Here is a 111,988-nt window from a genome sequence, read left to right as displayed (position 1 = left end):
GGCAACGGTGGTACCGGTGGGGTCGGCCCCGACGCGGCCACCTCCGGGGGCATGGGCGGCACCGGTGGTGACCCCGGCGCGGTCGGCGGTGGCGGCAACAGCGGGGCGGCCGGTGGCGCGGGTGCGGTCGCCGGTGCCAGCGGTGCCGCCGGCACCATCATCGCCGGCAACGGAGGAAATGGCGGTGCCGGCGGGACCGGCTATGCCGCCGATGGCCCTGCCGGCCCCGCCATCGGCAACGGTGGCGACGGCGGACATGGTGGCGCGGGCGGCTTCTACGGCAACGGCGGTGCTGGCGGGGCGGGTGGTAACTCCGCACCCGGCGGCGGGAACGGCGGCAATGGCGGCACCGGCGGCGACAGCGGTGCGATGGGAAGCAGCGGCGGTCGGGGCGGCGATGGCGGCGTCGGCACCAACGGCGGGGCCGGTGGCGGCGGCGGCAACGCAACTAGCTACGGAACCGCAAACGCCACCGGTGGCGCGGGTGGCGATGGCGGCGCCGGTAGCAGGGGTACCGGGGGCACTGGCGGTGCCGGGGGTGGGGGCGGCGCCGCGCAGATCCTCAATGGCGCCTCGGCCGCTACTGCCACGGGCGGTGCCGGGGGTGCCGGTGGCGACGGGAACGATGGCGGCAACGCCGGTGTGGGCGGTGCTGCGTCGACTAGGGGGACTGGAAACGTCACCGGCGGCACCGGCGGCGATGGCGGCACAGGCAGCACCGGCAACGGCGGTTCCGGCGGTGACGGCGGGAACGTGGAAGTCAATAACGACGCTTCTACGGTTTCCTTCGTCGGCGGCGCCGGTGGCCACGGTGGGGACGGCGCCACGGACGGCGGCGCCGGTGGGGATGGCGGCAGGACCACTATCGATGGCGCTGGCTCCAGGGCCACCGCCACCGGAGGCACTGGCGGGGACGGCGGCAACGGCGGTACCGGCCACGGTGGGGGTGGCGGTCCCGGCGGCACCGCGATCAACTACGGAGCCGGCGACGCCTTCGGTGGCGCCGCTGGGAAGGGCGGCACCGGTGTCGTCGGCGGCAACGGCGGCTCGGGCGGTGCGGCGTACAACTACGGAACCGGAAACGCCACCGGAGCCGACGGAGCGGCCGGCACCGACGGCACTACCGGAGCCGGCGGGTCCGGCGGGTCCGCCGCCGCCGCAAGCGTCCTCAACAGCGCCTCGACCGCCACTGCTACCAGCGGCAGCGGCGGTGCCGGTGGCGACGGTACCGACGGCGGAAACGGGGGGTCGGGCGGTTTTGCCTTCACCTTCGGGACCGGAAATATCATCGCCGGCGTCGGCGGTGATGGTGGCACCGGCAGCACCGGAGTCGGTGGGATCGGCGGTTCGGGTGGCGGCGCGGACATCAACAACGGCGCCTCCACGGTTGTCCCGCAGGGCGGTGCCGGCGGTCACGGCGGCGATGGCGCCACCGATGGCGGGGCCGGCGGTGCCGGTGGATTCACGGAAATCGACAGCAGCGCCTCAGTGCTCGCCGCCACCGGCGGAGCCGGTGGTGATGGCGGCAGCGGCGGCACCGGCCGCGGCGGGACCGGCGGCGTCGGAGGTGTTGGGATCAACAACGGAAGCGGAGAGGCCATCGGCGGCGCCCCAGGCGCCGGCGGTACCGGCGCCGTCGGGGGTGACGGCGGCCAAGGCGGTGCCGCATACACCCTTAATGGCGCCTCGACTGCCACGGCCACCGGCGGCATCGGCGGGAACGGTGGTGACGGTGGCACAGCCAACGGTTCCAACGGCGGAAACGGCGGCGCCGGCGGTTATGCCTCGACCACGGGAACCGGAACCGCTAGTGCCGGCAATGGCGGTCGCGGGGGCGACGGTACGGCAACCGTCGCCACCGGCGGCACCGGCGGGGTTGGCGGTAATGCCCACGCGCCCGCGGGCAGTCCCGTCCCCGGCGTCGGTGGCAAAGGCGGTAACCCCGGACCCGGGGGTAAGCCCGGCCCGAACGGCGCGGACGGCATCGTCGTATAGCCGGCAATGCGCCACGGTGGTGCAAACGGGATCGGCACCGGCGGATGCGCCGAATCGACAACGAGCGGGGCGCCCGCAACTCCGGATTCGGTGCTACTGCCGGTAGCTGACTAGGAAGTTGCCCAGGCGCTCGATGGCCGCTGCTAGATCACGCGACCACGGCAAGGTCACCAGACGCAGGTGATCCGGCTCCGGCCAATTGAACCCGGTCCCCTGGGTGACCAGGATCTTCTCGGACAGCAGGAGATCGAGCACGAGTTGTTCGTCGTCGGCGATGTCGTAGACCTCCGGGTCCAGCCGGGTAAACGCATACAGCGCACCCTTGGGCTTGACGCAGGACACCCCGGGAATTTCGTTGAGCTTGGACCAGGCGACGTCACGCTGTTCGAGCAGACGACCGCCGGGGAGCACCAGATCATCGATGCTTTGGTGGCCGCCCAGGGCGACCTGGATCGCATGCTGGGCCGGGACGTTCGGGCACAAGCGCATGTTGGCCAGCAGGCTGATTCCCTCGATGAAGCTGCTGGCGTGCTCCTTGGGGCCGGTGATCGCCAGCCAACCCGCCCGGTATCCGGCAACGCGGTAGGCCTTGGACAGGCCATTGAAGGTCAGGCACAGCATGTCCGGGGCGAGCGTGGCCACGCTGATGTGCTTGGCGTCGTCGTAGAGGATCTTGTCGTAGATCTCGTCGGCGAGCAGCAACAGTTCATGCTTGCGGGCCAGCTCCACCATCTGGGTGAGGATTTCGTGGCTGTAGACCGCGCCGGTGGGGTTGTTGGGGTTGATGATCACCAGCGCCTTGGTGCGCTCGGTGATCTTGGACTCCAGATCGGCGATGTCGGGCTGCCAGTCCTGCGTCTCGTCGCATAGGTAATGCACCGGAGTGCCGCCGGCCAACGAGGTCGACGCCGTCCACAGGGGATAGTCGGGTGCGGGAATCAGCACCTGATCGCCGTTGTCGAGCAAGGCCTGCAGCGTCATGGTGATCAGCTCGGAGACACCGTTGCCCAGGTAGACATCGTCGACGTCGAATCGGGGAAAGCCGTCGACGAGCTCGTAGCGGGTGACCACGGCACGTCGGGCCGGCAGGATCCCTTGCGAGTCGGAGTACCCCTGCGCATAGGGCAGCGCCTGGATCATGTCGCGCATGATCACGTCCGGCGCCTCGAAGCCAAACGGTGCGGGGTTGCCGATATTGAGCTTGAGGATCCGATGCCCTTCGGTCTCCAGCCGCGCGGCCTGCTGGTGCACCGGACCGCGGATTTCGTACAGGACGTCCTGAAGCTTGGACGACTGCGCGAAGGAACGCTGGCGCTGGTGGCTGGAGGCGTGCCAGGGCAGCTGGTGAGTGGTCACGTCAACCATGGTCTCATCGCTGTCCACTGATATTTGCTGACAGGTGTCAAGCCACGGTCAGCGCTTGCCCGGCGGACGCGCACCCCGTGCCATGCCCAGACCCTTGACCGGGGCGGCCGGCGCCGCAGGTGGAGTCGGTTCCCCATCCTGCTTGCTGGCCGGCTCGGGTTCCGGCGTTGCCTCGGGCTCCGGCTGGGCGGGGGCCGCCGCGGAGGGCGCTTCCGCCCGCGCGGGTGCCTTCTTCGCCCCCGGACGCTTGGCGCCGGTGGCGATTCCCAGCCCTTTGACCGGGGCGGCGGGTGCGGCAGGTTCCGCGGGCGCGGCCGCGGCCTCGGGAGCCGGTGCCGTCGCGGCCGCTTCCGGTGCCGCAGCAGCTGGTGGCGCTGCCTTCTTGGCCCCAGGTCGCTTCGCGCCCGAGGCCATACCCAACCCCTTGACCGGTGCGGCGGGTGCGGCCGCCTCGGCCGGCTTGGTTTCGCCGGTGGGCGCGGCCGCCTTCTTGGCGCCGGGTTTCTTGGCGCCCGCGGCCATACCAAGGCCCTTGGCCGGTGCGGCCGGGGCCTCCGCTGCCGCGGTTTCGGCTGCTGGCGCCGGAGCTGCCTTCTTGGCGCCCGGTCGAGCCATGCCCAGCCCCTTGGCCGGTGCGGCCGGGCTGGCCGCTGTGGCGGCGGCCGGGGCCTCAGCAGCCTTCGCGGGTGCCTCGGCGGGCGCCGGGGCGGGCGCGGCCGGGGCGGCGGCCTTAGGCGCAGCTTTCGCCCGCTTTTCGGCTTCCTTTGCGGCCGTGCCTTTCTCCGGCAGCGTTGCCTTTTCGCGGTCGAGCGAGCCGAGCAGCACCTGGGCCACGTCGAGTACCTCGACACCGGAACGGCCCGCTTCTTCCTGCCGGTCGTTGACACCGTCGGTCACCATCACCCGGCAGAACGGGCACGCGGTGGCGATGGTGGAAGCGTTGGTGGCCAGCGCCTCGTCGACGCGTTCGTGGTTGATCCGCTTGCCGATGTGTTCTTCCATCCACATGCGGGCCCCGCCGGCGCCACAGCAGAAGCTGCGCTCGGCGTGGCGTGGCATCTCGGCAAGGTTGGCCCCGGCGGCGCCGATCAGCTCACGCGGCGCCTCGTAGACCTTGTTGTGCCGACCCAGGTAGCACGGGTCGTGATAGGTGACATCTTGGGAAACCGGGGTGACCGGGACCAACTTCTTGTCGCGGATCAGCCGGTTGAGCAGCTGGGTGTGGTGCAGCACGCTGTAGTTGCTGCCCAGCTGCCGGTATTCCTTGCCCAGGGTGTTGAAGCAGTGTGGGCAGGTGACGACGACCTTGCGGTCGACGGTCGCCACGCCCTCGAAGACGCCGTCGAGGGTCTCGATGGCTTGCTGGGCCAGCTGCTGGAACAGGAACTCGTTGCCGGACCGGCGGGCGGAGTCACCGTTGCAGGTCTCCCCGGCGCCCAGCACCATGAACTTCACACCCGCGGTGGCGAGCAGCTCGGCGACGGCCTTGGTGGTCTTCTTGGCCTTGTCGTCGTAGGCGCCGGCGCAACCCACCCAGAACAGGTACTCGTAGCCGTCGAAGCTATCCACGTCCTCGCCGTAGACCGGGACATCGAAGTCGACTTCGTCGATCCAGTTGGTCCGGTCCGAAGCGTTCTGGCCCCACGGATTGCCCTTGTTCTCCAGGTTCTTGAACAGCACCGACAGCTCGGAGGGGAACTCCGACTCCATCATCACCTGGTAGCGGCGCATATCGACGATGTGATCGATGTGCTCGATGTCCACCGGGCATTGTTCGACGCAGGCGCCGCAGCTCACGCAGGACCACAACACGTCGGGATCGATGACACCACCCTGTTCGGCGGTACCGACCAGCGGGCGCGCGGCCTGCTCGGGACCGTCTCCGGGCACCCGGCCGAAGCCGGATTCGGGCACGTGGTGGCCTTCTTCGGCGGCGGTCTCGAGGTCAAGACCCTCGAGCGGATCCGCGGTCTTCTCACCCAGGATGTAGGGCGCCTTGGCCATCCAGTGGTCGCGCAGGTCCATGATGACCAGCTTGGGCGACAACGGCTTGCCGGTATTCCAGGCCGGACACTGTGACTGGCAGCGCCCGCACTCGGTGCAGGTCGCGAAGTCGAGCATGCCCTTCCAGGTGAAGTCCTCGATCTTGCCGCGGCCGAAAATGGCGTCGTCGGGCGGGTTCTCGAAGTCGACCGGCTTGCCGTCGGCTTCCACCGGCAGCAGCGGACCCAGCCCGTCGGGCAGGCGCTTGAAGGTGACGTTGATCGGAGCCAAGAAGATGTGCAGGTGCTTGGAGTGCAGCACGATGATCAAGAACGCGAGCATGACCGCGATGTGCGCCAACAGCGCCGTGGTTTCGATGATCTCGTTGGCGGGCTGACCAAGCGGGCGCAGGATCGCCGCGAACAGCTGGGACAGGAATGCGCCCTTGCCGTAAGGAAGCGTTTCGTTGTTGACCGCTGAGCCCCGGACCAAGACGTAAGTCCAGATGACGTTGAAGATCATGAACAGAACGAGCCACGCACCGCTGTTGTGCGAGCCATAGAAGCGCGACGCCCTACCGATCTCGCGCGGGTTCCGCTTGATCCGGATGATGGCGAAGGTAGCGATGCCCAGGAACACCGCGGTGGCGAAGAAGTCCTGCAGGAAGCCCAGCGCGTCCCAGTGGCCGATCACCGGGATGGAGAAGTTCTCCACGAACAGGAACCCGTAGGCCTCGATGTAGACCGTGAGCAGGATGAAGAAGCCCCACATGGTGAAGAAGTGCGCGATGCCGGGGATCGACCATCTCAGAAGCCGCCGCTGACCGAACACCTCGGCGATCTGCGTCCAGATCCGGGCGCCGATGTCATCGGTACGTCCCGAGGCTGGTTGCCCAGACATGATCAGCTTGTACAGCCACCAGACCCGACGCAGTGCGAGCACGACCACGACCGCGGTCATGCCCATTCCAACTGTCAGTCTGATGAGCATCTGCGTGGTCACCGAAGTACTCTCCAATGCATTTCAGTGTGCTTACTGGCAGCTCAACCTGCTCATACTGACATCTTTGCTTAATTCGCCGCGAGAAAGGCTGTCCTAACCTAGGCTCGCTCGCTTTAGGACATTTTTGTCTCAGCCCGGTGCCGTCAACATCGCCCGCAGCATCGACAACATCTCCGAGCGAGAGCCCGCGCCGAGGCGACGACGGATCCGCGCGACGTGGTGTTCAACCGTCTTCGCGGAGATGAACAGCTGGGCGCCGATGTCGCGGTAAGGCATGCCCAACAGCAGTAGCTCGGCGACTTCACGTTCGCGATCGGATAGAGGGGATCCGGCCGGTGGCTGGCGGGGTGCGGGCGCCGCACCGGCGACCGGTTCCGCATCGGTGAGATCGTCAAAGCCGCTGGCCAGCTTCAGGTCTCGAGCCAGTTGCAACATGGCTCCAGAGACCCGGGCATCGGGCGTCTGCAGGGCGGCTTGACCGGCCAGCCTGGTCGCGTCAGACGTCAGTCCCACGCCCGACAATGACCGGGCGGCGACGGTGACCTCCTCGACATCCACCTGGTCGGCCAGCACTCGCAGCCACGTCCGTCCGGCGACCGACAGGGCATGCGCCAGAGCGTTCTCGGCAGCGGCCGCGCCAAGCGCCTGTCCGTGTGGTGCAACAGCACCTGGCGAGTTGGCCAGGATTCCCGCATGCACCCCGGCCCAATGAAGTGAGTTTGACCACAAGACCGGGTTGCCAAGTGAATTCAGCAGCGAAAAGGCCTGATCCAAAGTGTGTTGAAGCTGGTCCACCTGGCGATTACGGGCGGCCGCTACCCACAATTCGCCCAACGGCAGCAATGCGAACAGGTCGAGGGAATACTCGCCGAGCACCTCCATGGCCGCATTCCAATGCTTTTGCAGTGCACCGGCATCACCACTGCGGCGTGCGATCGCGGTTTCAAGTGCCGCGGCCCACAGTGCGTCGCGTCGATGCATTGGTGCACCGGAGCAAGCCGCGGTGACATCAGCACTGGCCGACGGGAGTTGCCCCTCTTGCATCTTGATCCAGCCGGATAGCAGCAGGTGGCGCTGATGGAACACCTGGTCGGTTCCGGAGCGCACCGCACGCCCGATCACGCTGCGTGCGCGGACCGGATCACCGCCATGAATCGCGGCCAACGTCACCAGCGCGGCCGGGCTGTCGGGGATTGCCTCGGTGATCGGTTGGTCCGCCGCGATGGCCTGCCCCAGCTTCGCCATGGCCACCGGATATGGCTGATCCATGGTCAGCAGCAGTCCGTCGGCAAGACCGCGCGCGGCCCGCGCCGCCATGGTCGGCGGGCCGGTGTCCTTCACGTCTAGCGCGGCGCGGGCGGTCTCCAGATCACCCACCGCAGCGAGCACGATCGCCGCTGACGAACCAACGACCGCATCCGGGTAGGGGCCCAACCACCCGAACAGCTCGGCCGCTTGACCCGCGTTGCCCTCATAGGTCGCCACGCTGGCCGCGATCCGCACCGCCGCGGCGCGTTGCGCGGAATCCGCGGAGCCAAGCAGCTCGTCGGCCAACGCCGCCGCGCCCGCACAGTCGCCGGTGCGGGCCAGCGCATCGGCCAATTGGGATTTCAGTTCTGTTGCGCCGGCACTGACGGCCGCCCGGTAGAGCCGCGCCGTCTGCGCGGGTTCACCGCGCGCGGCCGAGGCGTATCCGGCGAGGGCGGTCGCCAATCGCTCACCGTGCAGCCCGTGCTCGGCCAGCCGCAGCGCGAGATCTTGCGACATCGGCGAGATGTCGAGTTGTGATCGCAGCAGGGAGGTCTCGACCTCATGGTGGTGTGTGTTGCCGACGATGTGTACGACCGCCTCATGTACCAGCCGCAGGAAGGCGGGCGGATGTGACGGCTCGACCAGTCCGCTGGCGTGCACACGATCGACGAGCTGACGCGCTTCCGAGGTGGACACGCCAAGCGCGGCGGCCACGTCAGTGGTTCCCGATTCCTGGGTCAACGACATGATGAGCAGCGCATCCAGGGTGGGTTCGTCGTGTCGGCGCAACCGCTCGATGAGGGCAAACCTGGCCGCCGGTACCGGGGAGTCGGTCTCGCGGGATACCGCCTCGACCAAGAACGGCATACCCGCGGTGCTATCCCGAAGTTGGTCGGCGACCGGCAACGGACCCAGCGATATCTGAGGTCGTTCGCGTTCTATGGTCGTCGCGAGCGCACGCAGCGTGGGGTGTTGCTGATAAAGCTGTGTGCCCACCACCACGGTGGCCTGGGGATCTGCGGCCCACTCGGCCAGGCGCAGTAGTTCGTCCTCGGTGAGTAGGTGGGCGTCGTCGACCACGAGCGCCGCCTCGGAGGGTTCGCAGTCCTTGATGGGATGGGTACGGACGGTAACCCCGGTGCGGCGCAGGGCGTCGCGGACGGTGCCCAGCACGGTTGTCTTGCCGGTCCCGATGCCGCCGCCGATCAACGCCTTCACCGGGGTCGCGCCGCCGCTTGCGAGTTCATCGATCAGCCCGCGTGCGGGAGCGGGAACCGCGGCCGAGTTAGGGGGCGCCGACGTGTCGTCGCGCGAAGCGTGGCCCTCGGACACCCCATCTCGCTCTCCCCGGGCATCACTTGCGGGTGACAGCGGATTTCTGGCCATACTGTTTCTTACCCCGGAACCCCAAAATCCCCTAACGCGCCACCCCCTAATGGGGTCGCGGGATACGCGGGTTGGACACCGAACACATTGGTGGCATCACCGGATAGCATCGTCCCCGACGCGGAAAATGTGCGATTTGGAGGCGCGAGATGGCTAACTCGTTGCTCGATTTCGTCATCGCGCTGGTGCGTGACCCCGCGGCGGCCGCACGGTATGCGGCCAACCCCGCGCAGGCTATCGCCGATGCCCACCTTACGGACGTGACCAGCGCCGACGTCAACAATCTGATCCCGATGGTGTCGGATTCACTGTCCATGGCCGGCCCGAGCGGGGCGATTGCCGGGGCACAACCTGCCGATCACGGCAACGTTTGGGCGAGCGGTGCGGCGGCGGCCGCGCTGGACTCGTTCTCGCCGCATGTTGCCGGGGCGGTCGTCCCACAGCACCAACCGTCGGGCGGCGTGATCAACGAACCAACACCCGTCGCCTCCGGTGAAGTAACCGCCGATCCGCATCCCGTAGCGTTCGAACCCCATCAGCCATCAGTGCTGTTCACGGGTGCTGAGACGCCCGACCCGACCTTTGACCACGGCGTCCTGCCGGCGGCTGATCCGGCTATCTGGGATCACCCAGTCGATCACCCGCATGTCACCGAGCCCGATCACCACGGCTTCGGCATCCACGGGTGAACTCCGTTCGCTAGTGATCTAGCTAGCCGCCTCTTGCGGCCCGTCATTGGTATGTGACGTGCAGAAATGCTGGTTTTTTTGGGGGCGGTTCCCGCATGCGCATTGGGGGTGCTCAATTTCCCCTAATCCCCTAATAGGGTGGCCCGGTCGATCCCGGTGGGTACTCGTTGGGCTGGGGGATCTGGCCCCGATTTCGAGGAAGGGCCAAATCCATAGCGTTTATGGCAGAGCGCCGGTCGTTTCGGCGAACAACTTCACACATTCGATTGAAGGGACAATGAAGATGACCTCGCTTGTCGACTACATCCTGAGCCTGTTTCGCAGCGAAGACGCGGCACGGTCGTTCGTCGCATCTCCCGGGCAGGCCATGACAAACGCCGGACTGGTCAACGTGTCTCCGGTGGAGATCTCGTCGGCCGCGGCCAATGCGCTGCCATTTCTTAACCTTGGTGCTGGGGACCCGATTGGGGGATTGCAGCAAGCGGTGGCGGACCAATACGGGCTTGCGCCGGCCTCGGAGGTGGGCGCCGCGTCGAGCTACGTTGCTCAAGATGCGGGTGCTGTCGTTGCTCAAGACGCTGCCGCGGTCGTGAGTGACGCGGGAGTCGCTGCGGCTGATGCGGGCTTTGCCGGTGCAGACATCGGTGCCTCGGTGGCGAATGTCGTTGCGGCCGACATTGGGGCAGGCCTGGCCAGCGGGCTGACAAGCGGTCTGGGAGCTGGGTTTTGGAGCCAGAGTGGCCTCGGGTGGCAGACCGGTGTCGGCGGAGTTGTTCCGGGCCTTGCTTACACGCAGGCAACCGGAGACTTCGGCGGCCAGGTTGGGCTTGCCAGCCAGGTCGGCCTGGGCTTCGGGGCCGGTATTCAGGCCGGGTTCGGTGCGCAAGCCAGTGCCGGTCTCGGGCTCGGGTTCGGCGCCCAGACCGGCCTGGGCGCACAAACCGGGCTGGGCATCGGAGCCGGTTTTGAGGGGGGATTTGCCGGTCAGGCTGGCGCCGGTTTGGGCCTTGGGATCGGCGCGCAAACGGGTCTGGGAGTGGGCCTTGGCGGTCAGACCGCTGTCGGTGGTGGGCTCGGACTTGGACTCGGCGGCGGGTTGGGTGGTCAGGCTGGGCTTGGTCTCGGCGGCGGGTTCGGCGGCGCTGGTGAGTTTGGTCTGGGCGGTGGATTTGTGAGCCAGGCTGGGTTTGACGCGCAGCTGGGCGCTCAGGCCGGCGCCACGGTTGGCGCCGGGATCGGCGGCAATGCTGGTCTTGATGTTGGTGGCGCGCTCGGCGGTCAGGCCGGGCTTGGTTTGGGGGGTGGGTTTGTGAGCCAGGCTGGGTTTGACGGGCAGCTGGGTGGTCAGGCTGGCGTCGGTGTTGGTGGCCAGGCCGGTGGTGCGGTCGGCGGTAGCGCTGGCGGTGCGATCGGCGGTGGCTTCGGTGGTGGAGCTGGCGTGGGTGGTCAGGCTGGGCTTGGTTTGGGGGTGGGTTTGTGAGCCAGGCTGGGTTTGACGCGCAGCTGGGCGCTCAGGCTGGCGTCGGTGTTGGTGCCGGTGTTGGTGGCCAGGCTGGTGGTGCGGTCGGCGGTAGTGCTGGTGGTGCGATCGGCGGTGGCTTCGGCGGTGGGGCTGGCGTGGGTGGTCAGGCTGGCGCCGCTGTTGGCGGTAGCGCCGGCGGTGCGGTTGGCGCAGGTGCGGGCTTTGGAAGCCGCGTCGTTGGCAATGGCCAGGTTGGCGCCGGTGGCCAGGTAGGCGGTGGCATCGCGGGCCAAGCGGGCGGCGGCATCGCTGGCCAGGCAGGTGGCGGCATTGCTGGTCAGGCCGGTCTTGCTGGTCAGGCGGGTCTTGCTGGTCAGGCGGGTCTTGCTGGTCAGGCGGGCATCGCCAGTCAGGCAGGTCTTGCTGGTCAAGCCGGTCTTGCCGGTCAGGCGGGCATTGCCAGTCAGGCCGGTCTTGCCGGTCAAGCGGGCATCGCTAGCCAGGCCGGTATCGCCAGCCAGGCCGGTATCGCCAGTCAGGCAGGTCTTGCTGCCGGTGGTTCGGCAGGTATCGCTAGCCAGGCCGGTCTGGGTATTGGTGGCCAGGCGGCGCTGGGTGGGCAAGCGGGTGCCGCGGTCGGTGGCGGGCTTGCCGGCGTGGGCAACATCAGCGGCCTGACCGGCATCGGTGGCAACGCATCGCTGGGAGCCACCGGTCAAGCCGGATTGATTGCCAGCGAAGGCGCCGCGCTCAATGGTGCTGCCACCCCACATGTTTCAGGCCCGTTGGGCGGTGTGGGAGTTGGCGGTCAGGCCGGCGCAGCCGGCGGTGCGGGCTTGGGCCTCGGGGCTGGCAGCCGGGGCAGCATCCTGAGTGGTGACAGCACCACCTTGGGCGGGCATCCCAATCCGCAGCCCGCCGCCCTGGGCGCAGCCGGTGGTACGGGCATAGGGGTCCATTCCGGTGCGGGCGGCGGAATGGCCGCCGGGCTGGGCGGCAGCGTCGCGGGCGGTGCAGGCGCCGAGGCGGCTGGCGGATTTGGTGGCGGTACCCACATTGGCGGCCAGGCCGGGCTGGGTGGCAGGCGCGGCGGGCGGCGCGGGAACGGAGCTGGGTGGCACGGCGGGTAGCCCGGGAGCCGGAATGGGCGCCGGAGTTGGCGGTGGCACACACGCTGGCGGCCAGGTAGGCCTCGGTGGCGGGAGCACCGCTGGCGGCCAGGCCGGCCTCGGTGGCGGGAGCACCGCGGGTGGATCGGTGGGCCATGGAGACATCCTTGGCCAGGAAGGCACCACCCTCGGGGGCAACGGCGGCGTCAGCGGCGGGATCCCGCCGGTAGAGCACGGGCCGACCATCCCTACCGGTCAAGGGCCCGTCATCCAGGGCGGCGGGGGTGCCGGAGCCGGGGCCGGCGGTCAGGTGAGCCCACCGTCGGGCAACGGTCCCGTCATCCAGAGCCCGGGCGCCGGTGCCGGTCACGGTGGCGCGAACCCGCCGGTGATCAATGCGCCCGCGCCGCACGTCGCGACGCCGACGCCGGCGCACACTCCGCCGGTTGAGCACGCACCGGTGGTGACACCGCAACCGCACGTGCCGGCCGAACAGCCGGCGCATCACGAGCCGCCGAGCCCCTCGGTGTTCGGTCACGAGCCTCCGGTGACCCACACACCGCCGGTGCATGTCGATCCGCCGTCACACGGTCCGGTTGACCCGCACGGGTTCCGAGCCGTAATCGCGAAACCGGCGGGGACCTTCGTGGTCCCCGCCGGTTTATGCGCATACCGTGATCTGAAATACGCAGCGACCGAGAAAGTGGGGCAATGCGGTGACCCAACCCGATGACCCGCGTCGGGTCGGCGTGATTGTCGAACTCATCGACCACACCATCGCGATCGCAGAACTCAACGAGCGCAATGACCTGGTGGGGCGCTTGCGCCGTGCTCGCCAGCGGATCACCGATCCACAGATCCGTGTGGTGATCGCTGGGCAGCTCAAACAGGGCAAGAGCCAACTGCTCAACGCTCTGCTCAACCTGCCCGTGGCGCGAGTGGGAGATGACGAGGCCACCGTGGTGGTCACGGTGGTCAGCTACAGCCCGCAGCCCTCGGCCCGGATCATCGTGGCCGCCGGGCCCAATGGCGAAACCACCTCGATCGACGTCCCAGTCGACGACATCAACACCGACTTGCGCCGGGCGCCGCAGGCGGGTGGCCGCGAAGTCTTGCGGGTCGAGATCGGCGCACCCAGCCCGCTGCTGCAAGGCGGGTTGGCTTTCATCGATACCCCTGGCGTCGGCGGCCACGGGCAGCCCCATCTGTCTGCGACTCTGGGGCTGTTGCCAGACGCTGACGCCATGTTGATGGTCAGTGACGCCAGCCAAGAATTCACCGAACCGGAGATGTGGTTTCTGCGAAAGGCGCATCAGCTCTGTCCGGCCGGGGTGGTGGTTGCGACCAAGACCGACCTCTATCCGCACTGGCGCGAGATCGTCAACACCAATGCCGCGCACCTGCAGCGCGCTCGGGTGCCAATGCCGATCATTCCCGTCTCGTCGCTATTGCGCAGTCATGCGGTCACGCTCAACGACAAGGAACTCAACGAGGAATCCAACTTCCCGGCGATCGTCAAATTCCTCAGCGAAAAGGTGCTCTCCCGTGAAACCGACCGGGTGCGCGATGAGGTGCTGCGCGAAATACGTTCGGCTGCCGAGCAATTAACGATCTCCGTGGACTCCGAGCTGGCGGTCATCAACGATCCCGCACTGCGGGACAGGTTGGCGGGCGACCTGGAGCGCCGCAAGCGCGAAGCCAACGATGCCTTGCAGCAGACCGCACTGTGGCAGCAGGTGCTCAACGACGGATTCACCGACCTGAGTACCGATGTGGATCATGATCTGCGGGCCCGGTTCCGTGCCGTTACCGAAGACGCTGAGCGTCAGATAGATTCCTGCGATCCGACCCTGCACTGGGCGGAGATGGGCACCGATGTGGAGAACGCGATCGCCACCGCCGTCGGCGACAACTTCGTCTGGGCATATCAGCGCGGCGAGGCATTGGCCGACGACGTTGCCAGGTCTTTCGCCGACGCCGGTCTGGACTCGGTGCTGTCCCCGGAACTGAGCAAGCGGGCCATGGGGGCCGAGTTCGGTCAGCTCAAGGCCCCCGCCCAACTGGAAGCCAAGCCGGCCGGCAAGGCCCAGAAAGTGGTGACCGGCTTGCGGGGTTCCTACGGCGGCGTCGTGATGATCGGCATGTTGTCCTCGGTGGCTGGGCTGGGTCTGTTCAATCCCGTGCCAGTGGGGGCCGGGTTGATACTCGGCCGGATGGCCTACAAGGAAGACCGTGAAAATCGGCTGCTGCGCGCGCGTGCTGAGGCCAAGACCAACGTGCGGCGCTTCGTCGACGATGTCTCGTTCGTGGTTGGCAAGGAATCGCGCGACCGTCTCAAGATGATCCAGCGGACCCTGCGTGACCACTACCGCGAAATCGCGAACGAGATCACTCGGTCGTTGAACGAATCGCTGCAGGCCACGGTCACCGCCTCGCACTTGGAAGAAGCCGAGCGCGACAACAGGGTTCGCGAACTCGAGCGACAGCGCAACATCCTCGGCCAGGTCACCGACAACCTGCTGAAATTGAGCCCCCGGGCGAACCTAGGACGAGCGTGAGCACCAGCGATCGGGTCCGCGCAATTCTGGGCGGAACCATTCAGGCCTACCGTGGTGAGCCGGCCTACCGCCAGCGCGCGGACGTCTTCTACGAACTCGACCGCATTGGTGCCCGGCTGAGCGAACCGATCCGCATCGCGCTGGCCGGCACCCTCAAGGCGGGCAAATCCACGCTCGTCAACGCGTTGGTCGGCGACGATATCGCGCCGACGGACGCCACCGAGGCCACCCGTATCGTCACCGGGTTCCGGCACGGCCCGACTCCCAGGGTGGGGGCCAACCACCGTGGCGGGCGCCGCGTCAACGTGCCCATCACCCACCGGGATGGTCTCAGCTTCGATCTGCGCCGGCTCAACCCGGCCGAGATCGCGGATTTGGACGTCGAATGGCCAGCAGAAGAACTCGTCAATACCACGGTCATCGACACCCCCGGAACGTCGTCGCTGAACCGGGATACCTCCGAACGCACGTTGCGGCTGTTGGTGCCCGCGGACGGGGTGCCCAGGGTGGATGCCGTGGTCTTCCTGCTGCGAACCCTCAACGCCGCGGATATCGCGCTGCTCAAACAGATTGGCGGCTGGGTGGGGGACTCGGCGGGAGCGCTGGGCATCATTGGGGTCGCCTCACGGGCCGATGAGATCGGTGCGGGCCGGATCGATGCCATGTCCTCGGCCCAAGACGTGGCGAAGCGATTCACCGCCGAGCTGAGTCAAACGGGCATCTGTCAGGCCGTGGTGCCGGTATCCGGACTGCTCGCGCTCACCGCACGCACGCTGCGCCAGAGTGAATTCGCGGCGCTGAAGAAGCTGGCCGGCGCCGACAGCACCGAACTCAACAAGGCACTGCTCAGCGTGGATCGCTTTGTCCGGCCGGATAGTCCGTTGCCGGTGGACGCGGGCACCCGCGCGCAGCTGTTGGAGCGGTTTGGCATGTTCGGAATTCGTATCTCGATCGCCGGCCTGGCGGCGGGGATCGCGGATTCGGCTGGGCTGGCCGCCGAACTGCTCGAACGCAGTGGGCTGGTGGCCCTGCGGGAGGTGATCGATCAGCAGTTCGCGCAGCGCTCAGACATGCTCAAGGCGCATACGGCGCTGGTCTCGCTGCGCCGGTTCGTGCAGGCGCACCCGGTCATGGCGACGCCGTACGTGATCGCCGATATCGATCCACTGCTGGCCGACACACACGCCTTTGAGGAACTGCGTGTGCTGAGCCTGTTGCCTTCGCAAGCAACGACATTGAATGACGAAGAACTCGTCTCGCTGCGGCGCATCATTGGCGGCTCAGGCACCAGTCCCGCCGCCCGGTTGGGGTTGGATCCGCAGCACCGGCACGACGGTCCGCGGGCCGCTTTCGCCGCGGCGCAACGCTGGCGCCGGCGTGCGGATCATCCGCTCAACGACCCATTCACCACCAGAGCCTGCCGCGCCGCGGTGCGCAGCGCCGAGGCGATGGTGGAGGAGTTCGCCGCACGCCGCTGACCGGCTAGGCCCCTGGCGCCTCGGTGGTCGGCGTGATGGGCGCGGCCGTCGTCGTCGACGGTTGTTGGGTGGTGGTCGGCGGGGCGGTGGTCGTTGGCTGCGTGGTCGTGGTTCGGGTGGTGGGTTCGGCTGGGTGGTCGTGGTGGTCGGGGGCGTGGTCGTGGTCGTCGTCGTGGTGGTTGGTCGTGGAGGGCGGCGTCGGGGTTATCACGGTCACGGTGGGGCTGCTGTTGGGCCCCAAGATCGTCGTCGTGATGGGTTCCGGTGGGGGCGCCGGAACCGTGGTGTTGACCGGCTTGTTGTTGGACGTGCCCAGCGTCAGCCCCAACACCACCGCGACCAAGATGGCTAGCCCGGCCGCGGCCAGGCTGAACACCACCGCCGCGCGTTTGTACCACGGCAAGGGGGCGGCTTCGGCGTAGCGGTCCTGATCGGGGTAGTCGTAGCGGGGCGCGTAGTCGGTGGCTGGCTCCCGGCCGTATTCGCCGGTGGCGTCGGGGCCGGTGTAGGGCACCGGTTCGTTGCCGGTGTCCGCGTCCTGGGACCAGGCGAGGGCTCGATATGTCGCCGATTTGGCGTTGTCAGATGCGGATTCGGAGGCCGCCGCACTGCCGGCCTGGTTCGCCCACGCTGTGGGCGAGACCTCGGTCATGGCGCCGATCGTGCCGGCGGCGCCGACAATGTTGGTTGGCATGTCGACCGCGGGCCCGGCGCCGGTGGGAGCACCGGCCGACGATTGATCTTGGCCGAGCATCGCCGCGCCGATGGCCGCGCTGAATATCGGTTGTGCCGTGGTGAATACGGGTACCTGCAGGCGTTCCGACAGCCGGTTGCCGATCAGCGGGATGGCAGCGCCTCCGCCCACGGCCGCCACCGCGGCCAGGCTGGGCCGTGGCACTCCGCTGCGCTGCAGCATGTCTTCGACCGAGCCGATGAATCGGTCCAGGGGTTGGGTGATGAGCTGTTCAAGCTCGTTGCGGGAAAACCTGATATCGGCACCCGGCTGCCCCGCCGCGCCCGTTGCGATGGTGGCCACCGGCGCCGCCGACAGGTGTTCTTTGGCGAACCGGCACCCGCCGAGCAGAAGCGTGACCGACCCCATGCTGGTCGCCGTACCGGAAACCTCGGCGCTGTCGATACCGGGGGTGACCGTCAGGAGATGACTCAAGATGAGTTGGTCGATCTCGTCGCCGGAGAACTCCCGGTACCGGAAGGTCGGGCCGATCTGCTGAAGACTCGAACCAACTTGGGCCAGCGTTACGCTGGTGCCGCCGGCGCCGAAATCGCACAGCGCCACCACGCCGCTGGCCGGGAATCCCGGTGTGGGCCGCAGCGCTGCCAGTGCGGCCGCCGCATCCGAGACCACCGCCGCAGCAACACCGTTGGGCGCCAAGGCCGGCTCGGTCAGCAACGCCCCGCGCAACGCGCCAAGTTGAGCCCCCGACCAATACGCGGGTGCGGCGATTGTGACCGGCGAACCGTAGCCGACCGTGCGCGCCAACGCGCTCAGGGCTTGCACGGCCAGCGCCTCGCCGAGGTATTTGGTGCCGTCGGCCGCGATCAGCGGCGACTGGTCCCCAACTCGTTCGACGAATCCCCGTAGCACTAGGCCAGCGCCGGCGAGACCGGGGTTTTCCTCTGGCAGACCGACTTCGGCCGCTTGGTGCTGAAATAGATGCAACACCGATGCACGTCGCAGCGGGGCGCCGCCTGCCCGGGTAGCGACCAGGTTGGCCACCCCGATCGACAGCCCGAGCGACTCGCTCATATCCCACACCCCTGTGTCCCTTGTCTTTGCCAGCGATCGCTGGCCGCTGGCCGTTCCCCACCATAACCGCCGCCGATGCGGCGAAATCGGCTCACAGGCCCGGCGGCAAATTGATCACGGTGGGTATCGACGGCGTGAGCTGCGAAGGGAAAGTTGGCATCGCTCCGGGGGGCATCGGGTTTGTCGTGGTCGTCGTGGTGGTGGTCGGCGCCGTGGTGGTCGTCGTGGTGGTGGTCGGCGTCGTGGTGGTGGTTGTCGTCGTGGTGGTGGTTGTGGTGGTCGTGGTGGTGGTCGGCGTCGTGGTGGTGGTTGTGGTGGTCGTCTTGGTCGGCGCCGTGGTGGTGGTCGGCGTCGTGGTGGTCATGGTGGCGGTCACCGTCTTGGTTACCGACGCGGGGGTGGGGCGACCATGGGCAAGCTGGATGATGCCGAAAATGATCAGCCCGATCAGGACCGCGATCAACACGCCCCAACCCGCCAACGCCAGGGGCTTGCGCCACCCCGGGGTGGGTTCGGGCGGTGGCTGTTGGCCGTAGCCGCCACCTTGGTCGCCGTAGCCGTAGTTGCCGTACGCGGTTGGATCACCGGCGCCGTAGTCCGGCGGATCGTGCCTTGCCACGGCCGCTGATGGTAGCCGCTGCGGTCAGCCCGACCCCGCAGCAACGCGGTTCGTTACCGGACGGTAGCTCAATTGCGTCTCTAGCCGGTCGGCCTGGGCATTGACGGCTAGGGCAGGTGGGGCGGCAGGGTGATCGTCGTCGGCACTCCCGGGATGGTGATCACAGACGGCAGCGGCGGCAGATGCGGGAAGCGATGCGTCGGGGGATGCGTGGGTTGTTGGGGTGGCGGCTGGACCCGGGGGGTAGTGGCCGGCGCGACCGTCGTCGTCGTGGTGGTCGGCGGGGTTGTGGTGGCCGTCTCGGCGGTGGTGGTCGACGTGGTGGTGGAAGGCGTCGTCGTGCTCGGGTTGCCGGTGCCCTGCCGGTCGCTGATCAGCTCGATGATGCCGTAGACGATCAGCGCGATCAGGATCATGACCAGCAGTGCCCAGCCGGTCAGCGTCACCGGATTGCGATACCACGGCTTGGGCTCGGCCTCCGGCTTCTCCTGGTCGTAGCCCTCAGCGGATGCGAACTGCTCGGACGGATTGGGTGAATCGGGGCCCGGCGGGGCCTGCGGGGGTGGCCCGGACTGCGGGCCGGCCGGCCGCGACGGTGGGGCACCGGCCGGCGGCCTTCCGCCCGCTGGGTAGCCGCCGTATTGGGTCGGTTGGCTGTGGAAGTCGTCAGGTGGGTCGTAGCGTGCCACGGAACCGATGGTACTGACGCCGCGGCGCCAGTCAGGTCAGAACGTCTCTACCTTGTCGATGCTGACGAACATGCCGTGCCCGGTGCCGTTGTTCTGGAAGCGGGTGCCGTCGGTGGTGGCGGTGATGATCCAGCCTTGCGCGTCATAGGTCTTGTAGTCGATGGTGACGGTCGGGATCGCGCCGAGGTTGCCCAGCACCCACTGCACGTTGCCGGCTGAGGTGATGTGCACACCGTTGGCGTGCTCCCCGTCCTTGATAGGGGAATTGGTGAACGGCGCTTCGCAGCCCACGCTGTCGTGGTTGATCTGGCAGCGTGTCTGGCCGGATTTGGTCTCGATGAAGACATAACCGTTGTCGTCGGGCGGCAACGGGATGGCGCCGGCGGGCGAGGTCGGGCTGGCCGGCGACGTGGGCTGGCTGGGTGACGTGCTGGTCGGCGGCGACGTCGTTGGTCGGCGCGTCGGAAAAGACGGCTCGGTTGGCCCCGCTCCCGGAGTAGCGATCGGCTTGCCGTCGATGGTGGCGTCGCACCCGGCGGCCAGCACAGCAGCAGCCGACAGGGCCAGCAGGCCCCACCGTGTTTTTTGCGGTAAACGCACGCGTTACTCCCCGAGAAATCCAGATATCAGAATTCAGATTACGCACGAGCGAACGCAAGTCACCGCAGTGACGCACCTTGGGACCAGCCCATCATTGCGACATCAGCTCCGAGGCCCGTCGGGTAGCCGCGACAATGCCCTGGTAGCCGGTGCAACGACAGAAATTCCCGGACAGGCCTTCACGTATCTGCTCGTCGGTGGGATCGGGATTGTCGCGCAACAGCGCGGTTATCGACACGACGAAACCAGGGGTGCAAAAGCCGCACTGAAGTCCATGGCACTCCCGCAAAGCCGACTGCACCGGCGAGAGCTCGCCGTCAGCTGACGCGATGCCCTCCACCGTCGTCACGTCGGCCCCGTCCGCCTGCACCGCGAACAGCAGGCACGAGCGCACGGCATCGCCTCCCACCAACACCGTGCAGGCGCCGCACGCCCCGTGCTCGCAGCCCAGATGGGTACCGGTGAGTCCGCACTTCTCCCGTAGAAAGTCGGCCAATGTCATCCGCGGTTCGACCCTGGCGGCAACGCGACTGCCGTTGACTGACAACTGGACTGATCGTTCATGCATGGGCGGTCTCCGCGTTCGCTTCCTGGACGGCCCGCGACCAGGCGCGGGCCGTCATGACCGCACCCACCTGGGCGCGGTAGGACGCTGACCCCTGCAGATCGGACGCAATGTCATCCAGGCCGGACATGGCGCTCTGGCCGATCTGCTCGGGTACCAGCTCGTCGATCGGCTTGCCGAGAACGGCCGCCTCCGCCGCCGTCGCCCGCCGAGGGGTAGGGCCCAGGCCGAGTAGCCCTATCGCGCAGCGCGATACCCGGTGCTCGTCGTCGAGTCGGACGGCGACCGCCGCGCCGGCGATCGCAAAGTCGCCGTGCCGGCGCGAGAATTCCCGCATCGCGAAGCCGGACTTACCCGTCCAGGTGGGAAAGCGGACCCCGGTGAGCACCTCATCGGGCTCCATCGCGGTCTCCCAGAGCCCGGTGAAGAACTCCGCTGCGGGGATCTCGCGGTGTCCGCGCGGTGACAGCACCTCCATGACCGCATCGAGGGTGAGCGCCACCGTCGGGTATTCGCCCGCGGCATCGGCATGCGCGATCGAACCACCCAACGTGCCTCGGTTGCGGATCTGAAAGTGCCCGATGTAGGGGGTTGCCCGGGCTAGTAGCGGAATCGACTGGTGCACTTGGGAATTGGTCCCCACCTTGCTGTCTGGAGTCCCCGCGCCGATCCACAGTTGATCGTCGCGGAGCTGGATTCCCTGCAGTTCCCCTAACCGGGAAATGTCGATGAGATGGTCGAAGAAGGCCAGGCGCATCGACAGCATTGGCACCAGGCTCTGCCCGCCCGGCAGAATCTTGGCGTCCTCACCCAATTCGGCCAGGAGGCCCACGGCTTCCTCGGCTGTATCGGGGCGGTGATAGTCGAACGACGCCGGCTTCATCGGGACGCTCCGGCCAGCAGCGAGGCCACCGATGCGGGGCTGGCCGGCAACCGGGTGACGGTCACCCCCAACGGTGCCAGGGCGTCGTTGATGGCGTTGATGACCGCAGGCGCGGAACCGATCGCCCCGCCTTCGCCGGCGCCCTTGTAGCCGCCCGGCCCCGGGCCGGGTATTTCGACGTGGCCGTACTCGATCGGTGGGACCTCGGTGGCGGTCGGCAGCAGGTAGTCGACAAACGTGGTAGCCAGGGGGTTTCCGTCGTCGTCGTAGGCGAGGTTTTCCATCAACGCGCCACCGATGCCCTGCACCGTGCCGCCGGCGATCTGCCCCTCTACCACCGCGGGGTTGATCATCGGTCCCACGTCTTCGCTGACCACGTAGCGCAGCAACGTGACTTTGCCTGTCTGGGTATCGACTTCGCAGGTGCAGGCGTGTGTTGCGTTGGCCCAGTGAATGGGATTGGGCGACTTGAACCGAGCGGTCCCCTCCAACTCGGTCGACATCGCTGACGGCAACTGCTGCGGCGAGTAGTAGGCGGTATAGGCCAGCTCGCCAAAGGTCACCTGCCTTGCCGGATCGCCGCGCACCGCTGCTTTCGAATGCGCCAACTCCACTTCGGATTCGGCCACCTCGAGGTGGTGCGCGGCCAGCGCCACGATTTTCTCGCGCAGGATCTTTCCCGCCTCGTTGACGGCTCCGGCGGTCATCGGGCCGCTACGGGAGCCTTGGGTCCCGGCGCCGTAGGGCGTGATCGCGGTATCGCCCTGGATCGTGGCCACGTCGTCGATATCGGCGCCGAGCGCGTCGGCGGTCAACTGAATGACGGTGGTTTCCAGGCTGTTTCCGCTTGACCCGCCGTTGACGTAGACGTTGACCTTGCCGGTCGGTTCCATGCGAATTGTGGCCCCTTCGGTGGCCAGATGGCCGGTGGCGGCGCCGGTTGGCTCGATGTAGGCCGAAAGCCCGAGACCGAGGTATCGGCCGTGTGCCAGCGCCTCTCGCTGTTCGCGACGAAAGCCTTCGTAATCAAGGATTTTCACGGCCTGTTCGAACGTCTCGATCGGGGCGACGTGGTCGTAGGGCATGCCGTTGGGGTTGACGTAGGGCATTTCTTCGCGCCGCAGCAGGTTGCGCCGGCGCAGTTCGATCGGATCGATACCCATCTTGCGGGCCGCGATGTCGAGAAGGATCTCGCGCGCCAGCGTTTCGTATTGCCAGGGACCTCGGTAAGCGGCCAACCCGCTGGTGTTGGAGAAGACCGTCTTGTAGCTGAAGCTGGCTTTGGGTATCCGGTATGGCCCAGGGAAGAACATTCCGATGGCGGCCGTGGTCAACACCGGATACGGCGTCGGATACGCGCCGATGTCCATGATGAAGTCGACATCGGCCGCCTGGATGTTGCCGTCGCTGTCGAAGGCCATCCGTGCGGTGCCGTCAACGTGGCGGGCTTGCCCGGCCGACATCAGGTTTTCGCGCCGATCCTCGATCCACTTCAGCGCCCCGGGTACCTTGCGGGCCGCCAGCATGATGCACATGTCCTCGCGCATCGGGACGACCTTCTGGCCAAAGCCGCCGCCGGTATCGCGCATGATGACTCGAACCCGTTGTGCGGCAATGCCTAACAGGCGTGCGCAGAATGCCCGGAGCTCATGGGGCGTCTGGGTGGAAGCCCAGAGGGTGAGTTCTTCGGAGGCGCGCGCCCATTCGGCGACCAGCCCGCGGGTCTCGATCGGGACCGGCGCGTACATCTGTTGGTAGATGTTCTCGGTCACGACGCACGGCGATGTGGCGAAGGTCTGCTCGTCGGGTGGCGCCCCGGCCAGGCCACCCGCGACATTGTCGGGGTAGCTCTCGTGCACCAGCACATCCGACGATTGGGCTCGGGTGAAATCGGTGATCGCGGGCAGCGGTTCGTAGTCGATGTCGACGAGCTCGATCGCATCCTCGGCGACATAGCGGCTCTCGGCGACGACCAGAGCAACCGGGTCCCCGACGAATTTCGCGTCCCGCTCGGCCAGCGGCGGTCGGGGTGTGTCCGCAACATCCCTGCCCGCGACGGCGTGCCAGGCCTCCTTGACGTCCGCGTTGAGGTCGGCCGCGGTGAATACCGCGTGCACGCCGGGTAGAGCCAGTTCCGCGGTGGTGTCGATGCCGTTGATCCGGGCGTGGGCGAAGGGGCTGCGGACGAAGCAGGCGTGCAGCATGCCGGGCCGCGAGATGTCGTCGACGAAGCTGCCGTGACCGGTCAGCAGCCGGCCGTCTTCAACGCGCGGTACGCGGGTCCCCGCGTACCGGGGTGCGGGGGCCTCTTGCATGTCCTGGGTCATGCCGCTCCGTCCGATTGTCGCCCAATGAGAAGATCAATGTCATCATAGGAGAGTGTTGTTGCCGTAGTCGATAGTCGCCATTGCGCGTGCCGTCGCAGGTTGGGGGCGCGATGACATCATGGGCGGTGTGGTGGTGATCGGAGTTGACAGTCGCCGGCGATGTGCGAGCTGACCCGCGTCGTAGCGGTGTTGCTGGCCGCGGGGGCCGGCCGGCGCTACGGGAAGCCGAAAGTTCTGGTTGAGGGTTGGCTGGAGACCGCGGTGGCCGCGCTGCGCGGCGGCGGTTGTGCCGATGTGGTGGTGGTGCTGGGCGCGGCCCCGGCGGCCGTTCCCTCGGGCGTCACCGCCGTCACCGCCCCGGATTGGCGGCAGGGCCTGAGTGCGTCGGTTCGCGCCGGCTTGGTGCAGGCCGACCGGATGAAGGCCGATTACGCCGTATTGCACGTGATCGATACACCCGATGTCGATGCGGCGGTAGTAGCACGAGTTGTTGGTCGTGCGTTGGGATCAAGTAGCGGTCTGGCGCGGGCGTACTTCGGGGATCGCCCCGGCCACCCCGTCGTTATCGCCCGCCGTCACTGGCCGGAGATACTGGCCCGCATGACCGGCGACCATGGCGCGGCCGCCTACCTGGCTGCCCGGCGAGACGTCGAAAACGTTGACTGTCTTGATCTGGCCAGCGGCAGCGACATTGACCGACCCGTCTGACCTGGTTCGTGGGCGCTAGCCGCCGCCACCGGCGGGGCTGGCGTGATTGGGGTCTGGTTGCGGGCTCGGAAGGGACGCGCGCTCGGCTTGCCGGGTCGCAAGCAGGGCGTAGAACTCGGCCTCAGCGGCTTGATACCGTTCCGCTGCGCACTTCACGGCCTGCACGAACGAGCCATGAAACTCCGCTGCATGGATGCTGACCACCCGGTAAGCCTGGGCGCACTCGGAGAACAACGACGCAATGGCTGCCGAAACCTCATCTTCGGCGGCGGCGACCACGCTCGTGATCGCTGGCGCCGCCACCACATTGGCCGCGCCCAGCGCCGAGCCGATGCGCTCCATCTGCGTCGCCGCCCCCACCAACATCTCCGGCGTGGCAACCACAAACGACATAACGATCTCCCGTCGATCATGTCGACGAAATCACGATAGGTCGCCAGTTAGCCGATGACGCCGCGGGCGCTCGCGTTCTTGCCAAGGTCAAATATTCCCCGCGCCGTCGGTGGGCGCGGCTTCGGCGTTGCGGGGATGCCCGTGTCTACCGGCGGTGGCCACGACGGACGTGCCGGCTGGTGGAGCCCAGCGGGCATCACATGGGTAAACCGGTGTGACCACTCTCCGGCTGGGCCGGTTCGAGGGTATCGCGGGCGGCCACTTTTACCCGGTTTCGAACCAGATACCAACCGCCGACCAGCGCGGGGACACCCACCAAGATGGCGGCCAGCATCCAGCGACCGTAGGTCTCGTCGAACAGCATCAGAATCAGCACGCTCGCCAGGAAAGCCAGCGTGATCCGGCCGCTGTAGGGGGACAACGGCATCCGGAAACTCGGCCGCTGCAGCACGCCGCTGATGGTCAACCGGTGGAAGCGCAGCTGGCAGGCAACGATGGTGGCCCAGGCGGCGATCACCCCCGTCGCCGCGATGTGCAGCACGATCTCGAAGGCCTGACTGGGTTTGACGGCGTTGAGCACGATGCCCAACATGCCGATCCCGGCGGTCAGCAGGATTCCGCCGTACGGCACCCCATTCTTCGACATCGGCGCGGTGAATTTAGGGCCACTGCCGTTGATGGCCATCGATCGCAGGATCCGGCCCGTCGAATACAAGCCGGCGTTCAGGCTCGAGAGAGCGGCGGTGAGCACGACGATGTTCATCACGCTGCCCGCGCCCTCAATTCCGACCTTGGAAAAGAACGTCACGAACGGGCTGACGTGTTCGCGGTAGCCGTGTAGGGCAGCAGCAGGGCCAGCAGAACTGTCGACCCTATATAGAAAAGCCCGATGCGGAACACCACCGAGTTGATCGCACGCGGCATGATCTTCTCGGGCTCGGCCGCCTCTCCGGCGGCGGTACCGACCAATTCGATGGCGGCATAGGCGAACACCACCCCAGAAGTGACCAGCACCAGCGGCACCAGGCCGGTCGGCAAGAATCCGCCGTGGCTACGCCACAGCCCTAGCCCGATTTCCTGACCGTCGACGTGGAAGCCTCCCGCTAGGAAGATCGACCCGATGATCAGGAATATCACCAGCGCTATCACCTTGATCAGGGCTGCCCAGAATTCCAGCTCGCCGAAGAGCTTGACCGAGATCAGGTCCATCAACAACACGCTCACTAGCGCGACCAGCGCCAATGTCCACTGCGGGACGAATTGCAGCGCTTTCCAGTAATGGCAGTAGTGGGCGATCGCGGTGGTGTCCACGACCCCCGTCATGGCCCAGTTCAGGAAGTACATCCAGCCCGCGACGAAGGCCACCTTCTCGCCGAAGAATTCGCGGGCGTAGGACACGAAAGATCCTGACGAGGGGCGGTGCAGGACGAGTTCGCCCAGGGCTCGCAGGATCAAGAAGACGAAGAAGCCGCAGATCCCGTAGACCAGGAACAAGCCGGGTCCTGCGGATGCGAGCCGACCGCCCGCGCCGAGGAAGAGTCCGGTCCCGATCGCCCCGCCGAGCGCGATCATCTGCAGCTGGCGGTTCTTGAGGGACTTGTGATAGCCCCTGTCTTCGCGGGTGAGTCTCGCGGTCGCGGCGGTGTCTAGCGGTGGCATCAAGCTCCTGCTGTCATGGCTTCCCGGAACGCGTCGACGCGAACACCCCCAAGCAACGGATGGGTGTCAGGCTAGCGCACGATTGCGCTGATGGCCCAGCGTTAACCGGTACGGAACATTTCGCCATCTGGGCTCACTCCGACCATGCGCTGCGGCGGGCCGGATGGGGGAGTGCGTACCCCCGGGAACAAGACGCGAAGGACCGGCGTTAACATGTTCGACAAGTTGAGCGAACCATACTCAACCTTGAGGTTGACAGCCTTGCTGCGGCCGGAGCAGGCTTGAGCGGGGTTCACTCAGTATAGTGCAGTAACAAGATCTACCTACTCAGGAGGAATCACTATGGCTCGTGCGGTCGGTATCGACCTCGGGACCACCAACTCCGTCGTCGCGGTTCTAGAAGGTGGCGACCCTGTCGTCGTCGCCAACTCTGAGGGCTCTAGGACGACTCCGTCCGTCGTGGCGTTCGCTCGTAACGGTGAAGTGCTGGTCGGCCAGCCCGCCAAGAACCAGGCGGTGACCAACGTCGACCGGACTATTCGCTCGGTCAAGCGCCACATGGGTGGCGACTGGTCCATCGAGATCGATGACAAGAAGTACACCGCGCCGGAGATCAGTGCCCGCGTGCTGATGAAGTTGAAGCGCGACGCCGAGGCCTACCTAGGTGAGGACATCGCCGACGCGGTGATCACCGTCCCGGCGTACTTCAACGACGCCCAGCGTCAGGCCACCAAGGATGCCGGTCAGATCGCCGGCCTCAATGTGCTGCGGATCGTCAACGAGCCGACCGCGGCCGCGCTGGCCTACGGCCTGGACAAGGGCGAGAAGGAACAGACCATCCTGGTCTTCGACCTCGGCGGTGGCACCTTCGACGTCTCCCTGCTGGAGATCGGCGAGGGTGTGGTTGAGGTGCGCGCCACCTCGGGTGACAACCACCTGGGCGGCGACGACTGGGACGACCGCGTTGTCGAGTGGCTCGTCGACAAGTTCAAGGGCACCAGCGGCATCGACCTGACCAAGGACAAGATGGCCATGCAGCGGCTTCGGGAAGCCGCCGAGAAGGCCAAGATCGAGCTCTCGAGCTCGCAGAGCACCTCGATCAACCTGCCCTACATCACCGTTGACGCGGACAAGAACCCGCTGTTCCTCGACGAGCAGCTGACCCGCGCCGAGTTCCAGCGCATCACGCAAGACCTGCTGGACCGCACCCGCAAGCCGTTCCAGTCGGTCATCGCCGACACCGGCATCTCGGTGTCCGACATCGACCACGTGGTGCTCGTCGGCGGCTCGACCCGTATGCCGGCGGTCACCGAACTGGTCAAGGAGCTCACCGGCGGCAAGGAGCCCAACAAGGGCGTCAACCCCGATGAGGTGGTTGCCGTGGGCGCCGCGCTGCAGGCGGGTGTGCTCAAGGGTGAGGTGAAAGACGTTCTGCTGCTGGACGTCACGCCGTTGTCGCTCGGTATCGAGACCAAGGGTGGCGTGATGACCAAGCTGATCGAGCGCAACACCACGATCCCGACCAAGCGGTCGGAGACCTTCACCACCGCCGACGACAATCAGCCGTCGGTGCAGATCCAGGTGTATCAGGGTGAACGCGAGATCGCCGCGCACAACAAGCTACTCGGGTCCTTCGAGCTGACCGGCATCCCGCCGGCCCCGCGCGGTGTGCCCCAGATCGAGGTCACCTTCGACATCGACGCCAACGGCATCGTGCACGTCACGGCCAAGGACAAGGGCACCGGCAAAGAGAACACCATCCGAATCCAGGAAGGCTCGGGCCTGTCCAAGGACGAGATCGACCGGATGATCAAGGACGCTGAGGCGCACGCCGCCGAGGACCACAAGCGTTGCGAGGAAGCCGACGTCCGCAACCAGGCCGAGACGCTGGTCTACCAGACGGAGAAGTTCGTCAAGGAACAGCGCGAAGCCGAGGGCGGGTCCAAGGTTCCCGAGGACACGCTCAACAAGGTGGATGCAGCCGTGGCGGAAGCCAAGTCGGCGCTGGCCGGCACCGACATTGCCGCAATCAAGTCGGCGATGGAGAAGCTCGGCCAGGAGTCGCAGGCGCTGGGGCAGGCCATCTACGAAGCCACCCAGGCTGACGCGGCGGCTGCAGGCGCACCCGGCGGCCAACCCGGCGGTGCCGAGCCCGGCGCCGACGACGTGGTGGACGCGGAGGTGGTCGACGACGACCAGGAGTCCAAGTGAGCGAGGGCAATCCACAGGAACAGGTAACTGTTACCGACAAGCGGCGGGTCGATCCCGAGACCGGTGAAGTCCGGCACGTCCCTCCCGGCGATACGCCGGGAGGGACGCCTCCGGCGGGCGCGGACAGTTCGGCCGCCAAAGTCGCCGAGCTGACCGCCGATCTGCAACGCGTGCAGGCTGACTTCGCCAACTACCGCAAGCGGGCGTTGCGCGATCAGCAGGCCGCCGCGGATCGGGCCAAGGCCTCGGTGGTCAGCGAATTGCTGCATGCCGTCGACGACATCGAACGGGCGCGCAAACACGGGGACCTGGATTCCGGTCCGCTCAAGGCGGTCGCCGACAAGATGATGAGTGTGTTGACCGGGCTGGGGCTCAAGTCGTTTGGCGCCGAGGGCGAGGACTTCGACCCCGTGCTCCACGAGGCCGTGCAACACGAGGGCGACGGCGGGCAGGACGCCAAACCGGTGATCGGCACCGTCATGCGTCAGGGTTACCAGCTCGGTGAGCACGTGTTGCGAAACGCGCTGGTCGCGGTCGTCGAAACGATTGCCGACGACACCTCCGAAGCGGGATCCACTCAGCAGCCGGCCGATAGCGGCGAAGCCGGGCGACCCGACACCGCCGATAACGCCGACGCCCCAGCTGAATAGGGCCCAGAATCAGGACGACAACAAAAAATGGACATGAAGGTAAGGAGGTGACGCGGCATGGCCCAGCGTGAATGGGTCGAGAAGGACTTCTACAAGGAGTTGGGCGTCTCCTCCGACGCCGCACCTGAAGAGATCAAGCGGGCGGCTCGCAAGCTGCTCGCCGAGAATCATCCCGACCGCAACCCGGGGAACAAGTCGGCCGAGGACCGCTACAAGGCGGTATCCGAGGCCAAAGAGGTGCTCACGGATCCGGCCAAACGCAAGGAGTACGACGAGACTCGTCGGCTCTTTGCGGGAGGCGGATTCGGGGGCCGCCGCTTCGACACGGGTGGCTTCGGCGGCTTCACAGGGGGGGCCGCATATGGCTCCGATGGCGCCGAGTTCAACCTCAATGACTTGTTCGACGCCGCCGGCCGGTCCGGGGGCACCAACATCGGCGACTTGTTCGGCGGCCTGTTCGGACGCGGCGGCAGCGCTCGTCCGAGCCGGCCCCGCCGCGGCAACGACCTGGAGACCGAGACCGAACTGGACTTCGTGGAGGCAGCCAAAGGCGTGGCGATGCCACTGCGGCTGACCAGTCCGGCGCCGTGTACGAACTGCCACGGCAGTGGCGCGCGGCCGGGCACCAGCCCGAAGGTGTGTCCCAACTGCAACGGTGCGGGTGTGGTCAACCGCAACCAGGGCGCGTTCGGTTTCTCCGAACCTTGCACCGATTGCCGGGGAAGCGGCTCGATCATCGAGCACCCCTGCGACGAGTGCAAAGGCACCGGCGTCACGACCCGCACCCGCACCATCAATGTCCGGATTCCACCCGGCGTGGAGGACGGGCAGCGGATCAGGTTGGCCGGGCAGGGCGAGGCCGGGTTGCGCGGTGCACCGTCGGGAGATCTCTATGTCACCGTGCACGTGCGGCCGCACCAGGTCTTCGGCCGTGACGGCGAAGACCTCACCGTCACGGTTCCGGTCAGCTTCACCGAACTAGCTTTGGGCTCAACGCTTTCGGTGCCAACGCTGGACGGCAGCGTCGGTGTCAAGGTGCCGCAGGGCACCGCCGACGGGCGCATCCTGCGGGTTCGCGGCCGTGGCGTGCCCAAACGCAGCGGAGGTAGCGGCGACCTGCTCGTCACGGTCAAGGTGGCCGTCCCGCCGAATTTGGAAGGGGCTGCCAAGGAGGCGCTGGAAGCCTACGCGGCGGCCGAGCGGTCCAGTGGGTTCGATCCCAGGGCCGGTTGGGCAGGTAATCGCTAGATGGCTAAGAACTCGAGAGAAGGGGAAGCCCGAACGTTTCTGATTTCGGTGGCGGCGGAGCTGGCCGGAATGCACGCGCAGACGCTGCGCACCTATGACAGGCTTGGTCTGGTCAGCCCGCGCCGGACATCCGGTGGCGGGCGCCGCTATTCGGAACATGACGTCAATCTGCTGCGTCAGGTTCAGCAGCTCTCTCAGGAAGAGGGGGTCAACCTCGCGGGCATCAAGCGCATCATCGAGCTGACCAACCAGGTCGAGGCGCTGCAGTCGAGGTTGCAGGAAATGGCCGACGAGCTCGAGACGATGCGGGCAAAGCAGCGCCGCGAGGTGGCGCTGGTGCCCAAGAGCACGGCGCTGGTCGTGTGGCAGCCGCGCCGGCCCCGCTGAGCCGGCTTTCCGCCACACCCCGCCGGGCTACGGCCCGGTGCCGGTATTGAAGAACCCGGAGAGGTTGGATCCGGTGTTGAAGAAGCCCGAGATGTAAGCTTCGGCGTCTTTGACCTTGCTGGTGTTGAAGAAGCCCGAGACGGTGTTGCCCACGTTCACCAGGCCCGATTGCAGCTCGCCGAAGTTGTAGACGCCCGAGGTCTGGCTGCTTCCGGAGCCGAACGGATCCATGCCGCCGTTGAGGAAACCCGAGTCGTAGCCGCCGATGTTGCCAAGCCCCGACGTGAAGCCCTTACCGGAGTTGAAGAATCCCGACGAGTCGTTGTTGGTGAAGTTGAAGAAGCCCGGCGCCGGGTCCATGTCGACCGCGATGTTCAGTGGCCCGCCATCGAAATTGATGGTGGTATTGAGAGCCGGGGGACCCACCGTGAAGTTCTGGCTGGACCCGCCGATCTGGATGCTCGGGATCGTGATCGCGGGGATGTCGAAGGAATACTTGAACGGGTAGTTGAACTTGATTCCGAGGACCTTGTACGAGTAGCCGTACTTTCCGGAGATGGTGAACGCTGAAATGTCGAAGCTGTGGATGGTCGTTCCACCGACGTCGAGGCTGATCGGTGTCTGGAAGTTGGCATAAATATCCAGGTCCACGGGCAGAGTCGGGATATTGAGCGTGTAGTTGAAGCCCAGCTGGCCTAGCTCGTCGCCCCTGAGTAAGAAGCCGTTGTTCATGCTGCCGGAGTTGAAACCACCGGTGTTGATATCGCCGAGGTTGGCAATTCCGGTGTTGGTGTCGCCCACATTGAAGTAGCCGGTATTGCCGACACCGGTGTTGAACGAGCCGGTGTTGATGTCGCCGGCGTTGAGGTTGCCGGTGTTGTAGCTGCCCGCGTTGGCCACGCCGGTATTGGCGATGCCGGAGTTGAACATGCCCGTGTTCGCGGCGCCGGTGTTCCCGACGCCGGTGTTGTAGTTGCCCGAATTTCCGATGCCCCAGTTTCCGGTGCCCGAGTTGCCGATGCCGACGTTGCCGGTGCCGGAGTTGAACAAGCCGACATTGTCGGTGCCGCTGTTGAGGGCTTCGAAACCGCGCAAGCCGTCGCCGTTTAACCCGATTCCGATGTTGCCGTCACCGGTGTTGCCGAAGCCGATGTTGCCGTCGCCGGTGTTGCCGAAGCCGAAGTTGTTGCTGCCGGTGTTGCCGAAGCCGATGTTGTGGTTGCCGTTGGCCAGCGAGACGCCGGAGTTGCCGAAGCCGAAGTTATTGCTGCCCAGGTTCCCGAAGCCGAAGTTGGTGCTGCCGAGGTTTCCGGCGCCGAAGTTGAGGTCGCCGATGTTTGCGCCACCGAAGTTGATGCCGCCGACGTTTGCGGTGCCCACGTGGTAGTCGCCGACGTTGGCGGCACCGAGGTTCAGGACGCCCAGGTTGGCGAAGCCCACGTTGAGGGTGGTGCCGCCCGCGGAGTCCCGGAACAACCCGGCAAGGTTGGCGCCGGCATTTCCGACGCCGGAGACGTAGGCCGCCGTCGCGGTGTCCAGGCTGCTGGTGTTGAACAGGCCCGAGACGCTGTTGCCGTAGTTGGCCAGGCCGGATTGCACCGCGCCCAGGTTTCCGTAGCCCGATACGTCGGTGCCGGAGTTGAAGAAGCCCGATCCGCTGCCAGCACCGTTGTTGAAGAAGCCCGAAGAGTAGCTGGTGGTCGTGTTTCCGAAGCCCGGCGCGGCGGCGATGTCGAACAGTGGGACGCCGACCAAGCCCTGGTAGTCGCCCCTTGCCAGGATGCCGTTGCTGTAGTTGCCGGAGATGAAGATGCCGGTGTCGACATCGCCCGTGTTGGCCCAACCGGTGTCGTAGTTACCCGAGTTGAAGCCGCCGGTGTTGTAGCTGCCCGAATTCGCGTTGCCGGTGTTGGCGTCGCCGGCGTTGAAGGTTCCGGTGTTGAAGTCTCCGGCGTTGCCGATGCCCGTGTTGACGATGCCCGCGTTGAACACGCCGGTGTCGTAGTTGCCCGAGTTGAACAGCCCGGCGTTGCCGATGCCCGAGTTCCCGATGCCGATGTTGTCGCTGCCCGAGTTGAACAGGCCGATGTTGTTGGTGCCGGAGTTGAACAGGCCGATGTTGCCGAAGCCGATGTTGCCGTCACCGGTGTTGCCGAAGCCGATGTTGTGGTTGCCGTTGGTCAACGAGGCGCCGGAGTTGCCGAAGCCGAAGTTGTTGTTACCGATGTTGCCGAAGCCGAAGTTGGTGTCGCCGATGTTTGCCCCGCCGATGTTGGTGCTGCCGAGGTTCCCGGGGCCGAAGTTGGTGTTACCGACGTTGCCGAGACCGAAGTTGTAGTCGCCGAGGTTGGCGCTGCCGATGTTGAAACTGCCGTCATTGGCCACACCCACGTTGAAGATTCGATCCGCAGAGTCACCGGCGAGGAAGAAGCCCGAAAGGTTGCTGCCGAAGTTTGAAACACCCGACACATTGGCCGCCGTCAGCAGGTCCAGCGCGCTCGTGTTGAACACACCGGAAACGTTGTTGCCCAGGTTTGCGATGCCGGACTCCAGCGTGCCGTAGTTCTTGAAACCGGAGTTTCCGAGACTGTCGGTGGCAAAGTTCAGGAAGCCGGAGTTGCTGCCGCCCCCGTTCCCGAAGCCCGACGCGCTACCGTCACCCGAGTTGAAGAAACCCGACGACTCGACGCTGGTCGAATTGCCGACTCCCGGGCCAGAAGGCAGGTCGAGGACGATCGCCTGGACCAGCCCCGTGTCGACAACAAAGCTGGGCGTGAACACGGACTGTGTCCCGCCCACGCCGATGTCTATCGTTGGACCGACAATCGTGATGGTCGGGAAGGTTTCCGGCCCGATGTTGCCGCTGACCACTCCGTACGCGCCGATCGGGATCTCCGGAATGGTGAAGCCCTCGATCACGGTGTTGCCGACGGTGGCGCTGATGGGGATGTCTATCGGGACGCTGAGGTTGAGGCTGGTGGTGATGGGCACCAGGCCAATCGCGTAGCTGAAGCCGCCTTGCGCCCGGTAGTCGGATCTCCACAAGATGCCGTTGTCGTAGTTGCCGCTGATCAGGGCGCCGGTGTTGACGTTGCCGACGTTTGCCAGTCCGGTGTTGTAATCGCCCAGGTTCAACCAGCCGGTGTTGTAGTCGCCCTGGTTGGCGCCGCCGGTGTTGGCCGTTGCCGGTGTTGCCGAAGCCGATGTTGTTGTCGCCGGTGTTGCCGAAGCCGATGTTGTTGAAGGCGGCCGTCAACCCGGGACCGGCGTTGCCGAAGCCGATGTTGGCGCTGCCGAGGTTTCCGCTGCCGAGGTTGTAGTCGCCGACGTTGCCGAACCCGATGTTTGCGCTGCCGAGGTTGAGGTTGCCGATGTTCGCGTTGCCGAAGTTGTAGTCGCCGATGTTTGCGCTACCGAAGTTCAGCCCGCCGTCGTTGCCGACGCCCACGTTGAAGGTGGTCGCGTCCGGGCCGTCCCGAAACACACCGGCCAGATCGCTGCCGATGTTGCCGACTCCCGATATCCGGGCCGGCTCCAGGGTCGCGAGTTCGAGCCCACTGGTGTTGTGAATGCCCGAGATCGTGTTGCCGAAGTTCAGCGCGCCCGATTCCAGATCGCCGTAATTGAGCAGCCCGGAGACGCCGAACGGGCCGGAGGTGGTGTTGAACAAGCCCGACGAGCCGCCGTCGCCCTGGTTGAAGAATCCCGACGACGGGCTCGAGCTCGTGTTCCCAAGCCCCGTGGTCGGCGGGATGTAGAGAAGTTGCAGCTGGATGGGGCTGACGTCATAGGAAAGGGACAGATCCAGCGTTGCGGGGCCCACGGTGGCATTGATCGGGGGACCGACGATCGTGATCGATGGGATGGTGATGGGGCCGATGTATCCCCCGTTGAGGAAGGTCTGCTTGGGAATGGTGGTGCCCGGGGTGGTGATGGTGGGCACGGTGGCGCTGAACGTGTTGTCCAGGGGGATGCTGACGGCGTAGTCGCCGCTGGTTCCGCCGAAGTTGATCTTGAGATCGATGCCGAGCAGCCGGTAATCGTCCTGCCAGAACAGGCCGTTGCTATAGCTGCCCGAGATGAATGCGCCGGTATCGACATCGCCGGTATTGGCCCAGCCGGTGTTGAGGTTGCCCGGGTTGAAGCCGCCGGTGTTGGTGTTTCCGGCGTTGAAGCTGCCCGTGTTGTGGTTGCCGGTGTTCGCCCAGCCGGTGTTGGCGTTGCCCGGGTTGAACACCCCGGTACTGGCCTCACCCGAGTTGCCGAAGCCCGTGTTGTAGCTGCCCGAGTTCAACACACCGAAATTGCCGGTGCCCGAGTTGAAGAAGCCGATGTTGTTGGTGCCCGAGTTGAACAGCCCGATGTTGCCGCTCCCGGAATTCAAGGAGCCGAACCCGATCTTGCCGTCACCGCTGAGCCCGATGCCGATGTTGTTGCTGCCGGTGTTGCCGAAGCCGACGTTGAAGCTGCCGGTGTTGGCGAAGCCCTGGTTGTTGCTGCCCGCGTTGCCAAAGCCCTGGTTGGCGCCGCCTAGGTTGCCCCAACCGAGGTTATAGCTGCCGAGGTTGCCGCCACCGAGGTTGCCATCACCGTTATTGCCGTTTCCGATGTTCCCGCTACCGATGTTCCCGAAGCCCAGATTGGATGTGCCGACGTTGGCCGCCCCCAGGTTCAACGGGGTCGCGGCGGCCAGGCCCAAGCTGGGCAGGCCCAGCGCGCTCACCGGGTCGGCGACCGCGGCCTGGCAAAGGGCGTCAATGCTGGGGCGGCCGCCGAGGCGCCGGCGTGGTAACCGAGCATGGCGGCGACGTCCTGGGCCCACATTTGCTCGTACTGTGCTTCGACGGCCGCGATCGCCGGCGCGGCCAGGTCCAGCACGTTCGCATTCACCAGTGCGGTCAGGACGGTGCGGTTTGCGTCGATAGCCGGCGGACTGACCGTGGCCACCAGCGCCGCTTCGAAAGAAGCCAACGCCGCCCGGACCTGACTGGCGGCCTGCTCGGCCTGGGCGCTTGCCGTGGTCAGCCACACCAGATAGGGCTGTGCGGCGCTGGCCATCGCGGTCGACGCCGGACCTTGCCAAGACCCGCCCGCCAGGCCGGAGGTCACCGCCCCGAACGCACTTGCCGCGGCGAACAACTCGGCCGCCAGCCCATCCCAGGCCGTCGCTGCCGCCAGCATCGGCCCCGGCCCAGCACCGAGGTGCATCCGGGCCGAATTGATCTCCGGCGGCAACAGCACAAAACTCATCGGAAACGCCTACTCGCCGCTACTAGGCGGATGGCGAGCTGTCTCATAACACTCCCCGCGCACACGGCAAATGCGAAAACCATTCGCATAGCAAAATGTGAAACCTATTCACAATTTCCAATGGCTACTCTCTGCTGGCCAGGCTAGCCCGATTTGTCTTGTCCGTTTTGGATTTGGATTGGTTCGGCAGGAATCGGCGGGATATTCGATGCGGCTTTGTCCGCTGCCGCACCTCGAATTGTCCGCTGGGCCAACTTGCGGCAGGCGCGGCCGATCAGGCGGTGCCGCAGGTGGATTGAGCGACGTCCCCGATCGCGGGTCCGGGTGCCGTTACGCCATCGCGTCGTTCAGGAAGCCGGAAAGCTCATGGCCGGTGTTGCCCAAGCCGGAGAAAAAGGCCTGGGCCATCAGGTTCAGAATGCTGGTGTTGTAGATGCCCGACAGCGAGTTGCCGAAGTTCGCCCAGCCTGATTCGAGCGTGCCGACGTTTTGGAGGCCGGACAGTCCCGGGCCGCCCGCGTTGAAGAATCCCGAACTCTCCAAGAAGGCGTTTCCGATCCCCGAGACGGCCCCTTGGGCGTCGTTGAGCAAGCCCGACGCGCCTCCGGCTCCGGAATTGAAGAAGCCCGACGACGGCGTGTCCGACGAGTTGAAGAATCCAGGGCTCTGCTGCCAGTTGAAGCCGAAGGTGGCGGGGCCGACGGTGCCCGCGTCGGAGAAGTCGATGGTGTCCGTGATGGCCGTGTTTATCGGGCTTTGCGGGTTGATCACACTGGGATCGATGACGAACGGCCCGACGTGTTCGGTGGTAATCGGAACGGTGACCGATACGTGCAGCACACAGCCGACGAACGGAACATAGATCAGGCAGATCGTGGTCTCCAGACTGATTGGTATCTCGAATTCGGCGATGGTGAACATGTCCTGGGTGATGGTGTTGATCGCGCCGGTAATCGGTATGTCGATGTCGGAGTGCACCCAGGGCTCCGGCGTTCCCTGGGAGTGCACCCCGATATTCCACGGGATCGCTGGAACGGTGGACTCGTAGGTGAAGCCGAGCAGGCCCTGGTAATCGCCGCGCCACAGCAACCCGTTGCTGTAATTGCCCGAGATGAACGCGCCGGTGTTGACGTTGCCGGAGTTGGCCAGGCCGGTGTTGGAATTGCCCTCGTTGAAGTAGCCGGTGTTGTAGTTGCCCGGATTGAAGCCGCCGGTGTTGTAGTCGCCCGGGTTGAAACTGCCGGTGTTGAAGTCGCCGCTGTTGTAGCAGCCGGTGTTGTAGTTGCCCGCGTTGCCGATGCCGGTGTTGACCATGCCGGAGTTGAAGAACCCGGTGTTAGTTGTGCCGGTGTTGCCGATGCCGGTGTTGTAGCTGCCGGAGTTGCCGATGCCCCCAGTTGCCGGTGCCGGAATTTCCGAAGCCGATGTTGTTGGTGCCGGAGTTGAACAAGCCGATGTTGCCGCTGCCCGAGTTCCAGCCCCCGAATCCGGTCATAGTGTCACCGGCGAGTCCGATCCCGATGTTTCCGTCGCCGGTGTTAGCGAAGCCGAGGTTGCCGTTGCCGGGGTTGCCGAACCCGATGTTGTAGCTTCCGGTGTTGCCGAACCCGATGTTGCCGATGGCGTCCGACAGCGCCGGGCCGGTGTTGGCGAAGCCGAAGTTGTAGCTGCCGATGTTGGCGCTGCCGAGGTTGAAGCCGCCGAGATTGGCGCTGCCGAGGTTGGCGCTGCCGAGGTTGCCGAAGCCGAAGTTGGAATCGCCGATGTTGGCGTTTCCGAGGTTGTAGCTGCCGATGTTGGCGCTGCCCACGTTCCAGAATCCGGGGTTTGCGATGCCGAAGCTGAAGGTCGTTGCGTCCGGCCCATTGCGGTACCAGCCGGCCAGGTCGGTGCCGATGTTTTGGAATCCGGAGAGGTTGGCCGGCGTTGCGCCACCGGTGTTGAGGAAACCGGAGATGGCGTTGCCGAGGTTGGCCAGGCCGGATTGCTGCGACCCGATGTTTTGGAAGCCGGAGTTGCCCAGGGCGGCGGTGGCGACGTTCCAGATGCCCGAGTTGTTGGCACCCACGTTGGCGAAGTCGGACGCGCTTCCGTCGCCCAGGTTGAAGAAGCCCGACGACGGGCCGGTGGTCGCGTTGAAGAAGCCGGCGGCCGGTTTGATGTCGATGAGCGGAATCTGGCCGGGGCAGAAGTTGAAGTAGCCACCGACGTGAACGACGGTGGAACCATCGGGATTACCGAGATTGAGCTGCAACGCCGGTTGGGTGCCGAAGTCGATGACGATGGGTGTGTTCAACGGGGCCGACGCGTCGCCACCGTGGATGGTGATGGGGCCGATCGGTGCGATGACCGTGCCACTGATGATGGCGAGGTCGACCTTGCCCGTGGCGGGCACTTTCGGGAAGGTCACGGCCGGGATCGAGATGTCGGTGATGGTGCCGGTGATAGGGATGTTGACCGGGGCATCGATGGTCATGAATGCCGGAATCCTGTTGACCGTGATGGCGTAGTGGGCGGACAGCTGCCCCATGCTGTCGGCCCGCCAGAAGACGCCGTTGGCCATGTTGCCGGTGATGAAGGCGCCGGTGTCGAAGTTGCCGATGTTTGCCAGGCCGGTGTTGTAGTCACCGGTGTTGTAGAAGCCGGTGTTGTAGTCGCCGGGGTTGGCGATGCCGGTGTTGAAGACGCCGATGTTGAACAAGCCGGTGTTGAAATTGCCGGGGTTGGCGATGCCGGTGTTGAAGGAACCGGAGTTGAACAAGCCGGTGTTGTAGCTGCCCGTGTTGCCGATGCCGCTGTTGTGGCTGCCGGAGTTTCCGATGCCCCAGTTGCTGGTGCCGGAGTTGCCGATGCCGACATTGCCGGTGCCGGAGTTGAAGAGGCCGACGTTGAAGCTGCCCGAGTTCAGGCCGCCGATGCCCACCAGGTTGTCACCCTGCAGACCGATGCCGATGCCGCCGGTACCCATGTTCCCGATGCCGACGTTGCCGGTGCCGGAGTTGAAGAAGCCGACGTTGCCGGTGCCGGAGTTGAACATGCCGGCATTCGAGATCCCGGAGTTGAAGAAGCCGGTGTTGCCGGCACCCGAACTCAGCGACCCGAACCCGACTCGGCCGTCGCCGGTGAGCCCGATGCCGACGTTGTTGTCCCCGGTGTTGAACAGCCCGATGTTGTTGCTTCCGGTGTTCGACCAGCCCTGGTTGTCGTTGCCGGCGTTGGCCAGTCCCGTGTTGAAGTCGCCCAGGTTGAACAGGCCCGCGTTGCCGACGCCGTCATTGAGCGGGCCGAACCCGATCTGGCCGTCGCCGCTGAGCCCGATGCCGATGTTGCCGTTGCCGGTGTTGCCGAAGCCGAGGTTGCCATTGCCGGTGTTGCCGAACCCGATGTTGGTGTCGCCGACGTTGCCGAAGCCGATGTTGTTGAACGCCTCCGTCAAGCCCGCTCCGGCGTTTCCGAACCCGATATTGCCGCTGCCGATGTTCCCGCTGCCGAGGTTGTCGGCGCCGACGTTTCCGAATCCGACATTGAAGCTGCCGATGTTTGCGCTGCCCACGTTGAAGTCGCCGACGTTTCCGCTGCCCAGGTTCAGCTGGCCCAAATCGCCCAGGCCCGCGTTGAAGATCGTGCCGGCCGAGTCGCGCAGCACCCCCGATAGCTCCGTGCCGATGTTGAAGAGGCCCGAGAGGTTGGCCGCGGTCGGAAGATCCGCCGTGCTGCTGTTGTACCAGCCCGAGACGGTGTTGCCCAGGTTCGCCCAGCCGGAGAGTTGTTGGCCGTAGTTCTGCAAGCCGGAACTGCCGATGTCGCCGAAGCCGGTGTTCCAGAAGCCCGAATTGTTTGCGCCGACGTTTCCGAAGCCCGAGGCGGTTCCGGTGCCGGAGTTGAAGAAGCCCGACGACGGGGCCGAGGTCGAGTTTCCGAACCCGGGCGCCGCGGGGATGTCGAGCAAGACGATGCTGATGGGTCCTAAGCCGCTGCGAATCGCGATGGGGATCGAGCTGGAACCGTCGGGGTTGCCGATGTTGATATCGATGACCGGCAGAATGCCCTTGATGGTCGGGATGGTGATCGGCCCGATTTTGAAATCGGTGATCGACAGGGCGTCGATCGTGATGGTGGGAATCGTGAAGCCGTTGAGGGCCAGGCTGCCGAGATCGAGGTAGATCGGGATGTCGACCGGGATGTTCAAATCGAAGTTGAGCACCGGGAATTCGGGAATGAAGATCTCGTAGTGGGCGCCCACTAGCCCTTGGTAGTCCCCGCGCCAGAACATGCCGTTGCTGTAGTTGCCGGAGATGAATGCGCCGGTGTTGACGTCGCCCGTGTTCGCCAGGCCGGTGTTGTAGTCGCCGGTGTTGAAGAAACCGGTGTTGTAGTTGCCTGCGTTCGCCAGGCCGGTGTTGTAGTCGCCGGTGTTGAAAAAGCCGGTGTTGTAGTCGGTGGGGTTGGCCAGGCCGGTGTTGGTGTGGTCGGCGTTGTACAGACCCGTGTTGTAGTCGCCTGCGTTTGCGATGCCGGTGTTGCCGGTGCCCGGGTTCCACAGGCCCCAGTTCGTGCTGCCCGAGTTGGCGATGCCGGAATTGGCGGTCCCGGAGTTGCCGATGCCCCAGTTTGCGGTGCCGGAGTTGAAGATGCCGGTGTTGCCGGTGCCCGAGTTGAAGATTCCGGTGTTGTTGGTGCCCGAGTTGAACAGGCCGGCATTTCCGGTGCCGGAGTTCAGCCCGCCGGCGAAGTTGATACCTACCTGGTTGTCGCCGGTGAGCCCGATGCCGATGTTGTTGTTGCCAGTGTTGCCGATGCCGATGTTGTGGTCGCCGGTGTTGGCAAAGCCCTGGTTGAGACTGCCCGCGTTCCCGAAGCCGACGTTGTAGTCGCCCAGGTTTGCCAGGCCGACGTTGTAGTCGCCCAGGTTTCCCAGCCCGAAGTTGTATGTCCCGTGGTTACCGGAGAGGAAGTTGAAGCTCCCGATATTGCCGCTGCCGAAGTTGTTGGCACCGACATTGCCGAAACCGGCGTTGTTGCTGCCGATGTTTCCGTCGCCGATGTTTCCGTTGCCGAGGTTGGCGATGCCCAGGTTGCCGATTGGGTTGTCATTGAAGAACCCTGCGATGTTGGTGCCGATGTTGGCGGCGCCGGAGATGTCGGCCGGTATCGATACGCCCAGGGAGCTCGTGTTGAAAAAGCCCGAGACGCTGTTGCCCAGGTTGGACATGCCCGACACCAGATCGCCGAGGTTCTGGTAGCCCGATATTCCGGAGCTGCCCGAAGCGAGGTTGAAGAACCCGGAATTGTTGCCGCCTGTGTTACCGAACCCGGAGGCGGTGCCGCTGCCGGTGTTGAAGAAGCCCGAGGACGCAGTTGTCGTGGAGTTACCGAAACCGGGGGCGGCCGCAATGTCGATGATCGGGATCTTGATCGGCAGCAGGCCGCCGGTGCCGACGATGTGGATCAACGGTTCCGGTCCGGTACCGATGTTGATGTCAATTGCGGGTAGGCCCAGCTCGAGGTTGGGGAACTTGATCGCGCTGACATGGACGGCCTTGAACCCGATGCCGACGATGTCCAATTCGACGGTGGACGCCGGGATGGTGAATCCGTCGACGGTGAAGACCCCGAGTGTGCCGGTGATGGGGATGTCGAGGTAGACCGGCACATCCAGGTTCAGTGGGATGGCGGTGTCGGGAATGGTGATCGCGTAATCGATGCCCCACAGGCCCTGATAGTCGCCCCGCCACAACAAGCCGTTGCTGTAGTTGCCCGAGATGAATGCGCCGGTGTTGACGTCGCCGGAGTTGGCAAAACCAGTGTTGTAGTTGCCGCTGTTGAGGTAGCCGGTGTTGTAGTCGCCCGGGTTGAGACCGGCCGTGTTGAAGCTTCCGGTGTTGAAGCTTCCGGTGTTGAAGCTTCCGGTGTTGTAGTTGCCCGGGTTGCCGATTCCGGTGTTGACGTTGCCCGCATTCCACAATCCGGTGTTGATCTGACCCGAGTTGAAGACGCCCGTATTGGTGACGCCGGTGTTGCCGATGCCCCAGTTTGCGTTGCCGGAGTTGAACAGTCCGGTGTTGCCGGTGCCGGAGTTCAGGCCGCCACCAAAATTGAAGCCCTGCTGGTTGTCGCCGGTGAGCCCGATACCGATGTTGTTGTTGCCGCTGTTGGCAAGGCCCTGATTGAAGCCGCCCGCGTTGCCGAATCCGACGTTGTAGTCGCCGAGGTTGGACGAGCCGATGTTGTAGCCACCCAGGTTCGCCGAGCCGACGTTGAAGTTGCCGAGGTTGGCCAAGCCGAGATTGTTGAATCCACTGTTGCCAAGGCCCAGGTTCTCGTCGCCAAGGTTGGCGAAGCCGAGATTGAAGTCGCCGGTGTTGCCGAAGCCCACGTTGGCCTGGCCGATGTCGGCCAGTCCCAAACTGAAGGTTGACATTCCAGACGCCTGGTCGACGAGGATGCCCGTGAGGGTGGTGCCGATGTTCGACACGCCCGAGACATTGGCGGGTGTCCCGATGCCGGTATTGAACAGGCCGGAGACGGTGTCGCCGATGTTCAGCAGACCCGATTGCAGCGAGCCGACGTTCTTGAAGCCCGATACTGCCGAGGTCCCGAAGTTCTGGAAGCCGGAGATGTCGCCGCCGAAATTCGCGATCCCCGATACCGTTCCGGTGCCGCCGTTGAAGAAACCCGATGACGGGCTGCTGGTGGAGTTGAACAAGCCGGTGACCGCCGGGATGTCGAATATGGTCCAGTCGACGGGGCCGAGACTGGCCGTGGCGGGGATCGACACCACCGTCGTCCCCTTGGGGTCGCCGATGTTGAACGAAATCGCCGGACCGGTGGCCGTGATCGGGGCAAGGGTGACGGAGTCGATCGTTCCGGTCAAGACAGGTAGCGGCCCAATCGCGACGGTAAAACCGAAGTTGATGTCCTCCATCGTTATTCCGCTGTACAGCGTGTTGGTGAAGTTGGCGGTGAGCGGGATGTTGATGGGGGCGCTGGCGTTGACATGCGCTGGAATCTCCGGAACATGGATGACATAGCTGGCGCTCACCTGGCCCTGCTGGTCGCCGCGCCAGGCGAAGCCGTTGCCCATGTCACCACTGATCAGCAGGCCGGTATCGATGTTGCTAGCGTTGGCAAAGCCGGTGCTGTAGTTGCCCGTGTTGTACCAGCCCGTGTTGTAGTCGCCGCGGTTGGCGGCGCCGGTGTTGACGTCACCCGTGTTGAGCCAGCCGGTGTTGTAGTCACCCACATCGGCGATACCGGTGTTGACCATCCCGGTGTTGAACAGGCCCGTATTGGTGCTGCCGGCATTGCCGAATCCGGTGTTGAGGCTGCCGCTGTTGCCGATGCCCCAGTTTCCGGTTCCGGAGTTTCCGATACCGACGTTGTTGGTGCCCGAGTTGAACAACCCGATGTTGCCGCTACCCGAGTTCAACCCGCCGGCGAAATTCACGCCCCGCTGGCCAGCACCGGTAAGGCCGATGCCGATGTTGTTGTTGCCGGTGTTGCCGAAGCCGATGTTGTTGTCGCTGGTGTTGCCGAAGCCGATGTTGTTGAACGCGTCCGTCAGCCGCGCTCCGGCGTTTCCGAACCCGATGTTGCCGCTGCCGATGTTCCCGCTGCCGAGGTTGTCGGAGCCGACGTTGCCGAATCCGAAGTTCGCGCTACCGATGTTTGCGCTGCCCACATTGAAGTCGCCGACGTTTCCGCTGCCCACGTTGAGGTGGCCCAGGTCGGCAAGGCCCAGATTCAAGATTGTTCCGTTGGCGTCGCGAAGCACACCCGCCAGGTCGGTGCCGACGTTGAATAGACCCGAAAGATTGGCTGGTGCAGCGAGGTTCGCCGTACTGGTGTTGTAGAAGCCCGACAGCGTGTTGCCCAGGTTCGCCCAGCCTGATGCCAGCGAGCCGAAGTTTTGCACGCCCGAGTTTCCGGCCGCCGCCACCCCGCTGTTCCACAGGCCCGAACTGGCGGCGCCAAAGTTGGCGAAGCCGGAGTCGCCTCCGGTGCCGGCGTTGAAAAAGCCTGACGACGGGCCGGCGGTGGTGTTTCCGAAGCCGGGCGCTGCCGGGATGTCCAGGAAGGTGATCGCGCGGCTTTCGACGGCGCCGACGATACTGATCGGTATGTTCGTGCTCGGTCCACCGAGGGCGATTGTCACGGTGGGAATCGTCAGGGTGGAGGCGCCGAGGTTGATCGGTCCCAGGAAGAACAGGCCGCCCAGATAGTAGGTCCTGGGGAAGACCGATCCAGCCTCGCTGACTTGTATCGTGTTGCCGCCCAGCGTGTATACCTGATTCACCGGCACGATCGACTGCACATCGATGGGAATGTGCGGAGTGGTGACCGATAGGTTGATCGCGATCTGACCTTGGTTGTCGCTGGTCACGAAGAAGCCGTTGTTGTAGTTCCCGGTGTCGAAGAAGCCGGTGTTGACGTTCCCGGGGTTGTAGGAGCCCGTGTTGGTGTCACCGGGGTTGAAGTTGCCCGTGTTCGCACTACCCGCATCGAAGCTGCCGGTGTTGGTGCTGCCCACGTTGAAGCCACCGGTGTTGTAGCTGCCGTTGTTGTAGAAGCCGGTGTTGGCCGCTCCGACGTTGTGCAGGCCCGTGTTGTACTGGCCGGCGTTACCGATACCGGTGTTCGCGGTGCCGGGATTCTCCAGGCCCCAGTTCGCAACGCCCGCATTGAGCAGGCCCGTGTTCCCGCTGCCCGAATTTCCGATCCCGATGTTTCCGCTGCCCGAGTTGAACAGGCCGACGTTGTCGGTTCCCGAGTTGAACAAGCCCGCGTTGCCGATGCCGGAGTTCAGTGCGCCGATTCCGATCTGGCCGTCACCGGTCAGTCCGATGCCGATGTTCCCGTTGCCGGTGTTGGCGAACCCGGTGTTGTTGCTGCCGGTGTTGGCCAGACCTTGGTTGTAGCTGCCGGCGTTGCCGAAGCCGGTGTTGTAGTCACCGAGGTTTCCGAATCCGACGTTGTAGCTACCGAGGCTTGCCGAACCGATGTTGTAACTGCCGATATTGGCCGAGCCGAGGTTGAGGCTGCCGATGTTGCCGCTGCCGAAGATGTTGTAACTGCCGGCATTGCCGCTGCCGAAGATGTTGTAGTCGCCGACGTTGCCGTTTCCGCCGATGTTGTAGTTGCCAACGTTGGCATGGGCCAATATGTTTCCGACGCCGTCGTTGGCGAAGCCGATGTTGAACAGTGTTGGGCCAAGCAGGAATCCGGCTAGGCTGCTACCGGTGTTCAAGACACCGGAGATGTAGGCCGGCGTCGTTATGGGCACCAGGCTCGAGTTGAGCAAACCGGATATGGTGTTGCCCGAGTTCACCAGACCTGACTGCAGCACGCCGGTGTTGGCGAAACCCGAGTTGCCGACGGGCCCCGAGGAATCGTTGAAGAAGCCAGAGTTGTTGGCGCCGGAGTTGAAGAACCCTGAGGCGCTACCTTCGCCACTGTTGAAGAAACCCGAGGAGGGGACGGTGGTCGAGTTCCCAAAACCGGGCTCTCCGAAGATCAGACCCTGGTTGTCGCCGCGCCAGAGGAAGCCGTTGTTGTAGTCGCCGGTGTTCAGGGCGCCGGTGTTGACATTGCCGAAGTTCGCAACGCCGGTGTTGTAGTCGCCGCGATTCAGGTAACCCGTGTTGTAGCTACCCGTGTTGAAACCGCCGGTGTTGGCATCGCCAGGGTTGAAGCCACCGGTGTTGTAGCTGCCCACGTTGCCGATGCCGGTGTTGGCGACGCCGGCATTGAAGAAGCCGGTGTTGGCGTCACCCGAGTTGCCGATGCCGGTGTTGTAGCTGTTGCCGGAGTTCCCGATTCCCCAGTTGCCGGTTCCCGAGTTCCCAATACCGAAATTGCCGGTGCCCGAGTTGAACAACCCGATGTTGCCGCTGCCCGAGTTCAGGCCGCCGAACCCGAATCGGCCGGTGCCGGTGAGTCCGATGCCGCGGTTGTTGTCGCCGGTGTTGCCGAAGCCGATGTTGTTGAGGGCCGCTGTCAGTGCGGGCCCCGAGTTTCCGAAACCAATTTTGCCGCTGCCGATGTTGGAGCTGCCGACATTTTCCGAGCCGAGGTTTCCCGAGCCGAGGTTGTAGTCGCCGACATTTCCATTACCGAAGTTGCGGAAGCCGACGTTTGCAAAGCCCAGGTTGGCGGTGACGACCGACCCGGCGGCCTGCAGCGGGAATGGTGTCAACGCCGCGGCGATCGATTCCGCTCCGGAACGGTAGCCAAACATCGCGGCAACGTCTTGGGCCCACATCTGCTCATAGGCGGCCTCAGCGGCGGCGATCGCGGGGGCATTCTGCCCCAATAGGTTAGAGACCACCAGGGATACGAATTGGGAGCGGTTGGCGGAGATCGCGGCTGGGTGCACCGTCGCGGCCAGCGCCGCCTCGAATGCGGCCGCAGCCAATCGGACTTGCGTCGCGGCTTGCCCGGCCTGAGCTGCCGCGGTCGTCAGCCACTTCAGGTACGGCGCCGCCGCACTCGCCATCGCTGCCGACGCCGCACCCTGCCAGCCGCCGCTCACCAGATCGGTGGTTACCGACGAGAACGCCGAGGCGGCCGAGCCCAGCTCACCAGCCAGACCCTGCCAGGCATTGGCCGCCTCCAGCATCGGTCCCAGCCCGGCGCCGATGGTCAAGCGCGCCGAGTTGATCTCCGGCGGCAGCACCGCGAAATTCATCACCCGTCCCTAACTCAGATCCTTAACTCGAACCGTTTGACCGGTACGTGCAGTGGCGCTACGGCATCCGCACGACCTCCCTGAGTCCGGTGCCGACAGCAGCAAGATTATTCAGTTGCGCACGGCGAAAAAGCCACTGATTTGCTCAAAAAAATCTGGGTTTCTTAATCCCGCCGGATTCGACTCGGAGTGCCGTCGGCATGCTCCAGGGTTTGGGGCAAACACGCGACGTTGACATGCGCGTTGTGCGCACCTATCGCCGAGCGAAATTCATCCAGGTATAAATGAAACTGTCAAAAATGTCGTCGAACGAGGCAAATTCGAGCACCGCAAGTGTGAACGGCTTTCGGTGTTGGCTACGGGCCTGGCGCGCGCGGGCCCGCCATCGTTGCGCGTGAGGTTCATGCCCCAGCAACCAGCGGCACCGCGCGGGCTCGAACGAGGGCGCGTTGTGCGCCAAGTCGCCCCAGGCCGGCGAACGGACCGCCATTGCGTCGGCGATGGGGATGCTCCCGGTCGGTCGTGCGGGTGGAGGTAGCCGCGTCATTCAAGCGACTGGATCAGCCAAAATATTCATCAGTGTCGGCGCCGAATGGTGCAGTGCCCCATGGCTCCAGGGTGCCGGTACTCGAAGCTGGTTCTAGAACAATGCTCTAATCGGTAGGTGTTGGGCGCGCTGTGCCACGCGACCGTGGGCGGTCCGCGCACCCCCGCGTGACGGTTCGTGTCGGGTGGTCGCAGGTATCGCCTGGCCAGGTGATCTGGCCGCTGACGACGGCGCCTGCATCGGTCCCGTCACGCGCATTGTCAGGGCTCGGAAATGTTGGAGATCGGGCCGCCCGCCGAGCGCGGCGGATTGGGGAGTGTGGTGCGGCCAGCCCCAGGGCTCCGGCGTTCCCTGCGGCCAGCCCGAATCGAGGGGGCCGAATTCTGCGCGGCTGCCCTGTTCATTTCGGCGCCGTGGGCTTTGGTCAATATCGGCAACCGCGCCGTATCCGAGTGGCCAACGGTGATGCGCGTAGATATCCGGAGTGACACTAAATGGGCTGTGCGGCAGGAAGCGGAAACATCAACCCGGTATTGCGGCTTTTGTGAAAACAACCTGTGTTGGCGGATATTGATGGACGGCGAAATATGCGAGCCGCGGTGATCGGTTGTTGCACCCAGCGCTCAATTTCGGCCGCGCTCTCGATATCCGCCGCCGCGGGGCGAAACCAGACTAGGCGACTTGTTCTGGCTAGACGTGGATTGAGAACACCGCGATCGCCGACTCGCCAATCGGCGCACAACGGTAGCCGCCGCGCCGGAGCGCGTCGGTCGGGGTGGCCATCGATTCGAAGCAGATCACGTCCTCGGCGATCGGCGCGAAGATCTGCGCCGCGGGATACCCCTGTTCGAAGTGCACCTCCAGGCGGCGCCCGCCACCGGACGCGGTGAACACCGCTCCCTCGGTCACCTGGTCATAGCCGTCGTCAAAGGTGCCCTCGCCCAGGGGCGCTGTCTTCGCCGGCCGGTGGTCCGACTCGCCGGTGGGCAGTCCGCGCTGGTCGAGGCAGAGCTGCCGCAGCGGGGGTGTCTCGATGACCCACTCGGTGCGGGGCACACCCGGCAACTGCAGATACGGGTGGAAGCCGAAGCACAACGGCACGGCCGTGTCACCGGTTGGGGTCACCGTGGTGCGCAGTGTCAGCACCCGTTCGGCCAGCCGCGCCGTCAACGACAGCACGTGCGGATACGGAAAGCTGGCCAGCAGCACCGGGTCGGCCCCGAAGTCCAGCTCTGCGGTGAGCTCGTTGCCCGATTGAGCCGTGACCCGCCAGCCGGGATAGGCGGCCAGGACCCCATGGATCGGCAAGCCGGCGGGGTCCACCCGAACCCCGTTTGCGCCGGGGTTCAGTGTTACCTCCTTGCCTTCGGCGTCATATGTGTTCTCGCCCAGTCGATTTGCCCAGGGGTACAGAATCGGTATTCCCATTGTCTTGCCCGCGGCAAGGTAGCCGTCCAGGCCGCGCCGTTGGCCGAGCAGTTGCACTCCGGCGTCGGTTAGCGAGGTGCCGATCATTCCAGCCGCGGGCACGAACTGTGCTTCCACCGATGACAACGGGTCGCGCAGAGTTGCGGCATGCACGCCGGCCAGACTAGCGTGCGTGCCCCGCTGCGGTGGCTGAGCGCGGGGCCTTTCCTGGTAGTCGTGGCTTGCCGCTAGGGCAGTGGATCATGCTGGATGTGTTCGCGCGGAGCGCCTTTGGCGATCAGTGCGGCCTTGGTGGTGCGAACCATGGCCGGCCCGCCGCAGATCAGGATTTGCCGATCGCCCCAGTTGCCGTAGTTGGTGACCACTTCGGCCAGCCGGCCGGTCTGGCGCACGTGCAGGCCGCGCGGCGGTGATACATCGGGATAGTCGGTGGCCCAGGACGGGTCGAGTTTGTATTCGGCGACTGGAGAAACCGAAAGCCACGGGTTGTGCGCCGCAACCTGCCAAAGCGTGCGCAGGTCATAGAGTTCGCAGAAGTAGCGCGCGCCGAAAAACAGGTGCACTCGTGGATTCTCGACAAAGCGGCCCATATCCAAAATCAGCGCCCGCAACGGGGCCAGACCGGTGCTGCCGGCGACCATGAGCACGTCACCGCCGGTGCGGTCGACGTGCAAGCCGCCGTGCGGGCTCGCCAAGCGCCACCGGTCGCCGGTCCGAGTTTCGTTGACCATCGCGGTGCTGACCAGCCCGCCGGGTACTACGCGGACATGGAATTCGATCCGCCCTTCGAGGTCGGCCGGAATGGCGGGGCTGAGGTAACGCCAGCGACGCGGACACTGCGGGACTTGGACATTGACGTATTGGCCGGGGCGATAGGGCATTGGGTGGTCCAGTTGCAGCCTGATCACCGCCAGATCGCGCGACGCCGGGATGTGCTCGATTACCGTTGCGTCCCACCACGCGGGTCCGTCCTCGGAATCGGCCGCGCCGCTCATCACCCCGACGATCAGATTGAGAGATTGCTCAGCGGCGCGCGCGACCGAATCGGTCCAGGAACTGCCGAGATGACTGCGCAACGTGGTCTGCAGGGCGCGCCGCAACGTCTCGTATTGGGTTGGCTGCACACCGTATTTGCGGTGATCCCGGCCGAGCTGTGCCAGGAAGGCAATCGGCTCCTCGGCGCGCTGTGCGACGAGCTCGCTGTACACCCAGCGCAGCGCACGTGTGAAAGCTGCGCGCTGGCCGCTCATTTCGGGTGGGAACAAGTCGCGCACCGAACTGTCCAGGGAAAACCAGTTGGTGTAGAAGCTGCGGACGAGTTCGCTGGATTGCGTTTTGTGGTCTAAGTCGGGTTGCGGTGCGAAGGCGTCCCGCAGCACCCGCAGCGCGTCTCGGTCCTCAAGGCCCACGGACCACGATTCTAGGCTTGCCGGGACGCACCGGGGATCGCGATTGGGCTACTGGCGCGCGGTGCACGGCCCAAGGTGGTCCGCGGTGCCGCTGGAACTCGCAGCTAGTCGCCGATGAGAGATGGTCATGCGGGGCCCACCCGACCCCGCGCCGCCATGCCCGCCGGGGTTGCCGAGCTATTTGCCGGGCGCTGGCCGGTAGGTCGGACCCGCCCTGGATTACCGGCAGACAAAAAAGCTAGAGTTGAGCGGAACGGACTCAATCTTGACGGCGTTGCACAACCCGAGAACCATTTTTTCAGATACTTACCCCGAACGGAGCTGTCGTGGATTCTTTCAACCCGACCACCAAGACGCAGGCGGCCCTGACGTCGGCTCTGCAGGCGGCTTCGGCTGCCGGCAATCCCGAAATTCGGCCGGCGCATCTGCTGATGGCCCTGTTGACGCAGGCCGATGGCATAGCCGCGCCGCTGCTCGAGGCCGTTGGCGTCGACCCCGCCACCATCCGCACCGAGGCGCAGCGCCTAGTTGACCGGTTGCCGCAGGCCAGTGGGGCCAGCACGCAGCCGCAGTTATCCCGCGAGTCACTGGCCGCCATCACCACCGCCCAGCAACTGGCTACCGAGATGGACGACGAGTACGTCTCCACCGAGCACGTGCTGGTCGGGCTGGCCACCGGCGACTCCGAGGTCGCCAAGCTATTGACCGGGCACGGAGCCTTGCCGCAGGCTCTGCGCGAGGCGTTCGTCAAGGTACGCGGTAGCGCCCGGGTGACCAGCCCCGAACCGGAAGCGACGTACCAGGCGCTGGAGAAATACTCGACCGACCTGACCGCGCGGGCCCGTGAAGGAAAGCTCGACCCGGTGATCGGGCGAGACAACGAGATTCGCCGCGTGGTTCAGGTCCTGTCGCGGCGCACCAAGAACAACCCGGTGCTCATCGGTGAACCCGGCGTCGGCAAGACCGCGATCGTGGAGGGTCTGGCCCAGCGCATCGTGGCCGGCGACGTCCCAGAGAGTCTGCGTGACAAGACGATCGTCGTGCTGGACCTCGGCTCGATGGTGGCCGGCTCGAAGTACCGGGGTGAATTCGAGGAGCGGCTCAAGGCCGTCCTCGACGACATCAAGAACTCGGCCGGGCAGATCATCACCTTCATCGACGAGCTGCACACCATCGTCGGTGCCGGCGCGACCGGTGAAGGTGCGATGGACGCCGGCAACATGATCAAGCCCATGCTGGCCCGCGGCGAGCTCCGGTTGGTCGGTGCCACCACGCTCGACGAGTACCGCAAGCACATCGAGAAGGACGCCGCACTGGAACGCCGCTTCCAGCAGGTGTACGTCGGTGAGCCCTCGGCGGAGGACACCATCGGCATTCTGCGCGGACTCAAGGACCGCTACGAGGTGCACCATGGCGTCCGGATCACCGACTCCGCGCTGGTGGCCGCCGCGACGCTGTCCGACCGCTACATCACCGCGCGGTTCCTGCCGGACAAGGCCATCGACCTCGTTGACGAGGCTGCCAGCCGGCTGCGGATGGAAATCGATTCGCGCCCCGTCGAGATCGACGAGGTCGAGCGGCTGGTGCGCCGGCTGGAGATCGAAGAAATGGCGCTGTCCAAGGAAGAGGATGACGCCTCCAAAGATCGGCTGGAAAAGCTGCGCGCCGAGCTGGCCGACAAGAAAGAAGAGCTGGCAGAACTCACGACCAGATGGCAGAACGAGAAGAACTCCATCGAGATCGTCCGCGAGCTCAAAGAGCAGTTGGACGCCCTGCGTGGGGAATCCGAGCGCGCTGAGCGCGATGGTGACCTGGCCAAGGCAGCCGAGCTGCGCTACGGGCGCATACCGGAGATGGAGAAGAAGCTCGACGCTGCCGTGCCGCACGCGCAAGCCCGAGAGCAGGTGATGCTCAAGGAAGAGGTCGGTCCCGACGACATCGCCGAGGTGGTGTCGGCATGGACCGGCATTCCCGCCGGACGCATGCTCGAAGGCGAGACGGCCAAGCTGCTGCGAATGGAAGACGAGCTGGGCCACCGCGTCATCGGGCAGAAGAAGGCAGTGCAGGCCGTCTCTGACGCCGTGCGGCGCTCTCGGGCCGGGGTCGCCGACCCCAACCGGCCGACCGGCTCGTTCATGTTCCTCGGCCCCACCGGTGTCGGCAAGACCGAGCTGGCCAAGGCGCTGGCGGAGTTCTTGTTCGACGACGAGCGCGCGATGGTGCGCATCGACATGAGCGAGTACGGCGAGAAGCACTCGGTGGCCCGCCTCGTCGGGGCCCCTCCCGGCTACATCGGTTACGACCAGGGCGGTCAGCTGACCGAGGCGGTGCGGCGGCGTCCCTACACGGTGATCCTGTTCGACGAGATCGAGAAGGCCCACCCGGACGTGTTCGACGTGCTGCTGCAGGTTCTCGACGAGGGCCGGCTGACCGACGGGCAGGGCCGTACGGTCGACTTCCGCAACACCATCCTGATCTTGACGTCCAACCTCGGGTCGGGCGGCACCCCGGACCAGGTGATGGCGGCGGTGCGGGCGGCCTTCAAGCCGGAGTTCATCAACCGGCTCGACGATGTGCTGATCTTCGACGCCCTCAACCCCGACGAACTGGTGCAGATCGTCGACATCCAGCTCCAACAGCTGGACAAGCGGCTGGCCCAGCGTCGTCTGCAACTCGAGGTGTCGCTGCCGGCCAAGGAATGGCTGGCGCAGCGCGGATTCGACCCCGTGTACGGCGCCCGCCCGTTGCGCCGGTTGGTGCAACAGGCGATCGGCGACCAGTTGGCCAAGATGCTGCTGGCCGGTCAGGTGCACGACGGCGACACGGTGCCGGTCAATGTCAGCGCCGACGGCGAGTCGCTGGTCCTCGGTTAAGTCGCAGGAGGTTTCGGGGCGGCGCCCAGCTCGAATTCTCGGGTCTGGGCGCCGGCCTCGATGACCGCCTGCAATCGCCGGCGGGTGTCCGGCAGCGCGAGCGTTTCGCGTAAGAGCTGATCCTCGATGCGCAGACCGGTAGTCAGATCTGTTCGCGGGTCCAGTGCGACGTCCACGGCGCGCTTGGCCGCCGCGATGGCCTCTTCGGGATACGACGCGATGCGCCCGGCGAGCTTGTCGACGAATCGCCACAGCTCCTCGCCCGGCAGCGCCCGATTGACATACCCCCAGGCCTGGGCCGTCGCAGCGTCGATGTCCCGGCATCCGAGGATCACCTCGAGCGCCCGTGCACGGCCGACCAGGTGCGGTAGCCGTTGGGTGCCGCCGCCCCCGGGGATGATGCCCACCGACACCTCGGGGTGGCCCAGCACCGTCGTGCCCAGCGCGGCGTAGCGCATGTCGAACGCCATCGCGAACTCGCAGCCGCCGCCGCGGCACGCGCCCTCGATGACGGCGATCGTGGCCTTGGGCAGGCCGCGCAACGCTTGCATGGCGGCATTGAATCGCGACAGCTCGTCATGGCGGGCGGTGTCGTCGGCCGGCAAGTCACTGATTAGCGAGACATCGGCGTGCGCGATGAAGAATTCCGGATCGGCCGAGTCGACGATCAACACCCGCACCTCGTTGTCGGCCGCGACTTGGTTGGTGAGGATTTCGATTTCGGTCAGCAGGTCAACGTCTAAGAGGTTGACCGGCGGGTGGTCGATGGTGGCCCGGCAAATCCCGTCGGCGCTGACGACTCGTAAGAGCCGGAAATCCTGGTGCATCCCTAGGCCTCCGAGAAATTCACGTACCGCCGATATTGCCATCGCCGTGCTGTCTGGCCATTACTGCGGCAAAGAGTTCGCCCATTGCGTCACCCGGGGAGCCCCTGCCGGCGTCGCGCACCAGGCCAAACTCCCGTCGCCGCGCACGCCGCCTTGCGATTCATCGCAAGGCGACAAACCTCACATCGGCTCACCCAAGGCTCACATCAGCGCACCGCAACGGGTGTCCAACCCGGCACATCAAACCCGAAAAGGCGGGTTACCGGGTGGGGGCAGGCCGGGGTATAAAGTCCTGTGATTGGGTTGTGACCTGCTCGGATTATTTACTGGGTCCGCAGAGCAGATAGGCTGTGCGGAATGGTCCCGCTTTGGTTCACGCTCTCCGCACTGTGCTTCGTCAGTGCGGTGGTGCTGTTATACGTCGACATCGATCGACGCCGCGGGCGCAGCAGACGTCGTAAGTCTTGGGCGCGGTCGCACGGATTTGACTACGAGCGCGAGTCGACCGACATTCTGCAGCGCTGGACGCGCGGCGTGATGTCCACGGTCGGCGAAGTCCCGGCCAAGAACGTGGTGCTTGGTCAGATTCGGGGCGAGGCCGTGTACATCTTCGATCTCGAGGAAGTCGCCACGGTGATCGCGCTGCACCGCAAGGTGGGCACCAACGTCGTGGTTGACCTGCGGCTCAAGGGCCTGAAGGAGCCGCGCGAGAGCGACATCTGGCTGCTCGGCGCGATCGGGCCGCGGATGGTGTATTCCACCAATCTCGATGCCGCCCGGCGGGCCTGCGACCGGCGCATGGTGACCTTCGCGCACACCGCTCCGGACTGTGCCGAAATCATGTGGAACGAGCAGAACTGGACGCTGGTCAGCATGCCAATCGCCAGCTCGCGCGCGCAGTGGGACGAGGGGCTGCGCACCGTGCGCCAGTTCAACGACCTGTTGCGGGTATTGCCGCCGCTGCCGCAGGAGAGCCCACAAGAGGCCGAGGAATCCGAGCCGGCCCAAAGCGGGAACCGCTCTTTGACTCCGTCCCGCCGCCCCGAGCTGCCGCCGCGGCGTGCTCAGGTCGATCCCGCGGCCGGCTTGTTGCCCGACGCGTCGCGCCGCACCCCCGAGCCGATGCGTCGCGAGGAGGGCCGTTCCGAGGGCTCCCGGCGGCCACCGCTGGGGGGCCGTAACGGCCAGCAGGCCACGAAGTACCAGCGCTAATAGCGCGCCGGGGACGCCAGCACCCGGTCAGTAGACTGACGCTCATGCCACGCCCCGTTGCGTTGATCACCGGGCCGACGTCCGGGATAGGCGCCGGCTATGCGCGCCGCTACGCCCAAGACGGTTACGACCTGATACTGGTTGCCCGCGACGTCGACCGGTTGAAGCAATTAGCGGTCGAGCTCGAGGACGATGCCGGCAACGTGGAGATACTGCCTGCCGATCTCGCCGACGCGGCCGGTCGCGACAAAGTCGCCGAGCGGCTCTCCCGTGGAGTCCGGGTGTTGGTGAACAATGCCGGGTTCGCCACCTCCGGGGAGTTCTGGGAAACCGAGCCCGCCGCTTTACAGGCACAGCTCGATGTCAACGTGACCGCGGTGATGCAGCTGACCCGGGCGGCGCTGCCGCCCATGCTGGCCGCCGGTGCGGGCACGGTGATCAACATCGCCAGCGTTGCCGGGCTGCTCTCCGGGCGGGGGTCTACCTATTCCGCGTCCAAGGCCTGGATCATCTCGTTCAGCGAAGGGCTCTCCACCGGGCTGGAGGGCACCGGCGTGGGCGTGCACGCCGTCTGCCCGGGCTATGTCCATACCGAATTTCACGCCCGGGCCGGTATCGACATGACCAAGTTGCCGTCGTTCATGTGGCTCGACGTTGACGATGTGATCCAGGAAAGCCTGGCCGACATCGCCGACGGCAAGGTGATCAGCATTCCGGGTGTGCAGTACAAGGCGCTGGTCGGTGCCGGACGAATGATTCCCCGAGGCCTGCTACGGGCCGTGATGAAACGAGTAGGTGGTGGTCGTGGCCGTACGTGAGCGTGAAGAGCTTGCCGAGCTGGTGCGCCAGCTGGCGGTCGTGCACGGCCGTGTCACGCTGTCGTCGGGGAAGGAAGCCGACTACTACGTCGACCTTCGCCGCGCGACGCTGCACCATCGGGCGGCGGCGCTGGTCGGCAGCCTGATGCGCGAACTGACCCAGGACTGGGACTATGCGGTCGTCGGGGGTCTGACCCTGGGGGCCGACCCGGTGGCGACCGCAATGATGCACGCACCGGGCCGCCCGATCGACGCCTTCGTGGTCCGTAAGGCCGCGAAAGTGCATGGCATGCAACGACTTATCGAAGGGTCCGAGGTATCGGGCAAGCAAGTGCTGGTGGTCGAAGACACCAGCACCACCGGCAATTCGGCGCTGACGGCGGTGCATGCCGTTCAAGATGCCGGAGGCGAGGTCATCGGCGTGGCCACCGTGGTGGACCGGGCCACCGGCGCGGCCGAGGCGATCCAAGCCGAAGGACTGCCGTACCGCAGTGTGCTGGGCCTTGCCGATCTGGGGCTGGGCTAGGCCGCCTGCCGTGCGTTTCCTGATTGCGCTGGCCATCGCTTTGTCCTGCTTGGTGGCCTGCTCGCGATCGGAGTCCGATCTGGTCTACGGCGCCCAGCGCGCGCGGTTCGGCCAGGCGCTGCCGGTGCTGGGCTGGAACATGCGGGTGTCGAATTTGCGCTGGTCGGGGGACTACGTACTGGTCAATGTCGACGCATCGCCGACCCAGCAGGACACACCCCACGCCAAACCCGAGGATGTTCGCTACGGCCTCTACGGAGCGCTATCGCACCCGATGGAGGCCAACGGCCTGGGCAGCTGCGACGACGCGATGACCAAGGTGCGCGACATTGGCTCGCCGCTCTCGGGGGCACAGGATCGGCTCCTTGGGACGGTGTGTCTGGGCCCGCTCACCGATCGCAGCGCGGTCCGCGGTGTCTACGCGTATTCACCTCATGACCGGATCGCCAAGACCGCGGCCGCCTATCCGGCTGCCTTTCCGGTGGGAATGCTGCCGACCAACCAAAACGACACCGGTCTTACGGTCAAGACCACCAGCCTGTCGGCATGGCGTGCGGACGGTACGCCGCTGACCAAGGCGCAGCTCGGCGACCCGGCGGCCTTCACCGGCAACGGGTTCATGCTGCTCGGCTTGCAGGTGGACGCCCTGGCGGCCCGCTATCGCGACGACTCCGCCGCCCGCGGCGGTCCGATGATGTTGCTCACCTCGCCGACGCTGCCCGGCCGGGGGCTCAGCCCGTCCTGTGCGGTCTACGGTTCCTCGGTGCTGATCCTGCCGGACGCATCGATGGACGCGGTGCAGGTCAACGCGTCGCTGTGCACGCAAGGCGAAATCAACGACGCGCTGCTGTATGCCACGGTGGCGGTGGTGGGTACGCATGCCGCGGTGTGGACGTCGCGATGAGCGAACCTGGTCCCACCGAATGGGGGGCGTCGGCCGCCGGTGTCGGCCCGTGGCCGGGTGAACACCCGGACGACCCGAGATACGACCCGGACCTGCTGCGCGACGGCGATGCCCGCAATGTCGTCGATGCCTACCGGTATTGGACGCGCGAGGCGATCGTTGCCGACATCGACAAGCGGCGGCACCCGCTACACATCGCGATCGAGAACTTCGGCCACGATGCCAACATCGGCTCGGTGGTGCGTACCGCCAACGCGTTTGCGGTGGACACCGTGCACATCGTGGGGCGTCGGCGCTGGAACCGGCGCGGCGCCATGGTGACCGATCGCTACCAGCGGTTGCGCCACCATGACAGCATTGCGGAGTTGCTGGAGTTCGCCGTGGGGGCCGGGTTGACCGTGGTGGCGGTGGACAACGTGCCCGGAGCGGCGCGACTCGAAGAGACCACGCTGCCGCGGGATTGCCTGTTGGTGTTCGGCCAGGAAGGGCCCGGCATCACCGACGACACCCGGGTCGGGGCCGTGGTCACCGTGTCGATCGCCCAGTTTGGCTCAACACGCAGCATTAACGCCGGAGTTGCGGCAGGGATCGCGATGCACGCCTGGATCCGCCAGCACGGAGACCTCTCACACGCCTGGTGAGTGACTCGACGCTGCGCTGACGGCTTCGAGTGTGCGCCGGCGGCGAGCATTTCGTGATTCCACCGCCCCCGGCGCACTGTCAAGGCCCAGGACGCGCATTCGGCGGGATCAGCGCGGTTGCGAAGGCCTCATCTTGAACGAGATCTCGAGCTTGATGCGATAAGTGATCTTCCCGCTGGAATCCACCGCCATGTCCTGCTCGATGACCCGGGCTACGCGGATGTCATCGACGCTTTCCCGCGCTCGCTGCACCGCTTCGGCCGCGGCCTGCTCCCATGACGTGGGGCTGGTCCCGATGATGTCGATCACCTTGTACACGCTCATGGGGGTAAAGCGTATAGCTAACTCCACAGCGTGACGTGCACCTTCGGCCGGAACCGCGTCACACCGACCCCGCTGCCCCGGATCATGGCTTGAATGCACCTCGGCGTGGTGATGAAGCGGACCAGCTCAGACACCGCGGGTTGACGTGCGGCCGGCGGCAGGGTCGCCACGCACCACTCACCCGCCTTGTCCAGCCCCGGACTCGTCACGTGCACCAGCCGCCCCGCGGCAAGGTCCTTGGCGACCGCAAATCCGATGGTCAGCGTCGCGCCACCAACGCGCATCACCTCTTCCAGCGCGGCGGCGTCGCTCTGGAAGATGCGCTGCTGTGACTCCGGAATCGCCAAGTCGCGCAACATGGTTGCGATCTCACCGGCCACGCTTCCCGCCGGTGGGCCAAGCATCCACTGTTGCTGGCGCAGCAGGGAGGGCGTTGGAATCCCCACGGCCAGTGGGCTGTTGGGTGCCACGACGGTGATGATCTGGTACTTCAGGAATGGCCGCACGAACAACGAGGTGTCCGAACCGATCGAACTCTCGCTGGCCGGGCCGATCGCGATGTCCACCGCCCGCGAGCAGATCAGATCGCGGAATTGGCTGGTGGGATGCACGCTCAACTCGACGGAGAGGTCGTCGGCTCGCGACGAGAACAGCTCGATCAGCCCCGGCGCCGCGTGCTCGGCGAAAGTGCTGGACGCCGCGATGCGCAACAACCGGCGGCCATGAGCCGCCTCGGTGACCTCGATCGCCGTTTGCTGCTGCAGCCCCAGGATCTCCACCGCGCGACTGGCCAGCCGCAGGCCGCCAGGAGTGAACGCCAGCCCCGCGCCGGTCCTGGTGAACAGCGGGTCGTCGAGTTCTTTGCGCAATGCCGCGACGTGCATCGAGACGCCGCCATCCGAGAGGCCGAGTTCGGTGGCGGCAGCCCGCACCGAGCCCAAGCGCACCACCGCCGAATAGGCCCGAAGTTGAGCCGGGGTCACGAGTTTGAGCTTACTTTGGGATGTGTGCGGGATGTGCTTACCGACCTGATAACGATCTGGCGCGCGGGTGACACGGCCGGCCTGGCCACGGTGGTTCGCACATTGCGCTCGGCGCCCCGGCCTCCGGGCGCGTCGATGGTGGTGGCGCCGGATGGTTCGGTGAGCGGCTCGGTGTCGGGTGGCTGTGTGGAGGGCGCGGTATACGAGAGCGCCGGCGAGGTGACGCGCACCGGCATACCGAGGCTGGAGCGCTACGGTGTCAGCGACGACGACGCGTTCGCGGTGGGCCTGACGTGCGGCGGCATCATCGACATCTTCATCGAAGCCGTCTCGCCGGCGACGTTTCCCGAGCTGGTCGCGGTGGCCGAGGATATCGCGGCCCATGTGCCGGTCGCTGTCGCCACCGTCATCGCGCACCCGGACCCGCAGTGGGTAGGCCGCCGGCTGGTGGTCCGGACCGACCCCAGCAGGCCGACGGCGGGATCGCTGGGATCGGTGCGTGCCGACGCTGCGGTCACCGATGATGCGCGGGGTCTGCTCGCCCTGGGGCGTAGCGAAATCCTCAAGTACGGGCCCGACGGGCAGCGGCGCGGCGAAGGGATGGAGATCTTCGTATCCAGCTTCGCGCCGCGCCCGCGGATGCTGGTGTTTGGTGCCATCGACTTCGCCGCGGCGCTGGCCCGGCAGGGTTCGTTTCTTGGCTACCGGGTTACCGTCTGCGGCGCCCGCGCGGTGTTCGCGACGCGGGCGCGCTTCCCGACGGCCGACGAGGTTGTCGTCGAATGGCCCAGCCGGTATCTCGCCGCCGAGGTGCAGGCGGGTGCCATCGACGAACGCACGGTGATCTGCGTGCTCACTCATGATCCGAAGTTCGATGTCCCGGTGCTTGAGGTAGCGCTGCGCCTGCCCCGGATCGGCTACATCGGGGCGATGGGATCACGCCAAACCCATGACGATCGGATGAGCCGGCTGCGCGCGGCGGGGCTGACCGACGCCGAGCTGAGCCAGTTGTCCAGCCCGATCGGCCTGGATCTGGGAGCCCGCACCCCAGAGGAGACCGCGGTCTCGATCGCGGCCGACATCATCGCCCGGCGTTGGGGCGGCGGTGGCCGCCCGTTGGCCGAGACATCGGGGCGCATCCACCGAGATCTGCAGGTCGCAGACGATTTCGAAGCAAGTGCGGGCTAAGTTCAACGATTACTTAATTCGATATTGACGGCCATTTCGGGCGGGGCCGACACTTTCGACATGCAAGTACCTGGGCCCTTCGAATACGAGCGTGCGACCAGCGTCGATCACGCCATCGGACTATTGGACCGGTTGGGGGAGGGGGAGCGCCTCGTCGCCGGCGGCCACAGCCTGCTGCCGATGATGAAGCTGCGGATCGCAAACCCCGAGTACCTGGTCGATATCAATGACCTGGCGCCAGAGCTGGGGTACCTGATCACCGATCCGACGCTAGTGCGCATCGGGGCGATGGCCCGTCATCGCGAGATCCTCGAGTCCGAGGCGCTGGCGGCGGTGTGCCCGATCTTCCGCGACGCCGAGCGGGTGATCGCCGACCCGGTGGTGCGCAATCGCGGCACCCTGGGGGGTTCGCTGTGTCAGGCCGACCCGGCCGAGGACCTGTCGACGGTCTGCACCGTGCTGGACGCGGTGTGCCTGGCCCGCGGGTCCTCGGGGGAGCGTGAGATCGCCATCGACGAATTCCAGGCCGGGCCCTACGAGACCACCCTGGCCCCGAGCGAGATGCTGGTCGAGGTTCGCATCCCGGTCCGGCGCAACACGTCCAGCGCCTACGCGAAGGTGGAGCGGCGGGTCGGTGATTGGGCGGTGACGGCGGCCGGGGCGGCCGTCACGCTGAACAACGACACCATTACCGCCGCCCGGGTCCGGATTGACCGCGGTCAATCCGGACCCGGCCGCGCTGGCCGAACTCGCGGCGGCGCTGGTTGGTCGGCCGGCCAATGAAGACACGTTCGCCGAAGCGGGCCGCCGTGCCGGGCAGGCATGCGAGCCGGTCACCGACATCCGTGGCACCGCCGACTACAAGCGGCATCTGGCCGCGGAACTGACCATTCGAACCCTGCGCAGCGCCGTCGGGCGAGTGCGCAACCAGCCGGCACCGGAAGGGAACTAATGATGCAGGTGAACATGACCGTCAACGGCGAACCGGTCAGCGCCGAAGTCGAACCCCGAATGCTTCTGGTCCACTTCCTGCGGGATCAGCTGCGGCTCACCGGAACCCACTGGGGCTGTGACACCAGCAATTGCGGGACCTGCGTGGTTGACGTCGACGGTGTGCCGGTGAAGTCCTGCACCATGCTGGCCGTCATGGCCTCCGGGCGCAGCATTCGCACCGTGGAAGGGCTAGCGGCGGCCGATGGCTCACTCGACCCGGTGCAGGAAGGGTTCATGCGTTGCCACGGACTGCAGTGTGGTTTTTGCACGCCGGGAATGATGATCACCGCCCGCGCCCTGCTCGACCGCAATCCGGACCCCGATGAAGAGACCATTCGCGAGGCGATCTCCGGGCAGATCTGCCGGTGCACCGGCTACACCACCATCGTGCGGTCCATCCAGTGGGCCGCCAAGAACGCCAAGGAGGTGGCCAGCTCGTGACCACCATCGAATCACGGCCAGAAGACCTGGCCGACAACGACCAAAAGCCTTGCGGCCACGGCCGGATGCTGCGCAAAGAGGATCCTCGCTTCATCCGCGGCCGCGGCAACTATGTTGATGACGTCGCGTTGCCGGGCATGTTGCACCTGGCGATCTTGCGCTCACCGTATGCGCACGCCCGCATCGTCAGCATTGATGTGACTGCGGCCCTTGCCCATCCGAAGGTCAAGGCGGTGGTGACGGGCGCGGATCTGGCCGAGAAGGGCTTGGCCTGGATGCCCACGCTGTCCAACGACGTGCAGGCCGTGCTGGCCACCGACAAGGTGCGCTTCCAGGGCCAGGAGGTGGCTTTCGTCGTTGCCGAGGACCGTTATTCGGCCCGCGACGCGCTCGAGTTGATCGACGTCGAGTACGACCCGCTGGACCCGGTTGTCGACGTGCGCAAGGCCTTGGACCCGTCGGCGCCGGTGATCCGCACCGACCTCGACGGCAAGCAGGACAATCACATCTTCGACTGGGAGACCGGTGACGCGGCGGCCACCGACGCCGTGTTCGCCAAGGCTGACGTGGTGATCAAACAGGAGATGGTCTATCCGCGTGTGCACCCGGCGCCGATGGAAACCTGCGGAGCGGTAGCCGATTTGGACCCGGTCACCGGCAAGCTCACGCTATGGACCACCTCGCAGGCGCCGCATGCCCACCGCACGCTGTATGCGTTGGTCGCCGGGCTGCCCGAACACAAGATCCGGGTCATCTCGCCCGACATCGGCGGCGGCTTCGGCAACAAGGTGCCGATCTATCCCGGCTATGTGTGTGCCATCGTCGGTTCGTTGGTGCTGGGTAAACCGGTCAAATGGATGGAGGACCGTAGCGAGAACCTGACCTCGACCAGCTTCGCGCGCGACTACATCATGGTCGGTGAGATCGCCGCGACCAACGAGGGCAAGATTCTGGCGCTGCGCTCTCACGTGCTGGCCGATCATGGTGCCTTCAACGGCCAGGCGGCACCGACGAAATACCCGGCCGGTTTCTACGGCGTGTTCACCGGCAGCTACGACCTGGAAGCCGCCTACTGCCACATGACCGCGGTGTACACCAACAAGGCGCCCGGCGGGGTGGCCTACGCGTGTTCGTTCCGCATCACCGAGGCGGTGTATTTCGTTGAGCGGCTGGTGGATTGCTTGGCCTTCGAACTCAAGATGGACCCCGCCGAAGTGCGGCTGCGCAACCTGCTGAAGCCCGAGCAGTTCCCGTACACCACCAAAACGGGATGGGTCTATGACTCGGGCGACTACGAGTCCACCATGCGCCAGGCCATGGACATGATCGGCTATGATGCCCTGCGCGCCGAACAAAAAGAAAAGCGCGATCGCGGTGAGCTGATGGGCATCGGCATCTCCTTCTTCACCGAGGCCGTCGGCGCCGGCCCGCGCAAGGACATGGACATCCTCGGGCTGGGCATGGCCGACGGATGCGAGCTCCGGGTGCACCCGACGGGCAAAGCCGTGGTGCGACTGTCGGTGCAGACCCAGGGCCAGGGCCATGAGACGACGTTCGCCCAGATCGTCGCCGAGGAGCTGGGGATCCAACCCGACGACATCGACGTGGTGCACGGTGACACCGATCAGACCCCGTTCGGGCTGGGTACCTACGGCAGCCGCTCGACCCCGGTCTCGGGCGCCGCAGCGGCGTTGGTGGCCCGCAAGGTGCGCGACAAGGCCAAGATCATCGCTTCGGGCATGCTCGAGGTATCGGTTGCCGACTTGGAATGGGAGAAGGGCTCATTCCACGTCAAGGGAGATCCGTCGGCATCGGTCACCATCGCCGACATCGCGATGCGGGCCCATGGAGCCGGCGATCTGCCGGAGGGCATCGAGGGCGGCCTGGACGCCGAGGTGTGTTACAACCCGTCGAACCTGACCTACCCGTACGGCGCGTACTTCTGTGTGGTCGACGTCGATCCGGGCACCGGGGTGGTCAAGGTGCGGCGCTTCCTGGCCGTCGACGACTGCGGCACCCGCATTAACCCGATGATCATCGAGGGCCAGGTGCATGGCGGCATCGTCGACGGCATCGGCATGGCGTTGATGGAGATGATCGCCTTCGATGAGGACGGTAACTGTCTGGGCGGCTCGCTGATGGACTATCTGATCCCGACCGCGCTCGAGGTGCCGCACCTGGAAACCGGGCACACGGTGACGCCCTCGCCGCATCACCCGATCGGGGCCAAGGGAATCGGTGAATCGGCCACCGTGGGCTCGGCCCCCGGCGGTGGTGAACGCGGTGGTGGATGCGTTGGCGCCATATGGGGTTCGCCATGCCGACATGCCGCTGACGCCGTCCCGAGTCTGGGAGGCCATGCAGGGCCGGGCCACACCTCCGATTTAAGGGTTGCAGATGACCATTAGTGAGCGGGCGGCGCAGCTGCTGGCTGCGCGGACACCGTTTGTGCATGCCACGGTGGTCCGAGCCCAGCCGCCGACCTCGGCTTACCCCGGTGACGAGGCGATCCTGTTGCCCGATGGCACTATCGAGGGCTTCGTCGGCGGGCAGTGCGCGCAGAACTCCGTTCGCAAGGCGGCGTTGGGGGTGCTTCAGGCGGGCGAAAGTGTGCTGCTGCGCGTGCTTCCCGATGGGGACGTGCACTTCCCCGAAGCCCCCGGCGCATGCGTGGTGGTCAATCCGTGCCTGTCGGGCGGGTCGCTGGAGATCTTCTTGACCCCGCAGCTGCCGGCGCCGCTGGTCCGAATCTACGGTGCCACGCCGATCGCCGAGGCGTTGATCGAGGTCTGCGGCGTGCTGGGCTACGACGCCCGCCGCGACAGCGACCCGGTCGGCGCCGCCGCCTTGCCGACTGCCGTCGTGATCGCCAGCCATGGCGGCCCGGAAGCCGAAAACATCCGCGCGGCATTGGATAACGGCGTTGGCTACATCGGTCTGGTGGCCAGCAAGGTCCGTGGCGCCGCGGTCCTGGACTCGCTGGGCCTCTCGGCGACCGAGCGGGCGCGCATCCGCACCCCGGTCGGACTGGCTATCGGTGCCAAGACGCCCGCCGAGATCGCGGTGGCCATCGCCGCCGAAATCATTGCGGCGGTGCGCGCCGGCGGCGGGGGCCGGCCCGCGCCGGTGGATGCGACTGCCGCCGAGGCGGTGGACCCGGTGTGCGGGATGACGGTCCTGATCGGGCCGGCGACCGAACACCTGCGGCTGGCGGGTGCCGACTACTGGTTCTGCTGCCCCGCATGCCGAACGGCGTTCAGCGACAGAAACGGCGGCGCGTGAGGGCGCCTAGCATCACCGGTGTGGTGCTGGCGGCCGGCGGATCCCGTCGTCTGGGCACGCCGAAACAGCTGCTGTCTTATCGCGATACGACGCTGCTCGGGGCTACTCTGCGGGTAGCGCGGGGCGCCGGATTCGATCAGCTGATCGTGACCCTGGGCGGGGCCGCCCAACGGGTCCGCGCGCTGGTGCCGCTGGATGAGGCCGAGGTGGTGACGGTCGAGGACTTTGGTGCCGGGTGTTCGGCTTCGTTGCGCGTTGCGCGTTGCGCGTTGCGCGTTGCGCGTTGCGCGTTGCGCTGGGACGGGTGGATCCGCAATCCGCCGGCATTGTGCTGATGCTTGGGGATCAGCCGGGCGTCGACCCGGCCACCGTCGCCCGCCTGGTCGGCCAGGGGCCGGGCTGCGACCTCATGGTGTGCCGGTACAACGATGGAATCGGGCATCCATTCTGGTTTAGCCGCAGACTATTCGGTGAATTAACACAGCTGCACGGCGATAAGGGAGTGTGGAAGCTCATTCAATCCGGCCGGCACCCGGTGCGGGAACTGGTGGTGGACGATTCGGTACCGTTGGACGTGGATACCTGGGACGACTACCGGCGGCTCGTGGAATCGGTGCCTTGAATGAGCGTGACGACCTTTGCAGACCCCCAAGATGTGGTTCGCCGGTTCGACGCGCAGAACTATCTGCTGGACACCGGGACCGCATCGGCCATCTATCTCGCGGTCACCCTCGGGCGCCCGCTACTGCTCGAGGGTGAGCCCGGTGTGGGTAAGACGACCGCTGCGAAAGCCCTTGCCGCGGTTTTGGATACCTCGTTGATCCGGCTGCAGTGCTATGAAGGGCTGACCGCCAACGAGGCGCTCTACGACTGGAACTACCAGCACCAGCTGTTGTCCATCCGGCTCGCCGAGGCGCGTGGCGCCGATATCTCCGAGGCCGATCTGTACAGCGAGGCGTATCTGGTGGATCGGCCCATCCTGCAGTGCGTGCGCCATCGCGGCTCGACACCGCCGGTGCTGCTGATCGACGAAATTGACCGGGCCGACGATGAATTCGAGGCGCTGCTACTGGAGTTCCTCGGTGAGGCGGCGGTGACGGTTCCCGAATTAGGCACCTTCGTTGCACCGCTGCCGCCGATCGCGGTGTTGACCTCCAACCGCAGCCGCGATCTGCATGACGCGTTGCGCCGGCGTTGTCTGTACCACTGGATCGACTACCCGGAGCCGGCTCGGGCGGCCGCGATCGTGCGGCGGACGGTTCCCGGGGCCCGCGCCGCGCTGATCGAGCATGCCACTCAATTCGTCGGCAGCGCACGAGATCTCGATCTGGACAAGCCGCCGGGCGTGGCCGAGACTATCGACTGGGTCGCCGCACTGGTCTCGCTGGGTGTCGCGGACCTCGTCGACGCATCGGCATTGGCCAGTCTCGGGGCATTGGCCAAGACTCCTGATGACCGAACCCTGATACGCGACGCGTTGACCGAATACAGCCGAACATGAGAGGACTCATCGAATGAAGATCGCCAACCAGTTCACCGTCAGCGCGCCGATCGAGCAGGCCTGGGGATGTGCTGTGCGACCTGGAGCAGGTGATCCCGCTGATGCCCGGCGCGCAGCTGACCGGTCACCAGGACGACGCCTACCTCGGCAAGGTCAAGGTCAAGGTGGGGCCGGTGACCAGTGAGTTCAGCGGCAAGGTGCATTTCGTTGAGCGGGATCGCGATCAGCATCGCGCGGTCATCGACGCCAAGGGCAAGGAGTCGCGCGGCACCGGCAACGCGGCCGCGACGGTGACCGCTCAGTTGGCGGAGGCGGGCGAGCGCACCCAGGTCACCGTCGACACCGACCTGAAGATCGTCGGCAAGCTGGCGCAGTTCGGCAGCGGAATGCTGCAGCAGGTGTCGGAGAAGTTGCTCGGTCAATTCGTGGACTCGCTGGAAGCCGAACTGGCCTCCCGCAATGCCGCGACGGCGGCTCCCGAAAGCCCGGAAAGCCCCGGAAGTCCGGAAAGCCCGGTCAGCCCGCAGCCGCGGCCCGTCGAGGCCCGCAAGCCCACCACGTCTGCGGAGCCCGAGCCGATCGATCTGCTCGAGCTCGCCGGCGGTGACCAGCTCAAGAAGTATGGCCCCGCCGTGCTGGCTGTGCTGGCCGTGCTGGTGCTGATCTGGGTGCTGCGCAGACGGGGCTGAACGCCGATGACCGCTCCGTTGCTGCTGCGCGGCGTCGACCTGGCGGCGTTCGCCGCCGCGCTGGTGGCACGGCTGCGCGGGGTCGGGGTGCTGGTGTCGGCCAGCGGTCAGGCGAATTTTGTGCAGGCAATGCGGCAGTTGGTGCCCGACTCCCGGTCCGCGCTGTATTGGGCCGCGAGGTTGACCCTGGTCAATCGGATGGAGGATCTGGTTGCCTTTGACCTCGCCTTTGCCGCCGTGTTCGGCGCGCTCGATGCGGCCGGGCCTGAGGCGGCCGATGCTGCCCGGCCGCTGCCGGGCCCCAAGACACCGGCGGCCGGCATCGTGCATCGCAACGGCGGGCCCTCCGGTGCCGCCGGCGGCCAACCGCTGCCCTGGGCCAGCCGGGTCGGGGATCAGGACGGAAGTGTTCGACCCAGCATCAAGTTGCCCGACTTGCTGCCCAGCCGGATCGCCGCACTCGCCGAGGAACCGTTCGACCAATTCGACGCCGAAGACTTGCGGCGTATTGGTGGCTGGCTGGAGTCGACGGTGGCGCGCTGGCCGCGCCGGCGCAGCCTGCGCTTCGAGTCCAGCCCGCACGGCAAGCGCATCGACTTGCGAGCCACGATGAACGCTTCGCGCGCCACCGGCTGGGAAGCGGTGCGCCTGGCGCGGATCCGGCCGCGCCGACGGCCCAGGAGGGTGGTGTTGCTCTGCGACGTAAGCCGCTCGATGCAGCCCTATGCGGCGATCTATCTGCATCTCATGCGGGCGCTGGTGGCGCGCCAACCCGGCATTCGCCCGGAGGTCTTCGCGTTTTCGACCTCGCTGACCCGGCTCACCCCGGTGCTGGCTCATCGTTCGGCGGAGGTGGCCCTGGACCGGGCGAATGCGAAGGTAGCCGACCGGTATGGCGGCACCTTTATCGGTCGTAGTGTCGGTGCGCTGCTGGAACCGCCGCACGGCAACGCGTTACGCGGCGCGGTGGTGATCATTGCCTCCGACGGTTGGGACAGCGAAGCACCTAAGGTCCTGTGTCACGCGCTGGCTCGCGTGCGCAGGCGCGCCCAGTTGCTGGTCTGGCTCAATCCGCGTGCGGCACAGAGCGATTTCGAGCCGCTGACCGGCTCGATGGCCGCGGCGCTGCCCTACTGTGACCTGTTCTTGCCGGCGCATTCGTTGACCGGGGTACAGCAGTTGCTCCGGGAGCTGGGCGGCGATCTGCGGTGACGTCAGCCGATGCCGAGCGTGTCGTCGGCGGTCAGTTCGGTGCGCGAGGTGTCTTTGAGGGCCACCCCTGAGCGGCCGAGTTTACGGGCCCCGGTGACCAGGGCAGCGGCGATGCCGGCGGCGGTCTGGTAGTCGAGGCCGTCGGGAGGGTGGATGTTGGAGATGCAGTTTCGATCCGCATCGGTCAAACCCGGTCTCGGCAGGTGCGTCAGGTAGATGCCCAAGCTGTCCGCAACCGATAGCCCGGGGCGTTCGCCGATGATCACCAGCAGCGTGCGCACTCCCAGCGCCTGACCGATGTGGTCGCCGAGGGCAACGCGCGCCTGGGTCGCGATCACTGGCGGGGCAATGCGATAGCGGTCATGGAACTCGCGCACCAGCGCACCCAGCAGGCCGGCGCCGTGATCGGTGAGGGCGCGAGGCGATAGGCCGTCGGCGAGCACGATGCCGATGCCGGCGCCGGTGTTGGGCAGGATGGACAGGTCCGCCGGAGCGCGGCCTAGATCAGGCCGGCGCAGGTACTCGCTACGTGAGCTGGCCTGACTGCGCACCACCAGCGGTGCGCCGAGGCCCAGGTCGCGGACCTGTTCGGTGAGCCCTGCGACGTCGAGCGGGTCGTGCACGGCGTCCCGCGCGGCGGCGTGGGCGGCCTGGAACTCCAGGACCCGCCGGGTGGGCAATGAGTTGCCGGCGCGGCCGAGTCCGATGCGCGCTTGGGTGACGTCGCGCAGCAATGCCCACACCTCATCGGCGGCCCGTGCGTCCGGTGCGTTCATGCACCGGTTGCCAATGCCCGCAGCGGCGAGGTCGCCAGATCGATGGGCAGAATCCGTCCGTTGGCGTCGGCCATCCCCAGACCGGTTAGCCAGGCTTCGAATTCGGGTGCGGGGCGCAGCCGCAGCACCTGTCGCACGTACAACGGATCGTGAAACGACAGGCTTTGATAGCCCAGCATGATGTCATCGGCGCCGGGGACGGCGATCACAAAGGCCGCGCCCGCCACGCCCAGCAGGGTGAGCAGCGTATCCATATCGTCCTGGTCGGCTTCGGCGTGGTTGGTGTAGCAGACGTCGACGCCCATCGGCAGGCCCAGTAGTTTCCCGCAGAAGTGGTCTTCGAGCCCGGCCCGGATGATCTGTTTACCGTCGTAGAGGTACTCCGGACCGATGAATCCGACCACGGTATTGATCAACAGCGGCTGCAGCGTCCGGGCCACCGCATAGGCCCGCGCCTCCAATGTCTGCTGATCGACGGGCTTGCCACCGGTGCCCAGGTGCGCACCGGCAGACAGGGCCGAACCCTGTCCCGTCTCCAGGTACATGACGTTGTCGCCAACGGTGCCGCGGCCCAGCGACCGCGCGGCTTCGTTGGCTTCCAACAACATTGGGATGTTCACACCGAAACTGGAATTGGCGCCCTCGGTGCCGGCGATGGACTGGAACACCAGGTCAACGGGCACACCCTTGTCGATCAATTCCGTGGTGGTGGTGACGTGGCACAGCACGCACGACTGCATGGGGATCTCGAAACGTTGCCGGATGTCATCGAGAAGGTGAAGCAGGTCCGCGGTTGCCTGAGGCGAGTCGGTCGCCGGATTGATGCCGACCACGGCGTCGCCGCAGCCCATCAGCAAGCCGTCGAGCATCCCGGCCGCAATTCCACGCGGGTCGTCGGTGGGATGGTTGGGCTGCAGCCGGGTGGCGAGCCGGCCCGGCAACCCGATGGTGGTGCGGAAGGCGGCGGTGGCGGTCGTGGCCGCGGCGACCAGAATCAGATCCTGATTGCGCATGATCTTGCAGACCGCGGCAACCATCTCCGGGGTCAGGCCCGGCGCGATCGCCGCGATGCGTGCCGCACTGTCGTCGCGAGCCGCGGTGTCCAACAACCAATCGCGAAGGCCGCCGACCGTCAGATGGGAGATCGGAGCGAATGCCTGGCGGTCATGGCTGTCGATGATGAGCCGGGTGACCTCGTCGGTTTCGTAGGGCACGACCACGTCGCTGAGAAACGTTGTCAGCGGCATGTCGGCGAGTACCCAAGCGGCGGCGGCACGTTCGGCGTCATGTTCGGCGGCACAGCCGGCGAGCTGGTCACCAGAGCGCAGCGGCGTTGCCTTGGCCAACACGTCGACCAGCCCGTCGAAGGCATACGTGGTACCCGAAATAGTCTGCCGGTAGCTCATTGCAGTTCGCTTTCGAAATCTTGCGAGCCCGCCAATTCTTCGTCCGGAGAATTGGCGACCAGTTGATGCCGACTATATAAGGCGAAATACAGTATGAACGCACAGAATACGCCCAGGCAGCACAAAGCGGCCACGGTGTCCACCAGGAATGTGGCAATGAGCGCGGTCGCGGCGACCAGCAATGCGAAGCCGGACGTGGCAATACCGCCCGGGGTGCGGTAAGGGCGGGCCATATCGGCTGCCCGCCGCCGCAATACGATATGGCTGATCATCATCAACACGTAGCTGAGAGTGGCTCCGAAGACCGCCATGTTCAGCAGAAGATCACCTTCACCGGTGACCGACAGCGCGAAACCGATGACACCGGGAACGATCAGGGCCAGCGTCGGCGCCTTGCGGGAGTTGGTGATCGACAGCGCGGTCGGCAGGTAACCCGCCCGCGACAGCGCAAACAGCTGCCGCGAGTAGGCATAGATGATGGAAAAGAAGCTGGCGACCAGACCGGCCAGCCCGATGTAGAGTGCCACACCGGTGATGATGAACATTACCTTCAGTGCTTCACCCACACCCGACAGATGAATGCCGATAAAGAGTGCATAAATGGTCAGGTAAACCCACCATCCATTGCGAATGCCGAACAGGCCCAGCGATTGTACGTATGCGTCGATGAAGGTGGCGATCGCCGCCGGTGCGATTGAATACTCGATCAGGACGGCGGTGCCCGTTGCGAATCCGCCCCACGGCCCCAGCGCGCGCCGGGCGAAGGTGTACCCGCCGCCCGCGGCCGGCAGTGCCGAGGACAATTCGGCCATGCTGAGCACCAAGGCCAGATACATCGCGGCGATCACCACGGCCGCGATCGCCAATCCGCCGAAGCCGCCGCGCGCCAGCCCGAAGTTCCAACCCGAATAGTCCCCCGAGATCACGTAGCTCACGCCCAGCCCCGCCAGCAGCAGCCAGCCGGCACTACCGGTCCACAACTGTCGTTTCTGCAGATAGGTCGGTGACTCCAGGTGGCTGTCGGTGCCAGCCAAGTGTCCCCCCGCGAGGTGTGCAACCTCGTGATCGCCTGCCACCTCGTCGACCTCCGTTCAATCGATGGGCCTTCAGCATCTGTTCCGGCCCGCGGGAAAGCCAACCGGTGCAATACAGACTTAACTTTTTGCGCCGGGTCGACAAGGGTTGGCGGTCGGTCTACGAGCAAGCCTGGGACGGCTGGGTCAACGGTGCAGCCCGCCCGGTTGGTGGTGACCGGGCACGGGCAAACCGGGGCCGTGAGCCCCAGTCCGCCATCGGCTGCGCGCCACCTTAGACGACGGTGGGTGCCGCTGGGAACCCTTCGGGGAGTGGCGGATCGAGGCGGTGCGCGGCGGGCGGTCCGGATTCATTCTGGGACCAGCGGTCTCGGTATTTGGCGGCCGCAGCGAGGGTGCGTGTCGGGCTTGATAAATCGGATCGGCGATTGGCGTCGATCGTGCGCGGGTAGTGGCCGAACTGCGAATTGTCGAGGTGAAGCCGGTTAATTCGGGGCCTTTTCCGATAGGCTTCCGGTGTGGCTCACGTCGATGTCGAATCCACGGAGCTGACAGCGGAGCCGGCCGGTTGGTCGTTTAGCGGGCCGTTGCTGTGGCTGAAGTCGGCGATTGTCGATCGCGACCGCCAATACGCCGATAGCCTGACCAGGCGTCGTCGCGTCGTTGCCATCGTTGCGTGCACCGCTTCGGTGGTCAGCGCGAGTTTCGCGGTGATCGAGGTGCTGGCCACCAGTCAGTGGTACGTGGTCTCGCTCAACGCCGTAATGGCCGTGGTGTTTGCGGTGATACCGCTGCTATACCGGCTCGGCGAGCTGGTTCCGGCGCTGGCCTTGGTGATTGCCGCCAACGTGTCACTGGTCGTGGTCAGTTGGATGATCGACTCGCACGTCGGGATCGCGTTCTACTTCCTGATGTCGGTGTTGGTTGCGGCGCTCGTGCTGGGCATCGATCACCTCATGTTGGCGGCGGCGGTGGTGACCTTCGGGGTCGTGATCAACATCGCGGCGCGAGTCGTGGCCCCGTTCCATGCCAGAAAGATGCCGGTCTGGGCCACCGATGCGGGCTTTGCGGTCACCACGATTTCGGCATCGGTGGTAGTCATGGCGACGATCTGGTACCCGCTCAATGAGATTGAGCGGGCCAAGGAGGCCATCGAGCTCGAGTATGAACGTGCGGAGTCGTTGCTCACCAACATCTTGCCGGCGAGTGTGGCGGCCCGGCTCAAGGACCCGGCGACCAAGATCATTGCCGACAACTACGACGACGTCTCGATACTGTTCGCCGATATTGCCGGCTACACCGAACGCGCCAGTCGCGCCACTGCGGAGGAGCTGGTGAAGTTTCTGAACCGCTTCTATGGCGAATGCGACGACCTGGTCGAGCGCCACGGGCTCGAGAAGGTCAAGACCTCCGGAGACTGCTACATCGTGGTGAGCGGTGTGCCGCAGCCCAAGTCGGACCACCTGGAGGCGCTGGCCCGGTTTGCGCTCAGCCTCTCGGATTCGGTGGGTCACCTTACCGATCACACCGGTGAGACGGTATCGATCCGGATCGGCCTGGCGGCCGGTCCGGTGGTGGCCGGCGTGGTCGGCACCAGCCGGTTCTTCTATGACGTCTGGGGCGATCCCGTCAACGTCGCTGCCCGCATGGAGTCCACGGGTTTCCCGGGACGCATTCAGGTTCCGCAGGATGTGTACGAGCGCCTCAGGGAGCGTTTTGTCTTCGAGGAGCGCGGCACCGTGGCGGTGAAGGGCAAGGGGATGCTGCACACCTGGTTTCTGGTCGGCGAGCGCACCTCCGAGTCATCGCCGGTGGGTGGGTCCGTCGTGGCCGCCGGTGATTGACGAGCGTCCACGTCTGCGACCCTGGTTCTTGGATGCCAAGCCGGCTGGTGCCGCACTGGCGGCGTGGGCCCGGAATGTCTGAGGCAGGATCGGGGGCTATGGACCAGCTATGGGCGAACCGGGCCGCGAGTTCTGAAGCCGCCATCACCGGGCGTCACTTCAAGCGGCTGTGGGGGCTACCCGGAACCCAGTTGGGCGTGGTGTCATGGCCGTCGGAACGCAAAGACCGCATGTTCGGCACTTGGCATTACTGGTGGCAGGCGCATCTGCTGGACTGCCTGATCGACGCGGAGTTGCGCGACCCGCAGGCCGAGCGGCGCAGCAGGATCAATCGGCAGGTCCGCTCACACCGGTTGCGCAACAATTTCTCCTGGACCAACAGCTATTACGACGACATGGCCTGGCTGGCGCTGGCACTGGAACGGGCGGCGCGGATAGCAGGTGTGCAGCGGCGCCGGGCGCTGCCCAAGCTCGCCGACCAGTTCGTCAAAGCCTGGGTGCCCGAGGACGGTGGCGGCATCCCGTGGCGCAAGCAGGACCAGTTCTTCAATGCTCCTGCCAATGGTCCGGCGGGGATATTTCTGGCCCGCTATGACGACCGGCTTGCTCGCGCCGAGCAGATGGGTGACTGGATCGACCGCACGCTGATCGACCCGGAGACGCACCTGGTCTTCGACGGCATCAAGGGCGGGTCGCTGGTCCGCGCTCAGTACACCTATTGCCAGGGGGTGGTGCTCGGTTTGGAGACGGAGCTGGCGGCGCGGACCGGAAACGATCGGCATGCGCCTCGCGTCCATCGACTGGTCGCCGCTGTTGCCGAACACATGGCTTCCGCAGGCGTGTTGAAGGGGGCGGGCGGCGGAGACGGCGGCCTCTTCGCGGGAATCACCGCTCGGTATCTGGCTCTGGTGGCCACCACCCTGCCGGGTGATTCCGCCGACGACGCGCAAGCGCGCGACACCGCCCGCGCGATAGTCCTCGCGTCGGCGAAATCAGCGTGGGATTGCCGGCAAACAGCGGACGGGCTGCCGGTGTTCGGGGCGTTCTGGGACCGCGACGCCGAGTTGCCCACCGCCGAGGGGCAGCAGGCACAGTTTGTCGAGGGCGCGGTGCAGGGCTCGGAGATCGCCGAGCGAGACCTGTCGGTGCAACTGTCGGGCTGGATGCTGATGGAGGCGGCCCACAGTGTCGCGGCGGTCAGCTCACTCGGGTAGCACTACCGGGTTGGAGGAGTCGGACTCGTTGTTGGGGGAGCGCCGCCGCGACCGGTAGCCCCGCCAGGCCGCAGTCACGGCCGGGATCAGGGACACGATCAGAATGCCCAAGATGATCTTTTCCAGGTTGTGGTGCACAAATGGCACATTGCCCAGGAAGTAGCCGGCCAGCGTGACTCCGGCGCCCCAGCTGATCCCGCCGACGATGTCGAATGCCAGAAACACCGGATAGCGCATGTAGGACACGCCGGCGATCACCGGCACGAAGGTTCGCGCGAACGGCACGAAGCGGGCCAGGATGACGGTCCAGGGCCCGTACTTCTCGAAGAAGGCGTGCGATTCGGTCACATAGTGCTTCTTGAAGAACCGCGAATCTTCCTTCTTGAACAGCGCGGGTCCGATCCGGCGCCCGATGAAATATGCGGTCTGGTCGCCCAGGACCGCCACCACAGCCACGGCCGGGGCGAGCACACCGATCGTGACCGGTGGATGCGCACTGGCGGCCAGTAGGCCCCCGGTAAACAGCAGCGATTCGCCCGGCAGCAGCGGAAACAGCAAACCGGTCTCGATAAAGACGATGAGCAATATGCCGGGAAGCACGGCGGACCCGAAAATTCCGTCGGCGCCCAGCCAATACATCGGGTCGAGAATGTCCGGCAAGGCCATCTCGGCGGTGTTCATGGTGTCTCAACATACCGGCTTGAACAGGTGGCCCACCGGAGTGGACACATTCCCCGGTCTTGCAATACTGGGTACACCCAGCCTTCAGGAGGAGTCTTTCATGCCCATCGCAACGCCCGAGGTCTATGCCGAGATGCTGGGACGTGCCAAAGAGAATTCGTACGCCTTCCCTGCCATCAACTGCACATCTTCGGAGACAGTCAACGCCGCGCTCAAAGGCTTCGCCGACGCCGGCAGTGACGGGATCATCCAGTTCTCCACCGGTGGCGCGGAGTTCGGTTCCGGCTTAGGTATCAAGAACATGGTGACCGGCGCCGTCGCGCTGGCCGAATTCACTCACATCGCCGCGGCCAAGTACCCGATCAACGTGGCGCTGCACACCGACCACTGCCCCAAGGACAAGCTCGACACCTACGTCCGGCCGCTGCTGGCGATCTCCGCCGAACGGGTGTCGGCCGGAAAAGACCCGTTGTTCCAGTCGCACATGTGGGACGGTTCGGCGGTCCCGATCGATGAGAACCTGGTCATCGCGCAGGAGCTGCTCAAGGCGGCCGTAGCCGCCAAGATCATTCTCGAGATCGAAATCGGCGTGGTCGGAGGCGAAGAGGACGGCGTCGAGGCCGAGATCAACGAGAAGCTCTACACCACCCCCGAGGACTTCGAGAAGACGGTTGACGCGCTGGGCGCCGGTGAGCAGGGCACCTACCTGCTGGCCGCGACCTTCGGCAACGTGCACGGCGTCTACAAGCCGGGCAATGTCAAACTGCGCCCCGACATTCTCGACCAGGGGCAAAAGGTGGCCGCGGCCAAGCTCGGGCTGCCCGACAGCGCCAAGCCGTTCGACTTCGTCTTCCACGGCGGCTCGGGCTCCCTGAAGTCCGAGATCGAGGAGGCACTTCGGTACGGCGTGGTGAAGATGAATGTCGACACCGACACCCAGTACGCGTTCAGCCGACCGATCGTCGGGCACATGTTCACCAACTACGACGGCGTTCTCAAGGTAGACGGCGAGGTCGGCAACAAGAAGGTCTACGACCCGCGCAGCTACCTCAAGAAGGCCGAGGCCGGGATGACTGAACGGGTGATCGAGGCCTGCAACGACTTGCACTGCGCTGGGAAGTCGCTAGCCGGCTGAGCGGAGCCGGGCCAGCCGGCTGAGCGGAGCCGGGCCAGCCGGCTGAGCGGAGCCGGCTAGCGGAGCAGGTCAGAGGCCCTGCAGCTGCGTCAGGGTCAGGTGCGCGATCATGAAGTAGATGATCAGCCCCGTGCCGTCGACGATGGTGGCGATCAGCGGCCCCGAAACGATCGCGGGGTCGATGCGCAACTTCTTGAGCAGCGGCGGCAGGATCGCCGCCACCAGCGATGACCACACCACGATGGCGGCCACCGTGACGGCCACCGTCACCGTGACCTGCGGACCCACGTTCAGCGTCCAAGCGCGGATCACCGCGGCCACCGCCATGGTGAAGCCGACCAGTGCGCCCGTGGACAGTTCCTTGACCAGTACCGCGGGGACATCGCGGAACCTGACCTGACCGGTGGCCATCGCGCGCACCAGCGTGGTTGCGATCTGGGTGCCGGTGTTGCCGCCGGTGCCGATCAGCAACGGGATGAAGAAGGCGAGCGCGATCACCGCCTCCATCTCGTCGGAGAACGCCCGCAACACGCTGCCGGTGTAGGCCTCGGCGACAAAGAGCACGAGTAGCCACACCACGCGCTTGCGCCACAGCAGCCATGGCGACGCACGCAGATACGGCACCTCCAGCGGGGCCGACCCGCCCTGACGCTCGGCGTCTTCGGTCGCTTCCTCCTGGGTGATGTCGAGGGCTTCGTCCTCGGCGATGATGCCGAGCAGGCGGTTTTCCCCATCGACGACGGGGACCGCCATGAGGTTGTGAGTCATCAGCGTCTGTGCCGCCAATTCCTTGTCGGTCAGCGGTGAGACGACGATGAGATCCTCGGTCATCAATTCGGATACCAGGCGCTCGGGGTCGGCCAGAACCAGGGCCCGAAAGGCGACGACGCCCAACAGATGCGAGTCGGCGTCGATCACGTAGACGTAGGCGGTGGTCCGGGAGTCGCTGCGCAATCCTGCGGCGTGCTCGCGCACGGTAGCGATGGCATCCAGCACAGTCATATTGGCGCCCACGGTCAGCGTTTCGGGCACCATGTGCGCCGCGGCGGAGTCCTCGGGCCAGCTCAGCAGGCCACGCAGGACAACCGCGCGCTTCAGCGGCAGCGAGGCCAGCAGGGCATCGCGCTTGGCGGTCTTGAACTCGCGCAGAATGTTGGCGGCGTGATCGGAGTCCAGCGCATCCAGCAGGCTGGCCGCCACCGCCGAGTCCATCGCTTGCAGCGCCTCGGCAGCCAGCATGTCGTCAACCGATTCGAACAACTCAACGCCGCTGGTGGTGTCGAGCAGGTCACCGAGCTTGGCCAATTCAGCTTTGGACAAGGAGGCAAGTTCACGGACGCGATCCGGCGCGTCGGTGACCACATCGAGCCACAAATCGACGGCTTTGGGCGTCCCGATGCCGACAACTTGTCGGATATCAATAGTCGATTGCTCGACGGTCGGGTAGTGGATCAGGGAACGCCGGAGCCCTGGGTAGTGGATGCTCACGTGAAACTCACCTGCCTCTCCTGGAACAGCGAATCGGGTCGAAATCCCCGCAGGAGCAGGCAATTCGCCAACACCCTGCCACAGAATGCATGTCGGCGCATTTCGGCAGCAGTCGATCCCCCACGCTGGAAACCGAGCTACTCCGTCAATTTGACGAACGGGTGGTGCGGGCCGGAACTAGCCCGAAACTACAGGTAACGAATGGGCCAATTGTTCGGCTAGTTCCGCAACTGTGGTTCGCGTGTTCTGGCATGTCTGCACTGATGGGGGGCGGTGACCGCGGCATTCTTCGGTGTTTGTGGAGACATCCGAATATGCAGTAGCCGCCGCGACTCACAGGGTAGACCCCCGGCGGTGGTAAACGAATAGTCGAGGTCATTGCGAGCGGATCACTGCGCGCCTTTTACCGTCGTGAAGCCCGCCTCAATCCTGGCGGGACGCAGCTTGCCCGGCGCGGCCGGTGCGACGTGGGTCCCGCTGGATGGGGCTGGATGGGGAATGCCTCGGGGGAGTCGTGGTTCCTCGACGAACAGTGCAACCGGTCGCCGCCGAAAGCCCCCGCGGCGAATCTGTTCTTGATCGAGTCCGGGAATTGGCCACAAATGGTTGGACCTGGAAAATGCGCGCTGGCGCACCCGGGGCCAGTGCTAACCGCGGTCATATTTGAAAGTTATTGCAGTGCAACAGATTTTGCGCGAAGCGCAGGCGGGTCGAGCGGGAGAATTGTTGCCCGGTGGAAGCTGCGGCGTGCGCTACTAGCTGCTCGGTGACTGGCAGATTTTCCACTGATCATCGCGGAACTGCAGATCAAGGCTGCGCGTCGAACGAACCTGCGGGTCGTAGGCCATGAAGGTGGTGATGTTGGCCTCGGCGTGCTGGCCGTTGACCACGACCTGGTCGATGCTGGCGATGACCGGATATTGCTTGGCCGCTGAGACCCGGCGGTAGGTTTCGTCCCACGAGCGTTCGTCGTAGTCCACATAGCCGTCGCGGGTGGTACCGCAGGTGATGCTGCGCAGAGCGGTTAGATCGCCGGTCTGCACCGCGGCGTCGAAGTGCTGGATGGTTTGGCGCACCCGGTCTTCCTGGGACACGTTCGGGTGCTTGTTGCGGGTCAGTAGGACGGTGCCCAGGATGGCGATCGCCGCCAACGCCAACACGATCACGACAATTGCCAGTACCCAGCCCCAGTTGTGCTGTTTCAGGGCAGCCGGTCTGCCGCTATCGCGCGGCGGGATCGATTGCGGCACCGCAGTTTTCGGTGGCATGCCGATTGGCGGTGGGCCAGCGGGCGGCGCTTGGTGGGTTTGGAACACCTCGGTGGCCGGCTCGGGTGCGGTCGCAATGACCTGGGTCTCCTTGGCGTCGAAGCCTGGCGCGGTGAAGCGCCGCTCAGGTTGCGCGTCCGCGCCTGACGGTTCGGGATCGGTAACGGGATCAGCCTTGGAGATGACCACAGTCTCGGTTTCAGTGTCATCGGGGATCAGGGGAAAGCTCTCGGTGCCTGCTTCCCCGGCCGCTGCGTCCCTGGTTTCGGTCCCGTCGCGGTCGGGCTCGGGTGCGTTGGGCATGAGTGCTGCTTTCCTCCCGCTATTGAGTGGGTAGGTTGGAGCTTAGCGACCCTACCCCCGCTTGGGGTGATTGCCGAGCTAGGAACCGTTTGAGTGGCGGCCAGGCAGGCGGGTTTGGCCACGCCCAAAGCGGTTGGCAAAATGACGCCCATGACGTCGATGGGTGATCTTCTGGGGCCCGATCCTATTCTGCTGCCCCCCGACAGTGAGGCTGAGCAGAAGTTGCTGGCAGACGAAAGTCCCGCCACCGTCGCCGCCGCCCATCCGTCGGCGTCGGTGGCCTGGGCGGCGCTTGCCGAGGAGGCGCTCGACGACGACAAGGTCATCACCGCCTACGCGTACGCGCGCACCGGCTATCACCGTGGCCTGGACAAGTTGCGCCGCAACGGCTGGAAAGGCTTCGGGCCGGTGCCCTACGCGCACGAATCCAACCAAGGCTTCCTGCGGTGCGTGGCCGCTCTGGCGCGTGCCGCTGACTCCATCGGCGAGACCGACGAGTACCGGCGGTGTTTGGACCTGCTCGACGATTGCGACCCGACGGCCCGTTCGGTGCTCGGGTTCTAGGCGAGCAACTCTGCTTGCTGGGCGGCTTGCTGGCCAACTGGCGCCGGCCGTCGAGGCTGCGAACCGGGCCCAGGCGTTATCCCGACACTTCCGAGCTTGGCGACGCTAGCCGCTTCGCGGGCATCCGTGTGTCATGCACCGAAGCCACTTCGCGGCACCCTTCGTGCGGTTCGCCATCCAATAAGGAGCCCCGAAGCCCTGAGAAGCCTTGATAACGTGAGGCGTGGCAAGAACGTTCGACGATCTGGTGGCCGAATCTACGTCAGTGCCCGTGGCGGGCTGGGACTTCTCTTGGTTGGTTGGCCGCGCGACCGAAGAACGACCGTCATGGGGCTATCAACGATTGCTAGGTCAGCGTCTGGCGAACGCGACGGCCGCCTTGGACCTGGAAACCGGCGCCGGCGAGGTGTTAGCCGGTGCGGGCAACTTCCCGACCACCATGGCCGCCACCGAATCATGGCCGCCCAACGCGGCTCTGGCCACCAAGCTGCTGCATCCGTTGGGTGTGGTGGTGGTCGCCACCGGTGACAAGCCGCCGTTGCCGTTCACGGACGCCGCGTTCGACTTGGTGACCAGCCGTCACCCGTCCAACCTGTGCTGGGGAGAGGTCGCCCGGGTGCTGCAGGCGGGTGGCACGTATTTTGCCCAGCACGTCGGGCCTGCCACGTTGTGGAGCCTGCGCGAGCATTTCCTGGGGCCGCGACAGCACGGCCGGCCCGATCAGTACGCCGACCGGGTGCGCACGGAAATCACCGGCGCCGGCCTCGAGATCGTCGATATGCGGATCGAGCGGCTTCGGGTGGAGTTCTTCGACGTCGGGGCCGTCATCTATTTTCTGCGAAAGGTGATCTGGTTTCTGCCGGACTTCACCGTCGAGTGCTACCACGATCAGCTGCGGGCGCTGCACGACCATATCCAGTCCGAAGGCTCGTTTGTCACACATTCAACCCGGGCACTCATTGAGGCTCGCAAGCCGCTCTAAGGCCGGTCGGCGGGTTGCCGACGGCAACTGAATCACTAAGGGCGCAAGCCCATCTCGGCCTCTCCTGCGGCATCGTCGCCCGTCGGGTGCTGCCTCCACTGCCCTGGTACGAACTATTTCGTATGGACAACCATACGTTTTTGTATATAGGCTGCGCCGACGTGCATCGTCGAGCACCGACAGGAGGTGAGGGTATGTCCCACGAAGTGTTGTTCTGCGAGAAAGAGAGCACCCACTCGTGCTACGTGTTCAGCGCCAACGAACTCACCGAGTGAGAGTTGGCTTCTGACCGGCACAGTGAGACGCCGATCCGACGGGATGTGGGCAAGTTGGGCTCACATCCCGTCGGTATCGGCAACAAGTCAGCGCAAATGCTTCGTGGCGAGTGGGGCCACGATCGAGAGAAGTTGCCCTAGATGGCCGGACCTGTCCTGTACCGCTCGTTGATGAGCGACAACCTGCGTTGGTACGCGCTTGAACTGCGCGAGGGCGACATCGTCATTTCCGCGCCGTGGAAATGCGGCGTGACTTGGACCCAGCGGTTGGTCTCACTGCTCGTCTTCAACGGCCCGCAGCTGCCGGCGCCAATGTCGAGGGTGTCACCGTGGCTCGACCAGACGATTCGCCCGATCGAGGATGTGGTGAGGGCCCTGGATGCGCAGCGGCATCGCCGGTTCATCAAGACTCACACGCCGTTGGATGGTCTGGTGCTCGACGATCGGGTTACCTACATCGGTGTGGGCCGCGATCCGCGTGACGCCGCGGTATCGGAGCTGTTCCAGTGGGCTAACGTGGAAGCCAGCGCATTGCGGACCCCCGAAGTGACGGCGATGCCGCACCAGCGATTTGTTCAGTCAGGCGCCGACTTCCGGCTCACCTTGGATTGCGCCCCTGACCGGATTGAGGCGTTCCGAAGCTGGATGGACGCGGCGGCCGTGCCGTCGTCGGAGATGCGGTTTCGGCCGCCTACCGAGATCGGATCCCTGGCCGCCATCCTGCATCACTTCGGCTCGCTCTGGCAGCGGCGCCATCTGCCCAACGTCGCCATGTTCCACTTTGCCGACTATCAAGCGGATTTGGTGGGTGAGCTGATCCGGCTGGCCGAGGTGCTCGGTATTGAGCTGGGGTGTGCTCGCGCCCGGAAGCTGGCCGCCTACGCCACGCTGGATGCCATGCGGGAGCGCGCTTTCGACTTCGCTCCCAACGCCACAGACGGTGTGTGGCGTAGTAACGAGCGCTTCTTTCGGGCGGGGGGTCGGGGTGAGTGGCGGGAGATCCTTTGTGGGGCTGAGCAACAGCGATACGAGGAGCGTGTCGCCGCACTGGCTCCGCCGGATTTGGCCGCCTGGGCGCACGGCGGTCGGCACGCCCGCGACCCCGCTGTCGGGTAGGCAGGCTGGCCGAAGCGGGCCCGCTTGGCTCAGCCGATCGCGGGCACCGCGTCCGAACAGCTATCGGGACATTCCTGGATGCCCGCGGTGTGCTCGATCTGGACCGTGGCATGGTGCAGCCCACGGTCGGAGAGCACGGCCCGCGCGTCGTGCAGCACCCGCGCGGAGTCCGCGCTGCTGGTCAGGTGGGCGGTAGCCATGTCCTTGCCGGGGGCCAGCGTCCACACATGCAGGTCGTGCACCTCGGTCACGCCGTACACGGCGCGCAGCGCCGAACGAAGCTCGTCGACGTCGATATGTCTCGGCGAGGATTCGGAAAGGATTCGTAGCGCGGCGCGGGCCAACGAGACCGCCCGCGGTGCCACCCACAGCGCGACCAGCACGGCGACCACAACGTCCGCGTAAGGCCAGCTGGTCGTGACCGTAACCACGCCCGCGGCCAGCACACCGAGGCTGCCGACGGTGTCGGCGACCACTTCCATGTAGGCGCCCTTGACCGCCAGGCTGCTATCGGCGTGCGAACGCAGCAGCAGCGCAACCACGATGTTGGCGGACAGGCCGGCGAGTGCCACCACGATCATCGGCAGGCCGGGCACCGAGGGCGCCTCGCGCAGGCGATCGATCGCTTCATAGACGATGAACAGCGCGACCCCGATGAGCAGCGCCGCGTTGGCGACCGCGGTGAACACCTCGGCGCGATGCCAGCCGTAGGTGCGGTTTGGTGACGAGCTGCCCCGCCTGCCCAGGATGACGGCAGCCAGTCCCATGAACACCGCGACCACGTCGGTGAGCATGTGGCCCGCATCGGCGAGCAGCGCGATCGAATTGATCAGCCATGCGGTGGTCAGTTCCACCACGAAAAACATCGCCAGGATCGTCGCCGCACAGACCATCCGGGGAATCATCCGTGAGGCGTAGGCCGTAGCGGGGGTGTGATTGTGTCCAGCGCCCATGGCAGAGCAATATATGCTTACTTATGCATATATTGCAACCGCGGTCAGATCCACTGACTCCAGAAGCGGGTCAGCGAGTTGCCGACCATCGCCAGTAGATGGGGCACCCCGGAAAAATCGAAGACCCAACCGACAAACTCGAACAGCCACTGGTTGAGTACCGGCGCCAAGAGCAAGAACAGCAGGATGAAGATGCCAAATTGCTTGGCGGGTGCCAGCGCGCGCTGAGTCTGTGGGCTCAGATGGGGCTCCAATGCGTCGTAGCCGTCCAGACCGGGGATCGGCAGCAGGTTCAGCACCACCGCCATGATCTGCAGAAAACCCAGGAACGCCACTCCGGCCCACAACACCCAGTGGTCCTGGTCATAGAACAATCTGGTTGCGGTAAGCAGCAACACCGCCAGCACCACGTTGGCGGCCGGCCCCGCCAGACTGACCAAGGTGCGCCGGGTCGGCGTCATGAACCACGTCCGCACGTACACCGCGGCACCCGGTAGTCCGATTCCGCCCAACGCGATGAAAACCATCGGCAACAGCAGCGACAGCGCGGGGTGGCTGTAGCGCCGCGGGTCCAGGGTCAGGTAAGCGCGCACCGCGACGTCATGATCACCGAATCGCCAGGCGGTGAACGCATGCCCGAACTCGTGCAGGCATAGCGAGACCAGCCAGCCGGCGATGACGAAGACGAACACCCCGGCATACGCCAAGGGGCGGACGCTGGATCCCGCCAGCCAGGCCAGCGCCGCTCCAACTGTCGTCAGCCCGACCAGGCCCAGAAAGATCGGGCTGGGTCGCACCGACTCGTGCAGGCCCATTTCGCTCACCGGTCGAAAGCTACCGGACCAGCAGCCAGCCTTCGACGTTGCGGTAGAACGTGGAGCGCCGCACGGCCCGGGGTGCCGGGATACCGTCGCGGATCACTCGGGCGCCGCTGGTGCCCAGCTGGGCGGCGCGTCCGCCAATCCAACGTCGCCATGGTCTGCGCTCGTGCAAGGCGGCCCGCAGGCCGGGAAGCTCCAGCGTCGGCTGGATGTAGACACCGGCAATGTCGCCGTCGAACAGCGTGTTGTCGTCGACGACCGCCTCGCCGTGGATCGTCTGCTCGTCATCGGCGGGTAGCCAGCGGGCGCGGCCGACGATCACCGTCGCGGTTTCGTCGCGAATCAGCGGCACCCGCCCCGCGCTGCCGCGCCGGGCGCGCCATGCGCCGCGGCGTCCCGCGGCCAACCGGTACACCCGGGTCGCTGTGGTGCGCCGGCGCGGCACATAGGCCACCTCGATGTCGAGTCGGTCGGTCCGCAGTAGCCGGGTCAGCATCGCGGCCAGGTCGGCATCACCGCCGATCACAGCGAGCCGTGGGTAGGCGGCCAGCGCGGCGTCGATGGAGGCGGAATCGCCGACTTGATGGGCCGGCAGGCCGGTCAGTGCGGCGGGCACGGCTTGACCATCGAACACCAGTACCGCCATGCTTGGCGTGTTCGCGGCCGATTTCACCCCCATATTGCTGCCCATTCTTGAAGCTCCTCCTGACCTCCTGGGTAGGGTAGGTCACCGGCTGGAACACAATAAAACAAGCGGGCTTAACCCGTGAGACCAGGGAGCGCGTCATGCCGGCAATCGTCCTCATCGGAGCCCAGTGGGGCGACGAGGGCAAAGGTAAAGCCACCGATCTACTCGGTGGACGGGTGCAGTGGGTGGTGCGCTACCAGGGCGGTAACAACGCCGGGCACACCGTGGTCTTGCCCTCCGGCGAGAACTTCGCGTTGCACCTCATTCCGTCCGGCGTGCTGACGCCGGGGGTCACCAACGTGATCGGCAACGGAGTCGTGATAGACCCAGGGGTCCTGCTCAGCGAGCTGAAAGGGCTGGAAGATCGCGGGGTCGACACCTCCAAGCTGTTGATCTCCGCGGACGCGCATCTGCTGATGCCGTACCACGTGGCCATCGACAAGGTGACCGAGCGCTACATGGGTAGCAAGAAAATCGGGACCACCGGTCGCGGTATCGGCCCGTGCTACCAGGACAAGGTCGCCCGAATGGGCATTCGGGTGGCCGATGTGCTCGACACCGACCAGCTCGCGCACAAGGTCGAGGCGGCCCTCGAATTCAAGAACCAGGTGCTGGTCAAGATCTACAACCGCAAGGCGCTGGATCCGGACCAGGTGGTCGAGTCGCTATTGGAGCAGGCCGAGGGTTTCCGCCATCGCATCGCCGACGCTCGCTTGCTGCTCAACAACGCGCTGGAGGCCGGCGAGACGGTGTTGCTGGAAGGTTCCCAGGGCACCCTGCTCGACGTCGACCACGGCACCTACCCGTACGTGACGTCCTCCAATCCGACGGCCGGCGGGGCTGCCGTTGGTTCCGGCATCGGACCCACCCGGATTCGCACGGTGTTGGGGATTCTCAAGGCGTACACCACCCGGGTGGGCTCCGGCCCGTTCCCCACCGAGCTGTTCGACGAGAGCGGCGAATACCTGTCCAAGACCGGTGGCGAATTCGGCGTCACCACCGGCCGGCGCCGCCGCTGTGGCTGGTTCGACGCCGTCATCGCGCGCTACGCCACCCGGGTCAACGGCATCACCGACTACTTCTTGACCAAACTCGACGTGCTCTCCAGCCTGGAAACGGTGCCGGTGTGCGTCGGATATGAGATCGACGGCAAACGCACCAGTGAGATGCCGATGACCCAAAGCGATCTGTGCCGTGCCAAACCGGTCTACGAGGAGCTACCGGGCTGGTGGGAGGACATCTCGGCGGCACGCGAATTCGACGACCTGCCGGCCAAGGCCCGCGACTATGTGCTGCGGCTCGAAGAGATTGCCGGAGCGCCGGTTTCGTGCATCGGTGTCGGTCCCGGACGGGACCAGACCATCGTTCGACGGGACATCCTGCAGGAACGCGCGTGACCCATTATTCTTCGCTCGGATCGGAAGGATCCGGGGAAGAAGTCGATCCCGAATACGAGCATCACGGCGGGTTCCCGGAGTACGCACCCGCCAGCCCCGGTCCTGGCTTTGGCCGATTCGTGGCAGCGATGCGCCGATTGCAGGATCTGGCCGTGTCTGCCGATCCCGGTGACGGCGTGTGGGACCAAGCCGCCGAGCAGGCCGACGCACTGGCAAGCCTGCTCGGTCCGTTCCAGGCCGATGAGGGACAAGGGCCCGCCGGGCGAACACCCGATCTGCCCGGCATGGGCAGCCTGCTGCTGCCACCGTGGACATTGACCCGCTACGCCCCCGACGGTGTGGAAATGCGGGGATCGTTCAGCCGATTCCATGTCGGCGGCAACTCGGCGGTGCACGGTGGCGTGCTGCCGCTGTTGTTTGACCACATGTTCGGCATGATCTCGCACGCGGCGGCACGGCCCATTAGCCGAACCGCCTTCCTGCACGTCGACTACCGCAGGATCACCCCGATCGATACCCCGTTGCTGGTGCGTGGGCGGGTCACCCGCACCGAGGGCCGCAAGGCGTTCGTGGCCGCGGAACTGGTCGACGCCGACGAGGTGTTGTTGGCCGAAGCCAACGGTCTGATGGTGCGACTGCTACCGGACCAGCCCTAGCCCGTCGCCTGGCGGATGTACTCGCCGATCTGGCGCAGGCTGTACGTCGCCTCGGGCAGCATCGGCGCGGCCACCTGGAAGTCGTGCAGTTGGCCGGGCCAGACGCGAACCTCGGCCCGAACCCCCGCTGCCGCCAACTTGCCCGCGGCCAGCCGTGCGTCGTGCAAGAGCGCTTCGGCCCCAGAGACGTGGATGAGGGTAGGGGGCAGGCCGGGGGCGATGTGTTCGAGCGGCTCGTAGATTTCTTCACGCCGGCCGGCGGTTTCGTTGCGGGCGGCAGCGCCCGCAACGATGGCGACCAGCGCATCGAACGCCCTGGCCGGAAACATCGCGTCTGACTTGATGTTGGGATGGGCCTTCTTGGACCGCATTGCCAGCTGCAGCAGTGGTGAGATTGCCACCAGGGCGGCCGGTTCCTCGCCGCGTGCTCGCAGGCGCTGCGCCAAGGCAAACGCGAGGTAGCCGCCCGCAGAATCGCCGGCCAGCACGATCTGCTCCGGGGCATGTCCGCGCAGCCGCAGCCACAGGTACGCGTCATGACAATCCTCGAGCGCCATCCCGACCGTGTGCTTGGGCACCAGCCGATAGTTCACGACCAGAAGAGGTGAGTCCGCAAATTTTGACAGCGTGCCGGCGAGCCTGGCGTGCGAGTGAATTCCACCCTTCAGGAAGGCGCCGCCGTGCATGTAAAGGACTACCCGACGGCTGCCGTCTGGCGGTGGCACGCCCGACGCGCGGACCAGATGTCCCGAGGCATTTGGCAGGCTCACCCTTTCCCCGATGATGCCCGATGCCCAGGTGATGGGCAGCAGCGCGAAATCGACCAGGCTCCACGGCCACGGTAGGTGCGGGAAGTGGCTAGCGACCGCAATAACCGGGCGGACCGTCAGTCGGGATGCCAGCGAGACCACCCGGGCAGCGATACTGGGGCCGGACTCGACGACCTCGACGTGGGCACCGTGGCCGCTCGCAGCTCTGCGCCCCACACGTCGATTCCGACGCGGGCGAATCGCGTCGTACGGCGGGCCGAATAGCTTGTCAAATGTGGTCACTCGTGACACTTCACGCGTTGTTGTTCTTTCCGCAAGAATCGTTGCCTCAACAATTGATGTCGGCAGTCAATACTCCCTCTAGACCCATCGTTCGGATGTTTCTAGAGCGCTATGGATAACACAAATTCTCGATCGCGTTCTATTCGCATTTCTGGGCGCCGCGCGCGGCGGCGGAACGGCTGGTCAACGCGGTCGCGGTGGCGCGGCGGGGGGTGCCGGCTCGGGCGCCGCTCGCCAGCTAGGGTCGCCGGGATTGCCGCACGTCCCACGGCGGTGGCGTGCCATCCGAGTAGACGTGCTGTGCGGATTATGTAGCCAAAGGCCAACTTTAGGGCGGCTGGGCCCGGAGTCCGGTCCGGGCTCTGGCGATCCGCGGACACCCTCTGGTGGTGGTGTCTCCCGCGAGCTGTCCCGAGCGGATGGTTGAACAATTCGGGCCAAATTCGGCGGGCGGTGCTACGAGCGGGCGGCGAGTATTGGCGACATCAGGTTTGGCTCCGGCGGCGGATCACCGAAAGAAAATGAGCAACAACGTCGATGTTCTCGCAATTGCCGACGGCAAGTTCCCCGCGTTTTAAATGCGAGTTGTACACGAATTTTTAGCGATGCTAAATGTAGCTGGTGCCGAGATCGGCTCGGCCCCGTCGTCGCGGATCAACCGATCCGGGCTGAGCGTCAGATCCTTGGAGAGGAAATCGTCAATGCCGTTGCGCCCTCCCGGTCGGCCGACGTTGGCGGGGCCCACCGGTACCGCGGCGGATGCATCATGACCAAGCGGATCGCGATAGTCGGCGCCGGAGCCGCCGGACTGAGTGCCGCGGTGCGGTTGCGAGATCGCGGCTACGACGACGTCACCGTGTTCGAAGGCGCGCAACAGGTGGGGGGCAAGGCTTGCTCGGTCGAAGTCGATGGTCGCGACTACGACCTGGGTGCCGTCGTCATCACACCGCAGTACCCCAATGTGTTGGCCGCTCGCGGACCGCTACCGCGTGCCCACCTTTCCGCGCAGCGAGGCGGCGCTGGCTGTCGACCTCAAATCGGCCGACTGGATGGGGTTGGAACAGATGACCAGGGCTCCGGCGTTCCCTGGGTACTTTGCGAAACGTTGCGCTCTTTCGGGGCATTGGTACTCCGGTACTCCTTCGCATCTGGACGCTGCGGTCCACTGGACGCGGTCGTTCGCGCGCTTGACGGTGCACTCGGCTGGCCCCGACGACATGAATCAATGTCAGGCAACCATGCCTCCGGCACATAAATGCATAGCGAATCTATTTTATAGGGACGGATTACGCATGCACACATGCGCACCCGGCTATGTATATTAGCGACGCTCGCTAGAGTAGGCAACCGTAATTGACAACTATCTGCAAGCCCGCAACCGAAGTTGGTGACGGGCGTGCGGCAGTTCGGGCCGGTCGCCGGCCGTCGCGGTGGGGTTATTGGGCGGCGTTCGGATCGGGCGGAACCACGATGATGGTCGCTCCGGGAATTGCCGCCAGGGTGGCCGCCAGGTTGGCGACGACCCCCGGCGGTAGACCAGAGGGCAACCCCGGAATGTTTGCCGCGGCGGCGGCGGCCGGAACCGATGGGGTGTTCGCGGCCGGTCTGGCGGCCGCCGCGGCCCCACCGCCGCCCGCTGATGGCGCTCCCGTGGTTGGCGCGGGTGCCGAACCGCTGCCCCGGGCGGCAAAACCGGCCAGGCTGGCCCCGGCTATCCCCGCCGCCGCGATACCGGTGTATTGGCCATCGGACCCGCCGGTCAGATACATCGGGGTTGCGCCGGGGAACATCGCCGCCACCTGGCGCACCGCCGGAGGAAGATTCCAGGCCGGTGGCACCGAGAGTCCGCCGATGTTGGCCGAGTAGCCCGAAAGTGCAGCCACCGGCGGCGACGGCGGGCTCGCCGGCCGTTGCCCGCCCGGTGTGGTGATGGCGTCTCGGTCCGGGTTCCTCAGGCCCGCGGCCGGTAGCTCGTCGTACTCCCCGCCGCAGAGCGGAGCGTTCTCGTCTTCGTCGACGATGTCGTGGCGGTACACCTCGCCGAGCTGAATCGCGGAGACGCCCAAGGCGCCCAGGGAGACCACCACGGCTGCGAGGACCAGCAGGTCGAGGTCCTCGAATGGGTTTGGTATGGCGTTGAACGGGGCGGGCAGGAACGACTGGAGGAGGGGCAAAATGCTGGTTTCCGCCGGTGCGGCAGCGGCGGCGGCCGCCGGCACCGTGGCCGCGCTGAGCGCTTCGGTCCCGGTGGTTGTCGCAGGTGGCGAGGTGAAGGGTGCCAAGTCCGTCGCGGCCGCCGAGGTGCCGGCGTAGCCGTCCATCGCGACGATGTCCTGGGCCCACATTTCGCTGTAGTCGGCTTCGCTGGTTGCGATCGCCGGGGTGTTCTGCCCGAAAATGTTGCTCCGCACCAACGACAGCATGGTGCTGCGATTGGCCGCGATCTGGCCAGGAGGAACGATCGCCGCGTGCGCGGACTCGTAGGCGTTGGCGGCGCTGATGGCTTGGGCCGCGGCCTGCTCGGCCTGTGCGGCGGTGGACCGCATCCACGCCACATAGGGGGCCGCGGCGGCCGCCATTGACAGTGCCGAGGGGCCTTGCCAGTCAGCGGCGCCAAGCCCGGCGATCACCGAAGAATAGGAGGCGGCCGTGGCGTTCAGTTCGTTTGCCAGCCGCCCCCAGGCCCGGGCCGCCTGCACCAGCGGGGCCGAGCCCGGACCGGCATACATCCGGGCGGAATTGATCTCCGGGGGCAGCGCCCCGAAGTCCATCCCCATGGTCATTGCGGCCTACCTCCCCGGCTGGCCGCGGCGACGCCGGCGACGGCGTCTTGGGCGTGGGAAGCCGCGTCGGTGACGACCCGAGCGACGTTGGCTGGTGCCAGCGTCTCAGGCTGCGTCGTCAGGAACATCGGCTTCTCCTCGACGGATTGGGTGGGACCGCGAAGGCCCCCGTTGCCGCTGAAATCGGATGGGGCCGCGCTGACCGGTTCAGTCCGCGCCTGCGGCCGTCAGATTTCGGGTACCTCGGACCATCGCTCGTCGCTCACTCGCCCCCACCTCCTTATGGCCAAGTTACACAGCGAGCTGTTTGCAGAGTTACACAATTTGTCAAAAAATGAGCACGGAAGCGCCGTTCTCCTATAGAGCCCTCTGGTAGAGGAGTCCTAGCGCCGTTCGCTGCTCCATCTGGCGCCCCTATCCTTGAGCGGCAGGGATGAAATTCCGAGCGAGAGGGTGAGCTGGTGACTGACGGCTTGACCGAAGGACACGACGAAGCCATCGGCAAGCATCAACGCCCGGCGACCGAAGGCGCCAACGCTCCCGAAGGCGACAAGACGACCACCATCGCGGTTCCGCCCGTTGGGACACCACGGCGAGCCGAAGCCGACGTCCACGTCAGGCCTCGGGTCGTGCTCTTGGGAGGTGGCGAGCAGGGCCGCGAGCTGACGATCGCGCTGCAGGGCCTTGGAGCCGAGGTGATCGCCGTTGACACAGACGCCGATGCGCCCGCGCGCCGCGTCGCCGATCAGGCGCTGGTGGTGGCGATGACCGATGCCGACGAGCTGAAGGTGGTCTTCACGCGGCTACGGCCGGATCTTGTGGTGCCGCTTACCGACGCGGTGAGCGTCGCTGCCCTCGACGCCCTGGCTGACCGCGCGCCCTCCGAAGGCGGGTCGATCGGGCTGGTGCCCAGCGCCCGGTGTGTCCGGCTTGCTGGCGATCGCGAGGCCCTGCGCAAGCTGGCCGCCGACCAGCTCGGCCTGCCCACCGCGCCGTTCTGGTTCGTCGGATCCCTTGGCGGGCTCGAGGCGGTCGCCGCACACGTGGGCTACCCGCTGCTCGTCAAGCCGGTAGCCGGCGCCGACGGTCCGCGGCGGTCTTTGGTCCGTGGGCCCGACGAAGTGGAGGCCGCCTGGGCGCGGGCTGTCGCGGGCGGGCCTGCGGGAGCCCCACCCCGGGTGTGGGCCGAGACCCAGGTTGAGGTCGAGTTTTTGGTCACTTTGATCGCGGTGTGCAGCCAGGGGCCGCAAGGTCCGCGCATCGACTTCTGCGCACCCATCGGCCACGGTGGCGACGGTGGTGACCAGGAATCCTGGCAGCCGCAGAAGGTGAGTGTGGCCGCACTCGATGCGGCGAAGTCGATCGCCGCCCGCATCGTCAAGGCGCTGGGGGGATGTGGGGTTTTCGGTGTCGAGTTGATGGTCAACGGCGACGAGGTCTACTTTGCCGACGTCCAACCATTCCCGAGGGATACCGCGCGGGTTACCCTGCTTAGCCAGCGCTTTTCTGTCTCCGAGTTGCAAGCAAGGGCGATCTTGGGCTTTGCGGCGGACACGTTGATGGTGTCACCCGGTGCCGCTCGGTTGATCGGTGCGGCGACCGTTGGTCCGGTGCCGGGCGCCGATGCGCTGGCCGCGGCACTCGCCGTGCCCGAAAGCGATGTCCGGGTGTTCGGGCGTCCGCGTGCCGGTTCCTCCGGCCTCGGCGTGGCACTGGCCACCGCACCCGATGTCGCTGTCGCTCGCGATTGCGCCCGCGAGGTCGTGCACCGGCTGAATGTGCGAGACTCACGCGGGTGAGTTACGCGGGAGATATCACGCCGCTCGAGGCCTGGACGATGCTGCGCGACAACGCTGCGGCGGTGCTGGTCGACGTGCGCACCACCGCCGAGTGGCATTTCGTCGGCGTACCGGACCTGTCGAGCCTTGGCCGGGACGCGATCTACATCCAATGGAGCACTCTCGACGGTAGGCCCAACGCGGACTTCCTCACCGAACTGCAGGATGCCGTCGCGCCAGCGGGTTCCACCGCGGAGGGGGAGCGGCCCGTCGTTTTCCTGTGTCGCTCCGGCGCCCGCTCGATCGGCGCCGCAGAAGCCGCGACCGCGGCGGGGATCACGCCGGCCTACAACGTGCTGGACGGGTTCGAAGGACACCTGGACGCCCAGGGGCATCGAGGTGTGGTGGGCTGGCGGGCGGTCGGCTTGCCCTGGCGGCAGGGATGAAGCCGCGATGACCTGCGTCGACAAGTACGTGGAGGCGCTGCCGATGCTGGCGATGCCGACGACGGCTTGTGTCGCAGGACTGCGCCCGTGACCGACGATCGGTCGGTGCCAGAGGCCGAGCGGCCCAAGAATCCCCGGAAGTTGCCCGATGGCGTCAGCCAGGCCACCATCGGCGTGCGCGGGGGCATGTTGCGGTCTGGATTCGACGAGACCGCCGAAGCGCTGTATCTGACCTCGGGCTACGTATACGAGTCGGCCGCGATGGCCGAGCAGTCGTTCGCCGGCGAACTCGACCACTTTTTGTACTCGCGCTACGGCAATCCGACCGTGGCCATGTTCGAAGAACGCCTTCGGCTGATCGAAGCAGCTCCGGCCGTGTTCGCCACGGCCAGCGGTATGGCAGCGGTATTCACCGCTCTGGGTGCGCTGCTGGGTGCGGGCGACCGGCTGGTGGCGTCTCGCAGTCTGTTCGGGTCGTGCTTTGTGGTGTGCAACGAGATCCTGCCGCGCTGGGGCGTGGAAACGGTGTTCGTTGACGGTGACGACCTCGAGCAGTGGGAGCAAGCGCTATCGGTGCCCACCGAGGCGGTGTTCTTCGAAACGCCGTCCAACCCGATGCAATCGCTGGTCGACATCGCCGCGGTGACCGAGCTGGCGCATGCCGCGGGCGCAAAAGTTGTGCTGGACAACGTTTTTGCTACTCCGCTGCTGCAGCAGGGAATTCCGCTCGGGGTCGATGTGGTGGTGTACTCGGGTACCAAGCACATCGACGGTCAGGGCAGGGTGCTGGGCGGTGCCATTCTTGGCGGCCAGGACTACATCGATGGGCCGGTGCAGAAGCTGATGCGCCACACCGGTCCGGCGCTCAGCGCTTTCAACGCCTGGATTCTACTCAAAGGTCTTGATACGCTTGCGATTCGGGTTCGGCATAGTAATTCCTCGGCGCTGCGCATCGCCGAGTTTCTGCAGGGCCACCCCGCGGTGCGATGGGTGCGTTATCCGTATCTGCCCTCACATCCGCAGTATGACCTGGCCAAGCGTCAGATGTCTGGCGGCGGAACCGTGGTGACGTTTGCACTCGACGCCCCGGAAAGTGCGGCCAAGCGGCGCGCTTTCGAAGTGCTCGACAAGCTGAGATTGATTGACATCTCCAATAACCTCGGCGACACCAAATCGTTGATCACCCACCCGGCAACCACGACGCACCGGGCGATGGGCCCGGAGGGTCGCGCCGCGATCGGGCTCGGTGACGCAGTGGTGCGCATTTCGGTCGGGCTGGAGGGCGCCGAGGATCTGATCGCCGATATTGATCAGGCACTCGGCTAGCGGCAACGCGGATGCACCCGCTAAAGCCGTTGTGCTAGGGCGAATTTCGCCGCATCAACCGGTCGCCCGTTGCTCGGCCTGTTCGGCGTGTTCGGCCGCCGACAGCGCGTCTTCTTCGGTCCGCGCCTGAAGATAGCGCATCGCCAATCTGGCGTAGACCATCTGGCTGGTGATCGCCATCTGACCGCGAGTGCGGCCCAAAAAGGCTAGCCCCCAAGAGAACGCGGCGGCGACGCGATTGCGGTGGCCCACCAGGTACAGCAGATGCAGGAACAGCCATGCCAGCCAGGCGATGAAGCCGGCGAACTCCACCTTGCCGACTTTGGCGACGGCACTGTAGTGGGAGATAAGTGCCATGCTGCCCTTGTTGAAATACTGGAATGGCTTGCGGTTGGCCGGGTCGTCGTGACCTTTCACCGCTTGCTTGATGGTCTTGGTGGCGTAGTGCGCTCCCTGGATCGCGCCCTGGGCCATCCCGGGTACGCCGGGTACCGACATCAAGTCGCCGATCACGAAGACGTGCGGGTGCCCCTTGACGGTGAGGTCGGGTTCCACGATCACGCGTCCGGCGCGGTCCGTCTCGGTTCCATCGGACTGCTCGGCGATCATCTTGCCCAGCGGACTGGCCTGCACCCCCGCCGCCCACACCTTGCACGCACAGTCGATGCGGCGCTCGGTTCCGTCCTTGTCCTTGACGGTGATGCCTTTGTAGTCGACGGCGGTCACCATCGCGTTGAGCTGAATTTCGACGTCCATCTTTTCCAGCTTTTTCTGCGCCTTAAGGCCCAACTTCGGGCCCATGGGCGGCAACACCGCTGGCGCGGCATCCAGCAGGATGACCCGGCATTCGCTGGGGGTAATGGTCCGAAATGCCCCGGCCAGGGTGCGCTCGGCGAGTTGCACGATCTCTCCGGCGAGTTCGACACCGGTGGGCCCGGCCCCGACCACGACGAAGGTCAGGCGCCGCTCGCGCTCGTCGTGATCGGTGGCGACTTCGGCGGCTTCGAACGCGCCGAGGATGCGGCCGCGCAGCTCCAGCGCGTCATCGATGGTTTTCATGCCGGGGGCGAAGATGGCGAAATCGTCATTGCCGAAGTAGGACTGCTGCGCGCCGGCCGCCACGATGAGGCTGTCATAGGGCGACACGATCGTCATGTCCATCAACTTCGAGGTGACCGTCTGCGCGTTCAGGCCGATGCCTATGACCTCACCCAGCAAGACCCGCACGTTTTTTTGCCTGCGCAGGATCAGCCGCGTGGTCGGGGCGATGTCACCTTCGGACAAGATCCCGGTGGCCACTTGATACAGCAGCGGCTGGAACAGATGAGTGGTCGTCTTCGAGATGAGGGTGATGTCGACGTCGGCCCGCTTGAGCGCTCTGGCCGCGCTCAGTCCGCCGAATCCGCTTCCGATGATGACGACGTGATGGCGCCTGCCTGCGGCCGAGGATTCGCTGGATGGGGGCGTCATGGTCCTCCTTCAGTTCTCCGTCAGCCGTGGTGATCACTGCGGCGCATGTACACCGTACGACTCCGCCGTGGCCACGTCGATCGTTTGGCCGCGGCGTCCGCCGATGCTGGGCGCGATAGTCGCGCCCGTGCCTTCCCGAGACCTTTGGCCGCACAGACATACGGGTATGCGGTATGTCCGGAATCCGGCATCGCCCCACCGAGCTGGGACTATCCAATAAGCTGCGGCGGCTTGCTGGCCAGGACAGCTCATCGATGCTCGGACGGCTGCCGGCCGGTGAGTGGTGCCGATATTTGGGCTGACGGCGGTATGGCGTCACACGCAATTTACGGAGTGCTTACGAAATGGATTTCCGGATCGGGTCGTTGCCCCATCATTCGGGCATCCTTTTCGGTGATAACCCCACTTCCATGCCGACGTTCCACGACAATATTCTCTTATGGTGGTGACGCTTCTTGCTCGGTTATCAAAGAAGCGTCACCGCTACAGCGAGCGGGTCGGCTCGAGAGCGGCTTCGCCTCGACCACGGGTCGGGTGCCCGACACTTTCCGGGCCGGAAGGCCGGGGGCGGCAGTCGCGAAGTTCCGGGTGGCGCCACCCGATCGGGCGGATAGAGCCGGTCACCGCGACGATGACCGACTCCTCGCGGCGGGTGGTCCTAGCCGCCGTCGGCTTCACGTTCTTCATCGACATGCTGGTGTACGGCATCGTCGTGCCGGTACTGCCGAGGTTGGCCAAACCCGCCGGGCTCGAGTTCTTGGGTGTGGGTGTGGTCTTCGCGTGCTACGGGTTGGCGTATTTCGTCCTGACCCCCGTGGCCGGATGGCTGATCGATCGTCGCGGAAGCAGGTAGGTGTTCCTGTCCGGGGCCATCATCCTGATGCTGGCGACGCTCGCGTTCGGTTACGCCAGCAGCCCCGTCGGACTCGTGACCTGCCGCGTACTGCAGGGTGGTGCGGCGGCGGCAACCTGGGTGGCGGGCTACGCGACCCTGGTCGAGATATTCCCGCGTGAGCAGCGCGGTCGCGCGGTGGGGCTGGCGAGCATCGGTACCGCGCTGGGCGCGCTTCTCGGACCCGCGTTGGGCGGCCTGGCTTATGAGGCCAGCGGACCCCACGCGCCCTTTCTAGGCGCGGCCGGGTTGTCCGCGCTGGCGGTGGCCGCCCTCGCCGCGTCGCTACCGCAGGCGGCGGGCGGCCAGGCGTCGGGGCCGGGCATGTGGTCCGGTGAGCGGGCGTTTCCGGGCCTGGCGGTCCCGTGGCTGGTGGCGGGCCTGGCGGTGGGGCTCGCGCTGGGCGCCGTCGAGGCAACACTGCCGATCGACCTGGTCGCCCGCTTCGACGCCTCGGGGGTAACCGTTGGGTTGCTGTTCGCGCTGACCACGGTGGCCTTCATCGTCACCTCGCAGTACGCCGGCCGACTATCAGACGCCGGGCGCCGGGCGCCGGTCCTGGCGGCGGGCTGGGTCACCCTCGGTGTCGCCTTGGCCGTCATGGGCGTGCCGTCGGCGGTGGGCATCCAAGCGGCCGCGTTGGTCTTGCTGGGGGCCGGCCTCGGGGCGATGATCGCGACGATCATGCCCGCCCTTGCCGATGCCATGGAGTCGGCGGGGGGAGCCCAGCGGCCCGGGACGGCCGCGGCCGCCTACAACCTCGCCTTCAGTGCCGGCACGGTGGCAGGTGGCCCGCTTGCCGGCTGGATGGCCGACCTTCGCTCATTTCAAGATGCCGCGATGCTGATCGCCGTTGTGACGTTGACCTGCGGTGTGCTGGCGGCACTCGTCCACGCCGCAGTGGTCCGGCGAGCGGTCAGCGATGCCTGAGGGCGTCGGTCACTGCAGCTGTAATTCCGGTGCGGGCGCCGGGGTGGTCGCCAGCTCGGCGTGGCCGCTCAAAACGCGCAGCATGTCACGCATGGCTGCCCCGACGGCGTCGCAGAACCGCTGAGCGGAAGTCTGGTCGCAGCCGTTGGACGCACTCACGAACAGGTACACGTCGTCGTCGCCGACAAAGGCGTATGAGACGCCGTAGCCCGTTTGCGTTATGGGCAGGAACCCGACCCCGCGCGAGGAGCTCTCCGGGCGTCAGGCGGCCGTCTGGCGCACGGGTGATTGTGACGTCGCGAGCTCGAACGGCAGGCTCCACGCGTCCGTGCCGAACAGCGCAACGTCCTTGCCCTCGCGCAGTGCTTCGATGAAAAGTCCGAGGAGGTGGCGATCGCAGCCTCGTCCACGCATCGCCCGCAACCGATTGGCGCGGTGGGCGCTGGCGGCGGCCCGGAGCAGGCGGGCGCGGCGGGCCCTGGTGCAGGTGGGGTCCATCATCGCCAGCACGAAGGCCCGACTTTGGGCGGTTGCCGAGCGCAAGCATTCCGTTCGTCCCGCCGCGAACAGCCGCGTGGTGGCCGTCTCATAGGTAAGGCACGGTCCCCGGTCGGGATGCAGGCGGCCATAAGCGAGCTGCAGCGCCAACTGTATGAAGGCATCGGGGGAGCAGCGCGCCGCCTTGATTGCCGCGGCCCCGGCGGCGCCGAGGTCATCGGCGTAGACGTCGACGTCGTCGATCAGGGTGCGGGCATTGGCGACGGCAGCGCTGATGGCCCGGTCCAGGGTGGGGGTCACCTCGAACACCAGGCGGCGCGGGGGCGATGGCGGTGGCGTCGGCTTCTGGTCGAACGCGGAGGCAAAGCGGCGCTCGTAGAGCAGCCGTTCCTCCCACAGCAGCATCATCGCTTCGCCGTCGCCTCTGCTGTGCTCCATGATGCCGCCGGTTCGCTCATTGGCGAACACAACAAGGTTCATCGACTTGTCCAGCCAGCGGTTGGCGCCGGTACCGCACAGCGACGTGCGCCCCAGCTCGGTCAGCCCCTCGGGCTCGGCGTCATCGAGGATGACGACCAGCAGAGCCCGCTCGATGCGGTCGAGACTGTCGGCGTTGACCCCGCCGTCCCGGATCAGCCCCGCCCGCGCCCGGGACCAGACATCGCGTTGTTCCAGAGTCAGAGCGGGAATCGGTGGACCGGGCGGCAGCGCGGTGGCCACTTGCTGGATTTCTTCTAGGGCCGCCAACAGCTGCGGGTAGGAGATGTCGCGTCGGCCCTCGTCAAAGATCACCTCGACCTCGAAGAAGTGTCCGTTGACCAGCACCACGATGGCGCGTTGGTCGTCGAAGCGCTCGATGGTGTCGACGTCGATGCCGGGCAGTCGAACGATCGAATAGCAGTTGCGGAGCTGTTTCATGCACAGCGGCACCACGCCCTGAATTCGCTGGGGCGCGACCTGCCCCGCAGCGAGGCGGCGGCGAATGTCGAGCAAGGCCACCGTTGTCATGGCGGCCTGCTGCAGCTGGGAGACGCCGAGGCGAGCCATCGTCGGGGAGTCGACCGTGTAGCCGGTGCTGTAGAGCAGCGAGCGGCGGTCGATGAGGTAGGCGTAGTGCTCCCAGTACTCCGCCAGCCAGTTTTCGTGCCGGGCTCGCCGTGTCTCGAGGCGGTCCTGCAGGTATGCGGCGGTGTCACTGCCGCGAAATTGGTCCGCGGCGGTGCGCACTTCGGCCCGTCCGGTGGCGTCCAGCAGTGGGTCCACCGAGGCGATGAACGTCTGCAGCGTCTCCTCGATCGACGGAAGTGGCAGCCGCGGAAGTACCTGCTCGAACCGGTCGAGTGCGCCTGGCCCGGTTTGGTTCGGACTCAGGGCGCGCACCGCCGCCCCCCCATGCCTTGGTGCGCCGCGATGACGGAGCGTCCATCCAGCCCTGCCAGGTGAGCAGCCGACGCAGTAGTTCCATGCGTAGACCCAGGTAGGTCATGTCGTCGGCCCCGTCCCCACCGGTGCCGGACGGGTCCGCGCCAGCAGCCGAGATCGGTTTGCGACGTCGTCCGCCGACAGGTAGCAGTCCTCCAGCACGCGTCGGGCCGATGCGGTCGGCTGGGTGTATGCCTGGCGTGCGTGCAGCGTGCGACGGTTCTGGAACACCACGATCTCGCCCGGCTGCAGCCGCAGAGCCAGCCGTGGTCCGTCCTCGACGGCGCTGGTGAAGGTCTGGTAGGCGTGGCGGTAGCGCTCCTCGTCGGCCGGGTCGCCGGCGAACGCCCCCTCGAACGGGGGCGCCCAGTTGATGCCGACCAGATTGGCGCGATCGTCGACCACCAGGTGGGGCTTTCGGACCACCATGTGCTGTTGGCGATTCACCGTCGCAAACGTCGCCCATACCTGACACAGCGTCTCGAAGTCGTCGGGTGCTTGGGCCCGCACCCGCTCGGCGGCGGCCAGTCCGTCGCAGAACCACGTCTGCCCGCCGGTTACCGCGGCGTCGAACGCGATGCAGTGCAGCAGCTGCAGGCCGGGGGGGCGTCTCGTAGGCGCACAAGTCTTGGTGAAATGGCAGCGCGCAAGCGGTATAGGCGATGTTGACCGGCCTGTCTTCGACCCGCACCAGCCAGGTGTCGCCATAGATGGTCGGCATGACGGGCGCGATCTGGGCCGCCGTCGGGCCTACCACTCCGACCCGGGTAGGGGCTCCCTCGAGCACCAGCACCCGGTTGTCCGCCAGGGCGCCGAGCCAGTCACCGATCGTGGCCGCATCGGGGTCGGGTTCCCAGCGCCGCCGCTCGAGCCCAAGCGCGGATCTGCTGGCGAATCCGAACGGCAGTGGTTGCTCGCGCCAGTTCGCGTACCGTATGAGCTCCTCTTCGGCAAAAGTGCTGCGGTGTCCGTCCCGGAACAGGACCTCGACTACGCGGCCTCGACCACGCCGCAGCTCGGCCAGCCGGGTGTCCTGCGCCGTCGCTGCTGTGGTGCGCTGTCCGCTTTCGGTTCGGCAATTCCGGCAGGGGCATTGGCTTCGCAGCCACCACGGGCTCAGTTCGGTTGATCGCCCATCGAAGTCCAAGCGAACCGATCCGAGCGGGGAGACCTCGAGGACCACGTCGCTGTGCATCAGTGCGGCCCGTCGAGCAGCTGTGTTTCGGCGCGCAGTAGCAGATCGGGCTGGGCCGGGATGTCCCCATAACAGCCGCGCACGCTGTATCGAAGACGGTCGTCGTCCTGCTCGAGGACTTGTTCGAACAAGCTCTCGACGCGGTTATCGGCGTCGCTGAGCAATACCCGAGCCACGTGCGGGCGGCGACGCAGCACGCCGCTGCGCACGGTTGCGTAGCTGAAGATGATCAACCGGTCGCCCGGCTCGCACAGCAGCGCCCCGCCCCCGTTCGGGCAGATCCGCGAAGATCCACGGTCGGCCGGGATGAGGTAGGTCGACCACCGATTGCCGTTTTCGAGGTTGACGACTTCGACTTCCTCCAACGGCAGCATCCCGACTTGTTCCATCAGGTCGACGTCGACGGCGATACTGCCGACGTAGTCGCGTTCGCGGTGCGTCACCCGCACCTGATGGAGCTTGGCGCGCAACAGTCTGATCCGGCTCATCGCGATGCGCCGTCGTCGTTGATGGGCTTGCGGCAGCCGAGCGCGACCATTGGCTCGGCGTCAAAGATCTCGTATTCGTCGCGTGCCTCGATCCGGTAGCCGAGTTTGGCGAGCGTTTGTTCTAGCGTGCGATGTTGATCGAGGTAGTCGGCGCGCACCGCGATGACCAGCCAGCCGCCGGGCTCGAGGACCCGGTCCAGCGCCGCGAGGTCCTCCGGCCCGGCGTGGGCGAACGTGAAGACGCCAACGGCGACGATCGCCGCGAAACGTTGATCCGGAAACAGGGTCGGCGCTGCTCCCAGCGCGCCGTGAACCACGTCGCGGTAGACATTCTTGGCACGCGCGTGGGAAAGCATGCCGAGTGAGCGATCCAGCGCGGTCAGGTTGTCATAGCCGAGCTTGTGCAGTTCCTCGCCCACCAACCCGGTGCCCGCACCCGCATCGAGCACGGGTCCGCTGCGCTCGGGCAGGTGCGCCGCCAACAACGCCGCCGCCCGACGGGGATTCTCCTGATAGTTATCGCGCAGGTCGGAGTCGTAGCTTTCGGCCCAGGCGTCATATTTCTGTTCGAGGCTGAGGTCAGGATCGCTGTTGTAGATCCACTCCAGCCGGTCGACGACTTTCTTGCCGAGGAAGAAGCTCCAGCCGACCTCCGCGTCCTGGATGACTTCCGGGATCTGTCGGTAGGCCGTGGCCAGCCGTGGACACGATGGCTCGGCCAGATCCGCCAGCAGTTTGTAGCTTTGCGCCAGGTGTGGGCTCAGGTCGCGGGTCTCGTAGACGACGAAGCCGTGCCGGGCCAGGGCCTTGCGGTAGTCGTCGGCCGAGAACGTTGGCTCGAATAGCAGCCGGTCGTAGACCACCTCGCGGGCGAGCGCGCTCACCGGGCGCTGCGGTGTCACCAGATCGTCGAACACGAACAGGCCCTGGGGTTGCAGTACCCGCGCCACCTCGGCAAGCGCTCGCTCGCGGTCGTGCACGTGGTAGAGGACGGCCTGGCTGAAGACGTGGGTGAACGTGCCGTCGGCGAATGGCAGCGCCGACGCCGAGCTGGCCATGAATTCGAGCTGCAACTGCGGATTGTCCGCCGCCAGCCGTTGCGCGTTGGCGATCCGCACGGCGCTCAGGTCGATTCCCGTGACCTGTGCACCCGTTTGTCGTGCCAGCCATGCGGAGACGGTCCCATTGCCGCAGCCAAGGTCGAGCACTCGCGACTGCGGCCCGATGCGCGCGGCGCGCAGCATCTGTTCGTTCCAGTGCTGGCAGCCGGCGATGAACCCGGTGTCGTCGTCCTCGAAGACACCCCAATGCAGGCTGCCGTCTGGATCCCAGAATCCGCGGTAGGTCGAGTCCTCGTGGTCGTAGAAGTCACGGGTCATGGCGTCGGTGTAGTCGTGACTCGCGGGCCCGCCCGACTCCGTGCTGGACTGGGGTTGGGCTCCGCCGCTGGAGGGGATGGCGCAGGCGGCACCCGATTCCTGTTGTGCGTCTGGCGATAATGCATTCAACATTTGACAGTGCCCTCCGTGTTTCGCTGACTTGGGCAGCAGTATTTCAATGAATGGTTTCGCTGACATCACGAATAGGGAATTCATACTATTAGTCAAATGATTTGACATTGAAGTCATATCGAAAATCTCGAAACGAGAATGTCTAATTTGATACGACAATGTCAATTTTTATAGCCGAATGTCTCAAGAATCGTGCGGGCAGGTTCTCCTGGCCTCGGCACCGGTTGTCGAGCGCCGGTCTGAGGGTGTGCCCTCGGGCCCACCTGCCGCGATGAGTGTGGCGGGCGGGCGTCGTAGCCGCAAATTCCTAGTACGGGTATGGGGTACCGGACCGCCCGGCGGTGGCCGATCCCCTCAGTTCGGCGTCATATCGGCCAGGAGCTGGCCGTCGTTCGGTATTTGGCGTTGGGCACGCTGCAGAAGTCCGAGGCCGTTCCGGCCAACAAGACGAAGTAGCCTTCGCCGCCGCGGCGGCCGGTGAAGGGGGGATAGGTCCAACCGCTGTTGCACATCGAATCCGGTCCGCCCGCGGTGGCCCGGCGCCAACCGGACTTGATGCAGGCCTTGAGGGCGTCGACGTCGGTGACGGTGCTCTTGGCGATGACCAGCATCGCTCCACCCCACTGCCCGTCGCTGCGACGGTAGGCGCGGGCCCCGAATCCGGTACCAGATCCTGCTGGGTCCGGCTGGCATCCCAACGCCCGTTGCAGCAGCAGGAAAACGGAGGCAAGTTCACGGTCGTCCACCCCGGCCGCGGCCGCAACGAATTGCGCGGCATCGGAGCCGTCGACCTCCTGGATGTCAGGTTTGTCGAAGCTGATCAGTTGCTGCGAGATGAGCTGCCCAAGCGATGTACTGCCGCCGCCGATGATCGGTCCGCTGCCGGTTGAAGTCATCGGCGGCAGCGTCACGGTCGGATCGGCCGCCGCTGTGGCCGGCGCCGCCAACGTGGCTAGCGACAGGACGCAGGTGGCGACGGTGGCAATGCATCTGATCCGAGGTGCGACAACTTTCATTGGCTATCTCCCTGGCGGCATCGGTGGGGCGTCATCGGGGACTAGTGCCGCGGCGATCTTGCGAAACAAGATATCCGCTTGGTTGGGGTAGTTGCATTCGTCGTCGAAGGCCTCGGGGGTGTAGGTGAGGGCGACCGCGATCGCGACTCGTTGCGATGGCAGGTACGCCTCGGTGGCCGCGTACCCGGAGAACAAGGGGTTCTGCAGCAACCAGTGGCCGGAGATGACGATCCCCAGGCCGTAGGTGTAACCCTCGCTTTGCCCGAAACAGGTGGGGCAGTCGGGCTGGGCGCGGGTCTTGCCACGCAGCGCAGTGGACACCATTTTCTGGTAGGAGTCCGCCGAGAGCAGCTTGCCTGATCCGATGCCTACCGCCGTGGCCTCCATGTCGTAGATAGTGGTGGTTTGGATGGCTCCGTGAGTGATGGTCCAGGACGGATTCCAGAACGTCGACTCCTCGGAAAACGGGGTATCCGCCGGGATTTTCAAGAACGCGCGACGCTCCGCGCTGAACGCGTGCAGGGCCGGGTCGGGGATGCTGGGTGTTTCGGAGTTGGCGGTGGCAGTCAGCCCCAGTGGCGCAAGCACCTTCTGTTTCAGCAGCGTCGCCATGTCTTGGCCGGTGGCCTTCTCCAGCGCCAGCCCCAACAGCACGTAGTTGGTGTGCGCATAATTCCAGTTCGTGCCGGGTTCGTAGAGCAATGGCCGAGAGGATATCTGTGCAAGGAGCTCCTGGGGCGTCCACTGCCGGAACGGGTCGGCATAAAGCGCGTCGCCGAATTCATCGTTACCCAGGACGTAGTCCGGATACCCCGACGTCATCTGGGCGAGTTGGCCCAAAGTGACCCGGTCGGCGTGCGGAAAATCGGGCAACCACTTCGACAATTTGTCGTCGAGGCTCAGTTTGTGTTCGTCGACCAGCTTGAGCAACAGCGTCGCCACGTAGGAAATGGCGACCGCGCCATTGCGGAAGTGCATGTCGGTGCTGGCCGGTACACCGGTCATCGAATCGCCCACGGCCTCGGTGACGATCTCCTTGCCATCCACGCTGACTCGAACGATCACCGACCGCAGGTGAGCTGGCCCCATGAAGTCGCGGACGACCTTCATCACCGCATCTGCCTTGGTGCCCTTGCCGTCCGGTCCGGTCGGTGCGGAGGATTGTTGCGGTGGGTGCAGCGCTGCGCACCCTGCCAATAGACAGACGCCGAACACCACACCAGCAACTCGCCGCAGAATTGGCATGTGCTTTGTTCTACCGCAACCCACCCGACCGCACCGATTTCGGGGTAATTCAGATACCCAAGTCCTTGGCGATGATGGTCTTCATGATTTCGTTGGTGCCGCCGTAGATGGCCTGGATGCGGGCATCGACAAATGCTTGCGACACCCGGTATTCCCGCATATAGGCGTAGCCGCCATGCAGTTGTAGGCAGCGGTCTGCGGTACGCACCTGAAGTTCGGTGGTCCACCATTTCAGCCGTGCCGCGCGGGCGGCGGTCAGCTCGCCGGCGAGGTGTTGGGCCAGGCAGTCATCGAGATAGGTTCGGGCGATGTCGATCTCAGTGGCTAGTTCGGCCAGCAGGAACTGGCTGTGCTGAAAGCTGGTGATCGGCGAACCGAAGGCTTTGCGCTGCCGCACGTAGTCCAGAGTCTCGGCCAAGATGCCTTCGGCGGCGGCGACCGCGCCAACTGCCAAGGCCAGTCGCTCCTGCGGCAGGTTCCGCATGAGCTGGTAGAACCCCATGCCCTCGTTCTGCAACAGGTTCTCCACGGGAACCCGCATATCGGTGAAACTGAGTTCGCTGGTGTCCTGGGCGTGCAGGCCGATCTTCTCCAGACTGCGGCCGCGGTGAAAGCCCGGTGTGGTTGCGTCCACCACCAGCAGCGAGAGCCCCTGGTGGCGTTCCGGTGAGGTGCGCACCGCGATGACGAACAGGTCGCCGCTTTGACCGTTGGAGATGAATGTCTTGGCGCCGTTGACAACGTAGTGCGAACCGTCTCGTACCGCTGTCGTGTGGATGCCGGCCAGGTCGCTGCCGGCGCCGGGTTCGGTCATCGCGATGCCGAGCACGGTGTCACCGGTCACCACGCCGGGTAGCCAGCGTTGTTGCTGTTCGAGTGTGGTCAGGTCGGTGAGATAGGGCAGCACGACATCGTTTTGCAGGGTGAAGGCGATGGCTTCGGATGCGGCGCCGGCTCGCTGCAGTTCGTCGATGACGATCGCGTTGTAGCGGAAGTCGTTCACTCCCGGTCCGCCGAACCGTTCCGCAACCGAGAATCCCAGCAGCCCCAGCCTTGCGGCTTCGGTGAACAGTGCCCGATCCCACTGCCCCCGGCGTTCCCCGGGTTCGTGGGCCGGGACGACGATGCGGTGGACGAAATCGCGGACCAATTGCCGGAACTGGTGATGCTCGGGTGTGTAGTCGGGCCGGGAGGTCATCGCGGACCGGCTCAGCGGAAGGCGGCCAGACCGGTGAAAGCCTGCCCTAGCACCAGCTGATGCATCTCGGGTGTGCCCTCGTAGGTCAATACCGATTCCAGGTTGACCATGTGCCGAATTACCGGGTATTCGAGCGAAATTCCGTTGCCGCCCAGTATGGTTCGGGCGGTCCGGCAGATCTTGATCGCCTCCCGGGTGTTGTTGAGCTTGCCGAAGCTGACCTGCTCGGGCCGCAGGCCGACACTGTCTTTGAGGCGGCCGAGCTGTAGCGCTAGGAGCTGTCCCTTGTGCAGTTCGACCGCCATGTCGACCAGCTTGGCCTGGGTCAATTGAAACCCGGCGATGGGACGGCCGAATTGGGTGCGTTCTTTGGCGTAGTCCAACGCGCATTGCCAGGCCGAACGCGCCGCGCCCATCGCTCCCCAGACGATTCCGTAGCGAGCCTCCGACAAGCAGGTCAACGGTCCCCTGACGCCGGTCGCGCCGGGCAACATCGCCTCGGCCGGCAACCGCACATCGTCGAGGACCAACTCGCTGGTGATCGATGCCCGCAGGGACAGTTTGTGGTGGATGGTGTTGGCGGCGAAGCCGGCCGTTTCGGTGGGCACGACGAAGCCGCGGATTCCCTCCTCGGTGGCGGCCCACACGATCGCCACGTCGGCGATCGAGCCGTTGGTGATCCACATCTTGCGGCCGTTGAGCACCCAATCCGAACGATCGCGGCGCGCCCGGGTTTTCATCGCGGCCGGGTCGGAACCGACGTCGGGTTCGGTCAGGCCGAAGCAGCCGATCAGCTCACCGGCGGCCATGGGCGGCAACCACCGCTGCTTGTGCTCCTCGGAGCCGAAGTGTGCGATCGCGAACATTGCCAGCGATCCCTGCACCGAAACCAGCGACCGGATCCCGGAATCGGCGGCTTCCAATTCCAGGCACGCCAAGCCGTAGTGGACGGCCGACGCGCCGCCGCAGCCGTAGCCCTGCAAATGCATTCCGAGCAGGCCCAGTCCGCCTAGCTGCTTGGCCAGGTCGCGCGCGGCGGGCAAGTCCCCGTTCTCGAACCATTCGGCGACATGGGCAGTGATGTGCTCGGCGCAGAACTTTCTTACGGTGTCGCGGACCGCGATCTCGTCGTCGGATAGCGAAGCATCCAGTCCGAGCGGGTCGTGCGGGTCGAAGGTGGGCGGTGTCTCGGTGCTCATGACTCAATCCTGCCTGGGCCCGGTAGTCTCGCTGCATGCAACCACGCCGCGGGCTCTCCTGGCTGGGTTGGCTGGCCGCCGACATCGTCGGGGTACTGGTTTTTTGTGCCGTCGGTCGCCGCAGTCATGCCGAAGGCGTCACCATCGGAGGCGTTGCCAGCACGGCTTGGCCGTTTCTCACCGGGACCATCCTGGGTTGGCTGGTGGCGCGCGGCTGGCGCCGACCTACCAGCGTGGCTCCAACCGGAGTGATCGTGTGGGTATCCACCGTCACCGTCGGGATGGTGTTGCGCAAGGCCAGTTCGGCGGGTGTGGCTACCAGCTTCGTCATAGTGGCATCGTCGGTCACCGCGGTGCTGTTGCTCGGCTGGCGGGCGGTCGTCGGGCTCAGGCTGCGACACCGCCCGGACGCCTGACGAAGCCGAGCCTGATGGTTCGGACGGGCGAGGAGCGGGGTACGGCCACCGGTGCCGAGATCACCGCGATCTTCGGCGCTACCGCCAGGGCGGTGCGCCCACCCATGGACCTGGTCGCCACCCGCACTCGGCTACTGGTCTAGCGGCGAGTGAAAGCGTTGGAGCGATAACCGATGCCCGAAGCCACCCAGCCAACCGGAGCCGTCGAGCTGCGATTTGTCCCGGTGGCCCTGGGGGATCCGCTGGCTCAGCCGTTGCTGACGGAACTGGCCGCCGAATACGCGCAGCGATACGGTGTCGAGCAGCCCGCGGTGCTGGCCTGGCTGCAGGACGGCGCGGCGCTCGAGTTCGCCCCGCCCGATGGCGGCATGCTGATCGGGCTGCGGGATGGGCGCCCGGTCACCGGCGGAGCATTTTGCCGACATGACCCTGACACGGCCGAACTCAAGCGCATCTGGACGCACCGCGAACATCGCCGCCGCGGACACGCTCGAGCACTGCTGGCCAGGTTGGAGGGCGAGATCGCCGCTCGCGGCTATCGGAAGGTCTATCTGGTGACCGGCAATCGTCAGCCGGAGGCCGAAGAGCTGTACCGGGCTTGCGGATACACCCGGCTGCCTGCACCGCAGCCTTCGGAGGGCCCGGTTCTGCCCATCGCGTTCGGCAAGGCGCTGCCATGACGCGCCCACTGCATCTGGGCGTGGCGCTGGACGGGTACGGGTGGCACCCGCAGGCATGGCAAACGACGTTGGCCGCCGACGCACAGACCCGGTCGGTGCTTAGCGGTGACTACTGGGCCGATCTGGCGATCACAGCCGAACGCGGGCTGCTCGACTTCCTCACCATCGACGACACCTTGATGCCGCAGCCAGGCCGCCGCGAGCGGATCGACCCCAAGCGGCTGGCGGGACGCGCCGACGCGGTGCTGGTGGCCGCCCGCATTGCCCCGCTGACGCGGCACATCGGGCTGATTCCGGTGGCCACGGTAACCCATACCGAGCCCTTCCATATCTCCAAAGCCATTGCCACTCTGGACTATGTCTCGCACGGCCGGGCGGGCTGGCAGGCTCGGGTCAGCGCAACGACGCACGAAGTGGCCCTGTTCGGCCGTCGTACTGTGCGCCGCGGCGAGTCATCCGCCGAGGCCTTCGGCGAGGCCCGCGACTTTGTCGAAGTGGTGCGCAAGCTCTGGGACAGCTGGGAGGATGACGCGGTCATCCGCGATGTGACCACCGGCCGATACATCGACCGGGACAAGGTGCACTACATCGACTTCGTCGGAACATACTTCTCGGTCAAGGGCCCCTCGATAACCCCGCGCCCACCGCAAGGCCAGCCGGTGGTGGCTGCCCTGGCGCACGCGGGGCCCATCTACGAATTTGCCGCGGCCAGCGCCGACGTGGTGTTCATCACGCCCACCGACGAAGACTCGCTGCGCAGCATCCTCGGCGAAGTGCGGGCAACCGGTGCGGCGCTGAAAGTGTTTGCTGACGTGGTGGTTTCGTTGCATGATGGCGCCGACTTCAGATCTGATGCGCTGGTCTGGGCGGGCAGCCCCACCGAGTTGGTCGAGATGCTGCTGGATTGGCAACGCCTCGGCATCGACGGAGCCCGATTGCGGCCCGCCGTCAACGCCACCGACCTGGCCGGCATTGTCGATGAGGTGGTGCCGCTGTTGCAGCGCGCCGGGTGCTTCCGCACCGGCTATCGGGACGGCGAAACACTGCGGGAGCGACTCGGCCTGCCCCCGGCGCCCAACCGCTATGCGGCGGTGAGCCGATGATCCCGCTGTCCATCCTGGATCTGTCACCGATCAGCGCCGGCAGCACCGCCGCGACCGCGCTGCGCAACACCATCGAGCTGGCCCAGCACGCCGAGCGGTGGGGCTATCGCCGCTTTTGGGTCGCCGAGCACCACTTTGTGGCTGTCGCCAGTGCGTCACCGGCCGTACTGATCGGACAAATCGCCGCGGCCACCAATCGAATCCGGGTGGGATCGGCGGCCGTTCAACTCAGCCATACCACTGGGGCCGCGGTTGTCGAGAGCTTCGGCATGCTTGATGCTTTCCATCCCGGACGGATCGACCTGGGCGTTGGCCGATCGGCGCAGCGACGCGGCGTGAAGCCGAGGGACCCAGCCAAATCCCGTGCCCCACAACCTGCTCCGGAGTGGCGGGAAAGCGATGGCGTGGTGATCCCGCCGCCGTTCGACCTGCGCACGTTGCTATCGGGCGGCCGGGTCCAAGCCACCATGGCGATCCTGCAGCAACCCGAGGCCGTCGCGCCCGACTTCGCCGAGCAGGTCGGCGACATCCTCGCGCTGCTGGCCGGCACCTACCGGGCGGAGGGTTTTGACGTACATGCGGTGCCGGGTGAGAATGCGGCACTTACTCCGTGGATCTTCGGCAGCAGCAAGGGGCGAAGCGCCCAGGTCGCCGGCGCGCTGGGGCTGCCCTTCGTGGCCAGCTATCATCTCACCCCGGCCACCGCGCTGGAAGCCATCGAGACCTATCGCGATGCGTTTGTTCCGTCGGCGGCGCTGCAGCGCCCATACGTCGTCGTGTCGGCCGACATCGTTGTTGCCCAAGACTCCGCGACCGCGCGGCGGTTGGCATCCAGCTACGGCCACTGGGTGTATTCGATTCGGGCTGGTGGCGGCGCAGCCCCCTACCCGGATCCCGACGATTGCGCCGCGCTGACCGATGACCAGCTTGCGGTGGTGTCGGATCGACTGGCGACGCAATTCGTCGGTAACCCGGACGAGGTTGCCGAGCGGATGCTGGCCTTACAGCGGGTCGCCGGCGCGGACGAACTCGTCGTGACCTCGGTAACGCACGGGCACCAAGACCGCCTTCGTTCCCATGAGCTGATTGCACGGCGTTGGGGGCTGTGGTCATGATCCGCAAACCGGTTCACCTGGCCGCCCACTTCCCGGGCGTCAATAACACCACCGTGTGGGCCGATCCCGGCGCGGGCAGTCAGATCGAGTTCGAATCGTTTGTGCACCTTGCCCGTACCGCCGAACGCGGGTTGTTCGACTTCTTCTTTTTGGCCGAGGGCCTGCGGCTGCGTGAGCACCGTGGCCGAATCCACGACCTGGATGTGGTGGGACGCCCCGATGCTTTTACCTTGCTGGCGGCTCTGGCGGGGGTCACCGATCGTATCGGTCTGACCGGTACGATCAACACCACCTTCAACGAACCATTCGAAGTGGCGAGGCAATTCGCGACGCTGGACCACTTGTCCGAGGGGCGCGCCGGCTGGAACATCGTCACCTCATCGGACGCATTCACCGGGGCTAACTTCCGGCGCGGCGGCTATCTCGATCATGCTGACCGCTACCAGCGGGCCGAGGAGTTCTTGACCGTAGCCCGAAAGTTCTGGGACAGCTGGGCGCCCGGCGCGGTGCTGGCCGACATCGAGAACGGCGACTACGTTGATCCGGAGCGGATACGCAGCGTTGAACACTCGGGCCCGCAGTTCGAGGTGCGTGGATTCGCCACCCTGCCGGCGGGACCGCAGGGGCACCCGGTGTTGTTGCAAGCCGGCGATTCCGAGCAGGGGCGTGCTTTCGGCGCCAGGCATGCCGATGCCATGTTCACCCTGCACTCGTCATTGCGGGACGGCCAACGCTACTACGCCGACGTCAAAGGGCGGGCGCGGTCCTACGGGCGAGATCCCGACCAGCTCAAGGTTTTTCCGGCGGCAACCTTTGTCATCGGCGATACCCCGGACCAGGCGGGGGAAAGGCCCGCCAGATCAGTTACCAGCAGGTCAGTGGCGCGACCGCGATCGCGATGCTC

The 111,988-nt window shown here is 65.8% G+C and carries 78 protein-coding genes and 13 pseudogenes (1 of these 91 cut by a window edge); 47 read left to right on the top strand and 44 right to left on the bottom strand.

From position 1 onward, the window contains the following. A pseudogene (locus MMSP_RS29675) lies at positions 1-1,995 on the top strand (PE family protein); the annotation flags it as partial. A 93-nt stretch (positions 1,996-2,088) separates the two neighbouring features. On the opposite strand, the gene MMSP_RS25150 reads toward MMSP_RS29675, so the two are convergent. The 3 genes from MMSP_RS25150 to iniR all read right to left on the bottom strand — a co-directional run bounded on the left by MMSP_RS25150 (position 2,089) and on the right by iniR (position 8,928). Continuing rightward, entirely contained in the window at positions 2,089-3,378 is a 1,290-nt protein-coding gene (locus MMSP_RS25150; RefSeq protein WP_020788876.1) for a pyridoxal phosphate-dependent aminotransferase, read from the bottom strand. Positions 3,379-3,408: 30 nt separating this feature from the next. Then, positions 3,409-6,345 (bottom strand): (Fe-S)-binding protein, encoded by a 2,937-nt coding sequence (locus MMSP_RS25145; protein WP_036426961.1) that lies wholly within the window; start codon positions 6,343-6,345, stop codon positions 3,409-3,411. Between the two features lie 129 nt (positions 6,346-6,474). Further along, on the bottom strand, positions 6,475-8,928 hold the full coding sequence (gene iniR, locus MMSP_RS25140; protein ID WP_020788873.1) for an isoniazid response ATPase/transcriptional regulator IniR: 2,454 nt from the start codon (positions 8,926-8,928) through the stop codon (positions 6,475-6,477). A gap of 203 nt (positions 8,929-9,131) precedes the next feature. Here iniR and MMSP_RS25135 point away from each other — a divergent pair, with 203 nt between their 5' ends. From MMSP_RS25135 to iniC, 6 genes and pseudogenes are all read left to right on the top strand, one after another. Then, positions 9,132-9,671 (top strand): IniB N-terminal domain-containing protein, encoded by a 540-nt coding sequence (locus MMSP_RS25135; RefSeq protein ID WP_011738884.1) that lies wholly within the window; start codon positions 9,132-9,134, stop codon positions 9,669-9,671. A 283-nt stretch (positions 9,672-9,954) separates the two neighbouring features. Continuing rightward, a complete protein-coding gene (locus MMSP_RS29670) occupies positions 9,955-11,151 on the top strand; it encodes an IniB N-terminal domain-containing protein (RefSeq protein ID WP_304412625.1) in 1,197 nt (398 codons plus the stop codon). A gap of 566 nt (positions 11,152-11,717) precedes the next feature. Then, positions 11,718-12,071, top strand: a pseudogene (locus MMSP_RS29220) (hypothetical protein); the annotation flags it as partial. A 205-nt stretch (positions 12,072-12,276) separates the two neighbouring features. After that, a complete protein-coding gene (locus tag MMSP_RS29215) occupies positions 12,277-12,975 on the top strand; it encodes a hypothetical protein (RefSeq protein WP_235065838.1) in 699 nt (232 codons plus the stop codon). Further along, complete coding sequence (gene iniA / locus MMSP_RS25115; protein WP_020788869.1) at positions 12,959-14,800, top strand: isoniazid-induced dynamin-like GTPase IniA; 1,842 nt, start codon at positions 12,959-12,961, stop codon at positions 14,798-14,800. The genes MMSP_RS29215 and iniA overlap by 17 nt, the downstream gene beginning before the upstream one ends. After that, positions 14,797-16,278 (top strand): isoniazid-induced dynamin-like GTPase IniC, encoded by a 1,482-nt coding sequence (gene iniC / locus MMSP_RS25110; protein ID WP_020788868.1) that lies wholly within the window; start codon positions 14,797-14,799, stop codon positions 16,276-16,278. Before iniA ends, iniC begins: the two co-directional genes overlap by 4 nt. Positions 16,279-16,282: 4 nt before the next feature. Here the strand turns inward: iniC and MMSP_RS29665 are convergent. The 7 genes and pseudogenes from MMSP_RS29665 to MMSP_RS25075 all read right to left on the bottom strand — a co-directional run bounded on the left by MMSP_RS29665 (position 16,283) and on the right by MMSP_RS25075 (position 23,729). Then, a pseudogene (locus tag MMSP_RS29665) lies at positions 16,283-18,046 on the bottom strand (Hsp70 family protein). Between the two features lie 91 nt (positions 18,047-18,137). Then, positions 18,138-18,665 carry a hypothetical protein gene (locus tag MMSP_RS29205; RefSeq protein ID WP_020788865.1) on the bottom strand — a complete coding sequence of 176 codons (528 nt, stop codon included), beginning with the start codon at positions 18,663-18,665 and terminating at the stop codon, positions 18,138-18,140. A gap of 107 nt (positions 18,666-18,772) precedes the next feature. Next, entirely contained in the window at positions 18,773-19,354 is a 582-nt protein-coding gene (locus MMSP_RS25095) for a hypothetical protein (RefSeq protein ID WP_020788864.1), read from the bottom strand. Positions 19,355-19,390: 36 nt separating this feature from the next. Next, entirely contained in the window at positions 19,391-19,954 is a 564-nt protein-coding gene (locus MMSP_RS25090; protein WP_011738891.1) for a hypothetical protein, read from the bottom strand. Positions 19,955-20,045: 91 nt separating this feature from the next. Next, positions 20,046-20,522: a (2Fe-2S)-binding protein gene (locus MMSP_RS25085; protein WP_020788863.1), complete on the bottom strand. Its 477-nt coding sequence runs from the start codon at positions 20,520-20,522 to the stop codon at positions 20,046-20,048. Continuing rightward, positions 20,515-21,402 (bottom strand): xanthine dehydrogenase family protein subunit M, encoded by an 888-nt coding sequence (locus tag MMSP_RS25080; protein ID WP_020788862.1) that lies wholly within the window; start codon positions 21,400-21,402, stop codon positions 20,515-20,517. The genes MMSP_RS25085 and MMSP_RS25080 overlap by 8 nt, the downstream gene beginning before the upstream one ends. Further along, the gene (locus MMSP_RS25075) at positions 21,399-23,729 is read right to left on the bottom strand and encodes a xanthine dehydrogenase family protein molybdopterin-binding subunit (RefSeq protein ID WP_020788861.1); all 2,331 of its coding nucleotides are present in this window, start codon (positions 23,727-23,729) and stop codon (positions 21,399-21,401) included. The genes MMSP_RS25080 and MMSP_RS25075 overlap by 4 nt, the downstream gene beginning before the upstream one ends. Before the next feature lie 159 nt (positions 23,730-23,888). On the opposite strand from MMSP_RS25075, the gene MMSP_RS25070 reads away from it, so the two are divergent. After that, a complete protein-coding gene (locus tag MMSP_RS25070) occupies positions 23,889-24,437 on the top strand; it encodes an NTP transferase domain-containing protein (RefSeq protein WP_020788860.1) in 549 nt (182 codons plus the stop codon). 15 nt (positions 24,438-24,452) lie between these two features. On the opposite strand, the gene MMSP_RS25065 is transcribed toward MMSP_RS25070, so the two are convergent. Together MMSP_RS25065 and MMSP_RS25060 are read right to left on the bottom strand one after the other, a co-directional pair. Then, the gene (locus tag MMSP_RS25065) at positions 24,453-24,830 is read right to left on the bottom strand and encodes a PE family protein (protein ID WP_020788859.1); all 378 of its coding nucleotides are present in this window, start codon (positions 24,828-24,830) and stop codon (positions 24,453-24,455) included. Positions 24,831-25,026: 196 nt separating this feature from the next. After that, positions 25,027-26,489 (bottom strand): annotated as a pseudogene (locus MMSP_RS25060) (amino acid permease). Between the two features lie 342 nt (positions 26,490-26,831). Between MMSP_RS25060 and dnaK the strand changes: the two are divergent. Genes dnaK through MMSP_RS25040 form a run of 4 tightly spaced genes read left to right on the top strand, consistent with a single transcriptional unit; the run spans position 26,832 to position 30,985 of the window. After that, positions 26,832-28,700 carry a molecular chaperone DnaK gene (gene dnaK, locus MMSP_RS25055; RefSeq protein WP_020788856.1) on the top strand — a complete coding sequence of 623 codons (1,869 nt, stop codon included), beginning with the start codon at positions 26,832-26,834 and terminating at the stop codon, positions 28,698-28,700. Then, a complete protein-coding gene (gene grpE, locus MMSP_RS25050) occupies positions 28,697-29,350 on the top strand; it encodes a nucleotide exchange factor GrpE (RefSeq protein ID WP_012392597.1) in 654 nt (217 codons plus the stop codon). Before dnaK ends, grpE begins: the two co-directional genes overlap by 4 nt. Positions 29,351-29,407: 57 nt before the next feature. After that, a complete protein-coding gene (gene dnaJ / locus MMSP_RS25045; RefSeq protein WP_020788855.1) occupies positions 29,408-30,598 on the top strand; it encodes a molecular chaperone DnaJ in 1,191 nt (396 codons plus the stop codon). Further along, positions 30,599-30,985, top strand: a complete 387-nt coding sequence (locus MMSP_RS25040; protein WP_012392599.1) for a heat shock protein transcriptional repressor HspR — start codon at positions 30,599-30,601, stop codon at positions 30,983-30,985. Positions 30,986-31,012: 27 nt separating this feature from the next. Here the strand turns inward: MMSP_RS25040 and MMSP_RS29200 are convergent, their stop codons facing one another. From MMSP_RS29200 to MMSP_RS25015, 6 genes and pseudogenes are all read right to left on the bottom strand, one after another. Next, complete coding sequence (locus tag MMSP_RS29200; protein WP_235065836.1) at positions 31,013-34,120, bottom strand: hypothetical protein; 3,108 nt, start codon at positions 34,118-34,120, stop codon at positions 31,013-31,015. An 898-nt stretch (positions 34,121-35,018) separates the two neighbouring features. Further along, positions 35,019-36,235 (bottom strand): annotated as a pseudogene (locus MMSP_RS30050) (PPE domain-containing protein); the annotation flags it as partial. 330 nt (positions 36,236-36,565) lie between these two features. Continuing rightward, positions 36,566-37,594, bottom strand: a complete 1,029-nt coding sequence (locus tag MMSP_RS30045) for a hypothetical protein (RefSeq protein ID WP_369797367.1) — start codon at positions 37,592-37,594, stop codon at positions 36,566-36,568. Beyond that, positions 37,572-46,922: a PPE family protein gene (locus tag MMSP_RS25030; protein ID WP_020788851.1), complete on the bottom strand. Its 9,351-nt coding sequence runs from the start codon at positions 46,920-46,922 to the stop codon at positions 37,572-37,574. Before MMSP_RS25030 ends, MMSP_RS30045 begins: the two co-directional genes overlap by 23 nt. Positions 46,923-48,159: 1,237 nt before the next feature. Beyond that, the gene (locus MMSP_RS25020; RefSeq protein WP_020788849.1) at positions 48,160-49,050 is read right to left on the bottom strand and encodes an aldose 1-epimerase; all 891 of its coding nucleotides are present in this window, start codon (positions 49,048-49,050) and stop codon (positions 48,160-48,162) included. A gap of 74 nt (positions 49,051-49,124) precedes the next feature. Beyond that, positions 49,125-50,306: an FAD-binding oxidoreductase gene (locus MMSP_RS25015; protein WP_020788848.1), complete on the bottom strand. Its 1,182-nt coding sequence runs from the start codon at positions 50,304-50,306 to the stop codon at positions 49,125-49,127. Positions 50,307-50,632: 326 nt separating this feature from the next. On the opposite strand from MMSP_RS25015, the gene clpB reads away from it, so the two are divergent. After that, positions 50,633-53,179, top strand: coding sequence for an ATP-dependent chaperone ClpB (gene clpB / locus MMSP_RS25010; RefSeq protein WP_020788847.1), 2,547 nt, complete (start codon positions 50,633-50,635; stop codon positions 53,177-53,179). Here clpB and MMSP_RS25005 read toward each other — a convergent pair. Next, on the bottom strand, positions 53,176-54,006 hold the full coding sequence (locus tag MMSP_RS25005) for an enoyl-CoA hydratase/isomerase family protein (RefSeq protein ID WP_015354346.1): 831 nt from the start codon (positions 54,004-54,006) through the stop codon (positions 53,176-53,178). The two genes, clpB and MMSP_RS25005, sit on opposite strands and share 4 nt — an antisense overlap. Before the next feature lie 357 nt (positions 54,007-54,363). On the opposite strand from MMSP_RS25005, the gene ttfA reads away from it, so the two are divergent. Genes ttfA through MMSP_RS24980 form a run of 5 tightly spaced genes read left to right on the top strand, consistent with a single transcriptional unit; the run spans position 54,364 to position 58,107 of the window. Continuing rightward, complete coding sequence (ttfA, locus tag MMSP_RS25000; protein WP_012392606.1) at positions 54,364-55,218, top strand: trehalose monomycolate transport factor TtfA; 855 nt, start codon at positions 54,364-54,366, stop codon at positions 55,216-55,218. Positions 55,219-55,262: 44 nt separating this feature from the next. After that, on the top strand, positions 55,263-56,036 hold the full coding sequence (locus tag MMSP_RS24995; RefSeq protein ID WP_015354347.1) for an SDR family oxidoreductase: 774 nt from the start codon (positions 55,263-55,265) through the stop codon (positions 56,034-56,036). Continuing rightward, positions 56,023-56,562 carry an orotate phosphoribosyltransferase gene (pyrE, locus tag MMSP_RS24990; protein ID WP_015354348.1) on the top strand — a complete coding sequence of 180 codons (540 nt, stop codon included), beginning with the start codon at positions 56,023-56,025 and terminating at the stop codon, positions 56,560-56,562. Before MMSP_RS24995 ends, pyrE begins: the two co-directional genes overlap by 14 nt. A 10-nt stretch (positions 56,563-56,572) precedes the next feature. Then, a complete protein-coding gene (locus MMSP_RS24985) occupies positions 56,573-57,466 on the top strand; it encodes a hypothetical protein (protein ID WP_020727971.1) in 894 nt (297 codons plus the stop codon). Continuing rightward, on the top strand, positions 57,463-58,107 hold the full coding sequence (locus tag MMSP_RS24980; protein ID WP_015354350.1) for an RNA methyltransferase: 645 nt from the start codon (positions 57,463-57,465) through the stop codon (positions 58,105-58,107). The genes MMSP_RS24985 and MMSP_RS24980 overlap by 4 nt, the downstream gene beginning before the upstream one ends. Positions 58,108-58,215: 108 nt before the next feature. Here MMSP_RS24980 and secE2 read toward each other — a convergent pair whose 3' ends face one another. After that, complete coding sequence (gene secE2 / locus MMSP_RS24975) at positions 58,216-58,431, bottom strand: calcium dodecin (protein ID WP_012392611.1); 216 nt, start codon at positions 58,429-58,431, stop codon at positions 58,216-58,218. A gap of 17 nt (positions 58,432-58,448) precedes the next feature. Continuing rightward, entirely contained in the window at positions 58,449-59,414 is a 966-nt protein-coding gene (locus MMSP_RS24970; protein WP_020788844.1) for a LysR family transcriptional regulator, read from the bottom strand. Between the two features lie 24 nt (positions 59,415-59,438). On the opposite strand from MMSP_RS24970, the gene MMSP_RS24965 reads away from it, so the two are divergent. From MMSP_RS24965 to MMSP_RS24920, 9 genes and pseudogenes are all read left to right on the top strand, one after another. Further along, on the top strand, positions 59,439-60,602 hold the full coding sequence (locus MMSP_RS24965; protein ID WP_036426960.1) for an XdhC/CoxI family protein: 1,164 nt from the start codon (positions 59,439-59,441) through the stop codon (positions 60,600-60,602). A 60-nt stretch (positions 60,603-60,662) separates the two neighbouring features. Then, positions 60,663-61,554 (top strand): annotated as a pseudogene (locus MMSP_RS24960) (xanthine dehydrogenase family protein subunit M). Positions 61,555-61,556: 2 nt separating this feature from the next. After that, a complete protein-coding gene (locus MMSP_RS24950) occupies positions 61,557-62,036 on the top strand; it encodes a (2Fe-2S)-binding protein (protein ID WP_036426958.1) in 480 nt (159 codons plus the stop codon). After that, positions 62,033-64,424 (top strand): annotated as a pseudogene (locus MMSP_RS24945) (aerobic carbon-monoxide dehydrogenase large subunit). The gene MMSP_RS24950 and the pseudogene MMSP_RS24945 overlap by 4 nt, the downstream one beginning before the upstream one ends. Positions 64,425-64,433: 9 nt before the next feature. Continuing rightward, on the top strand, positions 64,434-65,318 hold the full coding sequence (locus MMSP_RS24940; protein ID WP_012392617.1) for an XdhC family protein: 885 nt from the start codon (positions 64,434-64,436) through the stop codon (positions 65,316-65,318). Next, positions 65,315-65,940: pseudogene (locus MMSP_RS24935) on the top strand (NTP transferase domain-containing protein). The gene MMSP_RS24940 and the pseudogene MMSP_RS24935 overlap by 4 nt, the downstream one beginning before the upstream one ends. Beyond that, the gene (locus tag MMSP_RS24930; RefSeq protein ID WP_020788838.1) at positions 65,941-66,819 is read left to right on the top strand and encodes a MoxR family ATPase; all 879 of its coding nucleotides are present in this window, start codon (positions 65,941-65,943) and stop codon (positions 66,817-66,819) included. A 13-nt stretch (positions 66,820-66,832) separates the two neighbouring features. Next, positions 66,833-67,508, top strand: a pseudogene (locus MMSP_RS24925) (SRPBCC domain-containing protein). A gap of 6 nt (positions 67,509-67,514) precedes the next feature. After that, positions 67,515-68,720 carry a VWA domain-containing protein gene (locus MMSP_RS24920; RefSeq protein ID WP_020788836.1) on the top strand — a complete coding sequence of 402 codons (1,206 nt, stop codon included), beginning with the start codon at positions 67,515-67,517 and terminating at the stop codon, positions 68,718-68,720. A 2-nt stretch (positions 68,721-68,722) separates the two neighbouring features. Here the strand turns inward: MMSP_RS24920 and eutC are convergent, their stop codons facing one another. The 3 genes from eutC to MMSP_RS24905 are packed head-to-tail and all read right to left on the bottom strand — an operon-like array spanning position 68,723 to position 71,978. Beyond that, positions 68,723-69,496, bottom strand: a complete 774-nt coding sequence (gene eutC, locus MMSP_RS24915) for an ethanolamine ammonia-lyase subunit EutC (RefSeq protein ID WP_020788835.1) — start codon at positions 69,494-69,496, stop codon at positions 68,723-68,725. After that, a complete protein-coding gene (locus MMSP_RS24910; protein ID WP_012392623.1) occupies positions 69,493-70,902 on the bottom strand; it encodes an ethanolamine ammonia-lyase subunit EutB in 1,410 nt (469 codons plus the stop codon). The genes eutC and MMSP_RS24910 overlap by 4 nt, the downstream gene beginning before the upstream one ends. Next, positions 70,899-71,978, bottom strand: a complete 1,080-nt coding sequence (locus MMSP_RS24905) for an amino acid permease (RefSeq protein WP_020788834.1) — start codon at positions 71,976-71,978, stop codon at positions 70,899-70,901. The genes MMSP_RS24910 and MMSP_RS24905 overlap by 4 nt, the downstream gene beginning before the upstream one ends. 476 nt (positions 71,979-72,454) lie before the next feature. Between MMSP_RS24905 and MMSP_RS24900 the strand changes: the two genes are divergently transcribed. Together MMSP_RS24900 and MMSP_RS24895 are read left to right on the top strand one after the other, a co-directional pair. After that, complete coding sequence (locus tag MMSP_RS24900) at positions 72,455-73,780, top strand: adenylate/guanylate cyclase domain-containing protein (protein ID WP_020788832.1); 1,326 nt, start codon at positions 72,455-72,457, stop codon at positions 73,778-73,780. 98 nt (positions 73,781-73,878) lie between these two features. Continuing rightward, on the top strand, positions 73,879-74,994 hold the full coding sequence (locus MMSP_RS24895) for a glycoside hydrolase family 76 protein (RefSeq protein WP_015354361.1): 1,116 nt from the start codon (positions 73,879-73,881) through the stop codon (positions 74,992-74,994). On the opposite strand, the gene MMSP_RS24890 is transcribed toward MMSP_RS24895, so the two are convergent. Next, a complete protein-coding gene (locus MMSP_RS24890; protein WP_020788831.1) occupies positions 74,983-75,675 on the bottom strand; it encodes a DedA family protein in 693 nt (230 codons plus the stop codon). The two genes, MMSP_RS24895 and MMSP_RS24890, sit on opposite strands and share 12 nt — an antisense overlap. Before the next feature lie 100 nt (positions 75,676-75,775). On the opposite strand from MMSP_RS24890, the gene fbaA reads away from it, so the two are divergent. Next, complete coding sequence (fbaA, locus tag MMSP_RS24885) at positions 75,776-76,810, top strand: class II fructose-bisphosphate aldolase (protein WP_020788830.1); 1,035 nt, start codon at positions 75,776-75,778, stop codon at positions 76,808-76,810. Between the two features lie 69 nt (positions 76,811-76,879). Here the strand turns inward: fbaA and mgtE are convergent, their stop codons facing one another. Then, entirely contained in the window at positions 76,880-78,262 is a 1,383-nt protein-coding gene (gene mgtE / locus MMSP_RS24880; protein ID WP_036427540.1) for a magnesium transporter, read from the bottom strand. Between the two features lie 791 nt (positions 78,263-79,053). Continuing rightward, positions 79,054-79,869 (bottom strand): hypothetical protein, encoded by an 816-nt coding sequence (locus MMSP_RS24875; RefSeq protein WP_020788827.1) that lies wholly within the window; start codon positions 79,867-79,869, stop codon positions 79,054-79,056. Positions 79,870-80,019: 150 nt separating this feature from the next. Between MMSP_RS24875 and MMSP_RS24870 the strand changes: the two genes are divergently transcribed. The 3 genes from MMSP_RS24870 (at position 80,020) to MMSP_RS24860 (ending at position 82,806) form a co-directional block, all read left to right on the top strand. Further along, positions 80,020-80,433 (top strand): DUF3151 domain-containing protein, encoded by a 414-nt coding sequence (locus MMSP_RS24870; protein WP_036427538.1) that lies wholly within the window; start codon positions 80,020-80,022, stop codon positions 80,431-80,433. A gap of 223 nt (positions 80,434-80,656) precedes the next feature. Further along, complete coding sequence (locus MMSP_RS24865; protein ID WP_020788825.1) at positions 80,657-81,415, top strand: methyltransferase domain-containing protein; 759 nt, start codon at positions 80,657-80,659, stop codon at positions 81,413-81,415. Positions 81,416-81,831: 416 nt separating this feature from the next. Then, on the top strand, positions 81,832-82,806 hold the full coding sequence (locus MMSP_RS24860) for a sulfotransferase domain-containing protein (RefSeq protein ID WP_020788824.1): 975 nt from the start codon (positions 81,832-81,834) through the stop codon (positions 82,804-82,806). A gap of 29 nt (positions 82,807-82,835) precedes the next feature. Here MMSP_RS24860 and MMSP_RS24855 read toward each other — a convergent pair whose 3' ends face one another. Genes MMSP_RS24855 through MMSP_RS24845 form a run of 3 tightly spaced genes read right to left on the bottom strand, consistent with a single transcriptional unit; the run spans position 82,836 to position 85,271 of the window. Beyond that, complete coding sequence (locus MMSP_RS24855; protein ID WP_036426957.1) at positions 82,836-83,759, bottom strand: cation diffusion facilitator family transporter; 924 nt, start codon at positions 83,757-83,759, stop codon at positions 82,836-82,838. 44 nt (positions 83,760-83,803) lie between these two features. After that, complete coding sequence (locus MMSP_RS24850; protein ID WP_020788822.1) at positions 83,804-84,583, bottom strand: site-2 protease family protein; 780 nt, start codon at positions 84,581-84,583, stop codon at positions 83,804-83,806. A gap of 10 nt (positions 84,584-84,593) precedes the next feature. Beyond that, entirely contained in the window at positions 84,594-85,271 is a 678-nt protein-coding gene (locus tag MMSP_RS24845) for a hypothetical protein (RefSeq protein ID WP_020788821.1), read from the bottom strand. Positions 85,272-85,366: 95 nt separating this feature from the next. On the opposite strand from MMSP_RS24845, the gene MMSP_RS24840 reads away from it, so the two are divergent. After that, the gene (locus MMSP_RS24840) at positions 85,367-86,665 is read left to right on the top strand and encodes an adenylosuccinate synthase (RefSeq protein WP_012392636.1); all 1,299 of its coding nucleotides are present in this window, start codon (positions 85,367-85,369) and stop codon (positions 86,663-86,665) included. Beyond that, positions 86,662-87,321 carry a PaaI family thioesterase gene (locus tag MMSP_RS24835; protein WP_036426956.1) on the top strand — a complete coding sequence of 220 codons (660 nt, stop codon included), beginning with the start codon at positions 86,662-86,664 and terminating at the stop codon, positions 87,319-87,321. The genes MMSP_RS24840 and MMSP_RS24835 overlap by 4 nt, the downstream gene beginning before the upstream one ends. Here the strand turns inward: MMSP_RS24835 and MMSP_RS24830 are convergent. Beyond that, positions 87,318-88,373, bottom strand: a complete 1,056-nt coding sequence (locus MMSP_RS24830; RefSeq protein WP_020788819.1) for an alpha/beta hydrolase fold domain-containing protein — start codon at positions 88,371-88,373, stop codon at positions 87,318-87,320. The genes MMSP_RS24835 and MMSP_RS24830 overlap by 4 nt on opposite strands. 766 nt (positions 88,374-89,139) lie before the next feature. On the opposite strand from MMSP_RS24830, the gene MMSP_RS24825 reads away from it, so the two are divergent. Further along, positions 89,140-89,628: an NAD(P)-binding protein gene (locus tag MMSP_RS24825; protein WP_036426955.1), complete on the top strand. Its 489-nt coding sequence runs from the start codon at positions 89,140-89,142 to the stop codon at positions 89,626-89,628. Positions 89,629-89,809: 181 nt separating this feature from the next. Here MMSP_RS24825 and MMSP_RS24820 read toward each other — a convergent pair whose 3' ends face one another. Together MMSP_RS24820 and MMSP_RS29445 are read right to left on the bottom strand one after the other, a co-directional pair. Beyond that, entirely contained in the window at positions 89,810-91,156 is a 1,347-nt protein-coding gene (locus MMSP_RS24820) for a PPE family protein (protein WP_020788817.1), read from the bottom strand. Then, the gene (locus MMSP_RS29445) at positions 91,153-91,284 is read right to left on the bottom strand and encodes a hypothetical protein (RefSeq protein WP_015354378.1); all 132 of its coding nucleotides are present in this window, start codon (positions 91,282-91,284) and stop codon (positions 91,153-91,155) included. Before MMSP_RS29445 ends, MMSP_RS24820 begins: the two co-directional genes overlap by 4 nt. A gap of 333 nt (positions 91,285-91,617) precedes the next feature. On the opposite strand from MMSP_RS29445, the gene purT reads away from it, so the two are divergent. The 3 genes from purT (at position 91,618) to MMSP_RS24805 (ending at position 94,706) form a co-directional block, all read left to right on the top strand. Next, positions 91,618-92,955 (top strand): formate-dependent phosphoribosylglycinamide formyltransferase, encoded by a 1,338-nt coding sequence (gene purT, locus MMSP_RS24815; protein WP_020788816.1) that lies wholly within the window; start codon positions 91,618-91,620, stop codon positions 92,953-92,955. After that, positions 92,952-93,380: a rhodanese-like domain-containing protein gene (locus MMSP_RS24810; protein WP_012392641.1), complete on the top strand. Its 429-nt coding sequence runs from the start codon at positions 92,952-92,954 to the stop codon at positions 93,378-93,380. Before purT ends, MMSP_RS24810 begins: the two co-directional genes overlap by 4 nt. Before the next feature lie 105 nt (positions 93,381-93,485). Beyond that, on the top strand, positions 93,486-94,706 hold the full coding sequence (locus tag MMSP_RS24805; RefSeq protein ID WP_174524080.1) for an O-succinylhomoserine sulfhydrylase: 1,221 nt from the start codon (positions 93,486-93,488) through the stop codon (positions 94,704-94,706). A gap of 54 nt (positions 94,707-94,760) precedes the next feature. Here MMSP_RS24805 and MMSP_RS24800 read toward each other — a convergent pair whose 3' ends face one another. Further along, entirely contained in the window at positions 94,761-96,176 is a 1,416-nt protein-coding gene (locus tag MMSP_RS24800) for an NAD(P)/FAD-dependent oxidoreductase (protein ID WP_020788814.1), read from the bottom strand. A gap of 439 nt (positions 96,177-96,615) precedes the next feature. Here MMSP_RS24800 and MMSP_RS30040 point away from each other — a divergent pair. Beyond that, positions 96,616-97,485, top strand: a pseudogene (locus tag MMSP_RS30040) (MFS transporter); the annotation flags it as partial. Beyond that, positions 97,468-97,998 (top strand): MFS transporter, encoded by a 531-nt coding sequence (locus tag MMSP_RS30035; RefSeq protein ID WP_369797366.1) that lies wholly within the window; start codon positions 97,468-97,470, stop codon positions 97,996-97,998. The pseudogene MMSP_RS30040 and the gene MMSP_RS30035, both read left to right, overlap by 18 nt. 9 nt (positions 97,999-98,007) lie before the next feature. On the opposite strand, the gene MMSP_RS29180 is transcribed toward MMSP_RS30035, so the two are convergent. The 10 genes and pseudogenes from MMSP_RS29180 to MMSP_RS24755 form a co-directional block, all read right to left on the bottom strand. Further along, a complete protein-coding gene (locus MMSP_RS29180) occupies positions 98,008-98,157 on the bottom strand; it encodes a hypothetical protein (RefSeq protein ID WP_232022920.1) in 150 nt (49 codons plus the stop codon). A gap of 3 nt (positions 98,158-98,160) precedes the next feature. Continuing rightward, a pseudogene (locus MMSP_RS24790) lies at positions 98,161-99,759 on the bottom strand (choline/carnitine O-acyltransferase); the annotation flags it as partial. Between the two features lie 219 nt (positions 99,760-99,978). Further along, positions 99,979-100,626, bottom strand: a complete 648-nt coding sequence (locus MMSP_RS29175) for a TauD/TfdA family dioxygenase (protein ID WP_232022747.1) — start codon at positions 100,624-100,626, stop codon at positions 99,979-99,981. A 307-nt stretch (positions 100,627-100,933) separates the two neighbouring features. Next, positions 100,934-101,113: pseudogene (locus MMSP_RS29170) on the bottom strand (gamma-butyrobetaine hydroxylase-like domain-containing protein); the annotation flags it as partial. Further along, positions 101,113-101,601, bottom strand: coding sequence for an aspartate 1-decarboxylase (locus MMSP_RS24780; protein ID WP_020788806.1), 489 nt, complete (start codon positions 101,599-101,601; stop codon positions 101,113-101,115). The gene MMSP_RS24780 and the pseudogene MMSP_RS29170, both read right to left, overlap by 1 nt. Continuing rightward, positions 101,598-103,112 (bottom strand): methyltransferase domain-containing protein, encoded by a 1,515-nt coding sequence (locus MMSP_RS24775; RefSeq protein WP_015354385.1) that lies wholly within the window; start codon positions 103,110-103,112, stop codon positions 101,598-101,600. The genes MMSP_RS24780 and MMSP_RS24775 overlap by 4 nt, the downstream gene beginning before the upstream one ends. 365 nt (positions 103,113-103,477) lie before the next feature. Beyond that, complete coding sequence (locus tag MMSP_RS24770) at positions 103,478-104,128, bottom strand: hypothetical protein (RefSeq protein ID WP_020788805.1); 651 nt, start codon at positions 104,126-104,128, stop codon at positions 103,478-103,480. Between the two features lie 3 nt (positions 104,129-104,131). Beyond that, positions 104,132-105,373, bottom strand: coding sequence for a serine hydrolase domain-containing protein (locus tag MMSP_RS24765; protein ID WP_020788804.1), 1,242 nt, complete (start codon positions 105,371-105,373; stop codon positions 104,132-104,134). A gap of 49 nt (positions 105,374-105,422) precedes the next feature. After that, positions 105,423-106,571, bottom strand: a complete 1,149-nt coding sequence (locus MMSP_RS24760; RefSeq protein WP_020788803.1) for an acyl-CoA dehydrogenase family protein — start codon at positions 106,569-106,571, stop codon at positions 105,423-105,425. Between the two features lie 11 nt (positions 106,572-106,582). After that, the gene (locus MMSP_RS24755; protein ID WP_020788802.1) at positions 106,583-107,770 is read right to left on the bottom strand and encodes an acyl-CoA dehydrogenase family protein; all 1,188 of its coding nucleotides are present in this window, start codon (positions 107,768-107,770) and stop codon (positions 106,583-106,585) included. Between the two features lie 35 nt (positions 107,771-107,805). Between MMSP_RS24755 and MMSP_RS24750 the strand changes: the two genes are divergently transcribed. The 6 genes and pseudogenes from MMSP_RS24750 to MMSP_RS24730 form a co-directional block, all read left to right on the top strand. Further along, positions 107,806-108,186 (top strand): DUF3054 domain-containing protein, encoded by a 381-nt coding sequence (locus MMSP_RS24750; protein WP_011740726.1) that lies wholly within the window; start codon positions 107,806-107,808, stop codon positions 108,184-108,186. A gap of 14 nt (positions 108,187-108,200) precedes the next feature. Then, a complete protein-coding gene (locus MMSP_RS29440; protein ID WP_015354388.1) occupies positions 108,201-108,329 on the top strand; it encodes a hypothetical protein in 129 nt (42 codons plus the stop codon). Positions 108,330-108,359: 30 nt separating this feature from the next. After that, positions 108,360-108,866, top strand: a complete 507-nt coding sequence (locus MMSP_RS24745) for a GNAT family N-acetyltransferase (RefSeq protein ID WP_011740725.1) — start codon at positions 108,360-108,362, stop codon at positions 108,864-108,866. Further along, positions 108,863-109,969 (top strand): LLM class flavin-dependent oxidoreductase, encoded by a 1,107-nt coding sequence (locus tag MMSP_RS24740; protein WP_020788801.1) that lies wholly within the window; start codon positions 108,863-108,865, stop codon positions 109,967-109,969. The genes MMSP_RS24745 and MMSP_RS24740 overlap by 4 nt, the downstream gene beginning before the upstream one ends. After that, complete coding sequence (locus tag MMSP_RS24735) at positions 109,966-111,084, top strand: LLM class flavin-dependent oxidoreductase (RefSeq protein WP_015354390.1); 1,119 nt, start codon at positions 109,966-109,968, stop codon at positions 111,082-111,084. The genes MMSP_RS24740 and MMSP_RS24735 overlap by 4 nt, the downstream gene beginning before the upstream one ends. Continuing rightward, positions 111,081-111,988: pseudogene (locus tag MMSP_RS24730) on the top strand (NtaA/DmoA family FMN-dependent monooxygenase); it runs 423 nt beyond the window's last position. The gene MMSP_RS24735 and the pseudogene MMSP_RS24730 overlap by 4 nt, the downstream one beginning before the upstream one ends.

Origin of the sequence: Mycobacterium sp. 012931 (genome assembly GCF_000419295.1) — a bacterium.
Lineage (GTDB): Bacteria > Actinomycetota > Actinomycetes > Mycobacteriales > Mycobacteriaceae > Mycobacterium > Mycobacterium marinum.
Note: the sequence above shows the minus strand (reverse complement) of the source record. Positions and strands in the feature narration are given on the sequence as shown.

Coding starts and splice junctions, on each gene's coding strand:
- MMSP_RS25135 (WP_011738884.1), top strand. CDS start 9,132: ATGGCTAACTCGTTGCTCGATTTCGTCATCGCGCTGGTGCGTGACCCC.
- MMSP_RS29670 (WP_304412625.1), top strand. CDS start 9,955: ATGACCTCGCTTGTCGACTACATCCTGAGCCTGTTTCGCAGCGAAGAC.
- MMSP_RS29215 (WP_235065838.1), top strand. CDS start 12,277: ATGGGCGCCGGAGTTGGCGGTGGCACACACGCTGGCGGCCAGGTAGGC.
- MMSP_RS25085 (WP_020788863.1), bottom strand. CDS start 20,522: ATGCATGAACGATCAGTCCAGTTGTCAGTCAACGGCAGTCGCGTTGCC.
- MMSP_RS25080 (WP_020788862.1), bottom strand. CDS start 21,402: ATGAAGCCGGCGTCGTTCGACTATCACCGCCCCGATACAGCCGAGGAA.
- MMSP_RS25075 (WP_020788861.1), bottom strand. CDS start 23,729: ATGACCCAGGACATGCAAGAGGCCCCCGCACCCCGGTACGCGGGGACC.
- MMSP_RS25070 (WP_020788860.1), top strand. CDS start 23,889: ATGTGCGAGCTGACCCGCGTCGTAGCGGTGTTGCTGGCCGCGGGGGCC.
- MMSP_RS25065 (WP_020788859.1), bottom strand. CDS start 24,830: ATGTCGTTTGTGGTTGCCACGCCGGAGATGTTGGTGGGGGCGGCGACG.
- dnaK (WP_020788856.1), top strand. CDS start 26,832: ATGGCTCGTGCGGTCGGTATCGACCTCGGGACCACCAACTCCGTCGTC.
- dnaJ (WP_020788855.1), top strand. CDS start 29,408: ATGGCCCAGCGTGAATGGGTCGAGAAGGACTTCTACAAGGAGTTGGGC.
- MMSP_RS25040 (WP_012392599.1), top strand. CDS start 30,599: ATGGCTAAGAACTCGAGAGAAGGGGAAGCCCGAACGTTTCTGATTTCG.
- MMSP_RS25030 (WP_020788851.1), bottom strand. CDS start 46,922: ATGAATTTCGCGGTGCTGCCGCCGGAGATCAACTCGGCGCGCTTGACC.
- MMSP_RS25005 (WP_015354346.1), bottom strand. CDS start 54,006: ATGCACCAGGATTTCCGGCTCTTACGAGTCGTCAGCGCCGACGGGATT.
- ttfA (WP_012392606.1), top strand. CDS start 54,364: ATGGTCCCGCTTTGGTTCACGCTCTCCGCACTGTGCTTCGTCAGTGCG.
- MMSP_RS24995 (WP_015354347.1), top strand. CDS start 55,263: ATGCCACGCCCCGTTGCGTTGATCACCGGGCCGACGTCCGGGATAGGC.
- MMSP_RS24980 (WP_015354350.1), top strand. CDS start 57,463: ATGAGCGAACCTGGTCCCACCGAATGGGGGGCGTCGGCCGCCGGTGTC.
- secE2 (WP_012392611.1), bottom strand. CDS start 58,431: ATGAGCGTGTACAAGGTGATCGACATCATCGGGACCAGCCCCACGTCA.
- MMSP_RS24950 (WP_036426958.1), top strand. CDS start 61,557: ATGCAGGTGAACATGACCGTCAACGGCGAACCGGTCAGCGCCGAAGTC.
- MMSP_RS24940 (WP_012392617.1), top strand. CDS start 64,434: ATGACCATTAGTGAGCGGGCGGCGCAGCTGCTGGCTGCGCGGACACCG.
- MMSP_RS24930 (WP_020788838.1), top strand. CDS start 65,941: ATGAGCGTGACGACCTTTGCAGACCCCCAAGATGTGGTTCGCCGGTTC.
- MMSP_RS24920 (WP_020788836.1), top strand. CDS start 67,515: ATGACCGCTCCGTTGCTGCTGCGCGGCGTCGACCTGGCGGCGTTCGCC.
- eutC (WP_020788835.1), bottom strand. CDS start 69,496: ATGAACGCACCGGACGCACGGGCCGCCGATGAGGTGTGGGCATTGCTG.
- MMSP_RS24910 (WP_012392623.1), bottom strand. CDS start 70,902: ATGAGCTACCGGCAGACTATTTCGGGTACCACGTATGCCTTCGACGGG.
- MMSP_RS24895 (WP_015354361.1), top strand. CDS start 73,879: ATGGACCAGCTATGGGCGAACCGGGCCGCGAGTTCTGAAGCCGCCATC.
- MMSP_RS24890 (WP_020788831.1), bottom strand. CDS start 75,675: ATGAACACCGCCGAGATGGCCTTGCCGGACATTCTCGACCCGATGTAT.
- fbaA (WP_020788830.1), top strand. CDS start 75,776: ATGCCCATCGCAACGCCCGAGGTCTATGCCGAGATGCTGGGACGTGCC.
- MMSP_RS24875 (WP_020788827.1), bottom strand. CDS start 79,869: ATGCCCAACGCACCCGAGCCCGACCGCGACGGGACCGAAACCAGGGAC.
- MMSP_RS24870 (WP_036427538.1), top strand. CDS start 80,020: ATGACGTCGATGGGTGATCTTCTGGGGCCCGATCCTATTCTGCTGCCC.
- MMSP_RS24860 (WP_020788824.1), top strand. CDS start 81,832: ATGGCCGGACCTGTCCTGTACCGCTCGTTGATGAGCGACAACCTGCGT.
- MMSP_RS24855 (WP_036426957.1), bottom strand. CDS start 83,759: ATGGGCGCTGGACACAATCACACCCCCGCTACGGCCTACGCCTCACGG.
- MMSP_RS24845 (WP_020788821.1), bottom strand. CDS start 85,271: ATGGGCAGCAATATGGGGGTGAAATCGGCCGCGAACACGCCAAGCATG.
- MMSP_RS24840 (WP_012392636.1), top strand. CDS start 85,367: ATGCCGGCAATCGTCCTCATCGGAGCCCAGTGGGGCGACGAGGGCAAA.
- MMSP_RS24825 (WP_036426955.1), top strand. CDS start 89,140: ATGACCAAGCGGATCGCGATAGTCGGCGCCGGAGCCGCCGGACTGAGT.
- MMSP_RS24820 (WP_020788817.1), bottom strand. CDS start 91,156: ATGACCATGGGGATGGACTTCGGGGCGCTGCCCCCGGAGATCAATTCC.
- MMSP_RS29445 (WP_015354378.1), bottom strand. CDS start 91,284: ATGTTCCTGACGACGCAGCCTGAGACGCTGGCACCAGCCAACGTCGCT.
- MMSP_RS24800 (WP_020788814.1), bottom strand. CDS start 96,176: ATGACGCCCCCATCCAGCGAATCCTCGGCCGCAGGCAGGCGCCATCAC.
- MMSP_RS29175 (WP_232022747.1), bottom strand. CDS start 100,626: ATGGCGACACCTGGCTGGTGCGGGTCGAAGACAGGCCGGTCAACATCG.
- MMSP_RS24780 (WP_020788806.1), bottom strand. CDS start 101,601: ATGAGCCGGATCAGACTGTTGCGCGCCAAGCTCCATCAGGTGCGGGTG.
- MMSP_RS24775 (WP_015354385.1), bottom strand. CDS start 103,112: ATGTTGAATGCATTATCGCCAGACGCACAACAGGAATCGGGTGCCGCC.
- MMSP_RS24770 (WP_020788805.1), bottom strand. CDS start 104,128: ATGAAAGTTGTCGCACCTCGGATCAGATGCATTGCCACCGTCGCCACC.
- MMSP_RS24765 (WP_020788804.1), bottom strand. CDS start 105,373: ATGCCAATTCTGCGGCGAGTTGCTGGTGTGGTGTTCGGCGTCTGTCTA.
- MMSP_RS24760 (WP_020788803.1), bottom strand. CDS start 106,571: ATGACCTCCCGGCCCGACTACACACCCGAGCATCACCAGTTCCGGCAA.
- MMSP_RS24755 (WP_020788802.1), bottom strand. CDS start 107,770: ATGAGCACCGAGACACCGCCCACCTTCGACCCGCACGACCCGCTCGGA.
- MMSP_RS24750 (WP_011740726.1), top strand. CDS start 107,806: ATGCAACCACGCCGCGGGCTCTCCTGGCTGGGTTGGCTGGCCGCCGAC.
- MMSP_RS29440 (WP_015354388.1), top strand. CDS start 108,201: ATGGTTCGGACGGGCGAGGAGCGGGGTACGGCCACCGGTGCCGAGATC.
- MMSP_RS24745 (WP_011740725.1), top strand. CDS start 108,360: ATGCCCGAAGCCACCCAGCCAACCGGAGCCGTCGAGCTGCGATTTGTC.
- MMSP_RS24740 (WP_020788801.1), top strand. CDS start 108,863: ATGACGCGCCCACTGCATCTGGGCGTGGCGCTGGACGGGTACGGGTGG.
- MMSP_RS24735 (WP_015354390.1), top strand. CDS start 109,966: ATGATCCCGCTGTCCATCCTGGATCTGTCACCGATCAGCGCCGGCAGC.